Source organism: Alistipes sp. (assembly GCF_048465635.1).
Classification (GTDB): domain Bacteria; phylum Bacteroidota; class Bacteroidia; order Bacteroidales; family Rikenellaceae; genus Alistipes.
Window position 1 is genome coordinate 1 of record NZ_DBFWLF010000005.1, and the last position, 115343, is coordinate 115343.

Here is a 115343-nt window from a genome sequence, read left to right on the forward strand (position 1 = left end):
GTGTAGGCTTCGTTGGGCTGGAGGGTGACGCGCACGGTGATCCGCTCGCCCGGCCCGCCGGAAAGGGGGCTGACCGAGTACCACGCCTCGTTGGCGGGCGAGGCGGTGATCCGCCACGCTTCCGCGGTGGAGAACACCAGCTCGGCGCTGCCGCCCGCAGCGCTGAAGGGCGTCGGTGCGGGGGAGAGCAGGTTCAGGCGGGGGTTGTTCGGTTCGGGATCGTCGACCGTACCGCTGTCGCCGCAGCCGAGGAAGAGAAGTGCTGCCAGCACCGTCGGAAGAAGGGAGAAACGGGACATAGAAGTCGTGATTGGGTGGGACTTGAGCAAGATACACAAAAACGATCTAATATCCAAAGATTTGGCTCAAAGATCGCGTACGGGAGGGGCCTTTCCGCCGACAAGGCGCGTGCCGAACCCGCAAAAAAGCAGGGCCCGAATCGGGTCCTGCCTTCAGTCGTCGATCGCACGCGTTACCTCCCGGCAATACGGCAATACCTGTTGTAGCGTCCTATCACGTCGTTCACATAGGCCAGCGTCTGCCGGCTGCCGGTGAAACGTCCGCATTTGACCACTTCGTTCCGGTAGTACTCCGGCTCGGCCTTGAGCTGCAGGTAGCGGGCCACCACCTCCCAGGAGTTGGGGTCCTCGCCATAGAGGCGGGCCAGGCGGCGTGCGTCGCCCACATGGCCGATCCCGCTGTTGTACGAAGCCAGGATGATGCGCATCCGGTCTTCGTCCGGGGTTCCGGCGGGCAGCCGCAGCGTCGAAATGATCTTCGACAGCAGCTTGTTGGCCAGCCACACGTTGGTCTCCGGATTGATGATCTGCTCGGCCGGGACCTCGAACTGGCGCGCTACCGAAGGCATGATCTGCATCAGGCCGCGCGCTCCGCTGCGTGAGGTGATGTCGGGCGTAAAGCGCGATTCGTGGTAGGCGATGGCCGACATCAGCCGCCAGTCGTGCCCCTCCTGTTCGGAGATGTTGCGGATGATCTGATCGTAGGCCGAGATCACGTAATCGCCCTCCCGGAGCAGGGAGTTGCGCAGCGTTGCGCCGTCGTCGTTCAGCAGCATGTCTTCCGTCGCGGGTGCGCCGAACTGGGCGTTGAAGCCGTAAAAAGTGGTCAGGATAGTTAAGAACGCAAAAGTTAAAACTGTCTTTTTTAACATAAAAGGTTGTTTTGCGGGCAGTTCACACCGCGCAGAACAGTACGCTAATCATAGAAACCCCATGAGATACCGATTTTGAACATGCCCGGATTGAGCGGATAGTGCGCCGCCGAGAAATATTCTCCGTTACCGAACAGTCCCTTGTTGATGTGCTGATATTTGAGAAATATCCGCATTCTCTTCCACTTTCCCATGACGAAGGCGTCCAGGTAGGGATAGTTTCCCACCTCGACGTCCCGCTGGTTGTAGTACACCGACAGCGCGGGGTTGTAACTGGGCGCATAGTACATCGAATGATAGTGCCCGTCGAAACCGATCTGTAAGCGTAAAACATTGCGCACGACCCAGAACTCGTAATAATACGAAAGGAAGGCGCTAAAAAGCGGAACGGGTATGACTTCTTGATCCGTACTCCACTGCAACAATACCCTGTTGTCCAAATGAAGTCCGCCTAAGCGGAAATCTTTGCGCGCGTACACACTCGTCGTGCTGACGTTCTCCGCCTGCTGGGCGATGCGGCTGTCCGATCCGTAGTAGATCTTGTTGCTGACAACGCCCAACCAGGCCCCCGCTTCAAAAGCGTAGTCGGGAACCGAGAACTTGGCCTCGATACGAGTTTCATTCTCCTTGTCCAAAGGAGTGGACCACACATAGTGGTTCGAGAATAGATTCTCCTGCCAGTAGTTGGGCGAACGGCGGTCCATCGTGAACCGTCCTTCGAGAATCAGGGGGTGTCCGCGGAGTGCTCCCTTCAGCGCCAGGCGGGCGCCGAGGAGGAGGTCTCCGCCTCTGTATCCCGACGGGTAGAACCTGAGGTTCGCATCCCAGTCGATGTATTTCTTGAACTTGCCTCCGACCGAGCCGTAGGCGAAGTAGCTGGTTTTGTTGACTTTTTCGTACCGGCCGCTCAGAAAGCCGTCCAGCCGAAACTGCGAGTACGTATGCAGATCGATGCCCACCCCTGCATCAATCGTGCCGACGATGCCGTTGCGGTCCCAGGGCTGCGCCTGCACGAAGACGCGGTTGGAGATGACCCGCTCGTAGATCGAGTCGCGCGTCTCGAGCGGGTTGATGTACCAGTCCTTGTAGTATTCCGTGGTGTCGGCCACGAAGCTGCCGTTCTCGTCGCGGTGGTCCCGCTCGTTGATGTAGGAGGCCCGCTTGTCGGAGTAGACCTTGCTCCACGAACTGTACTCAAAGGAGTGCCCCACGTAGACCGCCGAGAGGTTAGCCATCGAGAAATCCTCGTCGGTGAGCCGCTGCAGGGGGATGCCGTACGACTGCGTGACGAAGAAGGCGTTGTTGCGGTAAATGTTCTGCGCCTCGGCGTCCGCCAGCTTCATCGGCACGCCGGAGGGCATTTCGAACGTGGTGTCGGCAATGGCCCACTCCCCCACCACGCCGCCGTTCTCCTGCTGCTCGATGTGGTTGTTGTAGTAGCCCGCATGGATCGAGTAGCGCTTGCCCGTATGGCTGAAGGCGACCGCGAGGTTGTGGTTCTTGGTCCGCGACCAGACGTACTGTCCGCGCGTGCCCCGCGCCTTGTAGTCGACGTTGAAACCGGTCGTGGGCGAGATGTTCTGCGCGTGCATGATGTTGAAGTTCTCCTCGCGGAAACGCTTCTGGCCCGACTCGATGTAAGTCAGGCGGATGATCGGCCGCTTGGAGTTGTAGAACGGCACGTTCTCCATGTCGTAGATGTACGCGTAGTAGGGGCTTGCGAAACTGAAGTCAAAGAACTGGGGCCGCTTGAAGTAGTTGAGCGGCATCGAGGTCTGTCCCAGCGCGCCCTGGGCGATGTCGCCCACGCCGTCGAGGTAGAACGGATAGTCGATCCGCCAGTTCATGAGCGTAGTGTCGAGCGGCTGGATGTCGACGCGGTTGTAGTCGCGGCTGATGTTCCACTTGAAGTTGTTCAGCGCGCGGATCGAATCGCTGAAGAAGTAGGATTCGAGCGGTTTGCGGATCTTGCGCTCCTTCTTGGTGGTATCCTGCTTGTTCTGATCCTCCGGATTCTCCTCTTCGGGCTGCTCGAAAGGGTTCGCTCCGTAAATATTGGTGTTCTCCCCCCGCTGCTGCGCCCGCATCAGGTCGCGTGCGTCGAACCCCTGCGCACGCACCGCGCCGGGCAGTGCCAGAAGCAGTCCGAACAGGAGCGTAAGCGATATGCCTTTCGACAGGTGCGACATGAAAAAGAGCGGATTCCGCGGCAAAGGTAATTAAAAAATTTTAATTATTCAAATCGCACCCTTTCGCGCAGCGCGCAATCCACCGCACGACCGAAATGAGGATATAGACGACGATAATCGCCGGGATCGAATAGAGCCGCAGCGCAGCGATCAGCACGACGCACCCCGCGAGGAACCCGTAACGCACCTCGTTGCCCCGCCAGCCGAAGCCCTGGAACTTGAGCGCGAACATACGCACGGGTGACACCAACATCCACGACATGACGGGGGCGAGGAAGAGTAGCAGGAGCAAATGGTGGGAATCGAAGCCCGTGCGGGCGCAGATCAACCCCAGCGAGGTGAAAAACAGTGCATTGGCGGGGGTCGGAAGGCCGCAGAACTCCGTGTGCTGCGTCTCGTCGATATTGAACTTGGCCAGCCGCAGGGCCGAAAAGGCAGTCATGGCGAAGCAGACCAGCGTGATGGCGTAGCGCACCCACACCTCTGCGTCCGCCAGCGGGGAGGTCATCACGTAGAGCACCGCCGCGGGCACGAATCCGAACGAGATCACGTCGGCGAGCGAATCGAGCTGCAGCCCGATGGGCGACGGACACTTCAGCAGCCGCGCCGCGAAGCCGTCCAGGAAGTCGAACACGGCAGCCAGCACCACCAGCCAGAACGCTGCCGTCAGGTTGCCGTAAACCAGCGCACAGACGGCTGCGAACGAACCGCACAGCAGGTTGGCCAGCGTCAGCAGATTGGGTATGGTGAACAGTTTGATCTTCATCGGTCGCCCGAAAATTAAATTATTGCAACAGGCGGCAAAGTTACAAAATATTTTTATCTTTGCCAAAGCAAACATCCGCCCGGAGAGGACGCGCCGCGCAGGGTCCCGAAAACGCCCGTCCGCGCCGTCCCCGGCAGGAGAATAACCCCTATTTCAAACTATGGCAAGCAACAAATATTGTGTGATCATGGCGGGCGGCATCGGTTCGCGTTTCTGGCCCAAGAGCCGGCAGTCGATGCCCAAGCAGTTCCTCGACATCCTGGGAACGGGCAAATCGTTCATCCGTCACACCTACGAACGCTTCGCAAAGATCGTCCCGCCGGAGAACTTTCTGGTGGTGACCAACTATAAGTACAAGGAGCTGGTGCTGGAGCACATCCCCGAGATCGGCGAGAAACAGGTGTTGTGCGAGCCGGTGGGCCGCAACACGGCCCCCTGCGTCGCCTATGCGGCCTATACGCTGCTGGCGCAGAACCCCGATGCCGAGATGATCGTCACCCCGGCCGACCACCTGATCCTCAACGAGGAGGATTTCCGCACGATCATCTCCGAGTGCCTCGCCTTCGCCGGCGAGCACGACGCGCTGCTCACCGTTGGCATCAAACCCACGCGGCCCGACACGGGTTACGGCTACATTCAGGTGTCGGACACGCAGCCCATCAGCAAGGTCAAGTGTTTCACCGAGAAGCCCGATCTTGAGCTGGCGCAGACCTTCCTTCGGTGCGGCGAATTCTTCTGGAATTCGGGCATCTTCATCTGGAAGGTCACCGCCATCGTCGAGGCATTCCGCAAATACCTGCCCGAACACCACCTGCTCTTCAGCGGCGTGCAGCGCGCCTGGGGAACCGACGCCGAACCCAATATCGTAGAGATGGCCTTCGCCGAGTGCCGCGCGATCTCGATCGACTACGGCATCATGGAGAAGGCCGACAACGTATTCGTCCGCTGCGGCGAATTCGGCTGGAGCGACGTAGGGACCTGGGGCTCGGTCTACCAGCATTCGCGCAAGGACCGCTACGCCAACGCCGTGCCCGAGGAGGGGTGCTACCTCTACGACACCCGTTCGTCGATCGTCTCGCTGCCCAAGGACAAGATCGCCGTCATCAGCGGGCTGAAGGAGTACATCGTCGTCGACACGGACGACGTGCTGATGATCTGCCCCCGCTCCGACGAGCAGAACATCAAGAAGTTCATCGACGAGGTGAAGTTCCACAACGGCGACAAACACATCTGAGGCCGCCCCCGGAGGCGTTCTTCCGTCCGCTGCGGCGCCGTTCGCAAGCACCCGGCATTCGCCGTCATGAGGTCCGATCCCAGACACTCCCTCCCGCTGCGAGGGAGTTGTCGCATGTGCAACCGATTATGAGCAAACTCTACGATATTTTCCGCGAACACCCGCTGATCTCGACCGACACGCGGCGGATCGCAGCCGGTTCGATCTTCTTCGCGCTGCGCGGAGCGACGTTCGACGGCAACCGCTTCGCCGCCGAGGCGCTGGATAAGGGGGCGGCCTGCGCCGTGGTCGACGATCGGTCTGCCGTGAACGGCAACCCGCGCATCCATTGGGTCGAAAACGCGCTGGAGGCGTTGCAGGCACTCGCCCGCGAACACCGCCGGGCGCTGGGCATTCCCCTGCTGGCCGTCTCCGGCAGCAACGGCAAGACCACGACCAAGGAGCTGGTCAGCCGCGTGCTGGCCGAGCGCTATGCGGTCTATGCCACCCACGGCAACCTCAACAACCATATCGGCGTACCGCTGACGCTGCTCGCCATGAACCGCACGACGGAGTTCGGCGTGGTGGAGATGGGCGCGAGCGCCTGCGGGGAGATCGCGCTGCTGGCGTCGATCGCCGAGCCGGATTACGGCCTGCTGACCAACGTGGGCCGCGCCCACCTGGAGGGGTTCGGAGGTCCCGAGGGGGTGCGCCGCGGCAAGGGGGAGCTGTACGACTTTCTCGCCCGCACGGGCGGCCGCGCCTTCGTCCGCCGCGAGGACGAGACCCTGTGCCGCATGGCCGCGGAACGTACGACGCTCACGGTGGAGTACTACTCCGCAGCGCTGGCCGACGGTGTGGAGAACCACCTCGAGGGGGATTACAACCGCTACAACATTGCCGCGGCAGTGGCTGTCGGACGCTTCTTCGGCATCCCGGACGAGCGCATCCGTTGCGCGGTGGCCGGCTACGCCCCCGACAATAACCGCTCGCAGCGCATGACCACCCCGCGCAACACGCTCGTCGCGGACTGCTACAACGCCAATCCGTCGAGCATGCGCGCCTCGGTCGCCAACTTCCTCGCCGAACCGCTCGGCGGGCGCGCGCGGCGCGTGCTGATTCTGGGCGACATGCTCGAACTGGGCGCATGGTCGCGGGAAGAGCATGCCGCCATCCTCCGCCTCACCGCCACGGACCCCGCGGCCGAAGTGGTGCTGGTGGGTGCGGAGTTCGCGCGGGCCTACGACGCCCTCCGGGAGCGGGAGCTCCCCGCAGCGACGCTCTACCCCTCGTGCGAAGCGCTTTGCGCGGAGCTGGGCAAACACCCCGTGCAGGACGCGCTCGTACTCCTCAAAGGCTCCCGCGGCATCGGCCTGGAAAAGGCCGTCGAATTGCTGTGAGCCGCAGCGGCACGCCCGCGTCTTGCGAAATACGCCCGTCGACCGTCGGAAACGGATTCTGAGGCTGCGTATTCTGAAATTATTTTTCTACTTTTGCAAAAAACCAAACACCCCCTATGACACTCAACGAATACCAGCAGCACGCCCTCGAAACGGCGATCTATCCCGACGACCGCCGCATCATCTACCCCACGCTCGGCCTCACGGGCGAAGCGGGCGAGGTGGCTGACAAAGTGAAGAAAGTGATCCGGGACTCTCACGAGGAGTTCACCCCCGAAAAACGGCTGGAGATCGTCAAGGAGATCGGCGACGTGATGTGGTACTGCGCCACACTCGCCCGCGATCTGGGCTACGAGCTGGACGACGTGGCGCAGATGAACGTCGACAAGCTCCGCTCGCGCATGCAGCGCCACATCATCTCCGGCAGCGGAGACAACCGGTGACAATTAAAAATTAAAAATTAAGAATAATACCTATCCAAACGCTTATGGAAGAACAGAGACCCAACGTTTCACTGCCCGAGAACGCCTATCGGGAGCTTAAACCGGGCGAGGAGTACACGCCCCTGATGCCCGCCTCGTCCACCCCGCGCGAGGTGACGCCCTATTCGGTGCTGATGGGCGTTCTGATGGCCGTCGTCTTCTCGGCCGCCGCGGCCTTCCTCGGCCTGAAGGTCGGGCAGGTGTTCGAAGCCGCCATCCCCATCGCCATCATCGCCGTGGGCGTGGGCAACGTGCTCGGCAAGCGGAACATGCTCGGTCAGAACGTCATCATCCAGTCGATCGGCGCCTCGTCGGGCGTGATCGTCGCGGGGGCCATCTTCACCCTCCCGGCGCTCTACATCCTGGGCCTCGACGCCGCTTTCTGGCAGGTGTTCCTCTCTTCGCTCTTCGGCGGTCTGCTGGGCATCGTGCTGCTAATCCCCTTCCGCAAATACTTCGTCAAGGAGATGCACGGCAAATACCCCTTCCCCGAGGCCACGGCGACCACCGAGGTGCTCGTCTCGGGCGAAAAGGGCGGCAACCAGGCCAAACTGCTGGCCGTGGCGGGTCTGGTGGGCGGTCTCTACGACTTCATGGTAGGCACGTTCGGCCTTTGGACCGAGTCCGTCTCGACGCGCATCGCCGCCTGGGGCGACACGCTCGCCGACAAGTTCAAGGTGGTGTTCAGCCTCAACACCTCGGCCGCCGTGCTGGGTCTGGGCTACATCATCGGACTCAAGTACGCCATGATCATTACGGCAGGCTCCTGCCTGGTGTGGTTTCTGATCGTGCCGCTGGTGGGTTCGCTCTCCACCTCGATCGACCCCGCGGCGATGGCTTCGCTGCTGGGTGTCACGCGGGCCGATATTCTGGCCGACCCGCAGCTGCTCTTCACCCCTGAAAATCTCTTCGCCTTCATCGGCAAGCCGATCGGCATCGGAGGCATCGCCATGGCCGGTATCATCGGCATCGTCCGCCAGTCGAAGATCATCCGGCAGGCCGTGGGCCTCGCCGTCTCGGAGTTCGGCGGCAAGAGCGCCGGAGCGGTCGCCGTCACGGAACGTACGCAGCGCGACATCACGATGAAGCGCGTTCTGACGATCCTTATCGCAGCACTGATCGCCATCTTCGTCTTCTTCCACTTCGGGCTGCTCGACGGCTGGACGCAGTCCATTACGGCGATCCTGATCGTCTTCGTCATCGCGTTCCTCTTCACGACCGTGGCGGCCAACGCCATCGCCATCGTGGGCACGAACCCCGTGTCGGGCATGACGCTGATGACGCTGATCCTCTCGTCGCTCATACTGGTGAGCGTCGGTCTGAGCGGCACGACGGGCATGACCGCCGCGCTGGTGATCGGCGGCGTGGTCTGTACGGCGCTGTCGATGGCCGGCGGCTTCATCACCGACCTCAAGATCGGCTATTGGCTCGGCACGACGCCCCGCAAGCAGGAGACCTGGAAATTTCTGGGCACGTTCGTTGCGGCTGCAACCGTGGCGGGCGTCATGATCATTCTGAACAAATCCTACGGCTTCGTGGGCGAAGGGGCGCTCGTGGCCCCGCAGGCCAACGCGATGGCAGCGGTAATTCAGCCGCTGATGACCGGCGGCCAGACCCCGTGGATGCTCTACTTCTGCGGCGCAGCGCTGGCGCTGACGCTCACCGCGATCGGCGTTCCGGCGCTGGCCTTCGCGCTGGGCATGTTCATCCCCATGTCGCTGAACGCCCCGCTGGTCGTGGGCGGACTGGTGGCGTGGTTCGTCTCCAACCGTTCGAAGGACGAGGCGCTGAACAAGGCGCGCTTCGACCGCGGTACGTTGATCGCCTCGGGCTTCATCGCCGGCGGCGCGCTGATGGGCGTGGTGAGCGCCGTGCTCAAATTCGCGGGCGTCGATTGGTTCCTCTCGGGCTGGGCCGCCTCGAACGGCGCGGAGTGGACCGGCCTTGCGATGTACCTGCTGCTGATCGGCTACATCACCTGGCATACGATGCGGGCGAAGAAGACCAATTAAGAATTAAAAATTAGACCTTATACTATGGACCTCAAAGAACGATTTCTCAAATACGTCTCCTACGACACGCAGTCGGACGAAGAGAGCACGACATTCCCCTCCACCGCGAAGCAAAAGGTGCTTCTGGCCGCATTGCGCGACGAGATGCAGTCGATGGGCCTTACGGAGGTGACGATGGACCCCCACGGCTACGTCATGGGTACGATTCCCGCCACGCCGGGGTGCGAGAACGCCCCCGTCATCGGCTTCATCGCCCATGTGGACACCTCGCCCGACATGAGCGGCAAGGACGTCAAGCCCCGCATCGTCGAGGAGTACGACGGCGGGGACCTGGTCCTCAACGGCCAGCTCACGATGCGCGTCGAGGACTTCCCCGAACTGGCGTTCTTCAAGGGCCATACGCTCATCCACACCGACGGCACGACGCTGCTGGGCGCCGACGACAAGGCGGGCGTGGCCGAGATCATGACCGCGGCGGAGTACCTGGTGGCCCATCCCGAAGTGCGCCACGGCAAGATCCGCATCGGCTTCACTCCCGACGAGGAGGTGGGCCGCGGGGTCGATTTCTTCGACGTGAAGGCGTTCGGCGCCGACTTCGCCTACACGGTCGACGGCGGCATGGAGGGCGAACTGGAGTTCGAGAATTTCAACGCCGCGAGCGCCAAGATCGAGATTCAGGGCCGCAACGTCCACCCCGGCTACGCCAAGAACAAGATGGTCAACGCCATCGACGTGGCGTGCGAGCTGCAAGGGCTGCTGCCCGCCGCCGAACGGCCTCAGTACACCGAAGGGTACGAGGGTTTCTACCACTGTGTCGGTCTCAACGGCACGGTCGAAAAGGCTTCGATCAGCTACATCATCCGCGACCACGACGCCGACAAATTCGAACAGAAAAAGGTCTTCATGTGGGCCTGCGTCGACCTGCTGAAGAAGAAATACGGCGACGAGGTGCTGACGCTCACGCTCAAGGACCAGTATTTCAACATGCGCAAGATGGTCGAACCCCATCCGCAGGTGATCGACAAGGCGATCGAAGCGATGGAGATGGCCGGTGTCAAGCCGCTCGTAAGGCCCATCCGGGGCGGTACGGACGGCGCGCGCCTCTCGTTCATGGGGCTTCCGTGTCCGAACCTCTTCACGGGAGGCATGAACTTCCACGGCAAATTCGAATACTGCTCGCTCACCACCATGCGCAAGGCGATGCAGGTGATTCTGAACCTGGCGCAGCTGTGGGGAAAGTAATAACAATTAAAAATTAAGAATTAAAAATTAAAAATTGAGGAGACCTCCGATACAGGTCCGGCGAGATTCTCCGCCGGAGGGGAGGAGAGGGTTGTTACGCATCCGCGGAAGCCTATAACCACACCCAATTTTTAATTCTTAATTCTCAATTCTTAATTAATGAATTATGGATAGTTTCGGTTTTCTCAAAGTCGCGGCGGCCATCCCGCAGGTGCGCGTCGCCGACTGCGCCTACAATGCCGGCCGGATCGCGGCGCTCGCCGAGCAGGCCGCGCAGCGGGGCGTGGAGGCGGTGGTCTTTCCCGAGCTTTCGCTGACGGGCTATACGTGCGGCGACCTGCTGTTGCAGCCCGCGCTGCTCGACGCGGCCGATGAGGGGCTTTCGACGCTGGTCAAGGCTTCGCGTAAGCTGCCCCTGACGCTGATCGTCGGTGCACCCCTGCGCCACGGCTCGGCGCTCTACAACTGCGCCGCCGTTATCGCGCAGGGCCGCATGCTGGGGGTCGTACCCAAGACCTACATCCCCGACTACGGCGAATTTTACGAAAACCGCTTGTTCGCCTCGGGTGCGGGGATTACGGGCGAGACGATCCGCGTCGCGGGCGCACAGGCCGATTTCGGCGCGGACCTCACGTTCGAGGTCAACGGCACGGAGTTCGGCGTGGAGCTTTGCGAAGATCTCTGGGTCGCCGTTCCGCCCTCGTCGCACCTGGCGCTCAACGGGGCCAAGGTCATCTTCAACCTCTCGGCCTCGCCCGAGGGGGTCGGCAAGCACGACTACCTGCGCGGGCTGATCGCCCAGCAGTCGGCCCGCACGCTCTCGGCCTACGTCTACTGCTCGGCGGGCTTCGGCGAGTCGTCGACCGATCTGGTCTTCGCCGGCAACGGCATCATCGCCGAAAACGGGGAGATATTGCGCGAGGCGGAGCGCTTCTCGCTCGACGAGCAGCTGGTCGTGGCCGACGTGGACATCGAACGGCTGACGTTCGAACGCCGCCGCAACACCTCGTTCCGCATGAACGAATGCACGCCCGAGAACACCGTCATCGAGATGGAGGTCCCCGAGGGACTGCGGGCTGCGGCGCTCGACCGCGACATCGACCCGCTGCCGTTCGTTCCGAAGAACGACGCGCAGCGCAGCCGCCGCTGCGAGGAGATTTTCCGCATCCAGGCTCACGGCCTGGCGCAGCGCCTCGCCCACACGGGCTGCAAAAAGGCCGTGATCGGCATCTCGGGCGGGCTGGATTCGACGCTGGCGCTGCTGGTCGCCGTCCGCACGTTCGACCTGCTGAAGCTCGACCGCAAAGGGGTCATCGGCATCACCATGCCGGGCTTCGGAACCACCGACCGCACCTATAACAACGCGCTGGAGCTGATGCGCGGGCTGGGCATCACCCTGCGCGAGATACCGATCCGCCGGGCGTGCGAACAGCATTTCGCCGACATCGGTCTCGATCCCGCGGACCGTTCGGCGGCGTACGAGAACGCGCAGGCCCGCGAGCGGACGCAGATTCTGATGGACGTGGCCAATATGGAGGGCGGACTGGTCGTCGGCACGGGCGACCTGTCGGAGCTGGCGCTGGGCTGGGCGACCTACAACGGCGACCAGATGTCGATGTACGGGGTCAACGCCTCGGTTCCCAAGACGCTGGTGCGCCACCTGGTCCGCTGGGCTGCCGACACCGAGCCGGACCCCGCCACGCGGGCGACGCTGCTCGATGTGATCGACACCCCCGTAAGCCCCGAATTGCTCCCGGCCGACGCCGAGGGGAAGATCGCCCAGAAGACCGAGGATTTGGTAGGTCCCTACGAACTGCACGACTTCTTCCTCTACCACTTCATACGGGCGGGCTACCGTCCGGCCAAGATTCTGCTGCTGGCCGATGAGGCGTTCCGCGGCAGCTACGACCGCGCGACGATCTGCAAATGGCTGACGGTCTTTTTCCGTCGTTTCTTCGCCCAGCAGTTCAAGCGCTCGGCCATGCCCGACGGGCCGAAAGTGGGATCGGTGGCACTCTCGCCGCGCGGCGACTGGCGCATGCCCTCCGACGCCTCGGCAGCCGTCTGGCTGCGGGAGCTGGAGAAACTCTGACAGGACGGGGGGGCGACTATCCGGAACGAAGCTGCCCCGGAAACGACCGCTCGCAAGCAGACCTGACCTGCTTTTCGTGCCCCGGATAACGTTTCGGACCGAAAAGTCGAAAACTTTTTGATAACTTTTTCCGACGACGATTCCTTAACGGGAGTCGTCGTTTTCGTTACGGATAATCGCCCGCACCGCCCGCTCTGTGCACGGACAGTAAGCAAACGGGAAACCCGGATAAATAAAATATTTTACTAAATTTTTAAAGAAGTTGCAGAACTTGCGGCCGATCGCTATTTTAGCGGTCGAAAATCCCAAACTCACCTTACCATGAACGAGCAAGCCCGCAAGTATGTCGAAGATTTCATGAACCGGCTGATCGCCCGCAACCCCGGCGAGCAGGAGTTCCACCAGGCCGTGCGCGAGGTGGCCGAATCGCTGGCCCCGCACATCGTCACAAGTCCTGTCCTGCAGCAGATGAAGGTGCTGGACCGCATCGCCGAACCCGAACGCGTGGTCATCTTCCGCGTGCCGTGGCTCAACGACCGGGGCGAAATCGAAATCAACCGCGGCTACCGCGTGCAGATGAACAGCGCCATCGGTCCCTACAAGGGCGGCATCCGCTTCCACCCCTCGGTCAACCTCTCGATCCTCAAGTTCCTCGCCTTCGAGCAGACCTTCAAGAACGCGCTGACGACCCTCCCGATGGGCGGTGCGAAGGGCGGTTCAGATTTCAACCCCAAAGGCAAGTCGGACAACGAGGTGATGAAGTTCTGCCAGTCGTTCATGACCGAACTGCAACGCCATATCGGGCAGGATACGGACGTTCCGGCGGGCGACATCGGCGTCGGCGGCCGCGAAATCGGCTACCTGTACGGACAGTACAAGCGGCTGCGCGACGAGTTCACGGGCACGCTGACCGGCAAGGGCCGCGACTGGGGCGGCAGTCCGCTGCGTCCCGAGGCGACGGGCTACGGGGCGTGCTACTTCGCCGAAGAGATGCTCGCCGCGCGCGGCGAGAAGTTCGCGGGCAAGCGCGTCTGCATCTCCGGCTCGGGCAACGTAGCACAATACGCCTGCGAGAAGGCGACCCAACTCGGCGCGCGCGTGGTGACGCTCTCCGACTCGTCGGGCTTCATCCACGACCCCGAGGGCATCGACACCGCCAAACTCGCCTACGTCATGGAGCTGAAGAACATCTTTCGCGGCCGCATCCGCGAATACGCCGACCGTTATCCGTCGGCGACCTACTACCCGAACGCCCGTCCGTGGAGCATCCCCTGCGACATCGCCCTGCCGTGCGCCACGCAGAACGAACTCAACGGCGCGGAGGCGCAGGCGCTCGTCGACAACGGCTGCAGGTGCATAGTCGAGGGGGCCAACATGCCCTCGACGCCCGATGCCATCCGTGTCTTCCGGCAGCATCGGCTCCTCTTCGCCCCCGGCAAGGCGGCCAACGCGGGCGGCGTGGCCACCTCGGGGCTTGAAATGTGCCAGAATTCGATGCGGCTGCAATGGACGCCCGAAGAGGTCGACCAGCGGCTGCACGCCATCATGCGCAACATCCACGCGGTCTGCGTCCACTACGGAACCCGGGCGGACGGCTCCGTCGACTATGTTGCGGGCGCGAATATCGCCGGCTTCATGAAGGTCGCCAACGCCATGCTCGCGCAGGGGTGTGTGTAGCCGGGGAGGAAAAACGGAAAGGAAGGGCATCTGGAGCGGACGGACAGAGCGCTTTCCGACGTCGCTACCCTTGCCCGCAAATGCAGCCCTACCCGGCACGTCCTCGGAGAGGGAGAGGGCCTGCGCTCCGGACAGTCGGAACATACCATCACAGGAAAGGCGGCCCGAACCGAGCCGCCCTCTATCTTTCGACAGGGCCGATCAGAGAAAGAGGACGGCCAGCGCGGAGACCGCGAAGCCGCCGCAGAAACCGGCCAGCACCTGCGCTCCGTTGTGGCAGCCCAGGTAGAGGCGGGCCGATGCGAGCACCCCGGCACAGAGGATGGCGACGGCCAGCGGCACGAGCATGTTACCCACGCCCACGACGTTCATCACCGCCAGCAGGGCGACCATCGCCCCCATGCCGGTCATGTGCAGGCTGATCTTCCAGCGGAGCGAAACCACCAGGCAGAGCACCTCGCAGCACGCCGCCGCCACCATGAACTTGCGAATGAAGATCGCCGAGGGGACCTTGGCGATCGTCACGGCGCACAGCACATAACACACCGCACCGATCACGAGCGGCAGCAGCCGCTCGCGGCGGTCGTCGATCCGGTAGTCGGAGATGCGTCCCAGCGAACGCAGCACGCCCATCGTCAGCACGGGAATAATCATCGCATAGAGCACGACCACCCACAGCAGGTAGAATTTCACGCCCGGAGGATAGAGCGAAAAGGCAGTGAGTGTCAGCAGCATCGCCATCAGGTAGAGCGGCAGCAGGAACGGGTGCAGCGCCCAGGACAGGGCATGGGAGAGTTTCGTATAATTCATTCGGGATTTCATTTTCTTTTCAATCGTTCCTCACGTTTTTCATCGCCGTCGCCGCGCATCCGAACCGGCCGCTGCACAAGTGGCTTCGACCGTCGAATTCATACCCGGCACAAAATTCCGGGTTCGGACGCCTTTTTTCAAACACCCGCCGCAACAAGCCCCCGCCAAGGCAGGGGTTCGGGGGTGGGTCAACCTGTAAACGCCGCCCCAAAGCAGCGGGGAACCCGGCCGGTCAATGCATACCGCAGTACGAAATTCCGGAGACCTTCCTTCACTCAATCCGACGGTCCTTCCTTTCGCTTCCGCCCCGCACCCTAAATCTGCTTGCGCAGGCGCGCCACCGGGATTCCGAGCATTTCGCGGTATTTAGCCACCGTACGGCGGGCGATGCGGTAGCCCTTCGCGTTGAGAATGTCCATCAGCGTCTCGTCCGTAAGCGGGCGGCGCTTGTCCTCGTCGTCGATGCACTCCTGCAAGATATTCTTGATCTCGTAGCTGGACACCTCCTCGCCGCTGTCGGTCTGCATCGCCTCCGAGAAGAGCGACTTGAGCAGGATGATGCCGAACTGCGTCTGCACGTATTTGCTGTTCACCACGCGCGAGATGGTCGAAACGTCCAGCCCCGTGCGGTCGGCGATGTCCTTGAGGATCATGGGCCGCAATTTCGACTTGTCGCCGTCCTTGAAATACTCGGTCTGGTAGTCGAGGATGGTCTGCATCGTGCGCATGAGCGTGTCGTGGCGCTGCTTGATGGCCGAGATGAACCACTTGGCCGAGTCGATCTTATTCTTGACGAACTGGATCGCCTCCTTGTCCTTCTCCTTGACGGTCCCGTCCGACGAGACCATCTCGCGGATCATCTCCATGTAGCGGCGGTTGACCCGCACCTCGGGCACGTTGTAGGAGTTGAGCGAGAGCTGGAAATGGCCGTCCTGGTAGTCGAGGATGAAGTCGGGAATGATGTAGGGCGTGGTGTCGGTCCCGCCCTCGGCATAGAGGTTGCCCGGCTTGGGCGACAGATGCCTGATCTCGGCGATCGCCTCGCGGAAGTCGTCCTCCGAGACCTGCAGCCGCGCCATCAGCTTCTCGTAATGCTTCTTGACGAACTCCTCGAAATAGGAGGTCAGAATCTTGCGGGCCAGGCGGCGCGGACGCGTATTGATGCTCATCTGGGCCATCTGCAACAGCAGGCACTCCTGCAGGTTGCGGGCGCCGACGCCTGCCGGCTCCAGTTCGTGAATGATCCCGAGCAGGCGCTCCAGCTCTGCGGCCGAGGTGTCGATGCCCACCGTGAAGGCGATGTCGTCGGCTACCGACTCCAGGTCGCGGCGCAGGTAGCCGTCGCCGTCGATGCTGCCGATCAGGTAGACCGCCAGCCGCATATCGCGCTCCGAGAGGTTGCGGTAGCCGAGCTGCTCGACCAGATACTCCTGCAGCGAACGCCCCTCGGTCAGGTAGATCGGGCGCTGCTTGTCGTCTTTCGAATAGTTGTTGATACGGCTCTTGTACGACGGCGTGTCGTCCTCGCGCAGGTACTCGTCCACCGAGATCTGCTGCGGCTGCTCGTCGGCATCCTCGGCGGAGCGCTCCTCCTCTTCCAGCACGATATTGTCCTCGATCTCCTGCTTGATGCGCTGTTCGAGCTGCACGGTGGGCAGCTCCAGCAGCTTGATCATCTGTATCTGCTGCGGAGAGAGTTTCTGCTGAAGGGAAAGTACCTGTTTCTGATTGATAGCCATTTGCTCCGCAATTAAGAATTAAGAATTAAAAATTAAAAATTATTCAAATCTTCCACACGACGACACCCCTCCCCCACGCTTGGTAATTCTTAATTTTTGATGCTTAATTCTTAATTAAAACTCAGCGTGCTGCGGCGTGCGCGGGAAAGGCTGCACGTCGCGGATGTTCGTCAGTCCGGTCACGAACATCAGCAGACGGTCGAAGCCCAGGCCGAAGCCCGAATGCGGGGCCGAACCCCAACGACGGGTATCGAGATACCACCAGATGTCCTTTTCGTTCATGCCCAGTTCGCGCACCCTTGCACATAGCTTGCCATAATCGGCCTCACGCTCCGATCCGCCGATGATCTCGCCGATTTTGGGGAAGAGCACGTCCATCGCCCGCACGGTTTTGCCGTCGTCGTTCTGCTTCATGTAGAAGGCCTTGATCTCTTTGGGATAGTTTATGAGGATGACCGGGCGCTTGAAATGCTCCTCCACCAGGTAGCGCTCGTGCTCCGACTGCAGGTCGCAGCCCCAGTCGCACGGGAACTCGAACTTGCGGCCCGAAGCCTTCAGAATCTCGATGCCCTCCGTGTAGTCGAGGCGCTTGAAGTCGTTCTCCAGGACGAACTTGAGCCGGTCGATCAGCTCCTTGTCCCACATTTTGTTCATGAACGCGAGGTCCTCGGCGCAGTGCTCCAGCGCGTAGCGGATCAGGTATTTGAGGAAGTCCTCCGCCAACTCCATGTTATCCTCCAGCTCGTAGAACGCCGCCTCCGGCTCGATCATCCAGAACTCCGACGCATGGCGCGGCGTGTTCGAATTTTCGGCGCGGAACGTGGGACCGAACGTGTAGATGCGCCCCATCGACAGGGCGCCCAGCTCGCCCTCCAGCTGTCCCGAGACGGTCAGGTTGCACGCCTTGCCGAAGAAGTCCTGCGCATAGTCGACCTTCCCCTGCTCGGTCTTGGGCACGTCGTTCAGATCGAGCGTGGTCACCTGGAACATCGCTCCCGCGCCCTCGCAGTCCGAGGCGGTGATCAGCGGCGTATGGAAGTAGTAGAAGCCGTGGTCGTTGAAGTATTGATGGATGGCGTAGGCCATGGCGTGACGGATGCGCAGCACCGCCCCGAAGGTGTTAGTGCGCGGACGCAGGTAGGCGATCTCGCGCAGGAACTCCAGCGAGTGCCCCTTCTTCTGCAAGGGATAGGTCTCGGGGTCGGCCGTGCCGTAAACCTCGATCGCGGCGGCCTGCACCTCGACGCCCTGCCCCGCTCCGGGCGAGGCGACCAGCCGTCCGTCGACGCGGATGCAGGAGCCCGTAGTAACGGGTTTGAGCATCTCTTCGGGGATGGTCTGAAGGTCCACGACCACCTGGATATTGGCTACGCACGAGCCGTCGTTCAGGGCGATGAACGCCACGTTCTTGTTACCGCGCTTGGTGCGCACCCAGCCTTTGACCACGATGTCCCGGTCGACGGCCTCCGAACGGAGGATTTCAACGATTCTCTGCGTTTTCATAGGATCGATTTTATCTATGCCCACATAAGGTTTTTCGAATTTACAAAGGTAGGATTAATTTGCGAGTTGTCAAAATAAAAAGTACCTTTGTCCGTCTTACAACATGCACACGATGAAACGAACGATACTCGCCGCCGCGCTGCTGATAGGCGCTTTTTCGGCCGCGGCCCAGGAGGCGGGACGCATCTTCCGCACGGAGGTCGTCCCCTACGATACGCGCCACGACGCCGCAGCGCGCAACCGCGCCGGATCGGGTCACCGGATCGAATTTACGCCCGAGGCGATCGCCACCTCGGCCGGCGGGGGCGGCATCCTCGGGCAGACGCTCGAGATCCCCTACACCTGGACCGACGGCAACGTCTACCTCCACCTGGAGAACATCCCCTCCGCCTATATCCTGTGGGTCAACGGCCGCGATGTTGCGCAGGTCGACGACGCGGCCACCCCCGCGGAGTTCGCGCTGACGCCCTACATCCGCCAGGGCAGCAACGAAATCCGGCTGGTCGTCCTGCCGGGCGAATACCCGCAAATCGACGCGCCGCTCGCCCCCCGCAACGCCTATACGGGCAGCTACCTCTACTATCAGAACAAACGCTCGATCCGCGACTTCGAGATCGCCCTCGTGCCCGACACGCTGGGCCGCGACTTCGGCATGCTCGACCTTAAGATCATCGCCCAGAACTCCTACAACTACGACGAACCCGTCACGGTGGGTTACGACATCTACTCGCCCGAGGGCAAACTGCTCGACTTCAACATCACGGAGGTCACCATCCCGGGCCGTTCGGTCGACACGCTCCGCTTCCAGCCCTTCGTCTACGGCGCATACCGTCACAAGTGGGAGGCCGGGGACAAGCGGCCCGCACTCTACGACGTGATGCTCTTCACGCGCCGCGACGGGACCTACAAGGAGTACATGCCCCTGCGCGTGGGCTTCGGAAGGACGGAACTGGTCGACGGCCGGTGGATGCGCTTCGGCAAGGAGATCAAAATCAACCCGAAGCGTTACAACGCCGCGTCCGACGAAAAGAGCACCGCCGCGCAGCTCGAAGCGCTGCGCAGGGAGGGTTATAACACTGTCGCGCCCGACTATCCGCAGCCGGCGTGGTTCTACGCCCTGTGCGACTCGCTGGGGCTTTACGTCATCGACCGGGCCAACATCCACGCCCCCGAAAAGCGCATGGACCGCACCGTGGGCGGCACGCCGTCGAACGACCCCGCGCTGGCCGACGAATATCTGGAGCGCGTGAAGGCGATGTACTACCGCTCGCGCAACTTCACCTCGGTGATCGCCTACGCGCTGGGCGGCCCCTCGGGCAACGGCTACAACCTCTACAAGGCCTACGAATGGCTCAAAAGCGTCGAGAAGTCGCGCCCGGTGATCTGCGAGGACGCCGATGGGGAGTGGAATACCGACTTGTAGAACCACACGCCTGACCGCTCCCGGCGATCCGCGGGCGCCGCGCGCTTCCGGCGGCGGACGGAGCCTTCCGGGAAAAGAGGTGTCCGGCGGAAAGCCGCCGGACGAAGAAAGAACGCCGCCCGGCGTACGGGCATACACGAAACCGACTGAAGTGTCCATCGAACTGATCGTCATAGGCAAAACCGACTCGCAGGAGGTCGCGGCGCTGGTAGCGCTCTACGCCCGGCGCGTGAACCACTACTGCCGGTTCGCCGTAACAGTGCTGCCCGACGTGCGCAACACACGCAGCATGACCGCGCGGCAGCAGTGCGCGGCCGAGGGGGAGGCGATCCTGCGCCAGCTGACCGAGGGCGACTGCGTGGTGCTGCTCGACGAGCGGGGCGAGCAGATGCGCTCCGTGGAGTTCGCCTACTGGCTGCAGAAGCGGCTCAACAGCGGAATGAAGCGGCTGGTCTTCGTCATCGGCGGTCCCTACGGCTTCTCGGACGAGGTGTACGCCCGAGCCGACGCAAAACTCTCCCTCTCGCGCATGACCTTCTCGCACCAGATCGTGCGGGCGATCTTCGCCGAACAGATCTACCGCGCGTTCACCATCCTCAGGAACGAACCCTATCACCACGAATGACCGAACAGCCAGCCATAGCCATCCTGTCGCAGAACATCCTCGCCGGCGTGGGGCTGCGCTCGATCCTCGAAAAGGTCGCCCCCGGAGCGGCCGTCGAGCTGTTCGACGATTTCGAGGCGTTCGCCGCGGCCCGGCCCGAGCGCTTCATCCACTTCTTCGTCGCGGCGCAGCTCTTCGCCGCGCACGACGCCTTCTTCCGCCGCCACAGCCACCGGACCATCCTGCTGACCGGCGGGCAGTCCTTTGCCGGCATGCACTGCCTCGACGTCGAGGCGGGCGAGGAGGAGTTCGTACACGCACTCGTGCAGCTGCAGCGCAGCGTACGCCGTCCCGAGCACACCCTGCCCGCAGGCGGACGTTCCGCCCAGCCGCTGACCGGACGCGAAACGGAGGTGCTGACGCTGGTGGCGCGCGGACTGTCGAGCAAACAGATCGCCGAACGCCTCGGGATCGGGCTTACCACCGTGATCTCCCACCGCCGCAACATCTCGGAGAAGCTCGGCATCCGCTCGGTGGCCGGGCTGGTGGTCTACGCGCTGGCGGCGGGATACGTCACCCCGGACGGAATGTAGCGTCCTCATAAATAAGGATTGCACCGAACGAAATAAAATCGTTACTTTGTATCGCTGAAAACCGAACCGTTCCATGCGCCGATTCTCCCTGGTCATACCGCTTCTGCTGGCTGCCCTCACGGCTGCGGCCCGCCCGTCGGACGGGAAGGCGGCGGAGACGACGACGGCAGCGGCAGCTGAGACGGGGAGGGCCGCGGCAGAAGCGGCAGCAGAGACGAGGACGGCAATAGCAGCGACGGCGACCGCGGAGACAAGGACAGCAACGGCAAAAGTGACGGACGCGGAGACGGCCGACACGGTGATCGTGGTGGACAAGGTGCAGGTGACGGCCATCAAGCAGGGGCTGGTGCTGCGCTCGCAGCCCGTCGCGGCGACGATCGTCGGCAGCCGCGCCATCGAACGACGGCACGTTTCGGCACTCAAAAACCTCTCGCAGGCCGTCCCCAACGTCCACATTCCCGACTACGGCTCGCGCATGACCTCCTCGATCTACGTCCGGGGGTTGGGTGCGCGCATCGACCAGCCGGTGGTGGGGCTGAACATCGACAACGTGCCGGTGCTCAATAAGGACTGCTTCGACACGGAACTGGCCGACGCCGAGCGCATCGAGGTGCTGCGCGGCCCGCAGTCGACGCTCTACGGCCGCAACACGATGGGCGGGGTCATCAACGTCTACACCCTCTCGCCGCTTGCGTATCAGGGCGTCCGGCTGGGCATGGAGTACGCCAGCGGCGACACCTACCGCCTGCGCGCCGCCTCCTACTACAAACTCAACCCCGATCTGGGCATGTCCGTAGCCGCTTTCTACACGCGCACGGGCGGCTTCTTCGAGAACACTGCGACGGGCGAGAAGTGCGACCGCGAGCAGCTGGGCGGCGGCCGCTGGAAGACGCAGTGGCGCAACGGCCGCGGACTGAGCATCGACAACACGCTCTCCTTTTCGGTGCTCGATCAGGGCGGCTACCCCTATGCCTACATCGGGGAAAAGACGATCCTCGACGCGGACGGGAAACCCGTCCTGCGGCCCGGTGAGATCGGCTACAACGATCCCTGCTCGTATACGCGGACGACCGTCAGCGACGGGCTGACCGTGCGTTACGACGCGGCTAAATTCTCCCTCTCTTCGATCACCAGCTACCAGTACTCCGACGACGAGATGATCCTCGACCAGGATTTTCTGCCCCTCTCGTACTTCACGCTGCGGCAGGCGCGGCGCGAGCACACCGTGACCGAGGACTTGGTTTTCCGCTCGCGCGAGAAAGGCAAATACCGCTGGCTCTTCGGCGCGTTCGGCTTCTACCGCCACGGAGTGATGGACGCCCCGGTCGACTTCAAACGCACGGGCATCGAGGAGCTGATCTTCGACAACGCCAACAAGGATTCGAACGACATCTACGGCTGGGACACCGCGGCCGCGCCCGTCTGGGAACTGCCGCTGAACTCCGACTTCCGCATGCCGGCCTTCGGCTCGGCGCTCTACCACGAATCGACCCTCACGCTGGGCCGCTGGCAGCTCAAGGCGGGCATCCGCATCGACTGGGAGCATACGAAGCTCGACTACCACAGTCAGGCGGCGCTGCCCTACACCCACGAAAATCCCCACGGGTCGTGGACCGGCGTGGCGGCGATCGACGACCGCAATTCGATCGCGCACTCCTATACCGAGATTCTGCCGCGCTTCTCGGTGCTCTACGCTTTCGACGAGCGGCACAACCTCTATCTCTCCGTCTCGAAAGGGTACAAGGCCGGGGGATTCAACACGCAGCTCTTTTCGGACATTCTCCAGGAGAAACTCAAGCAGAAGATGGCCCAGCCCAAGTACGAATACGAGGAGCCAGACCTGATGTCCTACAAGCCCGAATACAGCTGGAACTACGAGCTGGGCGGTCACTTCAGCTGCATGGAGGGGGCTGTCCGGGGCGATTTCGCGCTCTTTTACATCGACTGCCGCGACCAGCAGCTCACCGTCTTTCCCGACGGAACCAAGACGGGCCGCATGATGACCAACGCGGGGCGCACGCGCTCGTGGGGCGGCGAGTTGTCGCTGCAGGCTGCGCCGTGGCGGACGCTGGAGCTGAACGCCGCCTACGGCTACACCGACGCCAGGTTCCGGCGGTACGAGACCACCGGGCGGGACGCCGCAGGCAATCGCGTCGAAATCAGCTACAAAGGGAACTACCTACCCTATGCGCCGCAGCATACGCTCTCCGCCTCGGCGGCGTGGACGCTCCCGACAGGGGTCAGGTGGCTGGGAGACGTGGTGTTGCAGGCGGGTGTCCGCGGCACGGGACCCATCCGCTGGAACGAGGAAAACACGCTCACGCAGCCTTTCTACGCCCTTATAGAAGCCTCCGTGCGCATCGAGCATGCACGCTACTCGATCGACCTGTGGGGCCGCAACCTCGCCGACAGGCGCTACGACGTCTTCTACTTCAAGTCGATCGACAACGAATTCGTCCAGCGCGGCCTGCCGCGCACATTCGGCATAACTTTGAATATCAATATCTAATCCTATGAAACTGGTAAAAAATCTGTTACTGCTGGCCTTTGCCGCCACCCTCACCGTCGCCTGCGACGACAACGAAGCCGAAGAGATCGAAGTCCTTCCCTACGGCTACGCCTACGCCGAGGTCAACAACGCCGTCAGCGGCGGCAAAGTGACCGCCAACATGCTCTTTTTCGGTCTCTCGACCGTGACAACCGTCTCCACGGGCAGCGTCTTCCCCGACGACACCGCCCTGTTCGAGATCGAGCCGGCCGCCGACGGTAAGCTCTACCTCTACATGCACGCCACGCGCTTCGCCGTCGGGATGCCCGCCGTCGAGATGCGGATTCCCCAGATCGACTATGCGACGCAGGGCGCAGGCGCGAAGTTCACCCTGTCGCTCGCCGAGATCAATCCCGAGAACTACAACGAGGACGCGCACGCATGGCAGTCCAACAGCAACTTCAAAATCACCGACCTGCAGGGTACGGTCGACAACCTCAACTGCAGCGTGACTTTCACCTGCACCCGGAAGATGGGGACCAAGTCGGTCGCCTTCGCCGTAGTCTACTCGGGTCGTCTGCTGGTCAAGAAATAAAACAAGCCTATGGAAACGCAATACATCCCTTTCGTCGATGAACTGATCGAACTGGCCATCAGGGAGGACATCGGCGACGGCGACCACACCTCCTTGGCGTGCATTCCCGCCGACGAACACGGCCGCATGCGCCTCTTGTGCAAACAGGAGGGGGTCATCGCCGGCATCGAGATTGCACAGCGCGTACTCGACCGCCTCGATCCGCAGATGGTCTTCGAACAGGTGCTCCGCGACGGCGACCGCGTCAAACCCGGCGACGTGGCTTTCTACGTCTCGGGCCGTCTGCAATCGCTGTTGCAGGCCGAACGCATCCTGCTCAACATCATGCAGCGCATGAGCGGCGTGGCGACCCAGACCGCGGCCTACGTCCGGCAGCTGGAGGGGCTGCACACGCGCGTGCTGGACACGCGCAAGACCACGCCCGGCATGCGCGTGCTGGACAAGATGGCCGTCAAGATCGGCGGCGGCGGGAACCACCGCATGGGGTTGTTCGACATGATCCTTTTGAAGGACAACCACATCGACTTCGCAGGCGGCATCCGGCCCGCGATCGAACGGGTCCGTGCCTACCTCGAAGAGAAGGGGAAGCGGCTGCCGATTGAGTGCGAGGTGCGCTCGCTGGAGGATATCGACGAGGTGTTCGCCGCGGGCGGCGTCGACCGAATCATGTTCGACAACTTCTCGCCCGAAATGACGCGCGAAGCGGTGCGCAAGGTGGCCGGACGCTGCGAGACCGAATCGAGCGGCGGCATCACCTTCGACACGCTGCGCGACTATGCCGCGTGCGGCGTGGACTTCATCTCGGTGGGTGCGCTCACCCATCAGATCAAGTCGCTGGACATGTCGCTCAAGGCGTGCGAATAGGGCCGCGCCGAACCGGCTCCTCCGGAGCCGGGCGGGCCGCAGCCTCACCCCGCGGAGGCCCGCTTTCGCGTGCCCCGCAGGCTGCGTCCCGCAACAGGCGACCTGAAACGGACTGAACATTGCCCTACCGACCGGACGCCGGAGGCTGCGACCTGCACGGTTCAAGAACCGCCTATAAAGAATGTTTAATTTTATGCTTGGTTGACCGACCTTTTCCATACTCATACCGCGCTGACCCTGCGGCGCATCGCCCTGATTTATCTGGTGCTGATGCTCTGCCGCGTGGTTTTTTACGTCTATAACGCCGGGACGCTCGGTCCGCTTACGGGCGGGGAGTTGTGGCAGCTGCTGGCCGGCGCGCTGAAGTTCGACACGGCCTCGGTCGTCTACGCCGACGGGGTGTTCATCCTGCTGTCGCTCCTGCCGCTGCACGTGCGTGATAAACGCTGGTATCAGGGCGTGCTTTACGGCTATTATGTGGTGGTCAACACGCTGTTGATCGTATGCGTCAACCTGGCCGACGCGGTCTACTTCCGCTACACGCAGAAGCGCTTCACCGCCGACGAATTTTTCTTCGCCGACAACGCCAACTCCTTGCAGCTGGTCGGGAAGTTCCTGGCCGAAAACTGGCAGCTGGTCCTCGTCGCGGCGCTGCTCGTCGCGCTGCTGGCCAAAGGCTACGGCCGCCGCATCCGGCCCCGCAGCCTCTTCAGCGGATGGGCTTACTATCTTGCCTCCACCGCGGTCTTCGTCGTGGCCGCCGGGTTGTGCATCGCGGGCATGCGCGGCGGCTTCACGCGCATGACGCGCCCGATCACCCTCTCCAACGCCACGCTCTACACCCCCGACAGCGGCAGGGCGAACCTGATTCTGAGCAACCCGTTCTGCATCCTGCGGACCGTCGGCAGCGCCGGCAGCGTCCGCTACGTGAAGTACTTCACCCCGGAGGAGCTGCCCGAATATTTCACCCCCGTACACACTCCCCCCGACAGCGCGGCAATCGACCTTTCGGGCCGCAACGTGGTGATCTTCATCCTGGAGAGCATGTCCGCCGAGCACTCGGCCCACCTGCGGCCGGACCTCTACGCCGACCGCGAGACCAAGGGGTTCACCCCGTTTCTCGACTCGCTCATGCGCGAGGGGCTGACTTTCCGGCAGATGTACGCCAACGGCACGCGCTCGATTCAGGCCATGCCCTCGGTACTGGGCAGCATTCCCTCGTTCAAAACCCCCTTCGTGCTGATGCCGCAGTCGCTCGGCGAGAGCCGCCAGCTGCCCGCCATCCTCGCTGACAGGGGCTATGCCACGGCGTTCTACTGCGGTTCGGAACGCGGCTCGATGGGCTTCGGAGCCTATGCCCGTTCGGCGGGCGTCGACCGTCTGGTCAGCCGCGAAGAGTACGAGGCGCGCCACGGCACGAACGATTTCGACGGTTACTGGGGCATCTGGGACGACAAGTTCCTGCAATTCGCCGGCGAGGAGTTCGCCGCCACGCCCGAGCCTTTCTTCGCCGCGCTCTTCACCCTCTCGTCGCACCATCCGTTCGTCGTGCCGGCCGAGTTCGCCGATTCACTGCCCAAGGGGTACACGCGCATCCACCGGGGCGTCGCCTACGACGATCTGGCCTTCCGCCGCTTCTTCGACCGCTTCGGGGACGAGGAGTGGTTCCGCCGCACCGTCTTCGTCTTCGTCGCCGACCACGTGTCGTCGGAGAAGTTCGCCCCCGAGACGTCGGTCTATCCCGGCAACATGCACATCCTCGGCTTCATCTACACCCCCGACGGCGCGCTGCGGGGCGAGATCGGCTCGGTGACGCAGCAGCTGGACATCATGCCCACTCTGCTGGGACTTTTGGGCAACGACCGCCCCTACTTCGCCTTCGGACGCGACGTGCTGAACGAACAGGAGCGTCCAGGCTGGTCGGTCGGCTACGACGGGCAGTACCGGGCCGTCACGGACGACGCTCTCCTGAGCTTCGACGACGCGGCTTCCGCCGTAACCCCGCGTCCCGGACACGTGTCCGACGCCGCGGCCGCAGACAGCCTGCTCGATCGGTTCCGGGCGCTGGTCCAGCAATACTATTCCCACGTTGAACGCAAGCGATACACCCCCGAATGATCCAATTCAAACCCGTGCGTCTCGAAGACCGGTCGGTCATCGAACGCTATACGATGCCGTCGGGCATCACCAACTGCGACCTGGCCTTCGCCAACATGTACTGCTGGCAGGAGGTGTTCCGCAGCGCCTGGGCCGAGGTCGGCGGCTTTCTGGTGATCCGCTTCCAGATCGGAGGCGGCAAAAAGATCGGCTACATGCAGCCCGTCGGGCCGGGCGACTTCGCCCCGATCATCCCACTGCTGCGCGAGGACGCACACGCGCACGGCCAGCGGCTGCGCATCATCGGACTGACCGACCAGGGGCGCGATATGATCCGCCGCATGCACGTGGGGGAGTTCGCGTTCGAATCTGACCGCGCGCTGGAGGATTACATCTATGCGGCGGACGACCTGCGGAACCTCCCAGGCCGCCGTTACCAGCCCAAGCGCAACCACATGAACCGTTTTACGGCCGAGTACCCCGATTACCGCTACGAGCAGCTGCAACCCCGGCACTTCGACGAGTGCATGCGGCTCGAACGCGAGTGGCGGCGCGCCCACGAAGGGCACACGTCGGAGTTGTGCGCCGAGCAGCGGGCCATGCAGCGGGCGTTCGAGAACTTCGACGCGCTGGGCATGCTGGGCGGCGCGCTCTTCGTCGGCGACCGCCTCGCGGCCTTCACCTACGGCTCGGCGGTCAACGACCACACCTTCGACACGCACGTCGAAAAGGCCGACATCGAGTTCGACGGCGCTTTCACGGCCATCAACAAGCTCTTCGCCGAGCACCTGCCCGCGCGTTTCACGCTCATCAACCGCGAGGAGGACCTGGGGCTCGACGGACTGCGGCGCGCCAAGCTCTCCTACCACCCCGTCGCCATCGCGCACAAGTTCACGGCCATCCGCCTCCACCCCGACGAGATCGCCTGCAAGGAGCTTTGGCAGGAGGCGTTCGGCGACGACGACGCTTTCACCGACGCCTTCCTGATTCGCTATTACAGCCGGCGGCGGATGCTTGGCATCGAGCGGGACGGACATACGGTCGCCATGCTCCACCTGCTGCCGTTCCGCAGCGCACTCGGCCGTACGACCTACATCTACGGCGTGGCGACCGCTGCGGCCTGCCGCGGGCAGGGGCTGGCGACGAAGCTGATGCACGAAGCGATGGAGCGGATCGCAGCGCAGGGCGACGATGCGGCGGTGCTGATCCCCACTCCCGGCCAGCAGTGGCTGCGCGCGTTCTACGAACGGTTCGGATTCGCGGGCGATCTTCCCGCCTGTTTCCGCTCGGAAGACGGATTCGACTTCGGCACGGGCGACCCGGCCACGGACCGGGCGATGGTCTGGCGGAGGGATGCGTCAGCCCCGCTGCCCGAGCAGCTGGAGCTGACCTGCGCAATACCGAACTGATAAGCGGCGGACCCGGAAAGGTCCGCCGCTTCATTCGAAGGTTCATCGAATCTATATTTCGGCCTTGCAGACCATGTGCCGCCACAGGAGCGGGAAACGGCCTACCCCCTTGAACTGCACGTTGCGGAAGCCGGCTTCCTCGAAGAGCTTGCGGATCGTGTGCTCCGACCAGAACTTGATGTGACCGCCCTCCCAGAGCGGACCCCAGTGGTAGTCCCACTTGCCGACGATCGAGATGAAGAAATTCTTGATATAGCCGTGGTAAGGGGTGGTGACGATGATCTGTCCGCCTCCGTTGGCGCGCAGCACCTGCGCCATGAAGCCCATGAAACCGCGCGGGCTGTAGAGGTGTTCGATCACCTCCATCGAGACGATCGTGCGGATGGGCACGTTGAGCAGAATCTCCGGCAGCCGCGCATCGTCTACGTCGTTGACGAAGAAGCGGCCCGGATTCTTCTTGTTGGCCAGCCGGATGCCGTCGATCGCGGCGTCGATGCCGTAGACATCGTACCCCTTTTTAATCAGGTAATTGGCAAAGAAACCATTGCCGCAGCCCACGTCGAGCAGCGAACCCTGGTCGGCGGGAGGCAGGAACGCCTCGATGGCCGGGAGGAGGTATTTGTGATAAAACGGGGCCGTTTCATCGCTCCAGCCGAAATTCTTTTTGGGGGTGGTCTTAATCATTTTTCCGCGCGCTTAACGTATCACCCGTTTTCGGGAGCAAATCGTCTGTTCTGCCGGCATGCCGCCGTACAAACCGGGCCTGACCGCTCCTTTAGGAAACAAATATAGGAATAATTTTCGGCAAATCAACTTTTTTCGCCGAATCTGCATACATTTCCGCCCGAACGAGGCGGTCAAAGCGGCTCGAACGCGGCCACCGCTCCCGACCTTTCGGCGCATCATCGCGCCTCAATGCGCCATCCTGCGCAGGAAGCACTCGATCGTATTCTCCATCAGGCAGCAGATGGTCATCGGTCCCACCCCGCCCGGGACGGGGGTAATGACCGAGGCTCTCTCCGAGACGCCCGCGAAGTCGACGTCGCCGCACAACCGGCCCGTATCGGGGTCGCGGTTCACGCCCACGTCGATCACCACAGCGCCCTCGCGGACCATATCGGCCGTAACGAACTTCGGGCGGCCGATCGCCACCACGAGAATGTCTGCGCCGCGGGTCACCGCCCCCAGATCGCGCGTGCGGCTGTGGGTTATGGTCACGGTAGCATTGGCGTCGAGCAGCAGTTTCGAGACGGGCAGCCCCACGATGTTGCTGCGTCCGACAACCACCGCATTCCGCCCCTCGATCTCCACGCCGGCTGCCCTCAACAGCTTGATGATGCCTTTGGGCGTGCAAGGCAGCGTACACGGCTGCTTCTGCCACAGGGCGGCGACGTTCTGCGGGTGGAAGCCGTCCACGTCCTTCGCGCGGTCGATGGCCGCAATCACCCGGTCCTCGTCGATATGCTTCGGGAGCGGCAGCTGCACCAGAATGCCGTCCACCTCGTCGTCGGCGTTCAGCTCCGCAATAATCCCCAACAGCTCCTCCTCGGTGATTTCCGCCGGCTTTCGGATCGTCGTGTTCCGAATGCCGACCTCAGCCGAAGCCTTCGCCTTGCCGGTCACATAGCTCACGCTGCCGGGGTCTTCACCCACCAGAATAACTGCCAGATGGGGTACGCGCCCGTATTTTGCGGGGAAGGCCGCCACCTCCGCCGCCATGTCGGCCTTCAGTTTGGCCGAAAGTTCTTTTCCGCTGATAATCATAGTTCGTTCGGTTTTTCAAATGCACAATGTCCAATGTCCGTGCGGTGAAATAGATTGTCGCAGGCGATGCGCCCGACGTCGCGCAGGGCGGCGGCACGGGCCTCCCGAAGGTCGCGGCCCCGGCCGACGACGAGCAGCACGCGGCCTCCGGCCGTGAGTATCCGGTCCCCCTCGGCACGGGTTCCCATGTGGTAGACGGTTCCCTCCACGCGGTCCAGCCCCTCGATCGGAAAGCCCTTTTGGTAACTGCCCGGATAACCTTTCGACGCGAGCACCACGCCCAGCGTCGCAAAGTCGTGCCACTCCGGCCGGGCATCGCCGCCGTCGGCCACGGCGCAGAAGATCTCCGCAATATCGCTCTTGAGCCGCGGCAGCACCACCTCGGTCTCGGGATCGCCGAAGCGGGCGTTGAACTCGATGACCCGGATGCCGTCGACCGTCTTGATCAGTCCCCCGTACAGTACCCCCTCGAAGGGACACCCCTCGGCGACCATCGCCTCGGCCACCGGCCGCATGATCCGCTCCAACGCGAAGCGTTCATCCTCGGCCGTGATGAACGGCAGGGGCGAATAGGCTCCCATGCCGCCCGTATTGGGTCCCCGGTCGCCGTCGTAGGCCCGCTTGTGGTCCTGCGCCAGCGCCATCGGCCACACCTTCGTGCCCGAGACGAAGCACATGAACGAGAATTCGGGCCCCTCGAGGAAATCCTCGACGACCACCTTGCCCCGCCCGAAACTCCCGTCTAGCAGCATGTCTTTCAACGCGGCCTCCGCCTCGGAAAGTGTCCGGGCGATTACCACGCCCTTTCCGGCGGCCAGACCGTCGTATTTCAGCACGGCGGGCAGCGGACGCGCGGCCACGTAGGCCCACGCCTCGGCATAATCGGTGAACGAACGGTAGGCGGCCGTCGGAATGCCGTGACGGGCCATCAGGTCCTTGGCGAACTCCTTCGACGACTCGATGCGCGCAGCGGCCTTGGTCGGACCGAAAATGCGCAGCCCGGCGGCTCGGAACGCATCCACCACACCCGCGGCCAGCGCGGCCTCGGGTCCTACGACCGTCAGGTCGATCTCTTGCGCCGCAGCGAAGTCGCGCAGCCGCTCCACCTCCGTATCGCCGATCGAAACGCACTCGGCCTGCCGGGCGATGCCCGCATTGCCCGGTGCGCAGTAGATTTTCTCCACCCGCGGCGAACGCGCCAGCGCATCCACGATGGCGTGCTCACGACCGCCCGAGCCGATAACCAAAACTTTCATAAAACTGACCTTTAATATTTTCACCGCAACACTACTCCGACCATAGTTCCTCGCGGCCCGTAGCCACGTTAGAAATCTTCCCCTAAAACCCCTCCTCGGAGGGGACTTCATGCCGCAACACGACAAATCAGCGCAATCGTCGGATAATCCTATTTATTATCACGGAGCCGGGTACTTTGCCCACGCAATTCCGACCGTCACCCTGCCTTAAGTCCCCCTTCTCAAAGGGGGATTTAGAGGGATTGTCTGTATAGTTTCTCCGCATGGTCAAACATTAAACCTCGGCCGATTTTTGATTATCACGGAGCAGATTTCGCCCACGCAATTACGACCGTCACCCTGCATTAAGTCCCCCTTCTCAAAGGGGGATTTAGAGGGATTGTCTGTATAGTTTGGCCGCATGGTCAAACATTAAGCCCCAGGGGCTTAATGTTTGAAATGTCGCTCCCCCGTAAATACCATCGCAATCCCTTTCTCGTCGGCCTTGCGGATCGAATCTTCGTCGCGCACGGAGCCGCCCGGCTGCACGATGGCCGTCACCCCGTACTCGGCGGCCAGCGTCACGCAGTCGTCGAACGGGAAAAATCCGTCCGAAGCAAGGACGATCCCCTCCGTCACTCCGGCCGCCCGGGCCTGCTTCAGGGCGATCTCGGCCGAACCGATGCGGTTCATCTGCCCCGCGCCGACCCCCAGCGTCCGGCCGTCCCTGACCGCGACGATGGCATTGGACTTCACGTGCTTGACGATCCGCCAACCGAAGTTGAGATCCGCCAGCTGCGCGTCGTCGGGCTTGCGCTGCGTGACGCACATGGCGGCTTCGACGCTGCGCGTGGTGGTGTCGAGGTCCTGTACGAGCAAGCCCCCGTTAACACTCACGTACTGCCTGGCCGCGGCGGCGTTCGGCTCCATATCGACCTCCAGCAGGCGCAGGTTCTTCTTCGTGCGCAGCACTTCGAGCGCCCCCTCGTCGAACTTGGGAGCCATGATGATCTCCAGAAAGATCGGCTTCATCAGCTCGGCCGCCTCGCGCGTCACGGGACGGTTCGTCGCCACGATGCCGCCGAAGATCGACACCTTGTCGGCCTCGTACGCCTTGGTCCACGCCTCGACCACGTCGCGCCCCTCGGCGGCGCCGCACGGGTTCATATGTTTAAGCCCCACGCAGAACGGACGGTCGAACTCGCGGACGATGCACAGGGCGGCATTCGCGTCCTGGATATTGTTGTAGGAGAGTTCCTTGCCGTTGAGCTGCCGGGCAAAGGCCAGCGAGTAGGGAACTTTCCGCCCCTCACGGTAGAAGTCGGCCGACTGGTGGGGATTCTCGCCGTAGCGCAGCGTCTGCACCCGGTCGAATTCCAGGAACAGCTTCTCCTCGAGACCCGCCTGCGCCCGCATCCAGGCGGCGATCACGGCGTCGTACTGCGCGGTATGCGTGTAGGCCTTGGCCGACAGACCGAGGCGCGTCGACGGCTCGGTATTGCCCCGGGCGGCGATCTCTTCGAGCACCCGCCCGTAATCCGCCGGGTCGCAGACGACCGTGACGTCCTTCCAGTTCTTGGCCGCGGAACGGAGCATCGACGGGCCGCCGATGTCGATATTTTCGATGGCATCCTCCATCTTCACATCCGGCTTGGAGATCGTCTCGCGGAACGGATAGAGGTTCACACACACCAGGTCGATAAATTCGATTCCGTTCGCGCGCAGCGCCTCCACGTGCGACGGATCGTCACGGCGGGCCAGCAGACCGCCGTGCACCTTGGGGTGCAGGGTTTTGACCCGTCCGTCGCAAATCTCGGGAAACCCCGTCACATCGCTGATATTCAACACCTCCACGCCGCTTTCGCGCAGCAGTTTCATCGTTCCGCCCGTGGCGATCACCTCCCAGCCCAGTTTCCGAAGGCCCCGGGCGAAATCGACCACGCCGGTCTTGTCGCTCACACTGATTAAAGCTCGCATACTCGTATGTATTTATTTCTGTCCAATTTATTTACCGCTGCATGGTCGGGAAGCCCTTCCGCAGTTCCCGCCGATGCGAGCATGCATTCCGACATTCCCTCCTAAATCCTCCCTTTGACAAAGGGAGGACTTTGTTCCTTTCGGCTTTTCAAACTGCGCAGACCGCAACCTTGGTCTATCTTCGGCTGTCGAGCCGCGCGGGCCGCAGCCTCCGGGTGCGGAGGCCCGCATTCGCAGACCTCCGCAGGCTGCGTCCGCCCTGAATCGCTCCGAAAACCCATCGCGTCCCAACCTCCAAAGATTCGCTTTCGCGCTCCCTCGCAGGCTGCGTCCGCAATCACTCGCTACAACGTTCCACCCCGCGTTCCGGCACGCCGAACCTGCCGTGGTACGCGTCGAGGCATCACCGCTCCTCCAGCAGTTTCCGGATCGTCTCGACATAGAGCGGATATTCCACCGCATGGATCCGCGCCTCCAGCTCCGCCACGTCATCGCCGTCATACTCGAACGCCCGCTGGGCGATGATGCGGCCCCCGTCGAGCGTGGCATCGACGTAATGGATCGTCACGCCGAAGACCTTCACCCCGTATTCGAACGCCTGTTCGATGGCGTGCGCTCCGCGGAACGCCGGCAGCAGCGAGGGGTGTATGTTGATGATCCGCCCCTCGTAAGCCCCTAACAGCACCTCGCCCACGATGCGCATGTAACCCGCCAGGCAGACCAGCTCCACGCCCGCGGCGTCGAGCCGCCGAACGATCTCCCGCTCGTAATCGGCTTTCGACACATACTCCTTCGCCGAAAAGACGAAAGCCTCGACCCCGTGCTCCGCGGCCCGCTCGACGACCCGCGCACCGGGTTTGTCGCAGACCATCAGCACCACGCGGGCGTCGATCTCTCCCCGTTCGCAGGCCGCAGCGATCGCCTCGAAATTGGTCCCGCTGCCGCTGGCAAAGACCGCCAGCCGTCGCCGGCCGCTCATCGGATCACGACTCCTTCCCGGTCGGTGACCCGGCCGATGACCGACGCGCGTTCGCCCTGCGCCGTGAGTATCTCGATGGCCTTGTCCGCCTGCGAGGCGTCGAGCGCGAGGACCATGCCGATGCCCATGTTGAAGATGTTGAACATCTCGCGGTGCGGAATATGGCCGTACTTCTCCAGGAAGCGGAACACGGGCAGGATCTCCCACGTCCCCTCCTCGATCTCGATCCCCTGCCCCGGGCGGAGGATGCGCGGAATGTTCTCGTCGAAGCCGCCGCCCGTGATGTGGCTGATACCGTGCACGTCGCACGTACGGATCACCTCCAGCACCTGTTTCACGTAGATCCTCGTCGGCGTGAGCAGCACCTCGCCCAGCAGTTTGTGCGACAGTTCGGGATAGGCGCGGTGCAGGTCGAAACCGTTGTCGGCGACCACCTTACGCACCAGGCTGAAACCGTTGGAGTGGACACCGCTCGAGGCGATACCCACCAGCAGGTCCCCCGCGGCGACCTTCGTTCCGTCGATGAGTTTCTTTTTCTCGACCACGCCCACCGTGAAGCCGGCGATGTCGTATTCGCCCGCGGCGTACATGCCCGGCATCTCGGCCGTCTCGCCGCCTACAAGTGCGCAGCCCGCCTGGCGGCAACCCTCGGCCACACCCGCCACGATCGCCTCGATCTGCTGGGGGTTGTTACGGCCCACGGCCACGTAGTCGAGGAACTCGAGCGGTTCGGCCCCCTGCGCCAGCACGTCGTTGACGCACATGGCCACGGCGTCGATGCCGATCGTGTCGTGTTTGTCCATCTCGAAAGCCAGCTTGAGCTTCGTACCCACGCCGTCGGTTCCGCTGACCAACACCGGCTCCCGGATTCCGAGCGCCGCCAGGTTGAACATCCCGCCGAAAGCGCCGATGTTGCCCATCACGCCCGGACGGGCCGTCGAGGCGACGTGTTTTTTGATGCGCCGCACCACTTCGTATCCGGCTTCGAGGTTCACGCCGGCCTTTTCATAAGACTGAGCCATATTGCTTGTTTTACTCGTTGATTTTCTTGTTCGCCTGCTCGACCGCCTGATACAACGTCGTGGGATAGCGGCCCGTGAAGCAGGCCATGCAAAGCTCCGAACGGTTTCCGGCCTGCAGCAGCGCCTCCGACGAGAGGAACGCGAGCGTGTCGGCCCCGATCTCGCGGCACACCTCCGCGGGGTTCTTGTGGGCGGAGATCAGCTCGTCGTAGGTCGAAGTATCCACTCCGTAGAAACAGGGGTTGGTCATCGGCGGCGAAGCGATGCGCACATGCACTTCGGTGGCCCCGGCTTCGCGCAGCATCATCACGATCCGGCGCGAGGTCGTGCCGCGCACGATCGAATCGTCGACCAGCACCACGCGTTTACCGCGCACGATGGTCCTGACGGCCGAGAGCTTCATCCTGACGCCCTTTTCGCGCATCGCCTGCGAGGGCTGGATGAACGTGCGGCCGATGTATTTGTTCTTGATCAGCCCCATCTCGTACGGAAGTCCGCTCGCCTCGGCGTACCCCATCGCGGCGCTCAGGCTCGAATCGGGCACGCCGACGACGATGTCCGCCTCGACGGGCGCTTCGCGCCACAGCAGTTTGCCCGACTCCTTGCGGTAGGCGTGGACGTTGCACCCCTCGATGTCGCTGTCGGGCCGCGCGAAGTAGATGTACTCCATCGAGCACATTTCGCGGCGCTTGTACATCGAATAGTCGCAGCTGCGCAGGCCGTGGTCGTCGATAGTGACGATCTCGCCCGGCTCGACGTCGCGCACGAACTGAGCGCCCAGCACGTCGAAGGCGCACGTCTCGCTCGAGACGACATACCCGTCGCCCAGCCGCCCGATCGAGAGCGGGCGCAGACCGTATTTGTCGCGGCAGGCGTAGATGCGGTTGGCCGTCATGATCAGAAAGGCGAAAGCCCCCTCGAGCATGTTCAGCGCATCGACGATGGCGTAGATGCGGGGACGGTCGTGGTACTTGGTCTCCTTCTTGATCAGGTGGGCCAGAATCTCGCTGTCGGAGGTCGACTGGAAGAGGCTGCCCTTGTTTTCGAGGTAGCGGCGCAGCTGGGCGGAATTCACCAGATTGCCGTTGTGCGCCAGCGCGAAGTCGCCCGTATTGTGCCGGAAGAGGAACGGCTGGATATTCTCGCTGCCGCCTCCGCCCGCCGTCGAGTAGCGCACGTGACCGATGGCCGTCTGCCCGCGAAGCGCCGAGAGCCGGTCTTCGTTGAAGACCTCCGTAACCAGCCCCGGTCCTTTTTCGCGTCGGAACACTCCGTCGCGGTCGACGCTCACGATGCCACACCCCTCCTGTCCGCGGTGTTGCAGCGCGTGCAGGCCGTAGTAGGCCAGCGACGCTGCGTCGGCGACGCCGAAGACGCCGAACACCCCGCACTCCTCGTGCAGCTCCCGGTCGGTGATCTGCCGCATCATCCTATGCCGTGATTTTGCGAAGCCGGGCCAGAATCTCCTCGTACGCCTCGCGCACCTTGCCCAGATCGCGGCGGAAGCGGTCCTTGTCCAACTTCTCGTTGGTGGAGCGGTCCCACAGGCGGCACGTGTCGGGCGACACCTCGTCCGCCAGGACGATCTCCCCGTCGGAGGTCTTGCCGAACTCGATCTTGAAGTCGACCAGGTTGATATTCATCCGCGCGAAAAGGTCCATCAGCACCTCGTTGATCTTGGCCGTCATCGCGTAGATCTCGGCCAGCTCTTCGTAGGTCGCCGCGCCCAGCGCCACGGCGTGGTGGTCGTTAATGAGCGGGTCGCTCAGCTCGTCCTTCTTGTAGCAGATGTCGTAGATCACGTTGGCGGGTTTGGTTCCCTCCTCGATGCCCAGCCGCTGCGCCATCGAGCCGGCGATCGTGTTGCGCACGATCACCTCCAGCGGGATGATCGACACGCGGCGGCAGAGCTGGTCGCGCTCGTTGAGCGTCTCGATGTAATGGGTCTTCACGCCCGCTTTCTGCAGCTCCTTGAAGATAATCGTCGAAATGGCGTTGTTCAGCACGCCCTTGCCCTCGATGGTGGCCTTCTTGATGTTGTTGAATGCGGTGGCCGCATCCTTGTAGTGGATGATGATCCTGTCGGGATCGTCCGTGCGGAAAACCTGTTTTGCCTTGCCCTCGTAGAGCATTTCGAGCTGTTTCATGGTGTGGAAAGATTTTAAGTTTGCTATTTGTTATATCCTTTTCTCATTATTGAACGCTTGTCTGCGTTCGGCATCCTTGCGTTGTCCGGCTGCGGGGACGCACCCTCCGGCGCAAACCGGACCACGCGGCATGAGGTCGCCCTGCATCCGGCGGCAACCGTGGGCAACCTACCGCTTGCGGAAGTAGTTCACCGCGTTTTCGAACAGCGGCTGCCGTTTTTCGCCCGCAATGTTCCGGAAGAGGTTCCTTTCCCAGCGCTCCGTGTGGCCCATCTTGCCCAGAATCTGCCCGTCGCGCGAGACGATGCCCTCGATGGCGTAGTCCGAGCCGTTGGGGTTGAACGGCGCTTCGGCCGTCGGACGCCCCTGGGCATCGGCATATTGGAACGCCACCTGCCCGTTGGCGAAAAGCTCGCGGGCCAGCTCCTCGCTCACCACGAACTTGCCCTCCCCGTGGCTGACGGCGATGGCGTGCAGATCGCCCTTGCGGAAGCCCGCCAGCCAGGGCGAGTTGACCGACGCCACGCGCGTGGTTACGATCTGCGAGATATGACGGTTGATGTCGTTGCGGAAGAGCGTCGGCGACTCGGCCGTGACCGTTCCCAGCCGTCCGTAGGGCAGCAGGCCCGATTTGACCAGTGCCTGGAAACCGTTGCAGATGCCCAGGATCAGACCGCCGCGGTCGAGCAGGGCGTGTATCTCGTCGCGTATAACGTTGTTATTGAGTACGTTGACGATGAATTTGGCGCTTCCGTCGGGTTCGTCGCCCGCGGAGAAGCCGCCCGAGAGCACGAAGATGTGGCAGCGGCGGATATGCTCGCGCATCTGCCGGATCGAGCGCAGAATGTCGTCGCCCGCCAGGTTGCACAGCACGCTCGTCGTAACCTCGGCTCCCGCGCAGCGGAACGCCCGGGCGGTGTCGTAGTCGCAGTTGGTCCCGGGGAAGACGGGCAGGTAGGCCACCGGATGCTCCACCGCCTCGCCCGGATAGACGAACGCGCGGGGCGCGGGGTCGGAGGTCATCACCTCGGCGCGGTTGTCGCCCTTGTCGGGATAGATGGCAGCGAACTTTTCGGTATTGGCCCGGTACAGCGCTTCGAGCGGCATGCGCACGCCGTTGACGGTCAGCGCCTCATCGGCCACCGTGTAGCCGACCGGCTCGGCGCAGGGATATTCCGGCTCTCCGTCGTATTCGACCAGAATCGAGCCGTAGGCGCAGTCGTACAGTTTCGCCTCGTCGAAGGAGACCTCCGCACCGATTCCGTTTCCGAAAGCCATCTTGGCCAACCCCTCGGCCACGCCGCCGAAGCCCACCGACCAGGCGGAGAGAATCCGGCCCTCGGCGATCCGGTCGCTGACGAAAGCGAAGTTGCGTTTGAGCTGCGCCGTGTCGGGCATCCGGCTCGCAAGGGGCGTATGGCGGATCAGGCAGATGCGGCTGCCGGGACGCTTGAAGTCAGTAGAAATAAGCTGTCCCGCATCGGCCGTGGTGATGCCGAAAGCCATCAGCATCGGAGGCACGTTGATCTGCTGGAACGTCCCCGACATCGAGTCCTTACCACCGATGGAGGGAAGCCCCAGCTCCACCTGCATCTTCAGCGCACCGAGCAGCGCGCCGAGGGGCTTGCCCCACGAGGTAGCCTCACGCGTCATGCGCTCGAAATACTCCTGGTAGGAGTAGCGCATCCGCTCGTAGCGCGCACCCGCCGCCACGACCTTCGCCGCGGCTTCGACCACGGCATAGGCCGCGCCGTGGTAGGGGCTCCACGAGGCGAGGAACGGGTTGTAGCCGAAGGCCATGACGCTGGCCGTGTCGGTGTAGCCGCCGGTCGGGAGCTTCTGCGCCGAGACCTGCGTCTCGCTGCGCTGCGTGCGGCCGCCGAAGGGCATCAGCACCGTCGAGCGGCCGATCGAAGAGTCGAACATCTCCACCAGCCCCCGCTGCGAGAGGACGTTGCGGTCGCGCAGGTTGTTGGCGAAGCGCTCCGCAAGGCTATCCCCCGCAACCGTCCGCGCGAAGGGATCGCACTCCTCGACTGCGGCCACGACGGCCTCGGCGTAGTGTTTGGCTCCGGCGCTGTCGATAAATTCGCGGGCCAGGTCGACGATCCTGCGCCCCTTGCTGAACATGCGCATGCGGGCCGTGTCGGTCACGTCGGCCACCTCGACCGCCTCGATATTCTCTTCGCGGCAGTAGGCGAGCATCGCTTCGACGTCCTTCGCCTCGACCACCACGGCCATGCGCTCCTGCGACTCGCTGATCGCCAGTTCGGTGGCGTTCAGACCACTGTATTTGACGGGGACGCGGTCCAGATAGATGTCCAGCCCGTCGGCCAGCTCGCCGATGGCGACGCTCACGCCGCCGGCCCCGAAGTCGTTCGATTTCTTGATCAGGCGCGTCACCTCCGCACGGCGGAACAGCCGTTCGAGCTTGCGCTCCTCGGGGGCGTTGCCCTTCTGCACCTCGCTGCCGCACGTCTCGAGCGACCGCGCATCGTGCTCCTTCGACGAACCCGTCGCGCCGCCGATGCCGTCGCGTCCCGTGCGGCCACCCAGCAGGATAATCTTGTCGCCCGGCACAGGCTGCTCGCGGCGGACGTTCGCGGCTTTCACCGCACCCACCACGGCTCCAACTTCGAGCCGCTTGGCCACGTAACCGTCGTGATAGATCTCGCGCACGTGAGTCGTCGCCAGCCCGATCTGGTTGCCGTAGCTCGAATAGCCCGCGGCGGCCTTCTTCGAAATGACGCTCTGCGGCAGCTTGCCGGGCAGCGTTTCGGAGACGGGCTGCCAGATGTCGCCCGCGCCCGTGACGCGCATGGCCTGATAGACGTAGCTGCGGCCCGACAGCGGGTCGCGGATGGCCCCGCCCAGACAGGTCGAAGCGCCGCCGAAAGGCTCGATCTCGGTCGGGTGGTTATGGGTTTCGTTCTTGAACTGGAGCAGCCACCGCTCGGTTCGCCCGTCGACCTCGGCGTCGACGTAGATCGAACAGGCGTTGTTCTCGTCGCTCACCTCCAGGTCGTCCAGCAGCCCCCGCTCGCGCAGGTAACGCGCACCGATGGTAGCCATATCCATCAGGCAGATGCTCTTGTGCTCGCGGCCGAGTTCGCGGCGGATGCGCAGGTAGAGGGCCAGCGAATCCTCGATCTCCTCCTTGACGAACGACTCCTCGACCGTAATGCCCTCCAGCTCGGAGGTGAAGGTCGTGTGGCGGCAATGGTCGCTCCAGTAAGTATCCAGAATACGCAGCTCGGTCTGGTAAGGGTCGCGGCCCTCGGCGCGGAAGTAGCGCACCACCTCGCGCAGGTCGTCGGCGTTCATCGCCAGCCCCTGCTCCTTGCAGTAAGCCTCCAGCTGCGCATCGTCCAGCGCGCAGAACCCCTCCAGCACCGGGACCGGCTTCACCTCGGCCTGTTCCAGCTCGGTCAGCCGCCCGAGGTCCTTTTCGCGCGATTCGACGGCGTTGATCCAGTAGCGGCGGATGCGCGCCAGCTCCTCGTCGCTCACCCCGTCGTCGAAGATCAGCAGCCGGGCGGAGCGGATGCGCACGTCGGCCGCGGGGTCGATCAGCCGCACGCAGTCCTCGGCCGAGGCGGCGCGCTGGTCGAACTGGCCCGGCAGGCACTCCACGGCCAGGTACTTTCGGCCCTGCAGGTCGCACGCATCGGTCACCGTGTCGGTCACCGGCTCGCCGAAGACCGTATAGCGGCTCTTTTCCAGCAGTTCCGCGCTGAAGCCGAACAGGTCGTAGACGTTCAGCAGCCGCAGCCGCTCCAGCCGCAGGCCGAGGTTGGCATTCAGCTCGCGGCGCAGGCTCTCGGCCTCGACGCGGAAGCGGGGACGTTTCTCGACGAAAATTCGGTAGTTGGTATTCATGGGTCTTATCAGTTTCTTCGCTATTTTACAAACCGGTCGCTCCAGTTGCGCTCGAACTCCTCCTCCGTCATTCCGACGAAAGTGATGTGCCCCATCTTGCGCTTGGGGCGGCTTTCGGACTTGCCGTAGAGGTGGACGCAGACGTTCGGATGTCGCTCGGCAGCGATCCGGACGGCCGCTTCGAGGTCCTCGCCCAGGATGTTCTTCATCACGGTCGGAGCCGTCAGTTCGGGCCGATGCAGCGGCTCGCCCGCCAGGTAGCGGACCAGTTCGCGGAACTGGTTGGTCGTGCACCCCTCGATGGTGTAGTGGCCCGAATTGTGGGGGCGGGGAGCCATCTCGTTGAAATATATATCGTTACCTTTAACAAAGTATTCGATGGCCAGAATACCCCGGTAGCCGCAAGCGCGCATGAAGCGTTCGCTTTCGATGCGCATGCGGTCGAGCAGCGTCGGGTCCGCATCGGCGGGGACGATGCACCGGTCGAGAATCCCGTCGCGGTGGATGTTGCGCCCGACGGGAAAACTCACGACCTGCCGCCCGTCGGCCACCAGTACGACGCTGGCCTCGAAATCGAACGGCACGAACTCCTCCAGAATACAAGGTACGGACAAGAGTTCCCGCGCCCGCGCCAGGTCCGCTTCCTCGCGCAGCACGCATTGTCCGTGGCCGTCGTAGCCCAGCGTGCGGGTTTTCAGCACCGCGGGAAGCCCCAGCGTGCGGACGGCCGCCAGCAGCGAAGCCTCGTCGTTTACCGCCGCGAAGCGGGGCGTCAGCAACCCATGCTCGCGGGCATTTGTCTTCTCGCGCAGACGGTCCTGCGAATCGTACAGGGGCCGGTAACCCTGCGGGATGTTGTATTTTTCGCACAGGGGGACGAGAATCCCGCCCGGCACGTTTTCGAACTCGTAAGTCACCGCATCGCTGCGGCGGCACAGCTCCGCGAGCGCCTGCGCGTCGTCGAAGCGGGCGACGATATGCGCATCGCAGACGGCGAATGCCGGCGCATCGGCCGCCGGATCGAGGCAGATGGATTGCAGCCCCAGACAGTGCGCCTGCTCGGCGATCATCAGTCCCAGCTGACCGCCGCCGATAATGCCGATGGTCTTTACGGTTCGGTTCGTAATTGGGTTATTCATGCCAGTGCTTCCCTATAATAGGTTTTATGGGTTTGTTAAGCGGATCCCGACCGCCTGTACCTCGCGGCGTTCCGCCGCGTCTATAAGTCTGATCCACCCCCGCCCCCTCCCTCGGGAGGGGCGAAGAACCTCAGGTATAAATTTCTTCCTGCTCTGTTTTGCGGGCCTCGGAGCTGGGCGGGCCGCATTCGTTGCCTTGTTTTCGGCTGTCAAGCCGCGCGGGCCGCAGTGCTTCATTCCGTTTTCGACCTTTAGGTCGGCGGCCGCAGCCTCGCCCCGCGGAGGCCCAAAGGGATTATCGCCCCATGCGGTCTGACATTAACTTATCCTCTGCCAGCCACGACCGCCGAACGCTCGCGGCCTTTGGCCGCGTTCCCAAATCCGGCCCCACCCCGGCCCTCCCTCGGGGAGGGAGATGGCCGTACGATCCGCACGGCTGATGGAATTATCTTTCCCTAAACCGGTTTGTTTCCTCTTTCCCCAAAAGGGTCCGCCTCCTAAATCTCCGCTTTCAGGACGGCGGCGGTCTGCTCGCTGCGGAACGTCTCCAGCCGCTCGGCCAGTTGGGGATCGCTCAGCGCAAGGATCGACACCGCGATCAGCGCGGCGTTCTTCGCCCCATTGATCGCCGTGGTGGCCACCGGAACGCCCGCAGGCATCTGCACGATCGAGAGCAGCGAATCCAGCCCGTTGAGCGTCCGCGACTTAACCGGAACGCCCACCACGGGCAGCGTGGTCATCGAAGCCACCATGCCCGGCAGATGGGCCGCCCCGCCGGCTCCTGCGATAATGACTCCCAGACCGCGCTCGCGGGCCGTCTTGGCGTATTCGCACAACAGATCGGGCGTGCGGTGGGCGCTGACCACCCGTTTTTCGCAGGCAACGCCGAAATTCCTGAGCGTGGCGACCGCTTCGGCCATCACCTCGTAGTCGCTCACGGAACCCATAATCACTCCGACTTTCATCATCAGTTGATTTTAAATGCTAAAAAAGCAGACCGCCACGACATTCCGGTGTCATGGCGGTCTGGTAACTATCCGAGCATTCCGCGAACAGGCAGCTGATGCCCCCGGGTATGCGCGTTCCGGATTTGCGACTGCTCTCGGCAGGGCGACGAATAGAACGCAGCGGCCTGGCCCTGCTGTTTCTTTCGTTCGCGTTGGTCGAAATTACCGAGTGTAATCATCCAAATTCCGAATTAACCTAACGTTTGTGTCAAACAACGCTACAAAAGTAGCGCTTTCGGACCAACTTTCAAAATCGACGGGCAGATTCTATTGACAAATTATCGACAATCCATCCGCACACGCCGACGGGAAGCGAAAATTACGCATCCGCCCCAGAAGCGGACGGCTGCCCCGCGCTCCGCGGCTCAGCCCTCGACGGCCTCGGCCGTTTTCGCCTCCCCGGCGGTCGTGTCGGGATGGGTGAAGGGAACCAGCCACGTGCAGATAAAAGCCGGGAGGGTGGCCAGCAGCGCCCAAAGGAAGAACGCCCGGTAACCCACCGCATCGCTGATCAGACCGCTGATCATGCCGGGCAGCATCACCCCCAGGTTGGCCAACGCCGAACCGAAGGCGTAGTGCGCCATCTGGTGCTTGCCGGGGGCGACCTGCTGCATGATGAAGAGCGTCAGCCCCACGAAGCCGAAGCCGTAGCTGAAATATTCGAAGACGATCGCTCCGCACACCAGCACCGGGTTCGACGGCTGCGCCCACGCCAGCAGCGCGTAGACGGCGAACGGGACGTTGAAGATGCAGCACAGCGGGAAGAGTGCCCTGCGCAGGCCGCGCCACGAGATGAAGTAGCCGCCCAGGATCGAACCCACGATAAAGGCCACCACCCCGAACGTACCGTAATAAAGCCCGATTTCGCTCTTGGTGAGGCCCATGCCCTGATCGGCCACGGGGGCCTTGAGGAACAGCGGCACGATCTTGATGACCAGCCCCTCGGCGAAACGGTAGAAGACGATGAAAGCGATGTAGATCCAGATATAGCGTTTGCGGAAGAACTGCATGAACACCGACCACGTTTCGCGCATGGTCTCTCGGAAGCCGTCGGCGCTGGCCGTAGCCCCGCCGCCCGAGGGGAGCATCCGCAGGTGGTAAAGACCCAGCAGGATCAGAATGCCGCCGCAAAGGCCCATGATGGTCATCCAGGCGTAAAGCACGCCCACATGCTCCTCGAGCACTCCGGCCAGGTAGACCAGACCGCCCATGGCCGTGACCTTGGCGATGTTGTAGAAGGCCCCCTGCCAGCCGATGTACTGCGCCTGCTGCGTCTTGGACAGCTCGTGCATGTACACGCCGTCGAGCGCGATGTCGTGCGTCGCGCCGCTGAACGCGATCACGGCCATGATGGCTACGGCATAGGGGAAGAAATCGGGCAGCGGGAGCGCCATGGCCACCAGCGCCAGCGAGACGCCCGAGAGCAGCTGCGTGGTGACCACGAAGAACTTTTTGGTGCGGTACATCTCCATCAGGGGGCTCCAAAACGGCTTGAGCGACCAGGGCAGGATCAGCAGCGAGGTCCAGAAGGCGACCTGCGTGTCGCTGATTCCGAAGTCGTTGAACATGATCGGAGCCACCAAATTGAGCATGATCAGGGGCAGTCCCATGGCGAAATAGGCCGTCGGGACCCACCTCAGCGGCGAGGCTTTTCGGGAAGTTTGAGACATGGCGGGGTTTTCAGGTTAATAGCAAAAACGGCATAAAGGTAGCTTAAATCGGCAAAACGTCCAAGCGTGCGGCCCGTTTTATCTCGCCTTCGCCTCGCAGTAGGCGCAGCGGTAAATGCCGTCGGCCCCGCGGCGGAAGAGCTGATCCACATCCTCCGTAGCGGAGATGCAGCGGCGGTTCGGACATTCGTGCTCGTTGACCGAGAATGCCTCGCCGAAGACCGGCGTGCGGGCGTAGGGCCGGTTCTCGTCGGCCCAGCGCAGCAGCGTGAGGATCAGTGCCATGCGGACGAACTTGCCGTTTTCGACCTGCCGGAAGTAGGCCGCGCGCGGGTCGTTGTCCACCGCCCGCGTGATCTCGTTGACACGCGGCAGCGGGTGCAGGACGATCATATCCTTTCGGGCCGCCGCCAGCTTCGCGGGGTCAAGTACGAAGCTGTTCTTCACGCGGTCGAACTCCTCCTCGTCCAGAAAACGCTCCTTCTGCACGCGGGTCATGTAGAGAACGTCCAGCTCGGGCATCACCTCCTCCATCGTGCGCACCTCGCGGAACGTGAGCCGCGACGAGGCGCTCATCTCCTGGAGCATGTAGTCGGGCAGGCGCAGCTCCTCGGGCGAAATCAGCATAACCTCGATTCCCGAATAGCGCGAGAGGGCCTTGATGAGCGAGTGGACCGTGCGGCCGAACTTCAGATCGCCGCAAAAGCCGATCCTGAGGTTGTCGAAGCGGCCCTTTTCGCGCTTGATGGTCAGCAGGTCCGTGAGCGTCTGCGTGGGATGCGCGTGGCTGCCGTCTCCGGCGTTGATGACCGGAATGCCGGCGTACTGCGAGGCCACCAGCGGCGCCCCCTCCTTGAAGTGGCGCATGGCGATGATGTCCGCGAAGCAGCGGATCACGCGCACGGTGTCGGCCACGGTTTCGCCCTTCGAAACGGACGAGGAGGCCGCATCCGAGAAGCCGATCACCTCGCCGCCCAGCTCCAGCATCGCCGCGGTGAAACTCAGCCGTGTACGAGTGGAGGGTTCGTAAAAGAGCGTCGCCAGCTTTTTGCCACGGCACGCCTCGCTGTAAGCGGCGCGGTGGGCGATGATGTCCTCGGCCAGGGCCACGATCTGTTCGGTTTCCTCGACCGTAAGGTCGGTCGGGTCTATCAAGTGTCGCATGGTTGAATAGTTCGGGTTAATGAATATTTTCTTTAAGGTACTGGGGTTGGGTACTGCAATTCAAATCCGATCGCTGCTGCCCGCGGCCTCCGGCCGCGTATCCAAATCTGACCCGCCCCTAACTCCCCTCCTCGGAGGGGAGTTTAAATCACGTTGCAAAAGCTGAATCGCTGCGACTCCAGGAGCCGCGCGGGCCGCAGCCTCCGGGCACGGAGGCCCGCCGGTCGCATCCCTCCGCAGGCTGCCGCCCGGCTTGCCGCGCCGTTCCGTCCGCTCCCATGAAAGGGGCTTGCGGCAGGAATCCGGCGGTCGCTACCGGACCATCCAGCTCTCGTCGGACGGATTGTCGCGGAATCGGAGCAGCCGCGCCTTGTCCTCCGGCGCGATATACCCCTCGGCGGCGGCGACTTCGACCAGCGCATCGAGGTTCGAAAGGCTGTAATTGGTCACTTTGGCCTCTTTCAGCCGGTCGAGCCCCTTCTGCATGCCATAGGTGAAGATCGAGGCCACGCCCAGCACCTCGGCTCCCGCCTCGCGCAGCGCCTCGACCACCTCGATGCACGACCCGGCGGTCGAAATCAGGTCCTCGATGACCACCACTTTCTGCCCCCGCTCCAGCCGGCCTTCAATCTGGTTGCCGCGGCCGTGGTCCTTCGAACCCGACCGGACATACCCCATCGGCAGATCGAGGAGCGTTGCCGTAATGGCGGCATGGGCGATCCCGGCCGTGGAGGTTCCCATCAGCACCTCGACTTCGGGAAATTTCGTGCGGACGATTTCGGCCAAGCCCGCCTCAACGTGTTTGCGCACTTCGACCGCCGTGAGCGTCAGGCGGTTGTCGCAGTAGATCGGGCTTTTGATGCCGCTGGCCCAGGTGAACGGCTGCCCGGGGCGCAGGAACACCGCGCCGATCGAGAGCAGGTCTTTTGCAATAGCTTTCTCCATCTTATTCTTGTTTTTCGGTTTTCAGTCGTTCGGCCGCCCAGCGCACCCACTCGTCGACGTTATCCGTCAGGCTGTCGGGCAGCGGCAGCGGGATGCGCACGTCGGGCGCAATGCCGTCGCGGTCGATGCCGCGCCCCTCGGCTACGCGATAGGAGCGGGTCATGGGGATCATACACGAGATTTTACAGCACGGGAGGTCGACGCGGCGGAGGTTCGAGAAATCGAGGCAACCCAACGTATTGTCCCGTCCGTAGATCGTCGTGCGGGAACTGCAGGCCCGCACGTCGAGCACGAACTGTTCGCCCGACGAAGCGACGCATCCGTCGATGATGACTCCGGCACGGCGCGGCAGCGGAGCCACCGAATCGAAGCGGATCGCAAAGTCCTCGTCCGCGAGGAGCGGAATGAACTCCGTGCGCGCCACGGAGAGCGAGTCGGCCAGTGCGGCGAGCCAGGTTGTGCCGGGCTGCTGGGCGGCAATCTGCCGGATAGCGGCGCAGCTTCCGGGCGACACGCGCACCTCCACGCCGTCGGTCTCGCCTTCGTGGTCGTAGAGCAGCTCCAGAAGCGGCTGGTAGACCCTGTCGTTGCCGCCGCCGTTGCCGCGCAGATCGACGATCAGCCGTTCGCACCCCGAGCGGCGGTAGCTTTCAGCGGCGTCCCGGACCCATGCGATCCGGTCGTCGTCCATTTCGAACGACGGCACGCGGATCAGAAACGTATCGTCGTCCACGCGGCAGGCCACCTGCTGCGGAGCAAACCCCTCGCCGTAATCGGGTATCGACTTTACGCGGTAGGCATCCGAGAACGAGGCGCAGCGCAGGTGTATGTCCTCGAACCAACCCATGTATTCGGCCACGGCATCGTAGCCCGAGCGTCCCTTCTGCCGCACGTCGCCGCGCAGCCGCGTTTTCAGCGTCTCGTAATCGGCACGGGTACGGTCGCAGACCTTGTCCGGGAATCCGGCATAAGAGGCTTCGACCTCGCCTATGGCAAACTCCAGATCGAGCGAATCGCGGTTCTGCGCCCCGGCCCACGCGAGGCCGCACACAGCGGTCAGGTTCAGCAAAATTTTCGTCAGTTTCTTCATGGGTTCGGATTTTCAGCATTCGTTATTCGAGGGTCTTGCGCAGCACGGCCTCCACCTCCTCGGGGCAGATGCCGCCCTCGTGGGCCTTCACCCCGTCGGCGTAGAACGTGGGCACGTAGTTTGTCGGTTTTCAGTCGTTCGGCCGCCCAGCGCACCCACTCGTCGACGTTATCCGTCAGGCTGTCCGGCAGCGGCAGGGGGATGCGCACGTCGGGCGCAATGCCGTCGCGGTCGATGCCACGCCCGGACGCAACGCGCAGCGAGCGGGTCACGGGAAGGGTCATCCAGCGGGCCGTGTCGCTGGGGAAATAGAGTATTTCACAGTTCGAATAGTCGAGACATCCCAGCGTGTTGTCCTGCCCGCAGACGGTCGTCCGGCGGCTGCAGGCACGCAGCTCAAGGGTCAGCTGCTCGGCCGACGAGGCTACGCAGCCGTCGATGAGCAGCGCCGCGCGGCGGGGCAGCGGCGAGATGCTGTCGTACCGGATGCGGTAGGTCGGCCGTCCGCTGCCGAGAAACGATCCGGCAGGCATCCGCTCCATCTGCGCGATCTTCGCGCGTCCCCGCTCCGTATCGCCGGCGAACTCCCGCACGTGGGCGACGGCCACGTCCGACACGCGGTACTCCATATTGTCGAGTTCGTTTTCGCGGTCCCAGAGCAGGCGCAACAGCGGCTCGTAGGCGCTGTCGCTCCCGCCCCTGTTGCCGCGGATGTCGAGGACGAGGTTCGCACAGCCCGATGCCAGATAGGCCCCGACCGCCGCCCGCACTTCGTCGTTCTGGGCGTCGGTCAGGTCGCACGACGGGAAGCGGATCAGGTAGGTGTCGGCATCCACCCGGCAATGAATGAGCTGCGGGGCGTAACGCTTCATCCGCGCGGCATAGTCCGTCGCGCGGCGCTGCGACTTGGGTCGGTATGCCTCGACGCCGGGCGTTCGGAGGTGCGAATCGTCGAACCATCCGAGGTATTCGGCCACGGCTTCGCCCGCATCGCGGCCCGCGGCGACCTCCTCCTGCAGGCGCGCTTTCAGCGTGGCGTATTCCTCTCCGCGGTCCGCCGTCTTGTCGGGATAGCCGGCATAGGCCCGCTCGACAACCCCGACCGCAAAGTCCAGATCGGACACAGTGCCCCCGGCCGGGGTCTGTGCCCCGGCCCACGCGAGGCCGCACACGGCGGCCGCGGTCAGCAACCCGATCGACACTCTCTTCATCCGAGTTTCCGGTTTTCGGCAGCCGCTATTCGAGCGCCCGACGCAGCACGGCCTCTACCTCGTCGGGGTAGATGCCGCCCTCGTGGACCTTCACCCCGTCGACGTAGAACGTGGGCACATAGTAGTAGTCGAACCTGTCGGCCACGTCGGGCTGCTCCGACTCCTCGATCATTTCGATCTCGACGGCGGCCAGCTCCGCGTGGGCGGCTTTCGCCTCCTCGATGTAACGCAGCGCCTTCTTGCAGAAGGGGCAGGTTTTCAGGTAGAAAAGTTTTACCGGTTTCATGCGGTTCGGTTTTAAGGTCGTTCGTTATCCGACGAACTCGGAGAGGCATCTGCGGTACGCCGCCACCGGGTCCGGCGCTGCCGTGATCGGCCGGCCCACGACGATCAGGTCGGAGCCGATCTCCCGGGCGCGGGCGGGCGTGGTGATGCGCACCTGATCCGCTGCATCGCCGTCTGCAAATCGCACGCCGGGCGTGACGGTCAGGAACTCCCGTCCGCAGGCTTTGTGGACCATGCCCGCCTCGAGCGGCGAACAGACCACCCCGTCCAGCCCCGCTTCGCGCGCGTTGCGGGCGTATTGCACAATGGTCTCTTCCATCGAAGCGCCGATCAGCAGTTCGCGCTGCATGCGCTCCTCGCTCGTGGAGGTGAGCTGCGTGACAGCGATCAGCAGCGGGCGCGTGCCGTCCGCGCGCGTGAGGCCCTCGCGGGCGGCGCGCATCATCTCGACGGTCCCGGCGGCGTGGACGTTGCACATATCCACATCGAGCCGCGACAGCACGGCCATCGCCTTACGGACCGTATTGGGAATGTCGTGCAGCTTCAGATCGAGGAAGATGCGGTGGCCGCGGCGCTTGATCTCGCGGACGATGGCGGGTCCCTCGGCATAGTAAAGCTCCATGCCGATCTTCAGAAAGGGTTTGCGCGGCTCGTAGCGGAACAGGTCGAGAAATTCGAAAGTCTCTTCCGCCGACTTGAAGTCGCAGGCAATGATTACGTCGTGTTGCATATGGGTGTTATTTAGTCTTTTTTCGGTTGTTATCGGTCTTGCCCGGGCAAGACCGGCAGCCCGAAGCCTCCGGCTGCGGAGGGCTGCATTTCATTTCGCCTCCGCAGGCTTCGGGCCGAAGAATCACACGATACCGATAATATCGCTCAGCCGCCCGATCCCCAGCCGCTCCATCTCGGCGGGCAGCGCCTCGACGATCTCTTTCGACGCGTAGGGGTTGACCAGGTTCGCCGCACCGACCTCGACGGCCGTCGCCCCCGCCATCATCATCTCGATCACGTCGCGGGCCGATTGCACGCCCCCGCACCCGATAACGGGCACGGAGCACGCCTTGGCCACCTGGTAGACCATCCGCACGGCCACCGGGAAGATCGCCGGACCCGAAAAGCCGCCCATCCCGTTGGCGATGACCGCGCGGCGCCAGACCATGTCGATGCGCATGCCGAGCATGGTATTTATCAGGCAGATACCGTCCGCCCCGGCCTCGACGCAGGCGCGGGCGATCGCAACGATGTCCGTGACGTTGGGCGAGAGCTTGATGTAGACGGGTTTGGTCGTAACGGCCTTCACCGCACGGGTCACCTCGGCCGCCGCCTCGGGCGACGTGCCGAACGACATACCCCCGTGCCGCACGTTGGGGCACGAGACATTGACCTCGATCAGTCCGACCTGCTCCTCCCGGTCGATCCGCTCGCAACAGTAGGCATACTCCTCGACCGAGAAGCCCGAGATGTTGGCGATGACGGGCTTATGGAAAAAGGTCCCGAGCCGCGGCAGCTCCTCCGCAATCACGGCGTCGATGCCGGGATTCTGCAGCCCCACGGCGTTGATCATCCCCGCCGTGCACTCGGCGATGCGGGGCGTCGGGTTGCCGAAGCGCGGCTCGCGCGTGGTTCCCTTGAACGAGAACGACCCGAGGATGTTCAGATCATAAAAATCCTTGAACTCGTTGCCGTAGCCGAACGTCCCGCTGGCCGGGATAACCGGATTGTCGAGCCGAAGGCCGCTGAGTGTGACCGAAGTATCTATCATCACCGTTTCGATTTGTACTACATTTCGCTTCCGATCGCTTCGCACAGCCCCCCCCCAGGCTGTTTTACAAGTCTGACCCTCCCCCAACCCCCTCCCCGGAGGGGATTAAGTCGCCTCGCGCAACAGCCGACGCAACCGGTCAAACCCGACAGATTATGCACTACCAGACAATTTCATCTTTGGTAAGCACCGGTCCCTCCCTGCAAATGCGCTTGGGCCCGTCTTTGGTTTGGCACGAGCAGCCCATGCAGCCGCCGAAGCCGCACCCCATGCGCTCCTCGAAGGAGAGCTGCCCGTCCTGCGCGACCCGTTCGCACAAGGCCCGCAGCATCGGCAGCGGTCCGCAGGCGTAGAAGTAGTCGAAATCGGGACATTCGGCAGCGATCGCGTCGGTCACGAAGCCCCGAACGCCCGCCGATCCGTCGGCGGTGGCGACGACAGTCGTGCACCCCAGCGCGCGGAACTCGTCGGCGTAGAACACCTCCTGCGCAGTGTTGAACCCCAGCACGATCTGCACCCGACGCCCCGCGGCCAGCAAGGTCTTCGCCAGGTTGTAGAGCGGCGGCACGCCCACGCCGCCCCCGACCAGCAGGGGACGCTGCGCGGCATCGACCACGGAGAAGCCGTTGCCCAGCCCGGTCAGCAGGTCCAGCTGCGCACCGGGGATCATCCGGCTCATCTGCGACGTGCCCTCGCCCACTACCTTATAGACCAGCGTAATCGTCTCCCCGTCGTAGTCGCAGACCGAGATCGGCCGGCGCAGGTAGTGCCCGTCGAGCGCGATGTCGACGAACTGCCCGGGCGCGGCGATCCACTGCGTGTCGCCCGCAAGGGTCATGCGCCAAACCGAAGCCGTCAGCGGCTCGTTCCTGAGGATTTTATAGAGACCTTTCTTGTACATTATTCCTCTTTCGATTCTTCATCTTCGGCGGCTGCGGGGATCGCCTTCCGGCGCTGCGCGTCGCGGTTGTCTTAGCTATTTTGAATCAATGGTTGAAACGCGCAGCGTGATCTCCTCCAAAACGTCGAGCAGCACCTTCACCGTTTCGAGCGCCGTAAAGACCGTCACGTTGTTCTCGACGGCCGTTCGGCGGATCTCGTAACCGTCCAGCCGGGTGTTGTGCTGGTTGATGTCGATCGTGTTGATGACGTAGCTGACATGCCCCTGCCGGAGCGATTCGATGATCTCGTTGCTGCCCTCGTTGAGCTTGCGGCGCGTGCGGGTGCGGATGCCGTGCTCGCGCAGGAACTCCGCCGTGCCGGTCGTAGCCTCGATGTTGAAGCCCAGGTCGTAGAACCGCTGTACGAGCGGCAGCGCCTGCTCCTTGTCGTGGTCGGCGATCGTGACGAAGATCGTTCCGTAGTTCGACACGTGCATGCCCGTGGCCTGCAGCGCCTTGTAGAGCGCGCGGGTGAGCTTGTCGTCGTAGCCGATCGCCTCGCCCGTCGACTTCATCTCGGGCGAGAGGTAGCTGTCCATGCCGCGGATCTTGGCGAACGAGAAGGCCGGCGCCTTGACGTACCAGCGCTCCTTCTCCCGGCCGTAGACCTCCGTGATGCCCTGCTCGCGCAGCGAGCGGCCCAGGATGACCTGCGTGGCGATATGGGCCATCTGCACGCCGGTGGATTTGGAGAGGAACGGCACGGTGCGCGACGAACGGGGGTTGACCTCGATGACGTAAACCTCGTCGTTCCCGTCGAGGATGAACTGGATGTTGTAAAGTCCGACGATGCCGATGCGCAGCCCCAGCCGGACCGTATAGTCGATGATCTTGCGCCTGGCCTCGTCGCTCACGCTGAAGGTGGGATAGACGCTGATCGAGTCGCCCGAGTGGATGCCCGTGCGCTCGACGTGCTCCATGATGCCGGGGATGAAGACGTCCCTGCCGTCGCAGATGGCGTCCACCTCCAGCTCCTTGCCCATGATGTAGCGGTCGACCAGCACCGGCGAATCGTCGTTGACCTCCACGGCGGTCTGGAGGTAGTGGCGCAGCCGCTCCTCGTTCGAGACGATCTGCATGGCGCGGCCGCCCAGCACGTAGCTCGGGCGCACCAGCACCGGATAGCCGATGCGCGCGGCGGCCCGCACGCCCGACTCGATGTCGGTCACCGCCTCGGCCTCGGGCTGGGGGATGCCCAACTCCTCCATGATCTTCTCGAAGCAGCCGCGGTCCTCGGCGTTGCGGATCGCCTCCGTATCGGTTCCGATGATCGGCACGCCCAGCGCCGCGAGCGGTTCGGCCAGGTTGATGGCCGTCTGCCCGCCGAGCGAGACGACGATGGCTTTCGGGTTTTCGAGGTGGATGACGTTCATCACGTCCTCGACGGTCAGCGGCTCGAAGTAGAGCTTGTCGCTGGTGGTGTAGTCCGTCGATACGGTCTCGGGGTTGTTGTTGATGATGATCGCCTCGTAGCCCGCCTCGCGGATCGACCAGATGGCGTGCACGGTCGAGTAGTCGAACTCGACCCCCTGTCCGATGCGGATCGGACCCGAACCCAGCACGACGATCTTCTGCTTGTCGCTCACTTTCGACTCGTTCTCCTCTTCGTAGGTCGAGTAGAAGTAGGGCACGTAGGAGGCGAACTCGCTGGCGCAGGTATCGATCATCTTGTAGACGGGGAAGATGCCGTTGCGCTCCCTGAGGCGGTACATCTCCTGCTCGCCAAGGCCCCACAGCCGGCCGATGTACTTGTCGCTGAATCCCATGCGCTTGGCGTCGCGCAGGGTCTCCACGTCGAGCGGGTGTTCCCGCACGACGGTCTCGAACTCGACGATGTTCTTGAACTTCTCCAGGAAGAACAGGTCGATCTTGGTGCGGTTGTAGATCAGCACCAGGTCGACCCCGTTGCGGATGAGCTGCGCGATGGCGTAGAGCCGGTCGTCGGTCCCCTCCTGGATGTAGGCCAGCAGCCGGTCGTTCGACCAGTCGTCGAACTTGCGGTGGTGGATGTGGCAGACGCCCGTTTCGAGCGAGCGGACCGCTTTGAGCAGCGACTCCTCGATGGTGCGCCCCACGGCCATCACCTCGCCCGTAGCCTTCATCTGCGTGCCGAGCTTGTTGGAGGCGTCGGAGAACTTATCGAACGGAAAGCGGGCGATCTTGGTCACCACATAGTCGAGCGTCGGTTCGAACGAGGCGGGGGTGTTGGCCAGCCGGATTTCATCGAGGGTCAGGCCCACGGCGATCTTGGCGCTCACGCGGGCGATCGGATAGCCCGAAGCCTTCGACGCCAGCGCCGACGAGCGCGACACGCGGGGGTTGACCTCGATCAGGTAGTATTTGAACGAGAGGGGGTCCAAGGCGAACTGCACGTTGCAGCCCCCCTCGATCTTCAGTTCGCGGATGATCTTCAGCGCCGAGTCGCGCAGCATCTGATACTCGCGGTTGGTGAGCGTCTGGCTCGGGGCCACCACGATCGAGTCGCCCGTGTGGATGCCCACCGGGTCGATGTTCTCCATGTTGCAGATGGCGATGGCCGTGTCGTTGCTGTCGCGGATCACCTCGTACTCAATCTCTTTGTAGCCCTTGATGCTCTTCTCGATCAGGACCTGATGCACGGGCGAGAGAAAGAGCGCGTTGCGCATCATTTCGCGCAGCTCGGTCTCGTCGTCGGCGAAGCCGCCCCCCGTGCCGCCCAGCGTGAAGGCGGGGCGCAGCACCACCGGATAACCGATGCGTGCGGCCACGGCGGCGCCCTCCTCGATCGAAGTGGCGATCTCGGACGGCAGCACCGGCTCGCCCAACGACTGGCACAGCTCCTTGAACAGTTCGCGGTCCTCGGCCCGCTCGATCGACTCGAACGTCGTGCCCAGAATCTCGACCTGGCACTCCTCCAGAATGCCCTTCTTGGCCAGCTGCACCGCCAGGTTCAGCCCCGTCTGGCCGCCCAATCCCGGCACGATGGCGTCGGGACGCTCGTAGCGGATGATCTTGGCGACGTACTCCAGCGTCAGCGGTTCCATGTAAACCTTGTCGGCGATGTGCGTATCGGTCATGATCGTGGCGGGGTTCGAATTGACCAGCACCACCTCGTAGCCCTCCTCGCGCAGGGCCATGCATGCCTGCGTGCCCGCATAGTCGAACTCGGCGGCCTGCCCGATGACGATCGGCCCGGAGCCGATAACCATTACCTTGCTGATATCCTTTCTCTTAGGCATTTTTATGCTCCTCCATCATTTGAATGAACTTTTCGAACAGGCAGGCGCTATCCTGCGGTCCCGGCGCACTCTCGGGGTGATACTGCACCGAGAATACCTTGTCGGCGGCGCACTCGACACCCTCAGCCGTGTTGTCCAGCAGGTTGATGTGCGTGAGGGTCAGCCCCGTACCCCGCAGCGAATCGATGTCCACGGCGTAGCTGTGGTTCTGGCTCGTAATCTCGATCTTTCCCGTCGAGAGGCACTTCACGGGGTGGTTGCCGCCGCGGTGGCCGAACTTCATCTTGAAAGTCTTCGCCCCGTAGGCCAGCGCCACCATCTGGTGTCCCATGCAGATGCCGAAGATGGGCAGCCGTCCGCGCAGCGCGCGCACCCGCTCGATCACCGGCTCGACGTCGGTCGGATCGCCCGGCCCGTTGGAGAGGAAGATGCCGTCGGGTCGGAAGGCGAGAATCTCTTCGAGCGAGGCATCGTAGGGGACCACCGTCACGTTGCACCCCATGCCGTTCAGGCAGCGGATGATGTTGTACTTGATGCCGCAGTCGATGGCCACCACGTCGTAGCGGTGGTTGGGCGTGCGCGAAAACCAGCGTTTCTTGCAGCTCACGCGGGCCACCATGTCGCGCGGGAGGGTGTATTCGCGCAGTTTGCGCATCGCCTCCTCGCGGGGCGTGGCGGCGTCGGTGATGATGACCTTCTGGCTCCCCTCGTCGCGGATGATGCGCGTGAGCGTGCGGGTGTCGATGCCCCAGACGGCGGGGATGTCCAGCTCCTCGAACACCTCGTTGAGCGTGCGCGTGTAGCGGAAGTTCGAAGGGATGTCGTTGTATTCGCGCACGATCATGCCCCCGATGGTCGGGAATTTGGTTTCGTAATCCTCCTCGGCCGTGCCGTAGTTGCCGATCAGCGGGTAGGTCATCACCACCGTCTGGCCGGTATAGGAGGGGTCGGACATGATCTCCTGATAGCCCACCATCGAGGTGTTGAAGACGATCTCGTTGATCGCCTCCCGGTCCACGCCGAAGCCGTAGCCGTAGAACTCCCGGCCGTTCTCCAGGACGATCTTCTTGGTATATGCTTTCATCGTTATCTGTTGGTTTTCATTCCTCCATGCGGTAAACCTCCTGTCCGCCGACCACCGTCAGCACAGTGCGGCCCGAGACCTCCCACCCGGCAAAGGGGGTGGCGCGTCCCTTGGAGCGGAACGTCAGAGGGTCGATCGCGTATTTTGCGCCGAGGTCCAGCACCGTAAAGTCGGCCTCGTCGCCCGGTGCGATGCCGCCGCCCAGCCCGAACAGGCGGCGCGGATTGTCGGCCATGAGGGCCGCGAGCCGTTCGAGCGGCAGGATGCCCGGCAGCACCAAATAGGTGTAGAGCAGCGGAAAGGCGCACTCCAGCCCCACGATGCCCATGGCGCTTCCGGCCAGCCCGCGCGACTTCTCCTCGGCGGTGTGGGGCGCATGGTCGGTGGCCACGACCTCGATCGTGCCGTCCAGCACCCCGTCGACCAGCGCCTCGCGGTCGGCGCGGCTGCGCAGCGGCGGGTTCATCTTGAAACGCCCCTCCTCCTGCAAATCCTCGTCGCAGAGAAGCAGGTAGTGCGGAGCCGTCTCGCAGCTCACGCGCAGCCCCTTCGCCCGGGCGCGCCGGACCAGTTCGACGCTCTCTTTGGTCGATACGTGGCAGACGTGGTACTGGCAGCCGGTCTCCTCCGCGAGCCGGATGTCGCGCTTGACCTGCCGCCACTCGCTCTCGGAGCAGATACCCTTGTGGCCGTGTGCGCGGCAGTAGTCGCCGTCGTGGATATAACCGCCGCGAAGCAGTTCGTCCACCTCGCAGTGGGCGACGATCGGTCGTCCGACCGCTGCCGCCCGGCGCATGGCCTCGCGCATCAGCGCCTCGGACTGCACGCCGCGCCCGTCGTCGGAGAAGCCGACGACCGCGGGCGCAAGCGCCGCGAAGTCGACCAGCTCGCCGCAGCCCCGCTGTCCGCGCGTGATCGAAGCATAGGGATAGACCCGCACCGCGGCGTCGCGGCGGATAATCTCCGTCTGCCGGGCGAGCGTCTCGGGGGCATCGGGCACGGGGTCGAGGTTGGGCATCGAACAGACGGCGGTGTAGCCGCCGCGGGCCGCTGCGGCCGTACCGGTGGCGATGGTCTCCTTATGGGGGAATCCCGGTTCGCGCAGGTGGACGTGCACGTCGACCAGCCCCGGCAGGAGGTGCAACCCCCCAAGGTCCACAACCCGGTCGCCCGGCGCGGGTGCATCGGCCGTCACCACGCGGTCGCCCTCGACGACCAGCGTGCCGGGAGCGAAACTCCCGTTGCGGCAGATCGTTGCGTTGGTATAGAATGTCTTCATCGGCTGCTGCGCATAAAAAAATAGGGCAACCAAAACAGTTACCCTAATAGAAAAAAGTGTTGAAAACCGGGGGAAAAGCGTCACCCGACCAGTAGTCCAGCTGCCAGAATGCCTGCGCCGACGATATGATGGGTTTGCGATTCATCGTACTTCTTAACCTTTCCCGGTTCCCTTTCCCAGCCCTGCGGGCCTGGGATTACACCGTATCGGGGACAAAGGTAGGGCTTTTTCGCGGTGCGTGCAAACCTTTTCGGGAAATAATTATCAACAAACGGCGCACAATCCGGTCGGCAGATACGGCAGAGACGTTTTCAAGGCGTGCGGCAGTACCGGAGCGACCGCTCCGCCTGCCCGGCCTATCGGACGACGATCAGATCGACGCCCGCCTCCTCGATGATCTTGACCATCTGCTCGGAGATGCCTTCGTCCGTGACGATCACGTCGATGTCCTCCAGCGCGCAGATGCGCCCGAAGCCGCGCTGCCCGAACTTCGACGAGTCGGCCAGCACGACTGTCTGCGACGCCGCGCGCATCATCCGCCGCGTGAGTTTCGCCTCGTCGATGGTCGATGTGGTGATGCCGTGCTCGAGGTCGATGCCGTCCACCCCGAAGAAGACCTTCGAGCAGATGCAGTCGTCCAGTGAGCGGGCGGCCTCCTCGCCCAGCACCGAGAGCGATTTCTTGTGCACCGTGCCGCCCAGCTGCACGATGTTGACATTTTCCGACTCGTTGAGCAGCACGCCCAACCGCAGGAAGGGGGTCACGATGTTCAGGTGATGCCACGCCCGCATCCTGATCTCCTCGGCGAAGGCGTGGATGGTCGAACCCGAAGCGACGATGATCGAATCGTTGTCGCTCACCAGCTCGACGGCCCGCCGGGCGATGCGCCGCTTGGCATCGCTGTTGATGTTGTCCTTGACATGCAGGTCCAGATCGGTCACATGAGGATTGGCCGGACGGGCGCTGCCGTGGACCTTGTAAAGCAGCCCCTTGCTTTCGAGTATCTTGATGTCCTTGCGGATGGTGACCTTCGTCACCCCCAGTTCGGCGGCCACGTCGGTGATGCGGACGAACCCGTATTTGTTCAGGCTGTCGAGAATGTATTTGTGTCGTTCGGCGATGCTCAGCATAGACGGTCGGTTTTGATTTCGGAGGATGCACGCAGACGGACCCAAGGCCCGCTCTATGGGCAAAGGTAGAAAAAATTTCCGATTTCCGTACTACTCAGCCTCGTAACCGTCGGCACGCGCGCCCCACATCAGCAGGAAGACCAGCATGCCCGCCACGGCCATGCCGAGGATGCCCACATAGGCCCAGCTCCAGCCGTAGTGCTGCGCCACGTACCCAAGCCCGACGCCCGAGACGAGCGTCGAAGCGTAGCCGAACAGCCCCGTCAAGCCATTGGCCGTGGCCGCGGCCTTCTTGGTGGCCTGGTTGGCCGCGGCGATGCCGATCAGCGCCTGCGGACCGTAGATGCAGAACCCGGCGGCGCAGAGGGTGGTGAACAGCAGCCAGATCGGCGCATCGGCCGGAAGCTGCCAGAAGAGGAAGACGAAGAGCGCCGCCCCGGCCATGCAGAAGACGCACGTGCGGTGCGCCCGGCCGCGCAGCCACTTGTCGGTGGCCCATCCCGAGAAGAGCATGCCGAGGATGCCGGCGATCTCGAACATGGCCACGAGCCATCCGGCGTGCTCCATGCTCACGCCCTTCGACTGGCTCAGCAGCGAGGGCCCCCAGTCGAGTACCGAGAAGCGGACGATGTAGACGAAGAAGTTGGCGAAGCCCAGAATCCAGATCAGCGGATTGCGGAAGACGTGCTGCATGAGGAACGCGCGGTGCTCGGCCCCCTTCGGCACGCTCTTCTCCTGCCGCGTTTCGGTCCCCTCCAGTTCGGGAAGCCCTACCGACTTGGGGGTGTCGCGCAGGAAGAAGACCAGCCCGATGGCCCCGGCGAAGGAGATCGCGGCCGGGATGCGGAAGCACCACTTCCACGCCCCCACGTGGTCGGGACCCGTGCCCATCGTGCCCATGATGTAGCCGCAGAGAATGACCACCAATCCGGCGCCGATGGAGTGGGAGGTGTTCCAGACCGACATTTTGGTGGCCAGCTGCGTGGGCGGAATCCAGTGGGTCAGCAGCCGCGCGCAGGGCGGAAAGCCCGTGCCCTGCAACAGGCCGTTGACCACCCACATGACCCCCATGAACAGGACCAGCGTATTGGTGAAACCGTCGCCCGAGCGCTCGCCCGTGATCCACGAGGCGATGTCCTCCCCGTAACCGAAGGCGAAGTTCGACACGGCGCACAGCGCCAGACCGATGGCCATGTACCAGCGGGCGTTCATGCGGTCGGCCAGGATGCCGTTCAGAAAGCGCGAGAAGCCGTAGACTACCCCATTGAGGGTCAGGAAGATACCCAGGCTGGTTTTCGAAATACCCAGGTCGGCCTCCATGCCGGGCATGGCCAGCGAAAAGTTTTTGCGTACGAAGTAGAAAAGCGCGTAGCCGATCATCGTGGCGATGATCGTGCGGGTCTGCCAATACTTGAAGCGTTTGGCCTGTTCGGGTGTCATTTCGAAATGAAAGTTAGTAGTTTCAAAAGCAAATATACAACTTTCGGCAGCGAAAATCCAAATTCCGGGAAAAAATTTGCGGATTCACTGCCGAAAGTCGTTCGCCGACGGGCGGCCTTTTCTGCGCGGAGGCGGTTAACGCACCTCCCAGATGCCGCCCTTGCCGAACAGGCGGTCGAGCCACTGCTCCATCCAGCCGCAGCGGAAGGCCACGTCGACGACTGTGTAGCGGCTGCGCATGTAGGGAATCTTGCGGAAGCTCTCCAGAAAGTGTTCGCGCGAAACGCCGATCTGCTCGGGTTCGTAGGGCGCTCCGACCAGCTGCAGGCGGCGGCGCACCTCGCCGAAGGGGATGATCTGAGCGCGGATACGCTCCGAGAGTTCGGGCCACGCCTTTTTCAGCCGTTCCAACTGGTCGCGCAGCCCCTCGCGGCCGACGTATTTGTTCTTGGTCTCCACCAGACCGCGGGCGACGAACTCGGCGTCGTCGTTGAAGATGCGGCGTATATCGCGTTCCACGTCGCTCCACGGCTTCCATGCCGCCACACAGCGCTCCACGTCGAGCTGGTCGACGGGAGCTTCGAGCAGCATTTCGAGGAAAGCGGTCGAGGCGAGCGTCCCGATGCCTACCTTGAAGCCGTGCGAAACGGAGGCGCCGTTGAATTTGAGGTGCTCCATATCCCAGAGGTGGCTGAACTGGTGTTCGGCCCCCGATGCCGGGCGGCTTGACTGAGTGGCCTGCATGGCGAAGCCGCTCAGCAGCAGCCCTTCGGCCAGCTGCTCGACTTTCGCCACATTGCCCGCGCGCACCCCTTCCGGGTCGCACAGCGCGTCGCGCAGCCCGTCCTGCACCACCGAGAACGCAAAGTCGTCCATCGCCTCCGACCCCACCGCGTCGGCGAGCATCCAGTCGGCGCCCGCGGGAATCTTGGCAATCAGGTCGGCATACCCCGAGGCCGACAGCCGCTCGGGAGCCGCTGCGGCGATGGTCGGGTCGAGCACCATGCCCAGCGGTGCGGGGCAGTCGAAGGTCTGCTTGTTGCCGTCCTTGGTGATCGACGCGCCGTAGGCCGTATAACCGTCCATCGAAGCGGCGGTCCCGACGATCATGTAGCGGCGGCCGTTGTGGTGCGAGCAGAGTTTCGAGAGGTCGTTGATGACCCCCGAACCCACGGCCACCGGAACCGCGTCGGTCGCGGCGAGCACCCCGTCCAGCTGTTCGACGTAGCTCCACTCGGCATAGAGGGCCGGATCGGTGAAGACGTGGGGTTCGTCCTGCGCGATGCCCGCGTCGGACAGGATGCGGTGCACGGCCTCGCCGGCCACGCGCCACGTATTACGGTCGGCGACCACCAGCGCGCGGCGGCCCGCAAACAACTCCCGGAACATCACCGCCGCCTCGGGAAGGGTGTCGGCTCCGATCACCAGCGACTTGGTGTCGGTCGTGCGCGAAAGGGCGCTTTCGATCTTGTTCATTATGCAGCGTAATAATATAGGTTTCTCGGATGGACCCCTGCGGATAGGGTCTTGTCAAAGCAAAGGCAAATGTAGAGAAAAGTTTTCCTTTTTACAACTTTTTCAGTTATAAAATTTCCTTTTGGACGATTATTTCGATTACAAAACGCCAAACTGCCTCAAAAAGCGAAATATCTATTTTCGTTTGCGATTCTATTAGTCAATAGTTGCACGAAAGAAAATAAAAACATACCTTTGACCTGCTAAAAATCCGAACCCGATGAGAACCTACCGTTTACTGCTTTCCCTCGCGGGCGCGCTGCTGTTGGGCTGCGGCACGCAGCAATCCGCCGACAAGGCCCACTACATCGACATCGCCGACCGCGCGCAGCTGCACGCCTGGTTCCGCTACGCCCCCGACCGGGAGATCGTCGTGAGCGGCCACCGCGGCGGCATGCTGACGGGCTACCCCGAGAACTGCATCGAATCGTTCGAAAAGACGCTGACGATGATGCCCTCGTTCTTCGAGATCGACCCGCGCCTGACGCGCGACAGCGTGATCGTGCTGATGCACGACGCCACGCTCGACCGCACCACCACCGGCACGGGGCGCGTGGCCGACCACACCTACGCCGAGTTGCAGGCCCTCTTTCTCAAGGACCGCGCAGGCAACGTGACGCCCTACAAAATCCCGACGCTCGAAGAGTGCATCCGCTGGAGCCGGGGCCGGACCATCCTCAACCTCGACATCAAGGACGTGCCGCTGGAGGTGATGTCGGCTTTCATCAACCGCCTCGCACCGGCCAACGTGATGTACACCGTCCACAACGCCGAGCAGGCCATGTTCCTGCTGGAGCGCGACCCGGAGGCGATGTTCTCCGTCTGGTGCAAGAATCTGCGCGAGTTCGACCGCTACGAAAAGGCGGGGCTTCCCTGGTCGCAGGCGATGGCCTACGTGGGACCGATGATCTACGGCGACCAGCAGGAGCTTTACGACCGGCTGCACGCGTGCGGGGTGATGTGCATGATCTCGACCGCCCCGACCCACGACCGGCGCGCCACCGACGCCGAGCGCACGCGCGGCTACGAGCTGGAGATTCCCACCGGGTGCGACGTGATCGAGACCGACTACCCCTATCTGTTTTGCAACCTCAACCTCAAACGCTGATGCAGACTTTCGATAAATTCCGCTCGGTGTGGTCGTCCGCCGAGCTGCGCGAGCGGCTCCGCCGCATCCGCCACGTCGCCCTCGACATGGACGGAACCATCTACATGGGCATGTCGCTGTTCCCCTACACGCAACCCTTTCTGTCCGGGCTGCGCGAGGCGGGCATCGGCTATTCGTTCCTGACGAACAACCCCTCCAAGTCGATCGCCGACTACCTCCATAAGCTCGAAAAACTCGGCATCCAAGCCACGCGCGAGGAGATGTACACCACGGCGCTGGCCACCATCGACTACATCCGCGCGCACTACCCTGCGGCCCGGCGGCTCTTCCTGCTCGGAACGCCGTCGATGATCTCCGAATTCGAGGCCGCGGGCTTCGTCTCCACGGAGGATTCGGCCGACGATCGGCCCGACGTGATCGTGGCGGCGTTCGACCTAACGCTGCGCTACGAGCGGCTCTGCCGCGCCGCGTGGTGGATCTCTCAGGGCGTGCCCTACATCGCCACCAACCCCGACCGGGTCTGCCCCACCGACCAGCCCACGGTGCTGGTCGACTGCGGCTCGATCTGCGCCTGCCTCGAACACGCCACGGGCCGACGGCCCGACATCACGTTAGGTAAACCCGACCCAAACATGCTCTCGGGCATCCTTGCGCGGCACTCCCTGCAACCCCAAGAGATTGCCATGGTCGGCGACCGCATCTACACCGACGTGGCGATGGCCCACAACGCCGGAGCCGTGGGCGTGCTGGTGCTTTCGGGCGAAACGACGCTCGAAGTGGCCGACCGGGCCGAGCGGCAGCCCGACATCATCGCCGAAAATATCGGCGTGCTGGGCGAGATGCTGCGCGAGGCGCGGAAGTGATTTTTTCGAATCCTCGTCTTTTCAACCGCGCTCTTCGGGGCGCGGTTGTTTTGTTTCGCTGTCGTAATCGGTCTAAAAAAGGTTGCAGGCCTGCGGAACTGGGCTGTTTTGCTCCGTCGATGGCAGGACGGTCGGTCTGCCGGATTATCGGGGTCGGAACCCGACCCCGGCACTCCGCAGCCGCCGGGTGCGGAGGAGTGCATCAAGCCTGCGGCATGCTGCAACCTCCGCCGGCTGCGGACCGACCTCCATAGCTGCCAAAGATTGGGCGGCGCCTCGGCAAAATCCAAACTCCGTTTGGTTTTGCCCTCGGCTTGCACTATCTTTGCTACCAACTCAATCGCTTATGGAGCACAACTTCCTCATACCGCTGCTGCTGACGCTCGGAGCCGGCATGGCGACCGGCATCGGCAGTGCGATCGCCTTCTTCGCCAAGCGCACCAACAAACGGCTGCTCTCCTTCTCGCTGGGTTTCTCGGGCGGGGTGATGGTCTACGTGTCGTTCGTCGAGCTGTTCGCACAGGCCAACCTGGCCCTGACGACCCAATGGGGACCCCGCCTGGGCGTGATCGTCACCGTGGCGGCCTTCTTCACGGGCATCCTGATGATCGGCATCATCGACCGGCTCGTGCCGGCGATCGAAAACCCCCACGAAGCGCACCGGATCGAGGAGATGGACAAGCAGCCCCGCAACAACAAACTCATGCGCATGGGGCTGATGACTGCTCTGGCCATCGGCATCCACAACTTCCCCGAGGGTATCGCCACCTTCGCTTCGGCGGTGGACAACACCACGCTGGGCGTGGCGATCGCCTTGGCCATCGCCATCCACAACATCCCCGAAGGCATCGCGGTCTCGATCCCGATCTTCTACGCTACGGGCGACCGGAAAAAAGCGTTTCTGCTCTCGCTCCTCTCGGGCGTGGCCGAGCCGGTCGGCGCGCTGCTGGCTTGGCTGGTGCTGATGCCCTTCATGTCGCCGACGCTGATGGGCTGCATCCTTTCGGGGGTGGCGGGCATCATGGTCTTCATCTCCATCGACGAACTGCTGCCCGCGGCCCGCGAATACGGCGAGGCCCACACCTCGATCTACGGCGTGGTGGCCGGCATGGCGCTGATGGCCGTCAGCCTGATACTGCTCGCATAAAATCCAAAACCATGATAACAATCACAAGACGGGTAATCGTTCTGCTGCTCGCCACAGCCTTTCTTCCGCACTTTTCGGTGTCCGCCGAGAACCGCCCCGCGGCGGAGGCGGAGGCCGTCCGGGCATTCTACGTCGCCTACTGCCAGCGGATGGCCGACGGAGGCGACCCCTCCGAACTGTTCGGCCGCTTCCTGACGGAGCGACTGGTGAAAAAGGTGGAAGCCGTCCGGGAAAAGAGCGGCTACGACCCGATCGTGCGGGCGCAGGACTTCAACCGCAATGACCTGGAGACTATCACCGTTGCGCACGTCGATGCGGCGTGGTACGCGGTCGCCTATCTTAACGGCTACACGCGCAAATGCGTAATCATCCCGGTCCGGGTACGGACTATGGACGGAGAGATCCGCCTTGACGACATCGCTGTCGAATAAAATATCGGTCGATGGATATTCTGCTACTGATCGTTGGCCTTGCGCTGATCCTCGGCGGGGCAAACTTCCTCACGGACGGCTCGGCGGCGCTGGCCCAGCGCTTCCGCGTACCCGAATTCATCATCGGACTTACGGTGGTCGCCGTCGGTACGTCGACCCCCGAGCTGGTCGTGTCGCTGCTGTCGGCCGTCGCCGGCAAGAGCGACGTGGCGATCGGCAACGTCGTGGGTTCGAACCTCTTCAATGTCTTCGTCATCCTCGGCATCTGCGCGCTGATCCGCCCGCTGCCGCTCACGGCGAGCAACATCCGCCGCGACATCCCCTTCGGGGTGATCGTCTCGCTGCTGTTGCTGCTGACCACCTCGGACCGCCTGCTCCATCTGGGTACGGCGGACCGCATCGGCCGGATCGACGGCGTGGTGATGCTCACGCTCTACGCCGCCCTGCTGTGGTACACCATCCGCGCCACGGGGCGCGAAGCGCAGACGGCGGAGACCGCGGCCAAGCCGCGGATGAAACTCTGGCTTGCCGTCGTCATGATCGCCGGCGGACTGGCCGGACTGATCGTCGGCGGCGAAATGTTCCTGCGCAGCGCAACCTCGATCGCCCGCCATCTGGGCGTGAGCGAGTCGGTGATCGCCATCACGCTCGTGGCGGGCGGCACGTCGCTGCCCGAACTGGCCTCTTCGATCGTCTCGCTCATCAAGGGCAAGGCCGAAATGGCCCTGGGCAACGTCCTCGGCTCGAACATCGCCAACATCCTGCTGATCCTCGGACTGAGCGCGACGATCCATCCGCTCTCGATGGGCGGCATCACGACGACCGATATTCTGATGGTGGTGCTCAGCTCGCTGCTGTTGTTCGTCACGGCGTTCACATTCCGCAGCCGGAAGATCGACCGGGCGGAAGGGGCGATTTTTCTGGCGATCTACATTGCTTACATTTGGTATTTGATCCGATAGAAACACCCTCACTGGCGGAACACGCAGTCGATCAGTCGTCCTGCTCCAGGTAGCGTTCCAGCAGCCGCGGAACGGCATAGTCGCCCAGCGACGCCGCATCCACGGCGCAGGCGGCGGCCCGGGGAGTCAGCTGCGGAACGTCGAGGCGATAGACCACCGCGTGCAGGCGCTGGTGCGAAAGCTGGTGCGCAGACATCGTTACGGTGCGGCGCAGGGTCCACGCATCGCCGACCCACTCCCCGAACTCCGCCGAAGCGCTCAACTGCGCCAAGTCGGCGGGAGCGCCGGTCTCGATGAGCGGAAATTCGTAAAGCCCCTGCCAGATGTCGCCCGGTCCCCGTTTGCGGAGCACGACGCGCCCCGCGCAGGTGAGATGCAGGTAGTGGAACCAGCGGTCGCGCACCCGGGCAGCTCCGCGCTTGACCGGTCGCTCGGCGACGGTTCCGGCCGCAAGCGCGAGACAACGGTCGGAAAGCGGGCACGCCCCGCACCGCGGCTGGGCCGGGGTGCAGACCGTCGCCCCGAAGTCCATGATCGCCTGATTGTAGCGTCCCGGACGGGCCGTGTCAAGCTGCGTCTGCGCCAGCTCGGCGAACGTCCGTTTGCCGGCCGTCGTGTCGATCGGCTCGTCCACATCGAACAGGCGCGAGAGGACGCGGTAAACGTTGCCGTCGACCGCGGCGCACGGGAGGTCGTAAGCTGCCGAACAGATCGCCGCCGCCGTATAGTCGCCCACGCCGGGCAGCGCGCGCACGGCGTCGAACGTCGCGGGGAAGCGGCCCCCGAACTCCTGCGCGATGCGTTTGGCCGCCGCATGCAGATTCCGCGCCCGGCTGTAATAGCCCAATCCCTGCCACAACTTGAGCACCTCGTCCTCCGAAGCGGCGGCCAGCGCCCCCGCGTTGGGAAAACGGGCCGTGAAACGGAGGTAGTAGTCCGTGCCCTGCGCCACGCGCGTCTGCTGCAAAATGACCTCCGAAAGCCAGATGCGGTAGGGGTCGCGGGTGTGCCGCCACGGCAGGTCGCGGCCCTCGCGGTCGTACCAGTCGAGCAATATTTCGTGCAGCGGTTCCATAATCCGGCGGTAAAAGTACGATTTTTCCCGGAAAGGAACTATATTTGAAACCACACTCACCCGAAAAACGTAACGAAGATGAACGAACGGCACGCCTTCCGCCACAACGCCGCCGAGATGCGGTACGAACTGGACGTCGAAAACGAACGGGCCGTCGTGGAATATATCCGCGACGGGAGGACGCTCTTTCTGACCCACACCGGGGTTCCTCCGACGCTGGAGGGGCGCGGCATCGGTTCGGAACTGGTCCGCGCCGTGCTGGAGGACGTGCGCCGGCAAGAGCTTCGGATCGTGCCGCAATGCCCGTTCGTGGCCGCCTACATCCGCCGCCATCCCGAGTGGGAACCGCTCCTCGCCGACAAGCAGGGGTGATCCGCTCTCCGCAACTCCGCACGCGAGCATCCCGCGGGGGACCCGGTCCGTACCGTGCTCGAGGACGTGCGCCGGCAAGAGCTTCGGATCGTGCCTCAATGCCCCTTCGTGGCCGCCTACATCCGCCGCCACCCCGAGTGGGAGCCGCTCCTCGCCGATAAACGGGAGTGACCCAAAGCCTGCAACACCGCACGCGAGCATCCCGCAGGGGAACCTCCTCGCCGACAAGCAGGGGTGATCCGCTCTCCGCAACGCCGCACCGTAGCATCCCGCCCGGAACATTTTGCCGGGCATCTTCTCGGGCCATCATCCCAGGCCATCTATCCGGACCACCTTCCGGACCATCTTCCCGGCAATCGCCGGGCGGACCGACAACGATCCGGTCCGTCCCCGGTCGCCTCTTTCAGCGCGGAAGCCGTCCTCGTAACGACGGACGCCATCCGTCGCGCAACAAAATTCCCCTATAATATAGGTACTGAATTTTTTTCGGTTTTTTCCGCATATTTCCGGCCCGAAATTTGGTTTATTTTATAAACTACTTTATATTTGCAATAGATTTACAAACCGAGGCACACTCCTTTAAACCGGAAAACGATGGAAACGCAGAAAACTTACGAAGAGAAACGCCGCCTGTTCGGCCGCTGGTTCACCCGCCGCATCACGACCTACGCGGTCGTCTGCGCCTTTCTGACCTTTGTCAACTGGTACACCACGCCCCACTACTGGTGGGTGGCTTGGGTGGCTGCGGGATAGGGGCTGAACCTCGCCCTTCAGGCCATTTGGCACTTCACCGACCTCGACGACGAAAACGATTATACCACCCGATAAAAACATTGTACCATGAAAAAGATCATTTTGCTGGCCGCCGCGCTCGTCGCAGCCACCTCCATCTCGGCCAAAACGCTCGAGATCACCGTTCCGAACCTCCGCAGTGCCAAAGGCGCCCTGCTGGTGATGGCCACCGTCCCCGGCGCGGAACAGCCCGTCTACGCCAAGGCCGACGCCGCCGAAGGTGCGGTCACGGTGACGCTCGAAATCCCGGGCGACGCGGCCGAAGTGTCGCTCTTCCACGACGAGAACGGCAACTACCAGATGGACATGGGCGACCGGGGGCCCACCGAGGGGTACGCCACCAAAAAGTGCAAGCTCACCGACGAGCGGACCGCGGTCAAAATGAACCTCTTCTATCCCGCTCAAAACTAACCGCCCGATGAAACGACTTTTACTCCTGCTGTTGCTGGCCGTCCCGGCCCTGCTCAGCGCCGCAACGCCCCGGCGCCTAACGGGACGCATCGAAAACGCCGCGGGCGAAGGGGTCGCCTTCGCCACGGTCGTCCTGCTCCGCGCCTCGGAGCAGGCCGCCGGAACGACCGCCGACTCGCTGGGCCGCTTCGTTCTGCGGGCAGAACCGGGCCGCTATACGCTGCAGGTGCGCCATATCGCCTACGCCCCCTGCGAGCGCGAGACGACCGTCGCGGCTTCAGACAGCGAGCTGGGTGCGATCCGCCTCGAGCAGACCGGAACCTCGGTCGGCGAGGTGGTCGTAACCGGGAATGCCGTTCGGCGCGAGGCCGATCGCTTCGTGATGACCGTCGGCAACGCGCCCGCGCTGGCGGGCAAGGACGGCGCGGAGCTGCTCGCCGAGGCGCCGGGCGTCTGGCTCGACGACAGCGGCCTTGCCATCAACGGTTCGAAAGGGGTGAAGGTCTTCATCGACGACCGCGAACTAAGGTTGGACGACGACAAGGTGGCCGCCTACCTGCGCACGCTGACGGCGGCGGACATCGCCCGCGTGGAGGTGATCCCGCAGGGCGGAGCGGAGTACGACGCCGACGCGCGGGGCGGCGTGCTGCGCATCGCACTGCGCCGCCGCGCGGAGAACGGGGTGAACGGCTCCGTGACGGTGGCCTCGACGCAGGGCGCGCACATCGCCAACTACGCCCCCTCGGGCAACGTGAGTGTCCACGCGGGACGTTGGACGCTCAACGCCGGCGCTTCGGGGCTGTTCACCACGCGCGGCGAGGTGCGCTACGACGAGGAGCGCGACTACCCGGACAACGCCACCCGGTTCGCGGGCCGCTCCGACATGGACGACCGCAGCAACTTCGGTTCGGGACGGCTCGGCGCATTCTTCGACATCGATCCGCGCCACAGCATCGGCGCGGAGGCCGAATACACCGCGGAGCACCACCGCATCCCCTCCGAAGCGTGGACGCAGATCGCCACGCACAGTCTGAAAACGCTGGCCGAGAGCCGTTACGACCAGCGGGCAGGCGAACGGCGTCTGACGGCGGCGTTCAACTACCGCTGGAAGATCGACACCGCCGGATCGGCGCTCAAGCTGCTGCTGGATTACACGCGCCAGCGCACCGACGGCGACAACGGCTACGACACGCGCTTCACCTACAACGACTACCGGCGCGACACCTCCTATCGCAGTGCCACCGCGGGCAGTTACGACATCCTCTCCGCCGAAGCGGACCTCGACAAGCACTTCGCGCACGGCCTGCAACTGCGCGGGGGCCTGAAGTACACGCGCAACGCCCTCTCCAACGACGCGCTCTACGAAGGCCGCACGTCCGCAGGCTGGCAGCCGCAGCCGGCGTTCGACTTCGCGCTCAGCTACACCGAGCAGATCGCCGCGGCCTATGCGTCGCTCTCGGCCGAGGCAGGCCGCTGGAACCTCTCGGCGGGGCTGCGCGCCGAATACACGGCCACCGACGGCCGCGGCAGCGACGTGCACAAATCCTACTACGGACTTTTCCCCCACGCTTCGGTCAGCTGCGCATTCAACACGATGCGCACCTGGATGCTGGCGGGACAGTATTCGCGCAACATCGAGCGGCCCGGTTTCTTCCGCCTCAACCCCGCGCGCATCCAGTTCTCGGACTTCAACTACCAGATCGGCAACCCCGCGCTGCGGCCGACCTACATCCACCGCCTCTCGCTCACGCTGATCTGGAAGTACCGCTACACGCTCACCGTGGGAGCCAACCTCCACCGCGACCTGATCCGCGAAGTGTGCCGCACCGACCCCGCGGACCGGGACGTGACCTACATCATTCCGGAGAACCACCACAGCGAAAACCACTGGTTCGTGGCGCTCAACGCCCCCGTGCAGCTCACCAAGCGGTGGAACCTCTCCGTGAACTTCGTGGGCGTGAAGCAGGACATCCGCCTCACGAACGAAAGCCCCCGCGAGGAGCACTACCTGATGTTCGCCAACCTCACCACCGGTCTGACGCTGCCGCGGGGCTTCTACGTGGAGCTTTCCTACCGCGGACAGAGCCGTCTCTACTCGGGAAACAGCGAGGTCAACCCCTTCCACACGCTCAACGCGGCGGTCAAGAAGCGCCTTTGCCGCGACCGGCTGACGCTCTCGCTGGCGGCGTACAACCTCAACGGGGCGGGCGAGGGTTACCGCTCGACGGCCGACGGACTGGTGCGTCGCATGGACGGCTACTCGGCATGGGGAGCGCGCCGCTTCAAGCTCTCGGCGACGTGGAATTTCCGCTCGGGCCGCGAATTCCGCGCCCGGCGCATCGAGGGAGCCGCCGATTCGGAGCGCAGCCGTCTGAAGAAAAACGAGGGACAATAGAAATAAATTCGTAACTTTGATCCAAAATCCGTCCCTATGGAAGAGAGAAAACTCGACGCCGCCGAGAGCCTGGCGCTGATCGGCCGCATGATCGAAAACACGCGCAACCGCATGGTCCGCAACGCGGGCCGCCCCTACCTCGTATGGGGTTATACGACCGTCGTCTTCACACTGCTGGTCTGGGCCGCGGTGCTCCACTTCGGCGATCCGCGCTGGAACTGGCTCTGGTTCGGACTGCCCGTGACGGGCAGCCTGGGAATGTACCTCACGCGGCCGCGCGACGCTAAGGGGTCGGTGCGGACCTTCGTGGACGGCGTGATCGACCAGGTGTGGATGGTGATCGGGCTGGCCGCCTTTCTGACCGCGACGCTCTCGATGCTGGCCGTGGTGCGGCCGCCGATGCTCTTTCTGATCGTGCTGCTTATGAGTATCGGAACCGCCCTCACGGGGCTGGTCACCCGCTTCATCCCGTCCATTGTCGGAGGCTTCATCGGCCTGCTGCTGGCCCCCGTCCTGCTGGCCGTCACCCGAACTACGCCGAGCGTCCTGCTGTTCATCGCGGCATTCGTGGTGATGATGATCGTCCCGGGGCACATTCTCAACTACCAGTCCAACCATACCCGTTAAGTCATGGAGCACGAAAAACAGGGATTCGACGAGCGGCAGAGCCTCTCACTGATCTTGCGGATGATCGACGACACGCGCGAGCGGGTCATCCGCAACATGGGTACGCCCTTTCTGGTGATGGGGTACGTCACGGTGCTCTCCTCGCTGGCCGTATGGTTCGCGTTCGAGCGGACGGGCGACTACCGGTGGCAGTTTCTCTGGTTCGCCATCCCCGCCGCGGGCCTCGCCTGCTGGGGATGGATCGCCCGGCAAGCCCCGAAAAGGGCGGTGACGAGCTATGTCGACCGGATCGTCGGCTACATCTGGATCACCTTCGGCATCGTGGGCTTCCTCCAGTCGATGCTCTCGATCGTCACGCACATCCCGATCCTCTACCTCATGGTGCTGCTCATGGGGTTGGGCACGGCGCTCACGGGGCTGATTATCCGCTTCCGCGGCTACACCCTCGCCGGGCTTCTCTCGGCCATCCTGCTGGCGCCGATCTGCCTGCTGACCGAGGGCATGGACGCCTGTCTGGCCTTCGCCGCGGCGTTCGTGGTGATGATGGTCATTCCCGGGCATATCTTCAACTACCAGTCGAACCGTCTGAAAAACCGGAAGCGATGAACGAACGCAACCTTTCGGAAGAGGAGGCGCTGGCCGGCGTCGCTGCGAGCAACATGCACCGTACGAATTATGTGCGGGGCAGCCTGTTCGTCTTCTGGGGCGCGCTGCTGACCCTCACCGCGCTGGCCGAATACGCGCTGCTGCGCTGGACGGGGAGCATGCAGGTGCTCTGGACGTGGCTCGTACCGATCATCTGCGGCTACATCTTCTCGGCGCACAACGCCCGCCGCCGTTCGATCGCAAGGACCGGGTTCGACAACCTGCTGATCCTTGTGTGGGGGCTTCCCGCCATGGTCGCCGGCAGTTCGTTCGTCTACGCCCTCACCCAGCCGGACAGCATCGTCAATCCGGTCGGGCTGACGCAGGTGCTGCTATCGCTTTCGGTCATGATCACCTCGGAATTTTACCGCGGCAAGGGGAGCCGGCAGTCGGGTTCGTTCGTCGGGCTGAATATGCTCGGACTGTTCGGGCTGATCACCTCATTTACCGTCACCTACCGCGAGCCGTTCGATGCCGCATCGGGCACGTGGATGCTCTTTTTGGCTGTTTACGGCGTCGTGCTGCTGATCTTCCCGGGGCTTATTCTCAGCCACATAACCCGCAAGCAATGTTCAAGGAGCTGAATCCGCTGCTGCACTCCGAGCTGCGTCTGGCCGTGGTTTCGATCCTCATCGGGGTCGAAAGCGCCGACTTCGTATTCATCCGCGAACAGACCGGGGCCACGGCGGGGAACCTCTCCGTGCAGCTGGACAAGCTCTCCAAAGCGGGTTACATCACCATCGAAAAGACCTTCCGCGGGAAGATGCCCTGCACGGTCTGCCGCATCACCGACCCAGGACGCGAGGCCTTCTCGGAGTACGTCGCGGCGCTTCAGACCTACATCAAACGATAGACCCCGCCTCTTCCGGCGGGGTTTTCGCCCAAAGAGGACGGCTCAGAGCATGCAGAAGAGCGTCACCAGAAACGGGACGCTCAGATCGAGCGCGCAGCCGTGGAAGACCGCGACCACGGCGTAGGGCCGTCCCGCGGCGCACGTGATGACGGGCAGCGTGGTGTCGAACGAGGTCGCCCCGCCGATCGACACGGCGGCCAGCGGTCCCGCCCACCGGGCGACCAGCGGAGCGGCGACGAGCGTGAACAGTTCACGCAGGATGTTGCACAGCAGCGCCACCGTTCCCAGTTCGGCGCTGCGCAGGTCGGAGATGAAGATCCCCGAGAGCGAGTAGTAGCCGAACCCCGCGCCCACGGCCAGCGAGTCGGTCAGCCCCCACGGTGCGACGAACCGCGCCGCCAGCGCCGCACCCGCGAGCGTCCCGACGGCCGTGACCGCAGGGAGCAGCGCCAGCCGGGGATCGAGCCGCCGAATCTCCCCCGCGAGGGTGCGGTCGTTGCCCAGCGAGACCCCGACCGTGAACATTAGCGCATAGAGCACCCACGTGCTCAGCCGCGAAGAGGCGGGATCGCAGGGCACGACGAACAGCCCGCCGGCCACGCAGCCCGCAGCGAACAGCGCCACGATCACGAGGCTCCCCCGCAGCGTCCGCCAGAGCGGAACGCGCTCTCCGTCCCGAGCGGCATCTGCCGGACAGTTCCCGCGGACCCACCGTCCGAGCAGCCACGCCGAGGCGATGCTCCCCGCCACGGAGAAGGCGAAGAGCACGAACGCCGTCCGCCCCAGCGTGAAAAGGCCCCCGACGATGGCCGGGTCCGCGCCTACCTCGACGCCCAGCAGGAACAGCAGCACCCGGATGATCCCGGTAATCAGCCGCGGCACGAAACGAAGACGCCTGCCCCAAAGCAGGCGTCCCGTTACGATACCCGAAAGGAGGATGGCGAAAAGCAGCAGCACGCCCTACTCTTTTTGGGCCGAGAGTTTCTCGATCTGCCGGTCGGCCTCCTCGACCAGCCGCGCGGCCTGTTTTTCAGCCTCCTCGACCAGTTTGTCGCCTGCCTTTTCGGCGGCCAGCTTGGCCAGCGGGCCTTTCGACGAGGCCCCCTCGACGAGCTTGTCCCGCTGCGTGCGGGCCGCTTCGACGAGCTTGTCGCCCGCATTGCGCGCCTCCGTGCGCAGGCGTTCGGCCTGCTTCTGCACCTCCTCCGAGAGCGAGGCGCTGCCGGTAAGCTCCTGGATCTTCTGATCGATAACGTTCTTCACGGCCTCCTGGGCGGCCTCCTTCACCCCGAGGGTGATCTTGGGCGCGGAGAACGTGCCGCCGATGCCGACGCTGATCGACTGGAGCACCCCGCCCGCAGCGCCCGGCAGGGCCACTTTGGCCGTATAGTCGATCGACTGGTCGAGACCCGTCGAACCCGACAGGTTCAGCTTGATGTCGCCCAGCCTCAGGTCGAACGGCTGCGTGGTGATGCGTCCATCGCGGATCGTGAAGCGGATCGCAACGTCTTTGGCTTCGATGCGGCGCAGCCGGTCGTCGCCCAGCGCCTTGGCCAGCGCATCGAACGCCTCGATATTCTGCACTTGGATATTTTCGGAGCGGATTTCGCCCGAAGCGTCGAGCGCCTGCAGGACGGGCGACATCGAGGCGTCGAGCGGCGTGGTAAGCGAGAGCGAGAGCGAATAGTCGCCGCCCGTCTTGGCGAAGAGCGGCACGAGTTTCTGCACCAGGTCCAGCTCCTCGAAGGTCTTCGAGAAAGAGGCTCCGGCGATGTCGGCCGCGAGTTTGAGTTCGGGACGCGCGGGATCGGCCGCCGTCGAGTAGCTGCCCGACGCCGAGGCACGGCCCCCGAAGAGCTGCATCCTGAGCTTGCGGAGGGCCAATACCCCCTCGTCCACGCCCATTTCGCCCGCAAGGTCCGTCAAGGTCATCTTCTGGAAGAGTATCTTGTGCAGCTCAGTTACCAGCGTGAGGTCGAGGTTGCGCGGCACTTCGAGCGCCTTCGTCGGCGTGGCAGGCTCGGCGGTCTCTTCGGCAGGCGTCTCGGCCGAGGTCGGCAGCGCGTCCATGATCTCGTTCAGATCCAGCAGGTCGGACTTCACGTAGAGCCGTCCGGCGAGGCGGTCGCCCCGCAGCAGGTAGCCCAGATAGCCCGTCAGCTGGCCGTTGGCCGCAAGATCGCTCCGACCGATCGTCGCCCCGAAGTCGCCCAGGGTCATCGTCTCGGGCGTGATCGTGGCCGCGGCGCGGCGGATGTGCACCTCCGGAAGGTCGGGCAGCGTGAGCGCCAGCCCCTCCACGACGAACGTCCCGGCAGCGCCCATCCGATCGTAGCGTTTCTGGTCGACATCGGACATGCGGCCCGAGAGTTTCACGTCGGCCGCGATCTGTCCGCCCAGTTTCGTCCCCTTTTCCAGCGGATAGACCTCTTTGACGGCCCCCAGGTCGACACGGCCGTCGACCGAACCGCGGAACACCGGATCGCTGGCCAGATTGGTGGCGTAGAGTGCCGCCGAGAGCGAGTTCCCGGCCATCTGCAAGGTGAACTTCGAGAGGTCCACTTCGGTCTTGTCCATCACCCCGCCCGGATTGGCCACGCGGGCCGCGATGTTGATGCCCGTCACCGCCTTGGGCAGCGACGAATACTGGAAGCTGCCGTCGCGCACCTCGGTCTTCAGCTCGAAAGCCGGAAGCTCCGCGCCCCGCATCTCGCCGCGCGCCCAGAGGCTCAGCGAAAGCTCGCCCCCGGCGGCCAGGTTGCGGAACTCGCGCGTGTAGAACGCCGGAACGAGCGACAGCACGTCCTTGAACTGCACGCGGTCGCTCCCCGCCTTGATATCCATCTTCACGGCATCGTCGTCCAGCTCGACCCAGCCGTCGAGCTTCACTTCGATGGCGTTCAGGCGCAGGCGGTTGTCGGAGAAGGTGAAGCGCTTCTGCGCCAGGTCGGCGGCGATCACCGCGTCGAACTCCGCCTCGGCGCCGCTCAAGAGGGGCACGCCGCCCGAGACGAGCCGCATGCCGGCGGACGAGAGTTTGAGCGCCAGATCGGTCCTCTCGGCCGACAGGTCGCCCCGCAGGCGCAGCGACGCGGGGGCAGTCGAAAACCGCATCCCCGTCGAGTCGTCCTCATAACGGACCGCGGCGTCCGAAAGGCGGAAGTCGCGCACCGAGAGGCGGAACGAGGAGGGCTCTACGGACGCCTCCTGCTCGGCGGCGACCGTTTCGGAGGGCTTCATCACGTCCCAGTTGACCCGTCCGTCGGGGAGCTTGTGCGCATGCACCGCCGGGGCGGCCAGCACGATCTTGCGGACGATGAGACCGCCGTCGCCGAAGAGCGACAGCAGATCGACCACCACCGAGATCCGCTTCGCGGCGACGATCGTGTCGCCCGCAAAAGGCTCCGCACCCACCAGCGTCAGCCCCTTCAGGTCGACCGACGCGTTGGGGAAGTGACGCAGCAGGCTGATCGACAGCCTGTCGAAATCCAGACGCGCCGTGAGCATCTCGTTGGCTTCCCGCTTGACGATCTGCTCGATCTTGCCGCGGAACAGGGCCGGGACCACCAGCGCCGCGACCAACACGAGCGCAACCACGATGGCCGCGATCTTTACGATTTTTTTCATTCCTTATCTGTTTTGCAGACGAAAACCGAAGTTTCCGCCTCCTTGAATCCGACTTTCCGGTAGAGCGCCCGCGCCGCTTCCCGCCGGGGCGAGGAGGTCAGCATCACCCGCTCCGCGCCGATCTGCACGGCGTGCCCGAGCGCCGCCCGCACCAGCGCCTCGCCCGCCCCGCGGCCGCGCAGCGCCGCATCGACCGCCACGTCCTCGATCCACGCCTTGCGGCCCGACGGAGCGTCGTACCACACCAGGGTCAGCACCCCGGCGATCCGCTCCCCGATCCGCGCGGTAAAGAGCGCGGAGCACGGGCTGAAGACAATCCGCTCCAGCACCTCGGGCGCAGGCGCTCCAAGCCGCGGCGAGAGCTGCGGCATCAGGCGGGCGAACGCCTCCGCAAGCGCTTCGCACACGCGGGTCTCCCTTTGGATGTAAACGGACATGGACGGTAAATTACGCCACAAAGTTACTCTTTTTTGCCCGAACCTGCGGCGATCTGCCGAAAAAAGATTACTTTTGCACCGCATCGGTTCCCGACGCGTCCGCAGGGACGCAGGGGATCAAAAGGGAATGCCGTGCGAATCGGCAACAGTTCCCGCTGCTGTGAGTTACAAATGAGGTTCCGGCATACGTTGGCCACTGTCCGCATCGGGACGGGAAGGCGCCGGGACGGTAACGAGTCAGAAGACCTGCCGCTGCGATCCGAAAAAAACGCAAACACCCTGCGGAGAATGGGGTGGCGACAAGTCGAAAGCGCTCTCCACGAACAACCCCTCGACGTGTTCCGCCCGTTCCGCAATGAGAACGGACGATGAAGCACCGCCTCCTACATACCGCCCTCGGCCTGGCCGCGCTGCTGTGCGGCTCCTGCATGGACTACGGTCCGCTGGAGGAGGAGCCGTTCGCCGTGAGCGGACGGGGGCTGTTCATCACCTGCGAGGGCAACTTCACCTCCGACAACGCCACCCTCTCCTACTACGACCCTGCCGCGCGGCGGGTCGAAAACGAGGTCTTCCTGCGCGCCAACGGCATGAAGCTGGGCGACGTGGCCCAGTCGATGACCGTCCGCGACGGCAAGGGCTACGTGGTGGTCAACAACTCGGGCGTGGTCTACGTCATCGACACCCGCACGTTCCGCGTCACGGGGCTGATCGAGGGGGTCGTCTCGCCCCGCTACCTCCACTTCGTCAACGACACCACGGCCTACCTGACGGACCTCTACGACCCGCATATCGCCGTCATCGACACCCGCAACAACCGCATCCGCCGCCGCATCCCCACCAACGGCCACCGCTCGACCGAGCAGCTGGTCCAGTGGGGCGACGAGGTGTTCGTCAACTGCTGGTCCTACGACCGCAAACTGCTGGTGATCGACACCCGCCGCGACCGCCTCGTCGACTCGATCGAAGTGGGCTGGCAGCCCGTCTCGCTGGCCGTGGACCGGAGGGGCAAACTCTGGACCCTCTCCGAGGGCGACGGGAACGAGTCGCCCGAGCTGCGGCGCATCGACGCCTCGACACGGCGCATCGAGCGCATCTACCCGCTTCCGGCGGGGATGCAGCCGCGGCAGCTGGCCCTCAACGGCACGCGCGACACACTCTACTTCATCGCACGCGACATCTGGCGCATGCGCACCGACGACGAGTCGCTGCCCGCCGCGCCGTTCCTTCCCTACGCCGGGACGCTCTACTACGGCGTGGGGGTAGATCCGCTCACCTCGGAGGTCTACGTGGCCGACGCCATCGACTACGTGCAGCACGCCGCGGTCTACCGTTTCACCCCGCGGGGCGTGCCCGTCGACACGCTGCGCGTGGGCATCACTCCCGGATCATTCTGCTTCACACCCTGAAAACCATGAAAAAATACGCCTTTCTGCTCCTGCCGCTCCTTGCTGCGGCGTGCAACTCCGACGAACAGATCACTACGACGCGCATCGCGGAACCCGTCGCGCGAATCGTGGAGTACACCCCCGCTCCGGGGCAGTTCATCAACGAACGCAACGCCCTGAGCGGCTTTGCGGGCGAGGACACGCCCCAGGCCGCCTGCGCCTACGCCCAGCGCCGCCTGAACGAGGGCGCCTACGTCTCGCTCGGCGGCTGGGGCGGCTATATCGTCGCGGCATTCGCCGCTCCGGTTCCCGCCACGGGCGATTACGAGCTTTACGTGGCGGGCAACCAAATGACGACCTCTTCCGAACCGGGCGTGGTCTATGTGGCGCAGGACACCGACGGCGACGGCTCGCCCGCCGGCGAGACGTGGTACGAACTCAAAGGCAGCGAATTCGCCGCCGCGGACCGCAACTACCGGATCACCTACCGCAGGCCGTCCGCCGACGGCGACCCCGTCGCCTGGACGGCCGTCGACGGCGAGGGCGCGACCTCGGCGGGCGAGATCGGCCGCATCGGCGAGCATACGCAAGCCTACTATCCGGCGTGGGTCGACGCCGCGGAGCTGACCTTCCGGGGGACGCGCCTGCCGAACAACATCGCGGAGGGCGAGGTCGACGATCAGGGACGGCCCGTGACGGCGTGGATCGCGCAGCCGTTCGCCTGGGGTTATGCCGACAACTACTCCTCGATCGACCGGCAGGGGGCGGCCAACCGCTTCCGCATCGAAGACGCCGTGACCGCCGACGGCTCGCCGGCCAACCTCACGCAGATCGACTTCATCCGGGTGCAGACAGGCATCAACGACTGGCGCACCCGCATCGGCGAGCTGTCGACCGAGGTGTGCGCCATCGGCTGTTACCGCACCGTAACGACCGCCGAATAAAGCCATGCGCCGCTGCGTCCTGCTCCTGCTGACCGTCGTCTGCGCCGCCCCTGCCGCGGCCCAGCGCGACAGCGTGTCGCGGACGGTGGAGATCGAGCGCGTGGACATCACGGGCCGCCGCCCGATGAAGGAGATCGGCGTGCAGCGCACGGTGATCGACAGTCTGGTGCTGCGCGAGACGATCACCTCATCGCTGGCCGACGTGCTAGGCAGCGGTTCGACCCTTTTCATCAAATCCTACGGGCGCGCCACGCTCGCCACGGCCTCGTTCCGCGGCACGGCCCCCTCGCACACGCAGGTGACGTGGAACGGCATGAAGGTCAACTCCCCGATGCTCGGGCAGGTCGATTTCTCGCTGATCCCGGCCTACCTGGTCGACGACGCGACGCTCTACCACGGGGCCAGCTCGGTGGGTGTCACCGGGGGCGGTCTGGGCGGTGCGGTGGCGCTGGACACCCGGCCACTGCCGGACAAGGGGCTGGGCCTGCGCTTCGTGCAAGGGGTCGGGTCGTTCACCACTTTCGACGAGTTTCTGCGGCTCGATTACGGCGGCGAGCGCTGGTCCTCCTCCACGCGGGTGCTTTACAGCACCTCGCGCAACGACTTCCGCTTCCACAACTACAACTCCAAGACGCTCGTCACGGACGGCGACGGCAACATCGTCGACCGCTACGTACCGCTCGAACGCAACCGCAACGGCGGCTTCCGCGACCTGCACCTGATGCAGGAGCTTTACCATACGGGCGCCAAAGGGGGACGCATCTCGCTCTCGGCGTGGTATCTCGACTCGCACCGCGGGCTTCCGATGACCTCGGCCGACCACAACGCGGCCAAGCAGAAAAAGGAGGAGCAGGACGAACGGACGCTGCGCGCCGTGGCGGGCTGGGAGCGGCTGCGCGGCGGGCTGAAACTCTCCGCCCGCGGGGGGTATACCTACACTTCGCTGCGCTACCGCCGTCTGCACGACCCCGAGGGCAAGGGCGAGCTGCGCCCGATGACCGACGCGCGCAGCACGCTGCACACCCTCTTCGCCCAGGCCGAAGCGGAGTACGCCGCCGGGGAAAAATGGCTCTTTACGGCGAGCGCCACGGCCTATCAGCACCTGGTTCGCACGGGCGACGTGGACATCAACGCCACGTCGGGCCTGCGCGCCGACACGCTCTACAACGAACAGCGCTTCGAACTGTCGCTCTTCGCCGCCGCGCGGTGGCGCCCCCTGCCGCGGCTGGGCGTGGCCGCCGACCTTAGGTGGGAGCTTTACGGCGACCGGGCCTCGGAGCCAATCCCGGCCCTGTTCGTCGACTACCTGCTCGCCCGGCGCGGCAAGGTGACGCTGAAAGCCTCCGCGGCGCGCAACTTCCGCTACCCTACGCTCAACGACCTCTACTTCCGCCCGGGCGGCAACCGCGACCTGCGCCCCGAAAAGGGGTGGACGGCCGATGCGGGGGCCGAGTTCGCCGTCGAGGGGCCGCGCCGCACGCTGCGCGGATCGGCGACCTTTTTCAACTCGGAGATCGACGACTGGATTCTCTGGATCGGCAGCGCCAAGAGCGGCATTTACACCCCCCTCAATATCAAAAAGGTACACAGCTACGGTGTGGAGCTGAAACTGGCGGCCGACGCCCGCATGGGACGCGACTGGCAGCTGCTCTTCGACGGCAACGCCGCCTGGACGCGCTCGGTCAACCGGGGCGAAAAATTCACCCCAGCCGACGAATCGGTAGGCAGGCAGCTGCCCTATATTCCCGTCTGGTCGGCGGCTTTCACGGCGCGGCTGCGGTGGCGCGCGTGGACGCTCAGCTACAAGTGGTCGTGGTACAGCCAGCGCTTCACCATGTCAGACAACGCCAAAGGGACGCTGGGGGTGGTGAAGCCCTACTACATGAGCGACCTCGCGCTCGAGCGGAGCGTCGCATGCCGCTGGGCAACATTTTCGCTCAAGGGGTGCATCTACAACCTCTTGAACGAGGAGTACGAATCGGTCCTCTCGCGCCCGATGCCGCGGCTCAACTGCGCGTTCTTCCTCGGCATCACACCCCGATTCCGCCGCCGGTGACCCGGCGCGAACGGAGACGGCCGGGTGCGGAAAATCGGCGCAACCGGCACATTTTCGCAAAATAATATTACTTTTGTAGGGTCAACACCCAAAAGACATGCGAAAACTGGTCATTATCCCCACCTACAACGAAAAGGAGAATATTTCCAAAATGATCGACAAGGTCTTCTCGCTCGCGGAGGCGTTCGATCTGCTGGTCATCGACGACGGCTCGCCCGACGGCACGGCCGCCATCGTCCGGCAGCGGCAGCCCGAGTTCGCCGGGCGGCTGCACCTGCTGGAGCGCAGCGGCAAGCTGGGACTGGGGACCGCCTACCTGGCGGGGTTCCGCTGGGGGCTGGACAACGGCTACGACTACATTTGCGAGATGGACTGCGACTTCTCGCACAACCCCGATGATCTGGTCCAGTTGTACGCCGCCGCGACCGAGGGGTACGACGTGGTGGTGGGCTCGCGCTACGTCGAGGGGGTGAACGTGGTCAACTGGCCCATGTCGCGCCTGCTGATGTCCTACTTCGCCTCGATGTATGTGCGCATCGTCACGCGCATGCCCCTGCGCGACGCCACCGCCGGATTCGTCTGCTACTCGCGCCGGGCGCTGGAGACGATCGACCTCGGCGCCGTCAGGATGAAAGGGTACGGATTCCAGATCGAGATGAAATATTCGGCGTGGAAGCTCGGCATGAAGCTGCGCGAGGTGTCGATCGTCTTCACCGAGCGGCGCGAGGGAGCTTCGAAGATGTCGGGCGGCATCTTCGGCGAAGCGTTCTTCGGGGTGCTCAAACTCCCCTTCCGAAAGATCCGTCCGGCCCGCAGAGGCTAAGCGTTGCGATTCCAGAAAAAGACAGCGGCCCGGTTTCGACCGGGCCGCTGTCTTTTAATACGCTCAGAAGTTGAAGAAGTAGTTCATGAAGAAGTTCCAGAAGGTGACCACTCCGATGGCGCAGAGCTTCGAGAAGTAGAAGTTCCACCCCCAGCGTCCGTGCAGCAGGTAGATCGTCAGGTTGTTGATCAGCAGCCCGACGGCGGCGATGCCCAGAAACCGTAGGTACTGCGAGGCGATGTCGGGGCTGTCGTTCTCGAAGGTCCAGATGCGGTTGAGCAGGTAGTTGGTGGTCGAGGCGCAGAGGAAACCCACCGAGTTGGCGATGTACTTGTTCAGCCGCAGCCACTCCTTGCAGAGGTAGGTGATGCCGAAATCGACGAAGACACCCGATCCGCCCACCACGCAGAATTTGATGAACTGCTCGATCATAGTGCGGCGACCTTTACGGGTTGCGGCTTGCCGTTGAACCAGTGGGCATAGCCTTTGCGACGCAGCGTGAAGCCCACGTCGAACGTCTCCCCGGCGAGTTGCTGGTCGACCGTCAGGCGCACCGTGCGCGTCGTCTCACCGTCGGCCGGGATCGTGAAGCGTTCCGGGAGGGGGAACTCCTCGACGCGGAACCGCCCGTGTTTCCAGACCGCGGCCAGTTCGACAACGCCGTCGACCGCAATGTCGTAGGGGTAGGGATTCGTCAGGTGCAGCTCCAATTGCAGCTCCTCGCCCGGGGCCGCTTCCGCAGGCAGCCCTTCGACCGCAATACCGACCTTGCGCAACGGATGGAAGTGCGGATCAATCATAAAGATGAAGCGGTCGCCGTTGGCCATCGGCACGGAGCGCACGGCGAGCGTGGTGTCGGCCAACAGCTCTTCCCAGGTCTGCACCACCACCTCGCGGCCCGCGAAACGATCGTCGTCGTCGCGGAACTGCCACTGGTGCGTGCGGTAGTCGATGTCGGGCTGGCAGAAAGCCTCGCCGCCCGTATAGAAGCCGTATTTGGCCGCCTCAGCGTAGTGGTGGTTGAAGAGCACGGGGCGTCCGGCGGCCACCTCGGCGATCCGCCCGTAGCTGGCGGGGTTGTCGAAGACCTGGAAGCGGATGCCCAGCGGATTGAACGCCATTTCGAGGCGCACGAGCGCCACCAGCACGAGGGTGATGATTCCGGTCCGCATCAGGTAGCGGCGCGTGCGGGGATGGCGGCGGGCGTAGGTGAAGAGCGTATAGAGCAGCCCGAAGACGGCGACGATGACCCACTGGGGCTGCACGTAGCCGCGCAGCGAGGAGAGCAGGAAGAATCCGATGAAGGCCGCGGGCAGCAGCTTCAGCGCCCGCTCCACGGCCGTCTGCGGCTTCACCTTCCGCCAGGCCTGCACGTAGAGCGGAACGAAGAAGGGGTTGAAGACCACCAGCAGGTTCAACACATATTCGAGGATATAGCCCGCCTCGAAATCGGAGTTCCGGCCCGCGAGGTGGTAGGCGAACGACGCCCAGCCGTGGTGGTACTGCCACAAAAGATGGGGCACTAACAGCGCGGCGGCCACCGCCCCGGCGGCATAGAGACCCGGACGCTTCAAAAGCCGCACATTGGCCGCCAGCGCAAAGAGTACCACCAGCGCCCCGTGATACTTGCTGTAAGCCATCAGGGCCATCGCCGCGCCCAGCCAGAGCCACGCACCCCGCCGATGCTCGGAGAACCATTTGAAAGTCAACAGGAAGATCGCCGACGAGAAGAGCAGCGGTCCGTCGGGCACGGCCAGAAAACCGTAGAGCTGCAACATGAGCGTCGCCGCCGAGAGCACGACGAACAGCGAAGCGTCTCCGCGCGAGGTGTCGGCCGGACGGATCAACCGCCACAAAATCCAGAGGTAGAGCGGTTGCAGCAGCGTGAAGCAGAAGCGCACGCCCAGCTCGCCGCCGAAGAAGTGTTCGCCCGCCCAGACCAGGAGGGCCGTGACGGGTGGGTGGTCGAAATAGCCCCAGGCGAGGTGCTGCGCGAAAAGGTGGTAGTAGGCCTCATCGTCAGCCAGCTCCGAAAAGCCCGCCTGTAAGAGGTTGACTGTCCACCACACGCCGAGCCAGACGGCTACGAGCGTGTCGGGACGCCACGAGGCATATATCTTCCGCACGGATACGTTCATCGGGACAAAGGTAGGAAATTTTCTCGGTTCCGGGTGCGGCGCAGGCAAACTTTACGCATCCCCGGTTTCCGCAAAACTGCACGAAATCTCCTCCGCCGGACAAAAACGGCGCGGCGGGCCGGCCGCTCCGGGAAGCGTTCGGGCTGCACTGTTCACAATTTGTTGAAGAAAAAAGCGGGCGAAAGTTGCCGGAGCGGGGAAGTGTCGCTACATTTGTCCCCGAAGCGAGGTTCCCCGCCGGCGGCTGCCGGCACGGGATCAAAAGGGAATCCTGTGCGAATCAGGAACTATCCCCGTAGCTGTAAGCTCCGTCGAGAAGCTGCACACTCTTTTAGCCACTGTCCCCGGGGGACGGGAAGGCGTGCAGCGGGAGCGAGTCAGAAGACCTGCCTTGCCGGACACGACGTACGTCCTCGGGACTTAGGCGGCGCCGGAAACACGCATTTTACACCGTACCTTTTTCGGACAAAGGTTCACCGCACGCGACCGCACCGGGTCGCGGCGGATGGGGCGCAGCCGCCCCGGAACCACGACGGACAGGACCGGATATATTAATACACAAAGATATGGGAATTTCGGAAATCTGCATCGTCAAGCGCGACGGAACGCGCAAACCCTTCTCGGTGGAGAAGATCAAACGGGCCGTGAGCAAGGCCTTTCTCTCGGTGGGCGGCTACGCCACCGACGACGACCTGATGGCCATACTGAGCCGCGTGAGGGTCTCGGACGGCATGTCGGTCGAGGAGATTCAGAACCAGGTCGAGGTGGCGCTCATGGCCGAGCGCTACTTCGCCGTGGCCAAGAGCTACATGCTCTACCGCCAGCGGCACACCGAGGACCGCGAGGACCGCGACAAGCTCGAGTTTTTGATCAACTACTGCGACGCGGCCAACCCCGCCACGGGGTCGAAGTACGACGCCAACGCCAACGTCGAGAACAAGAACATCGCCACGCTCATCGGCGAGCTTCCCAAGCAGAACTTCATCCGCCTCAACCGGCGTCTCTTGACCGACCGCATCAAAGAGATGTACGGCAAAGAGCTTGCGGACAAGTATCTGCACCTGTTGAAAAACCACTTCATCTATAAGAACGACGAGACGTCGATGGCCAACTACTGCGCCTCGATCACCATGTATCCGTGGCTCTTGGGCGGGACGCTCTCCATCGGCGGCAACTCGACGCGGCCGACCAACCTCAAATCGTTCTGCGGCGGCTTCGTCAACATGGTCTTCATCGTCTCGTCGATGCTCTCGGGGGCCTGCGCCACGCCCGAATTCCTGATGTACATGAACTACTTCATCGAACAGGAGTACGGCGCGGATTACTACCTGCACGCAGACGAGGTGGTCGACCTCTCGCGGAAGCGCCGCACGCTGGACAAGATCATCACCGACTGCTTCGAGCAGATCGTCTACTCGATCAACCAGCCCACCGGTGCGCGCAACTTCCAGGCCGTGTTCTGGAACGTGGCCTACTACGACCGCTACTATTTCGAATCGCTCTTCGGCGAGTTCGTCTTCCCCGACGGATCGAAACCCCGCTGGGAATCGCTCTCGTGGCTGCAGAAACGCTTCATGACCTGGTTCAACCGCGAGCGCACCCGCACGGTCCTCACCTTCCCGGTCGAGACAATGGCGCTGCTCACGCGCGACGGCGACGCGATGGACGCCGAGTGGGGCGACTTCACGGCCAAAATGTACGCCGAGGGGCACTCGTTCTTCACCTACATCAGCGACAACGCCGATTCGCTCTCGTCGTGCTGCCGCCTGCGCAACGAAATTCAGGACAACGGCTTCAGCTACACGCTCGGCGCGGGCGGCGTCTCGACCGGATCGAAGAGCGTGCTGACGATCAACCTCAACCGCTGCATCCAGTATGCCGTGAAGAACAACGTCCACTACCTGACGTTCCTCGAGGAGATCGTCGATCTGGTGCACAAGGTGCAGACGGCCTACAACGAGAACCTCAAAGAACTGCAGGCCAATGGGATGCTGCCGCTGTTCGACGCCGGGTACATCAATCTCGCGCGCCAGTACCTCACCGTCGGCGTCAACGGGCTGGTCGAGGCGGCCGAGTTTCTGGGCATGCCGATCGACGACAACCCGCGCTACGCGGCTTTCGTGCAGGAGGTGCTGGGGCTGGTGGAGCGGTACAACAAAAAATACCGTTCGAAGGAGCTGATGTTCAACTGCGAGATGATCCCGGCGGAGAACGTGGGCGTGAAGCACGCCAAGTGGGACCGCGAGGACGGCTACGCCGTGCCGCGCGACTGCTACAACTCCTATTTCTACGTGGTGGAGGACCCCTCGCTGAACGTCATCGACAAGTTCCGCCTGCACGGCCGCCAGTACATCGAGCACCTGACGGGCGGCTCGGCTCTGCACCTCAATCTGGAGGATCATCTCACGCAGGAGCAGTACCGCCACCTGCTGCGCGTGGCGGCGCAGGAGGGGTGCAATTACTTCACGTTCAACATTCCCAACACAGTCTGCAACGCCTGCGGGCACATCGACAAACGCTATCTGAAGGAGTGTCCCGACTGCCACAGCGACAACGTGGACTACCTCACGCGCGTGATCGGCTACATGAAGCGGGTTTCGAACTTCTCGGCGGCACGCCAGCAGGAGGCGGCGCGGCGTCACTATGGACGGATGAAGCCGGCAGAGACGATACGCACCGGGGACGACCGCCCGCAGACAGAGCACACCGGCACGGACCTTACGGGAACAGATCGCTCGGGAATGGACCGCTCGGGAGCAAACCTTGCAGAAGCGGACCGGAAAGCGGTTTAGGCAATGGTCCGCTACTACAATTTCGACATCGTTTTCGCCGAGATTCCGGGCGAGGTGACGCTGGCCATCAACCTCACGGGCTGCCCCAACCGCTGTCCGGGCTGCCACAGCCCACACCTGCAGGCTGACGCCGGGCGCGTGCTCGACGAGCGGGAGCTGGCAGAACTGCTCGGCCGCTACGGCCGTTCGGTCACCTGCGTCTGCCTGATGGGCGGGGACGCCGCACCGCTCGCGGTCGCCGCGCTGGCCGCTTTCGTGCGGCGGTCGCAGCCTGCGCTGCGCGTGGGCTGGTATTCGGGGCGGAGTGCACTGCCGGAGGGATTCCCGCCCGAGACGTTCGATTATATCAAGCTGGGCGGCTGGGTCGAAGCGCTCGGACCGCTCACCGCGCCCACGACCAACCAGCGGCTCTACCGCGTCGACCGGTCGGGGGCGATGGAGGACATCACGGCGCTGTTCCGGCGCAGAGGCTGACCGCTCCCGGCATCCTCCCAGCAGGGACAGGCAGATCGGATATTAACAAAAAGTCTCCACGGAGTACGCGGAGACACAGGTATCGCTACCTTCGGCATATAGCCTTATTGTGGTAAGATGTAGTCTTACGAAACAAATATAGCCCGAATTTTCGATCTTTCCAATTTTTTTGCCTATTTTTACCATAAACGATTCGTATCATGGCAAAAAGACTGGGTTTGGACTTGGGCACGTCGTCCATCGGCTGGGCGATCGTGGAGGAAAAAGACGCGGGTTGCGAGTTGCTGGACAAGGGCGTGGACATCTTTCCGGAGGGTGTGGCGCGCGATAAGAACACCGAGAAACCCGCCGTGCAGGACCGGACTGCGGCCCGCGCCCTGCGCCGGCTCTATTTCCGGCGCCGCCTGCGCAAGATCGACCTGCTCAAGGTGCTGGTTCGAAACGATCTCTGTCCGCCGCTTTCGGACCAGCAGCTCGCCGACTGGCGCTACAAGAGACGCTACCCGCTCACCGAGGAGTTCATCCGCTGGCAGCGCACCGACGAGGCGACGGACAAAAATCCCTACCACGACCGCTACCGGGCACTGACCACAACACTCGACCTTTCGACGCAGCGGGACCGATATACGCTCGGCCGGGCATTCTACCACCTCGCGCAGCGCCGCGGCTTTCTCAGCAACCGCAAAGAGGGCGGGAACGCGGACGAGGAGGGCAAGGTCAAGCAGTGCATCAAGGACCTCTCGGCCGAGATGGCGGACGCAGGATGCACCTATCTGGGCGAGTACTTCTACCAGCTTTACGCGCAGAAGGAGCCGATCCGCAGGCGCTACACCTCCCGCAACGAACACTATTTGGCCGAGTTTCGGGCCATCTGCCGCAGGCAGGGCCTTTCCGAGGAGCTGGAACAGGCCCTCGGCCGCGCCATCTTCTACCAGCGGCCGCTCCGTTCGCAGCGCGGGCTGGTCGGCAAGTGCACCTTCGAAAAGGGGAAGAGCCGCTGTCCGGTGTCGCATCCGCGTTTCGAAGAGTTCCGCATGCGCTCTTTCATCAACAACATCCGTCTGCAAACGCCTGCCGATCCCGAGCCGCGTCCGCTCTCGCAGCAGGAGATCGGCACGATTTTGCCGCTGTTCCTGCGCAAGAGCAAATCCCACTTCGATTTCGAGGAGATCGCCCGCAAGATCGCTGGCAAGGGGCGCTACGCCTGCAAGGGAGATCGTCGGGAAGCGTCCTACCGGTTCAATTTCAGCGCAGGCACGACGGTCAGCGGCTGTCCGATTACGTCGGCGCTGGCGCAGCTCTTCGGCGAGGAGTGGCTGAGGGAGCTATGCACACGCTATACGCTCGGGAAAGGCAAAACCGAAGAGCAGGTGCTCAACGACGTCTGGCACGCACTCTTCTCATTCGACGACGAGGAGCGGCTTCGCAGCTGGGCCGAAGAGAAGCTGCAGCTGACCGAAGAAGAGGCGCGGCACTTCGCCTCGATCCCCGTCCCGCAGGGGTATGCCGCCCTGAGCCTCAACGCCATTCAAAAGATTCTGCCCCACCTGCGGGCCGGATACCGCTACGATGAAGCGGTTTTCATGGCCAATCTGAAAGCGGTACTGCCCGATGAGGTCTATGCCGACGGAGCGAAGCGGCAAGCCGTCGAAGCGGATATTGCCACCATCATCGACGACTTCCGGCTGAACCCGCTCAACCGGCGCACAACGAAGGAGCAGGAGGTCCGCGAATACCTGCGCGACTATCAGGGCGTCGACCCGGCAAGGCTCGAGAGGCTCTACCACCCCTCGATGATCGAAACCTACCAGGCTGTACTGCCCGATGACGACGGCATCTGGCAGCTGGGTTCGCCGCGAACCTCCGCTTTGCGCAATCCGATGGCGATGCGGGCGTTGTTCCGTCTGCGTATTCTGATAAACAAATTGTTGCGCGACGGAAAGATCGACCGGCAGACGAAGATCAACATCGAATTCGCCCGCGGGCTGAACGACGCCAACCGTCGGCATGCGATCGAGCGTTACCAGCGGGAACGCGAGGCCGAGCACCGCCGCTTCGCCGACGAGATCCGCCAGTTGTATCTGGAAGCCACGGGCATCGCCCTTGAGCCTTCCGACGACGACGTACTGAAATACCGGTTGTGGGTGGAGCAGAACCACGTCTGCCCCTATACGGGAAAGCAGATCGCCATCACCGACTTTATCGGTCCGTCGACGCGTTTCGATATCGAGCACACCGTTCCCCGCTCACGGGAGGGCGACGATTCGCAGATGAACAAAACGCTGTGTGAAAAAAAGTTCAACCGAGAAATCAAACGGACCAGATTACCCTCGGAGCTGGCGAACCATGCCGAAGTCCTGACCCGAATCGAAGCGTTCGGCTGGCAGGAGCGGATCGACACGCTGCAAAGGCAGATCGAGGGATTGCGGCGCAAAAGCAAACAAGCGGCGACCAAATCGCAGCGGGACGACGCCATTGAGCGTCGTCACTACCTGCAGATGCAACTCGACTATTGGCGCGGCAAATGCGAACGCTTCACCATGACCGAAGTCCCTGCGGGTTTCCGCAACCGGCAGGGAGTCGATATCGGCATCATCGGAAAATATGCGAAACTCTATCTGGAAACGGTCTTCGAACGGACCTATACGGTCAAAGGTGCGACCACGGACGCGTTCCGCCGGATGTGGGGCTTGCAGGAGGAGTATACGAAGAAAGAGCGTGTGAACCACGCCCACCACTGCATCGACGCCATCACCATCGCCTGCATCGGCCGCAAGGAATACGACCGATGGGCACAGTACGAGGCGGATGAGGAACGTTACCAGTTCGGAGAGGGCGCCAAGCCCCGTTTCGAGAAGCCGTGGCCGACCTTTACGGAGGACGTGCGGTCGATCGCGGAAGAGCTGCTCGTCTCCCACCATACGCCCGACAACATGCGCAAGCAGAGCCGCCGGAAGCTGCGCGTGCGCGGCCGGATCAAGTGCGGAGCGGACGGCAGGCCGATCCTCGAACGGGGCGACACCGCCCGCGGCGCCCTGCACCAACAAACCTATTACGGAGCCATCATGCGCGAGGACGGATTGAGATTCGTCATCCGCCGCTCGCTCGACCAGCTGCAACCTGCCGACGTGGAAAAGATCGTCGACGAGGCGGTGCGGGAGAAGGTGCGGGAGGCGATCGCCGAGGTCGGCTTCAAAACGGCGATGGACCCCGCGCAGCACACCATCTGGATGAATCGGGAGAAGGGCGTGCCGATCCGTAAGGTCCGGATCCATGCCGGCTCGGCCGTTGCACCCAAACCGCTGGGCGAGAAGCGCCAGCGCGACGCATCGGTCTATCCGCACAAAAATCCCGTCTACGTCTCTTACGGAAGCAACTACTGCATGGCCCTCTACGAAGGCACGGACGACAAGGGAAAGACCAGGCGGAGCTTCGAGATCGTCAATACGTTCGAAGCGGCGCAATATTTCAAGAAGAGTGCGGACAAGGCAGCCCGGCCCGATCTGGTTCCGCGCTCCGATGCGAACGGGTATCCGCTCAAATGCATCCTCAAAACGGGTACGATGGTGCTGTTCTACGAAAAAACGCCCGAAGAACTCTTCGACTGCTCGACAAGGGATCTGGCCAAACGCCTGTACAAACTCACCAAATTCAGCTCCATGACCAGCGGAAACAACCGATACGGCACGCTCGTTTTCCGTCATCACCAGGAAGCGCGCCCGGCCGGAGAACTGAAGCAGAAAAATGGCGTATGGAAAGTCGGTGAAGCGTATCGGCCGCTTATCGCAATGAATCATCCCCAACTCAACGCCTATGTCGAAGGTTATGATTTCGAACTGACCGTAACGGGAGAGATCCGGTTCAAACACCCATAGCCATGCTGAAACGCGCCCTCTTCTTCTCGACGCCCTACTGCCTGAGCCTGCGGAACGATCAGCTGATCGTTCACACGAAGGAGGCTCCCGACAGGCAGAAGAGCGTGCCGATCGAGGATATCGGGTTCGTCGTGCTGGAACACCCGCAGACGACCGTAACCCTTCCGCTGCTCAATGCCCTGTCGGACAACAATGCAGCCGTCATCTTCTGCGGCGACGACCGGCTGCCGAACGCCATGCTGATGAACCTCGATTCGAACAGGACGCAGGGCGAAAGCTACCGGGCGCAGATCGAAGCGAGCGAACCGCTGAAAAAGGGGTTGTGGCGGCAAATCGTCGAAGCCAAAATCCGCAATCAGGCCGCTCTTCTGCGCAAATTGGGCAAGGACGGCGACAAACTGAAACCCTACTACCAGAATGTCCGAAGCGGGGATGCGGACAACCGCGAGGGGATTGCCGCGCGAATATATTGGGCCGAGCTGTTCGGTCGGGATTTCGTCCGTGCACGCGAGGGCGAAGCACCCAACAACCTGCTCAATTACGGCTACACGATCCTGCGCGCCGCCGTCGCCCGCGCACTGATGGGTTCGGGACTGTTTCCCGCTTTCGGAATCTTCCACCGCAATCGCTACAACGCTTTCCCATTGGCGGACGACGTGATGGAACCGTACAGACCCTATGTCGACTGGCTGGTTTACAAACTTCATGCGGAAGGCCGGACGCAACTGACCAAAGAGACCAAAGGGGAACTTCTCCACCTGCTGTTCATGGACACCCGCTTCGACAAACTGTTGCGACCGCTCGACGTAGGGCTGACCTTTACGGCGGCATCGCTGGCGAAGTGTTTTGCGGGAACCCGGAAGAAAGTCGCTTACCCTTTGCTGGAATAACCCATGCAGGAATTACGACTGAATGCCTATCGGATCATGTGGCTGTTCGTATTTTTCGACTTGCCGACCAACACCAAGACCGAACGACGTCATGCGGCGCAGTTCGCAAGGCGCTGGAAAAAGACGGCTTCACGATGATGCAGTTTTCGGTCTACGTGCGGCACTGTGCCTCGAAAGAGAACATGGAGGTGCATATCAAGCGGGTGCGCAAGTCCATACCCCCGGCGGGATATACGAGCATCCTGAGCGTCACGGACAAGCAATACGGCGAAATCCAGAATTTCTGGGGCAAGGTCGAACGATCCCGCCCGGAAACTCCGCAGCAATTGGAATTTTTTTGATTATCTTCGTTCTTTGACATGTGAAAACTGCATCGAACCGACTTCCCCGGAGAGCCTTCATCCGATTTTCCCGACCGTCTGAGGCGTCTAATCGAATGATAACCAAGGCAGAAAATGCCCGAGGTTGTGGTTTGATGTAGTGCTAGAATAAGATACAACGGAGAAGTGCTTCATCGTTTTTCTGTTTTTTGTTGTGGTTTGATGTAGTGCTAGAATAAGATACAACAATAATCCGAAAGAGCCTTTTTCTCATATTGTTGTGGTTTGATGTAGTGCTAGAATAAGATACAACACGATCGCGTTCTTTGCTTTGCCGGCAATAGTTGTGGTTTGATGTAGTGCTAGAATAAGATACAACCGGTTGCACTTTCCGCAGTTACCACGCGTTGTTGTGGTTTGATGTAGTGCTAGAATAAGATACAACCAGGTAATCGTACTCCCCGCCCCGGTAGTAGTTGTGGTTTGATGTAGTGCTAGAATAAGATACAACTCAGGTCGATGCTGAAATCGACCAGTCCAAGTTGTGGTTTGATGTAGTGCTAGAATAAGATACAACTGATCTTGCAGAACAGGTGGGAAAGGATGGGTTGTGGTTTGATGTAGTGCTAGAATATAATACAACTGCTTTGCGCTTCGGTCGTGAGTTCGACAGTTGTGGTTTGATGTAGTGCTAGAATAAGATACAACGCTTTAGTTTCTACCTGATACATTTCCGCGTTGTGGTTTGATGTAGTGCTAGAATAAGATACAACGGCTCGCTATGTCAGCGTCGGAGATGTAGGTTGTGGTTTGATGTAGTGCTAGAATAAGATACAACGAGTTGTCATAACGGGAACGACAATGCGTTGTTGTGGTTTGATGTAGTGCTAGAATAAGATACAACAAGAAAGTGGAATACTTGACCGCCGACAGGGTTGTGGTTTGATGTAGTGCTAGAATAAGATACAACCGAGGCGGCCGACATTACGACCGGGTCGCGGTTGTGGCTTGATGTAGTGCTAGAATAAGATACAACAGGTAGACGTATACACATTATAAACAAGAGTTGTGGCTTGATGTAGTGCTAGAATAAGATACAACTTGCCCTTTACCGGATCATTGACGAAATGCGTTGTGGTTTGATGTAGTGCTAGAATAAGATACAACCCGCAGAGCTAGGCTACACCAGAACACCATGTTGTGGTTTGATGTAGTGCTAGAATAAAATACAACTACGACGCAATACGCGAAATTTGGAAATACATTGTGGTTTGATGTAGTGCTAGAATAAGATGCAACTCGCCATGTTGAATCCCTCCGCAAAATAACGTTGTGGCTTGATGAATAAGATACAACGCTGTCCGTGACGCGGTGCATGATCGCCACGTTGTGGTTTGATGTAGTAAGAGAATAAAATAAACACATAGCGGACTTGCAAATTTGAGCAAAGCGTAGCGAATTAGCTGAAAGAGCGTTCGTTACGCTTTATTTTTCTATTAGGCAGAGCCAACGGAATGCCACCTCGAAGCCAAACGGTGCAGAAGTTCAGTTACCACCTCATTACCCCCGTAACGGGTGCGGATTTCTTGCTAAGAGGTTCTTTTACTGCGATTTGCGTAATTCTGCATAGCTGTCGGTAACTCACTATAATGTAGACCTGAACGTCTACCACCTCGACAGTTGTGGGAAGCGACTGCGGGCATTACGATTATAGTCTGATGTAGCTAAAATGGATGCAACACTAGTTATATTTATACCCATTCATTATGAGTGAAGCGTGATCAAAATAAAGAATGGATTTACAAAAGAAAAAAGGACTGATAATCAGTTCTCTAAGTACCCGGAGCCGGTTTTGAAACGTCAAAATATAGCCAATCAATTCAAATTGAAATAAAAATATAGTATTTTATATATCAGCATATTACGTTCAAATACGATTGTAATTATTTGTAGCTATTTTCGATAATTTTGCCGACTTGCGGTCGTGGTGCGGTCGTGGGAATTTGTTTTATCAGAATGGATTACCTATGTTTGTCATAACAGAAAAGCACCTCTATTATGGCAACGACCAACTACCTGCTTACCCAAACGCAAAACAGCAACGGCGAAAGTCAGATTATCCTGCGCACCTATGTTCGGCACGACTATCGAATCCGCATTCAATCCGGGATATGGGTCAGCCCCAAACGCTGGGGTAAGAAGAACGGAATTACGATACCGACCATCCCCGGCGAAGAGCAGGAAAAGCTGTTGCAGAAAAAAGAGTTGTTGAAGCGGCTAACTGCTTACATCGAAGACGAGATAAACAAAGTCGAAGACAAAAACGCTATCGACAAGGTATGGGGAGAAAAGAAAGTCCGGACATTTTATAAGCCCACCAAAGCGCCGAAAGAACGCGAAAAATCTTTTTTCGATGTTATAGACACCTACCTTTCATCGCACAAGCTGTCCGAGCAGCGGTTAAAGAATTTCAAGGTATTAACCCGCTGCCTGCATCGCTTCGAATTATTCAAGAAGAAAGACGGAAGCCGGGGGTTTTCACTCACGCTTGCCAATTTGTCGCCGGAACTACTGCGGCAGATCGAGGACTTTCTAACCGATGAAAAGGCGATTTTCCTGCGTTATCCGGAGATATACGAGCAATTCCCGTACTCGGCGAAGATTGCCGTTAAAACACCCAAGCGCAAACGACCGCCCATACTCGACGACGAGGGCAACGAAGTGCCGAAAGGAATGCCCAAGCCCCGCGGACAGAACACAGTCGCCGATCTGCTGACCCGATTCCGAGCTTTCACCCTCTGGGCTATCGACAACGGCTATACGACCAACAATCCGTTCAAGCACTTTACAATCGGTGAAATCGTATATGGAACACCCATCTATATCAGCAATGACGAGCGTAACAAGTTGCTCGAAACCAACTTGTCCGACGATAAAGAGGTGGAAACGCAGCGGAATATTTTCGTATTTCAATGTTTGGTCGGTTGCCGCGTAAGCGACCTCTATAAAATGACCTGCCGCAACATCATCGACCAAGCCGTCGAGTATATCCCGCGCAAAACGAAAGAGGATCGCCCGATTACCGTCCGCGTTCCTTTGAACACGACAGCGCTGGAATTAATCGACAAGTACCGGGAAGCCGGGCGCGAAAGCCTGTTTCCATTCAGCACGGAACAGCACTACAACCGCAAGATCAAGGAGGCATTCCGACGCGCCGGGCTGGATCGCACCGTGACGGTGCTCGACCAGCAGACGCGGCAGGAGGTGCAACGACCGCTCTACGAGGTTGCATCGTCCCACATGGCGCGGCGCACGTTTATCGGCAACATCTACAAGAAAGTCAAAGACCCGAATCTGGTCGGCGCATTGAGCGGTCACAAAGAGGGCAGCAAGGCATTCGCCCGCTACCGCGACATCGACGAGGAGATGAAAAAAGAGTTGATAGGGTTTCTCGATTAATTATTAGAGCACATATAACGGATATATTTTGTCAAATTTTAGGTCAGCCAGTTAATCGTATTTTTCGTAAATAACACTACTTTTGTTATGGTGTAAAATTATATAGATATGGAAAGTATACCTGTGTCACAAAAAATGAAAGGTTACAATAAAATATTCTGGCTTGGGGAAAAGAAATCATCTCAAACCCACGTACTCTATAAGTACATGAATGTAAAATCTGCGATAGAATTTCTCAAAACTGGATATTTCTTACTCAGCGAACCATCAGCTTGGAGTGATCCTTACGAAAAACGCTTCTATACAGCTGATTATAGGAATATTGAAGGCTTCAAACCACACCGTATCTATTGTACGTGCTTTACTCAGTTAGGCTCAAACGAAGCTGCATGGCGGATGTATGGCAGCAAAGATACAGGTATTGCTTCACGTACTATTCGATTTGAATTTCAGCGCTCCGCCCTTTTACATGCATTGGATCGTGGGCTGCATTCAGGCAAAGTATATCTTGGAAATGCTTCATATGATTACACGTCCAAACAAATAGACGGTCTACACCTCCAAAAGAGCCCCTTTTATAGTAAACATTTCAGCAACTTTTCGCTTGATAAGTTTCTCAATTTACTATTGATAAAAAGAAAAGCCTTCGGATACGAGCAGGAAGTCCGTATGTTTTTCGTTGATGAAAATGCAGAAGCCATATGGCATGAACCCGAACTTAACGCTAATCACATCCGGTTTTTAGTTTTTTCTGCTGAAACCATGGAACAGATCATTAAAACCATCAGCGTAGATCCTATATGTGACGATATGGAATATGATATGATTAAAACTTCTATTGAAAATATCTTCCCTTATTCACATTGTATTAAGCACGGTTTATATAAGTCGAAGCCACAAATTGTGATTGAATAAATTAGGATATGCAGCCTGATCGTCTGCGAACACAGCCTTTCTTGAAGAAAATAATACTATTGATTAGCTTGATAAAATGATGATTATATAGATAAAATCTATCTTTGTGTATGACGAATAAAGATAAAAACTGGTATATTCCATGGATCGGAGTGGTTGTTTCGGCACTTATTCTGAGTGCCGTCGGCAGATTTATCACCTTAAAGACTTCGGGAGAAATAGGTACTGCAAACCTCGTATTCATAATCCTACTGGCTGGAGTCATTTTACTTTACCTGCTTTTTCAGGTACTTGTAGAGCCGCTGTTCTCCAGTCTCTTTAAGCGCATAAAGATTCGGCAGAAACCTGCCGTCCGCTTACCGGAAGCCAAACCGGAGCAGGAACAAACTCTAACCCCCTTCGAGGAGTTGCTGACGCTCACCCCCATTGAAGAGATAAAACGTACAGCAGAAGAACGGCAGGCAGAGCGGACAGCCGGGCAAATCCGCATTTTCCACGAATATACCCATTATGCCGTGGGGCCTTACGTTGCAACAGAGTCGCTATCCCGGCTCTGCGATTACATCGAACTTTACGTACATGGGGAAGAGTTGCCGAAAGACATTACGCCGATCCGCACTGAGAAACTAACGAATATTGACCTATTCCACTTCGGTTGGAATATGTCCGAGCATTTCAACGTGGGAAAGAAATACGAAGTCGTGCCGTGGTTGCAGTTTGTCTTTGCAAATTTGCGGGATTTAGAGCCGTCCTACATCAAAGGAAAACTATCCACGCCTCGAAGAAAACACGATCTTATCCCCATTACCGACAATATTCCAGAAGAATTAGCCCGTCTGAAAGGCTAAAAAACATACGTTTTAAGAGATAATCGAGAGATTTCAAGGAGTTTCCAAGTGATTTTGGGCTCCCTGAAATCTCTTCTTTTCTTGTGCCTAATTCCAATTGGAAGAAACAATTAAAAATGTTTAACCTTAAATTTTCAGTAATGGATTTTAGAGAATTATCGGAGTTCGGAGCGAATATCAGCATTACAGTCAAACTGGACGACCTGCGGGCGATCTTCAAAGAAGTAGCAGGCGAATTACGCCAGGCGCCCAAAGCCCGGGCAACCGAGGAGTTCCTCACCCGCAAAGAGGTATTGATACTCCTCAAGATCGACTCTTCCACTTTGTGGTGCTGAGAGAAAACCGGGTATATCAAATCACACCCGTTCGGCGGGCGCAAGCGTTATCGGCGCGAAGATGTCGAAGCGATCCGCACAGGCAGGAAAAGAGGTCGAGATGGGCGTTAATCCGCGTCGGCACATTGCTGATTAAACTGGTCATGCGCCCTCTTATAAGCGGCGATTACGTCGAGGAGAAAGTGCCGTGGAGCTATGAAACGTTCCGGCACCCAAAACACCCCGGCAGTCCGGCTTGAAAACACAGCGGTAGTGCATTGTGGGTTTTGGTTTGCAAGACGTCAGTTTGTGGTCACAAGTGTCCCCAAACTGCACTTGCCCCGCTCCCTGTCGGTCGGGGAGTCGGCGGGCAATCACTTCGTTCTCGACCCATTCTATTTATTTTTCACAGACACTAAGACAATGAAAACAAGAAAGCATAACACCGCCGTATCCCGAACCGCCGTCATCAAATTCCGATGTTCGGTCGGCGAAAAGAAAATCATCGGCCAGCAGGCCGCCGTTTCCGGTAAGAACCTTTCGGAGTTCTGCCGGGGGCAAGCCCTGCATGGAAAGATTTACGCCGCCCGGAAGCTCTCATCCGAAGAGAAGCAATATTTCATCCTGCTCAAAAGTCACAATCTCGGCTTCACACGGATTACCAACCTGATAAAAGCCCGTGACCCGGAATTATACCGGGAGATCAGGGTGTTCCTTGCCGAATCGAAAGCATTGTATAACCGTTTCTTTTAAACAGACGCAAGATGATAGCCAAAGGAAAAGCCATCGCCCACGGCGGCAATGCCATCGAGTATGTATTACGCGAAGGCAAACTCGGCCGAATTATAGCGACCAATCTGTTGGGCAGCACCGATCCGGGCGAGATACGCTTCGAATTCGAGATGGTCAACCGCCACAACGAGCGGTGTAAGAATAAGTACCTGCGCTTCGAGATCGGCATCGCCCCGCAGGACGAAACGAAACTCCGACCGGGCGACCTGCTGAACATCGTGCGGTCGTTTGCGAACAAAATGCACCTGGGCGAACACCAGTGAATAGCCTGCACACACAAGGACACCGATAATCTGCACATCCACCTCGTCGCAAACCGCATCGGGCTGGGCGGCGAGGTTTACGACACAACCTTTATGAGCAACCGCTCGGCAAGGGCCGCCGAGGAGATCAGCCGCGAGATGGGGCTGACCATCGCCAACGACGTACATAAGCTAAAACAGCATCGGGCCGAACACGCCGACCCTACACGACAAGCGGTTAAAGAACAGTTGCAACGGATCGCCTACGGGGAATTAGGCCGCGGCCATAACGACATTCGGGACTTTCTGGCGGCGTTGCGCAAACAAAGCGTCCGAATAATCCCGATGGAGAACAAACAGGGGAAGATATACGGCCTGCGATTCGGGTATGCCGGGCAGACGTTCAAAGCCTCGGAGATCGGACGCGAGTTCGGCTACCGTTCGCTGCTCAACCAGTTCGGAATAACCGCCGAGGAGCAGAAAGGCATAAGCAAAGTGCCGCGTTACCCGATACGGCGGCAAGCGCCGGAGCCACCGCAGCAGCGACACGAACACCACCAAGCCCAGAACCTCGGCGCAACATTGATCGAAAGCGTGACCGATGCGATCGGCGGGATGATGACCCGACAGGCAGCGACTACGACCCGATGCTGGCCGAATGGTACGAAATGCTGAAACGTAAAAAGAAAAAGAAGAAAGCGCATGGAATCTCAAGATAGAAAACCCCGCAAACGGCGGGAACGTGAGGAGATCGGCGGGCAGGTATTGGCCGACAACCTGATCGGCGAGATCGACCGGCTGGAGAAAGTCGGGGAGCAGGCCGAAAGAACGGCGGCAATGTACGGCCGGATGTTCGAGGACATCAAATCGACCGTACTGAAAGTCGATACCGCCACCCTCGATGCGAAGACGGAAGAGTTTGCCGACACGCTGGAACAGCAGGCCAAACGAGTTCGGGCAACCGTCCGGACGCTTAAGGGGATTATGTGGTTGCTGATAGTAATGCTGTTTCTCGTGTTCGCCGTCGGCTATTGCTACATCGAAGCCCATCCATGGAAAGAGAAATACCAACAACTCGAACAGCAGTATATTCAACTCCAAACTGAGATGCAGGCCCTGACGGCAAAAAACCGAAAAAAGGCCAATAATCAAATCCTTTAGGGTTATAACGCCTGTCCCTGCAAAGAAAACTGCGGGGCAGGCGTTATCAGTGCCTCACGCGAAAGGACGGTGCGGACACAGCATTCGGCAGGCAATCGCTGATACGATAAGAAGAAGTGTATAATCATTCATAATTTTATCTTTTAATTCGTGTTACAGGGAGAAATGCGTCCCGGTGGCATCCGGTGGCGGAGCCGGGGATGCGCGGGCGGATAAAGCCCGCGCACCCCGGCTGTATGTCTCTTGCTGCCCGCCGGACAAGGTTGCGCTGTCCGGCCTTAGAAGGCGAGCACGGCGCGGACGTTGTGCTTCTCGGTTTGGGACTTAAAGCCATAGTAAAAATCATACTCGGGGGCGGAGGTAGTAGTCCACGCTTCCGGCACACGCCAGTCATTACTACTCCAGTACCTTCCTGTAAGTTCGATTCCACCGGCTTTTTTAATCTGCAGATTCATTTTACCTAATATAGGTTTCACAAGGATTTGATCAGGTGCGTCGAACCATATCGTTGCCAGCTCAAACATGCCCGGGAAAAACCACCCGCTACACCCCTCCGGCGTGGGATGACTGCTGGCATAGGTCTTCACCGCACCGTAGGCCGGAAATGTAGCTCCGTCATTGTGAGCGGTGTACAGCCCGAAAAGGGCGTTGTAGCCATAACCGTAGTGGGAGTTTGATTCGCGAATCATCTTCCAAAGGGATTTCTCGTTGTCCGTGAATCCGTCGAAAGTATCAGCCCACTCCCAAAGGGTTTTTCCGTCCAACGGATTCGTAGCCCATGCGACGCCGGACGAGGCATCCGCGAGTGCCACCACCATGCCGTGGGTGCACGCGGGATGCTCGTTCATCAGGAGGTGGTCGCCTTCCCGATATCCGGTCTGTGTCCAGTGTGTCTCGTCCTTCTCGCCCACCCAGAAGACGACGCCGATGCAGTCCTTCTTCACGTCGGCGGGCAGGTTTCCGCCCCCGATGGCCTCCTGCGGCAGGACGGTGCCGTCCTTCATGTAGAAGTCGCCTTCCGCGAGCGGACGTTCCGTAGTGGTCTCCGCGCCGCCGTCGATGGTGTAGGTTTTATATTTGCCACGAAGGTCATCTTGCCTGGGAATCTCAATATCGAACTTGCGCTCCACGGGCCTGGAATCGTAGTAATAGCAGCCCGTTATTTTCTTCACATCACCCGAGGGGTTTGTTATGTAGCGTGCCGTGTGAGGATTTTCCATCCAGAAGTTGGGCAGGTGGGCAACACCCGTGTAGAGGTCGTAGCTTTTCGTCTGCTGGTTCCCGCTGATTTCCTCGGTGTAGGTGCTCGTGGTATGCGGCAGGCGGACGATGTTGAGCTGCATCTGATGCTCCATCGTGAAGCTGAGCAGGGAGCCGGGGGTGCCGTCCGTGCGGATAGCGACCTCGCCACGTGCCACCATGAGGTCGGAGGCGGTGTAGTCGGCGTAGGTACTCTGGTCGTTGCGGGGCTTCCATCTGCCGATAAGGGCATGGAAGAACTCCGGGGCGGTGTCGGTGGGCAAGCCGTTTGGATCGTTTCCGTCAGGCTCGTTGCCATCCATATTCGCCTGATAGGGATAATAGGCAAAGTAGAGGCGCCCTTCGGCGGGGTCGTATTTCAGCTCGATACCGTCGGGGAGCGTCCATCTGGTGCCATCGTAGGTGAGGCGGAGGTTCTCGTGGAGCATTGTATCGAATTTGCCCGGATAGCTGCTGTTGCCCGGTCTTGCCGTTGCGACGTACAGCCCGATTTGGTCGCCCTTGGTAAACCCGGTGGCATAGCCGTTCTCCACGGCGCGGGTGACGGGTGCGCCGTTGTCCGTCGCGGCATTGGCGGCGGAGGCTTCCGGGGCGTATGCTCCGTCGGTGACGGTGATAGTGAGCGGGGCGGCAGGGCCGGTGGCGTTGCCCGGGGCAGCATCATCGAGCGTGTCGTCGCGGGTGCAGGCTGCTGCCAGCATCAGGAGCAGGAGCAGCACCGCGGTCCGGTATAAGGATTCTGTTCGTTTCATAGGGAATGGATTTAATTGGATGTATTGATATCGGTGTTGCCGCCGTCACCCCACTCGTTGATGTCAGCGAGTTCGATGCCAAGCGAGCCGTTATTCACCTTTACATTATAGGTATAGGAATAGCCTGCGCGGAGCTCGCGTGTGCTGCCGTTGTCCGCGTTCTCGGGGTAGTCGATTGTTCCCGTGTAATCCACGCCGTTCATAGTAATGCTAATAGCTGCACCATCTGCTTGTTGCGGGAAAACAATCAGCGTGGAAGACATTGCTGCGGCATTGTAAGAAACTGACAGCGTTAAATTTCCTGTCGCTGTTCCTGCCGTCACTCCCGTCCTGGTATTGAATGTACCCTCCAACGCGAGCGCGTTGATGGTGTATGTGAGGTTGCCGAGCGAGGCGATGCCGTTGCCCGGCAGGAAATTAAGTATAATGCGGGACATGCAATGCTTGAATTGGAACTTCACGTCGGGGTTCGCCGAGCTGGCGGTGGCGGTGGCGAAGAGGTAGTCGAACTTCGCCTGCCCGTCGGCGGTCTGTTCGGCGTCAGTGATGCTTTTGCTGATGATGCCATTTGCACCCGGAGTCATGCCGGTCTTTCCGTCGAAGGGATAGTAGGCGGTAAACGTCGCGTTGTCTTTGTCCTGGAAGTAGATGTTGTTGTCCTGGCCCGCGTCGTTCACCACGGTGAACTTGCCGTCGCCCGCCGTGGTGACGTATTTCACATGCGTATACTCCACCATTCCCGTTCTTGTTCTTCCGCTTACACCGATAGCGTCGCCTGCCGCCCATGCCGTGCCTGCTGCACGGGTAGCCATGTCGTCGATGGTGGACGTGATGCGTGCCGCCACGGGTGCGTTATCCACTGTGTTATCACTCTCTTTTTCGCATCCTCCGAAGAGGATGGCTGCTGCTGCCACGAGGGCAACGAATCGGATTTGGTTTACTGATTTCATAACTTCTTTTGTTTTAATGTGCATATTCATTTTTTATCTGTTATTGATTACATATTCGCGTCTACGTCGCTGCCGTCGCCGTTACCCGGCTTCCAGTCGATGATGGTTCCGTCCGGTTCTGCCCCCACGGGAGCGTAAAGGCTGCCCGTCACACCCAGCGGGGTGAGTTTGTCCGCGTTGAAGTTGCGGAAGATGTCGGTCACGTCGGCAATGGTTTCCGTCCGGTTTCTGTCGGAAAAGGTGAGGGTCGTCACAATCTGTTGTTTCGCTCCCGTGGCTATTCCCACAATCCATAGATTGGCGGTGAGCTTGTTGTCTTTGCGGACAAAGGACAACCTCACGGAGGCGGAATTGCCGGTTACTTCGCCCGTTCGCAGGTCGATAGATGCCGCCACACCGTCCAGACGGGCTTCGATGACGGTGATTCGTTCCGGGTCGCCGTCAGTGACGGTGAGCGTGAAGCGCACTTCGCGCATCCGTTGCTGCATGGCAAGGGTTACCCGTGCCGTGTCGTCGGCAACTACATGAGTTGTTGCCACGCCGGAGAAGAGGACGCCCGCGTCGGGGACGAGCAGCGTGCCGTCCGCCCCGGTGTTGACCGTGGCGATGCCACCATCCGCGCTGACGCCTGCCGGGAAGTTATAGGCAAGCACTTCCACGTCGCCCGGTTCAAAAAGCCCGGGCAACGTGAACGCCGCCCCGTTTGCCGTGGTCGTCGTGCCGGACGCTTCCACAAGGTATTCGGTGGGAACCGCCACGCCTTCCGTGCGCTGCGACCATTCCGTAACCCCCGTTACAATGCCGTGGTCGGGGTGCGGTGTGTTGTAGATCGGGTCTTTCACGTCGCAGCTTGCCAGGAGCAGCACCGATCCTAAGAATAATACAATTTTTTTCATATTCTGCGTTTTTATTGTTTTTCTACTTGTTGTTTCATAATGTCCATACAAGGCTGATTCCCGCCTGCGTGGGGCCGAAGAAGTTTTTGGTCTTGCCGCGCTCTTTGATTACACGGACACATTCGATCGCCGGAAAGTCGTCGCCGGGAATGCGGATTTCGGTCATAACGTGCGCGAAGCTGTCGTACTCCGAGCGGGTGTAGCCCAGTCCGAGGTTGAAATCGACGGAGAAATGCCGCGAAAGGCAGAGCTGGTAGCCCATCGTGAGGCCCGCGCTCCACAGCGAGCCCTGATAGCCCGTGTCTTTCGAGAAAAGGCCGCCGAGGGGATATTTATAGATATTGTACTCGCCGTAGCCGCCCGACACACCCACATAGAAGCGTTTATTGCGGAGCAGGTACCGGCGCACCTCGGGGTTCAGAAGCCACACTTTCTGCACCTTGCCTTCGCCGCCGCTCCAGTGGGCGAAACTGCCGTCGAGCTTGACGCCCCAATCGCTGCTTACGCGCCACTCCACGCCCAGCGTGGGCAGCAGCATCGCATCGTAAAGCACATTCGTCCGCACGGCGAAGCAATAGGGTTTCGCCGCCGGGGCGGGCTGTGGAGCGGCTTCGACAACCGGAGCGGGTTGCGATTCCTCCGCGGCAGGCGCCGCGGGCGTTGCGGGCATCACGGGGTCGAGCGCCGGGGCAGGTTCGTTCACGGCGGGCGTTTCGGGCTGCGCGGTTTTCGGGGCCGGGATACGCAGCGTCACGGTCACTGCGTCTTTCCCGCCGTCCGAGGCCCCAGTATGGAGCGTCGTGCGGAAGTCGGCCTCCCGGAGCCCCTTCTGCGTGACAAGTTCCGACTTCACGCGGCTGGCCCGCAGGTAGGCCGTGCGGCGGTTCTCTTTCGCCGTCGGCAGCGAGGTGCAATAACCGTCCACATAAACCGGCATCCGCCCGTCGGCGATCTGCTCGCGGTACGTGTCCACCAGCGCATAGAGGTGTGTCAGTTCGGCCTCGTTGCCTTTGAGCAGGAACATGTCCGCTCCCGCCCGGAAGCGGAACGTGACGGTTTCAGCGTCCGGCGCCGGTGCGGCGGCAGTTCGGGCGAACCCGGCCGTCGCCATAAGAAGAATCAGCAATGCAAGTATCTTTTTCATATTCGGTGATTTTTAACGGAATAATCTGTTTTATCGGCAATTACGCCAGATCAGCGTTCGGGGCCGGTGTAGACAAAGAGTTTAATCACGGAGCCGACAGGAAAGGAATAGAGTTCCGCACCGTTCTTCCAGACTTTAAAGAAAGGCTCATTACGACTTCCTCCCGCAGCATAGACATCGCCGTCCCAGACGGAAACCAAATCGAAATAACTCTCCGGAGCGGAATAAAGCGCCGTCCCGTTCTTCCACACGATACCGTCCACCGTCACATACACATCGCCGTCCCAAACGCAGACCGACCCGACATAGGTATTCTGCGTTCCGTCGCTCAGGGTGTAAAGCAGCTTGTCGTTCTTCCACACTTTGGCGACCGGCTTGCCGTTTTCGTTGCACTCAGAGCCCGCCGTATAGACATCGCTCCCGGAAACGAAAAACGAAGAGGCCTCGGCATTTTGCGTTCCGTCGGTCAGGGCATGGAGTTCCGTGTCGTCCTTCCACACTTTGGCGATATACAAGCCGTTTTCATTGTCCTCATAGCCCGCCGTATAGACAACACCGTCGGAAACGAAAACCGAATTGGCTTCGGCATCCTGCGTTCCGTCGGTCAGGGCATGGAGCACTGTACCGTCCTTCCACACTTTGGCGACACCGCAGAATCCGATGTACTCGACGCCCGCCGTATAGACAGCGCCCCCGGAGACGAAAACCGAAAAGGCATAGGCATGCTCCGTTCCGTCGGTCAGGGTGTAAAGCACTTTGTCGTTCTTCCACACTGTGGCGACATCGCAGTTTCCGTTGTTCTCATAGCCCGTCGTATAGACATCACCGCCGGAAACGAAAAACGAAAATCCGGGGGAAACCGACTCTGGCCGCGTATAAAGTACTTCGCCGTTTTTCCGCACGATAAAGTTCAACTCGGAATCGAGGAACTCCATGGCTGCCGTGTAAATATCGGGGTTGACCGTCACGGCGCAGGAGCCCGTCTTGCCGCCTGCGGCGGCCGTGATGGTCGCATGCCCGGCCCGGACGGCCGTAATGACGCCCTCGGAGCTGACCGTGGCGACGGCTTCGTCGCTGCTCGACCATGCCAGGGCCTTGTCCGCGGCATTGTCGGGCGTCACCGCGGCCGTCAGCCGTTCGGTGCCGTCCAAAGCGAGTTCGAGCGTCGTCTTGCTCACCTCGACGCCCGCGACGCCAATCGGCGCGGGGTCGTCGTCGGAACATCCCGCCAGCAGCACGAGCGGCATGGCGGCAAAAAGAATCTGTCGGAGAATGGGGAAGTTGGTTTTCATACTCATAGGTGTTTTTTAAGATTTCTTATTGATATATAAACAGGAGTGAAGCGTGTTCCGGGGATTAGGGGTCGTCCTCTTGCGGGGCGGACTGTTCAGCCGCCGTCAGCCGGGTCGTCAGCACGCGCTCGAAGGCCTGCTTCTCGATGCGCACGTGCTCCAGCTCCCGGACGAGGAGGTCCTGCTCGTGCAGGACGCGGGCGATGCGGCGGTTCTTCTCCCGCCGGATGCGGCGGCAGCGGAAGTAAATTGCACCGGCTGTTACGAGTGCGGCCAAAGCGACAGCCAGCGACAGGACGACGATCCACTCTTTCATAAGCATTTCCTTTTTTACAAAGGTCTGCAAAGGGGCCCGGAACGGACTTGTATTTTGTCCCGACTTTCTCTCATTTTGTCACTATCCGCCTTTCCCGGCGCTTCCGGGCACAAAAAAAAGCACGGATCGCTCCGTGCTTCGTTTTTTTCGCAGGTGGTCGTTACGCCCGCTGGGACTCCGCCATTTTGCGGTATTCCGCGGGACTGATACCCCACTGTCGGCGGAACAGGCGGTAGAAAGTACTCGGGATGCTGAACCCGCAGCTGAAAGCGACCGCCTCGATGGTCAGCTCGGGGTGACTGTCCAGCATCCGGCGGGCCTCGTCGAGCCGCATCCCCCGCAGGTACTCCATCGGGGTCTGGCCCGTCACGGCCCGGACGGCATCGGTCAGCGCATTCTTGTTCGTGCCGAGCGCCGTGGTAATCTCGTCCCGGCCCACATCGGCGTTGGAAAGGTTGTCGCCCGTAAGCAGGTATTCCCGCAGGCGTCCGACCAGTTCGCGCTGCTGGCGGTCGCCCGGGAGCGGCGTTCCGGGCTCCGCTTCGCCCTTGGTCTGCGCCCGCAGGCGCATAAGTTCCTCTTCCAGGCGGTCCTGCTCCTTGATTCGTTTGTACAGCCCGAGGTTTTTGCGCGTGACCACCCGGTTGTAATAAGACATCACGCCCAGCAGTCCGGCCAGCAGCAGGCAGCCGCCCAGCGCAAAGAGGAAATAGTTGCGGTTGCGCTCCTTCTCGGCGATATACTTGTCCACCTCGTACTGCGTTCGGATTTCGTCCAGTTTGGCGTTGTACTCCGTATTGTGGCGGGCCTGCAGCTCCCCTACGACCTCGCTGAACAGCTCCACGGCTTTCCCAGAGTCTTTCAGCTGGGTCAGGGCCATCAGCTTCAGGGCTTTCGGTTCCAGTGTTTTGGGCGAGGCCGCGATCGCGCTGTCGAGCATCTCGACCGCCTCCCGGTAGCGCTTCTTCCCGTAGAGGATATGACCCCGCTCCTTATACATCCTTACCGACCCTTTGGTAATGGAGTCTATCTTGTCCACATAAATTTGCGCCTTGTCGAACGCGCCGGTCTGACGGTAGATGTCCGCATAAGTCAGATAGAGGTTGTACCACGCGGAAATCTGCGGGGATTTCGTGGCCGCTTCGAAGCGGCGGTTCACATTCTCGGTCTCACGGGCAGCCGCAAGGGCCTCATCGTAGCGTTCCTGCGCAATGAGGTTCTGCACCAAGTGGTTGTAGACCGATGCCAGCGTATTGAGGTAAGCCGTTTCGTCCTGCATCATTTCGATGCTCTCCCGCAGGCTCTTCTCGGCCTCCGGAAAACGCCGCTGGTCGGTGTAGATTCGCGCCACGGCGTGCAGCGCGACGCCCATGCCGGCCCTGTCGCCGCGCCCCTTGGCATCGTCGTAAACCCGGTTGGCCTCTTCGAGCGCGCGATCGAAATCCCGTTTGCGTCGGTAAGCGTCGAGCAGCATGGTACAGGTCTGGTAGTAATTCTTCCACAGCCCGTTTTCAGATTGGAAGGCGAGGATAGCGGGAGCCTGCCGGATAATCTCGTCGAAAAGCCAGTTGTCGTACAGCGCGATCAGCCGGTTGTAACCGGCCGCCGACTGTTCCGCGACGTCACCCGTCCGCCGCGCTTCGGCCGTCAGGGCGTCGTAAATCGTCAGCAGCGTATCGAGCACGCCCTCCTTGCGCGACTCCATCCGGTAGAGGCGGGCCAGCTCCTTGTAGGCCCCGATTTTATCGGGCCCGTCGGTGCGGGAAACGACCTGCCGCAAGGAGTCTTTCTGCGAGCGGGAAGAATCAGACGCACGAACCACAGCGGGGAATCCGGCGCAGAGGGTCAGGAAGCCCAGAATAAGAGTCAACGTAAATTTCATGCTTTTCGAACCTTTTGAAGAAACAAGGTAGGAAAAAAAGACGACATACTCAAATGACCCGTCGGATACGACAAAGCCGTCCCAAGAGCTAAAAAAAATGATAAAATATGATTTATTTTTGGGGACTTGCGGTCGCGGTGCGGTCGTGACGGAAAAAGGAAAAGTGCTAAAACATTATTTATTAATGCTTTAGCACTTCTGAAAAGTACCCGGAGCCGGGGTCGAACCGGCACGACATTGCTGTCATTGGTGTTTGAGACCAACGCGTCTACCGATTCCGCCATCCGGGCAAACTTTCCGCCGGCCGACCGAAGATACGGAACGGACGCGACGAAGAATCGGGAACGCAAAGATACGAAAATTCAGAATTAAAAATTCAGAATTAAGAATTATTTTCACGAATAGCTCCTAAAACGCTTGTTTTTAACTTTCCGATGAGAAGAAATCCCTTATTTTTTTCGCTTTTGCCGCCCCGACCAGCGCCGTCAGCTCCTCGAGGTTCGCGGCCCGTACCTTGGCCACCGTGCGGAAGTGCTGCAACAGGGTCTGGACGGTCTTGGCCCCGACCCCCTCGATCTGCTCCAGTTCGCTGTGGATAAATGCCTTGCTGCGTTTCTGCCGGTGGAACGTGATGGCGAAACGGTGCACCTCCTCCTGGATGTGAGACAGGACGTGAAACAACGGCGACGTCGGACGGATGCCGACCAGCAGCGGCGGGAAGCCGCAATACAACTCGGCCGTACGATGGCGGTCGTTTTTGGCCAGTCCCGCGATGGGTATATCCAGACCGAGCGCCTCCAGCACTTCGTGAATGACCCCCATCTGCCCCTTTCCGCCGTCAGCGATAATCAGGTCGGGCAGCTCCGCCCCCTCGGCCATCAGGCGGCTATACCGGCGGTAGACGATCTCGCGCATCGAGGCGTAGTCGTCAGCTCCGACCACCGTTTTGACGTTGTAATGGCGGTACTCCTTGCGCGAGGGTTTGCCGTCGCGGAAGACGACGCACGAGGCCACTGGGTTGGCTCCCTGGAGGTTGGAGTTGTCGAAACACTCGATATGGCGCGGCTGCCGGTCGAGGTGCAGCTCTTTCTGCATGGCGTTCATCAGCCGTTCGGCATGGCGCTCGGGGTTCTTGATCTCCAGATTTTTGAGCTGCTCGGCGCGGTAGATGCGGGCGCTCTTCTGCGAAAACTCCAACAATTCGAGCTTCTCGCCCCGCTTGGGAACGGTGAAGGTCACCCCGTCGAACAGCAGCGTCGTCGACGGCAGGAAGGGGACGATCACCTCGCGGGCGAGCTGCCCGCCGGCAACGTTTTCGACGATATGCTGGATGGCCAGCGTAAGCATGTCGCGCTCGTCGCCGCCGATCCCGGTCGTCAGCTTCACGGTCTGCACGCCCACGATCGAGCCGTGGCGGATGCGCACGAAGTTGCACCACGCCACGTCGTCGTCGGGCAGCAGCGAGAAGACGTCCACATCGACGATCTTCGCACTGACGATCACCGACCGGCCCGCATAGTTGTCCAGCGCATCGATGCGCTGCTTGTAGCGCTGCGCCAGTTCGAACCTCAGCTCCGCGGCGGCCTTGGACATCTCGCCCTCGAGGTACTGGCGCACGGGCCGCAGATCGCCCTTGAGCACCGATACGACCATCCCGACCTGCTCGGCGTACTCCGCTTCGCTCTGCAACCCCACGCAGGGGCCCTTGCAGTTGCCCAGGTGGTATTGCAGGCAGACCGAATATTTTCCCTTGGCGATCTGCTCGGGCGCGAGGTTGAGCTTGCACGTGCGCAGCGGAACCACCTCGCGGACGAACTCCAGCACGCTGTGCTGCATCATCACCGAACCGTAAGGCCCGAAGTACTGCGAGCCGTCGCGCACCAGCTGCCGCGTGGACTGCACGCGCGGGAAGTGCTCGCGGCGCACGACGATCCACGGATAAGTCTTGTCGTCCTTGAGCAGAATATTGTAGCGCGGCTGAAGGGTCTTTATCAGGGAGTTTTCCAGCAGCAGGGCGTCGGTCTCGCTGTCGACGACGATGTGGCGGATTTCGGCGATCTGCTTCACCAGCACGCGCACCTTGGCGCTGTGCTCCTTGCTCTGCACAAAATAGGACGAAACCCGCTTGCGCAGGCTCTTCGCCTTACCCACGTAGATGATCGTGCCCGACCGGTCCACGAACTGGTAGACCCCGGGCTTGAGCGGCAGCAGGGCCACCTGCTCACGAAGCGTGTTCTTTTCGGTTTCGGCCATAACCGCTACAAATGTAACAAATATTTGCCAGGCGGGAAATGCGCGGAATAAATTGTCCGATATTTTGCTTATTCTGTCCTAAAATGCTATATTTGTCATCAATCTCAAACAACGACTATGCGAAAACTCTACCTGCTGTTGCTGCTCGGCGCGCTGAATGCCGCGTGCATCGACCGGGATTACGACCTTACGGAGATTCATACCGACAACATCACCCTGGGCGAGGAGATGCGTTTTCCGCTGGCGACCATCCGTGTGACGATGCAGGAGCTGCGGCAGGGCCTGCTCGACGTGGAAGAGGTCTTCTCGGAGGCCGACGACTGGCTGCCCTCGACGCTTCCCGGCGGCGTCGACTACGTGGATATCGTAGCGCTGAACGAGCACGGGACCTACCTCGATGCGCTCCTCGACGCGCTGATCGCCGAGATGCAGCAGCCCGACGGACGGAAACTCTCCGCGGTCGCCGACCGCATCTGCGCGCAGTACAAGTACCGGTTCCTCGCACAGCTTTCGCTGCCGTCGAACGTCCCGGACGAACTCTTCAAGTCTACCTTCAAGACCGAATTTCTCCGCCGGCAGGACGTGCGGGAGAGTGCGAGACAGGTGGCCCGCGACTACCTGGGCGACATCCGCATCGAGCAGATGACCTACAAGATCGACCGCGTGCAGGTTACCAACCAGGTGGTCAAGATGCTCAGCGACAACCTCGACCCGGAGAGCGTCCCGGCCGGGCAGCGCACCTCGACCCTGCACCTCTACGGCGAGATCCGCAGCAAACTGCCGCTCTCGCTGACGCTCGAACCCGTCTTCTCGTCCACGCGCCTCGACTTCACGGTCGCGGTGGACGCCAAAAAGGCCGTCAATCCGATCGCTGAATCGGACGGCACGCAGCTCTTCCGCGAAGACCTGGAGCAGATCATCAGCGGGGTCGAAGTGCGCATCCCCATCACGCTCGAACGCTACTACCCCGCCCTGGGCTTCCGCCCCGAAGAACAGGAGCAGATCGCCATCGACCTCAAACTGGTCAAGCGCGGCGGGCTGAAACTCGACATCCAATAAGCAGCGACGATGAAAACGGTAAGAAACCTCCTTTTCGGCACGGCGCTGCTCCTCGCGGCAGGCGCTGCGGCCCAGAACCCCGCGTCCTATTTCATGGAAGGCTCGATCCTCCGCAGCCAGCTCAACCCGGCGTTCGCCCCCAAGCGCGGCTACGTCAACATTCCGGGACTGGGCGGAGTGGACGTCAACGTGAGCGGCAACCTCTCCGTCGACCGCATCCTCTTTCCGCGCGACGGACGGCTCGTCACGCTGCTCGATCAGTCGGTGTCGGCCTCCGACGCCCTCACGGGGCTGGAAGCCGTGAACACGGCGGGTTCCGACGTACGGGTCAACCTCATCGGTTTCGGCGCTTACACGCGCGACGGCAAGCATTTCTGGGCGTTCGACCTGACCGCCCGCGCGAACGTCGACGGCACGGCTCCCTACGAATTGTTCGACTTTCTCAAACGCGGGACCAGCACCGCCATCCGCGACATCGGCGCGACGGCCGACTCCTACATCGAAGCGGGCCTCTCCTACTCGTTTCCGCTGCTCAACGACCGGCTCTACATCGGCGTGCGGGGCAAGTTCCTCTTAGGCATGGCGCGGGGCCGGCTCCACTACGACCGGTTCGACGCCACGATGGATGAGGACCGCTGGATGATCGATGCGCGGGGAACCTTCGACATCACCTCCGCCCGGCTCGGCATCAACACCAAGATCGACGGCAAGGGCGAGGCCTACTACAAACCCGAAGACATCACCCTGCGGCCGACCCAGCCCGTCGGCTACGGATTCGCCGTCGATCTGGGAGCCGCCTACGACATCCTGCCCGACCTGCAGGCGTCGCTGGCGGTGAACGACCTCGGGTTCATCGCCTGGGGCAAGGGGCACAACCGCACGGCCGTATCGGCCAAGGAGTTGATATTTACGGGGATGGAGGTCGATGCGAACGGCACGAAAGCCCAGCCGCGGTTCGACTTGGACGTGCTCAAATTCCAGCCTTCGGATTCCAGGAGCGTCACCCGCATGCTCCGCGCATCGGTCAATGCCGGCATCGAATACAAGTTGTGGCGGCGCAAGATCGGGCTGGGACTGCTCTACACAGCGCGCATCTGGGAGTACGACACGCTGCACGATCTGACCGCCTCGGTCAACTTCCAGCCCATCGGCTGGTTCACGCTCACGGGCAGCTACTCCATGATCGACAACCGCGGCCACGCCGTGGGTCTGGCGCTCAACCTCTGCCCGGGCTGGATCAACTTCTTCATCGCCTCGGACGTCATCCTGGCCAAGCATACGAAGCAGTTCGTCCCCGTCAAGCAGAACCGAATGAACCTAACGCTCGGGCTGGGCGTACCCATCGGACCGCGCAGCAGGCGGTGCGAAAGAGCCTGGACGGCCGCCGAATAAGACGACCGACCCCGGCTTCGAATCACGGGAAGCCGGGGTGCGATCGGGAGGACGGAAGCGTTCCGATGCCGGATAAAGTCCTTTTACGCGGGGTACGGGCCCCGTCAGGAGGCTGAAAAGGGCTCGCTACAAAAGATATTCGGACGCACAAATACCATATTCGGACAAACGCGTTGCGAATTCGGAATCTTTATTTATCTTTGCCCACGTAAGAATACGGAGAAGCGGCCAAACCCTCCCCCGGATTCGGAAAATATCCCTTGCGGCGGCCCCTCAAAATCTGTGTGAAGTTGCGTCACTACTTTTGAATTCCTCAAAACGGGCCGCCGCTTTCTTTTGCCCTTTCGGTTCTGCAAATACCATACCAAACCCGTTACGAAGCGCACGCCTCCCGCTGCGCCAGCACCGCGCGCGCGGCTGCGCGGCCCGCTTCGAGGATCTCCCCGGCGCGGTAGAACTCGAAGATGCCGAAGCTGTCGGCAGGCAGCTGGACCAGCACGTCGGGCCGGTGCAGCTCGCACGTCAGCTGCGCGATATGCTGCTGCATGATTTGCGACGAGGAGATCAGCATCTTGTAGTAGTTGAGCGAGGTTTTGGCCCGCAGCGCCGGCTCCTGGGAGAAGGGCGCGCAGACGTCAACCGCCACCAGCTCGTCGCCCGCAGAGCGCTGCACGCGGTTGACCGGCAGCGGATTGACCGTACCGCCGTCGACGAGCACCATG

At 61.8% G+C, this 115343-nt stretch carries 94 protein-coding genes, 1 tRNA gene, 2 pseudogenes, 1 CRISPR repeat array and 2 riboswitches (1 of these 100 running past the window's edge); of the genes and pseudogenes, 48 read left to right on the forward strand and 49 right to left on the reverse strand.

What is annotated here, in order from left to right:
• From ACMO9O_RS00960 to pssA, 4 genes are all read right to left on the reverse strand, one after another.
• A partial coding sequence (locus ACMO9O_RS00960; RefSeq protein WP_418981753.1) for a hypothetical protein occupies nucleotides 1–299 on the reverse strand: 299 nt, incomplete at its 3' end.
• Between the two features lie 173 nt (nucleotides 300–472).
• Nucleotides 473–1171, reverse strand: a complete 699-nt coding sequence (locus ACMO9O_RS00965) for a transglycosylase SLT domain-containing protein (RefSeq protein ID WP_418981754.1) — start codon at nucleotides 1169–1171, stop codon at nucleotides 473–475.
• Between the two features lie 44 nt (nucleotides 1172–1215).
• On the reverse strand, nucleotides 1216–3360 hold the full coding sequence (locus ACMO9O_RS00970; RefSeq protein WP_418981755.1) for a putative porin: 2145 nt from the start codon (nucleotides 3358–3360) through the stop codon (nucleotides 1216–1218).
• Between the two features lie 40 nt (nucleotides 3361–3400).
• The gene (gene pssA, locus ACMO9O_RS00975) at nucleotides 3401–4126 is read right to left on the reverse strand and encodes a CDP-diacylglycerol--serine O-phosphatidyltransferase (protein ID WP_418981756.1); all 726 of its coding nucleotides are present in this window, start codon (nucleotides 4124–4126) and stop codon (nucleotides 3401–3403) included.
• A 160-nt stretch (nucleotides 4127–4286) separates the two neighbouring features.
• Between pssA and ACMO9O_RS00980 the strand changes: the two genes are divergently transcribed.
• The 7 genes from ACMO9O_RS00980 (at nucleotide 4287) to gdhA (ending at nucleotide 14244) form a co-directional block, all read left to right on the forward strand.
• Complete coding sequence (locus ACMO9O_RS00980) at nucleotides 4287–5360, forward strand: mannose-1-phosphate guanylyltransferase (RefSeq protein WP_418981757.1); 1074 nt, start codon at nucleotides 4287–4289, stop codon at nucleotides 5358–5360.
• 128 nt (nucleotides 5361–5488) lie between these two features.
• Nucleotides 5489–6739, forward strand: coding sequence for a UDP-N-acetylmuramoyl-tripeptide--D-alanyl-D-alanine ligase (locus ACMO9O_RS00985; protein WP_418981758.1), 1251 nt, complete (start codon nucleotides 5489–5491; stop codon nucleotides 6737–6739).
• Between the two features lie 116 nt (nucleotides 6740–6855).
• Nucleotides 6856–7182 carry a nucleoside triphosphate pyrophosphohydrolase family protein gene (locus tag ACMO9O_RS00990; protein WP_418981759.1) on the forward strand — a complete coding sequence of 109 codons (327 nt, stop codon included), beginning with the start codon at nucleotides 6856–6858 and terminating at the stop codon, nucleotides 7180–7182.
• Between the two features lie 44 nt (nucleotides 7183–7226).
• Nucleotides 7227–9233, forward strand: coding sequence for an OPT family oligopeptide transporter (locus tag ACMO9O_RS00995; protein ID WP_418981760.1), 2007 nt, complete (start codon nucleotides 7227–7229; stop codon nucleotides 9231–9233).
• Nucleotides 9234–9257: 24 nt separating this feature from the next.
• Complete coding sequence (gene pepT, locus ACMO9O_RS01000) at nucleotides 9258–10475, forward strand: peptidase T (protein WP_418981761.1); 1218 nt, start codon at nucleotides 9258–9260, stop codon at nucleotides 10473–10475.
• Between the two features lie 166 nt (nucleotides 10476–10641).
• A complete protein-coding gene (locus tag ACMO9O_RS01005; RefSeq protein WP_418981762.1) occupies nucleotides 10642–12567 on the forward strand; it encodes an NAD(+) synthase in 1926 nt (641 codons plus the stop codon).
• A 321-nt stretch (nucleotides 12568–12888) separates the two neighbouring features.
• Nucleotides 12889–14244 carry an NADP-specific glutamate dehydrogenase gene (gene gdhA / locus ACMO9O_RS01010; RefSeq protein ID WP_418981763.1) on the forward strand — a complete coding sequence of 452 codons (1356 nt, stop codon included), beginning with the start codon at nucleotides 12889–12891 and terminating at the stop codon, nucleotides 14242–14244.
• A gap of 201 nt (nucleotides 14245–14445) precedes the next feature.
• Here the strand turns inward: gdhA and ACMO9O_RS01015 are convergent, their stop codons facing one another.
• The 3 genes from ACMO9O_RS01015 to asnS form a co-directional block, all read right to left on the reverse strand.
• Nucleotides 14446–15054: a hypothetical protein gene (locus ACMO9O_RS01015; protein ID WP_418981764.1), complete on the reverse strand. Its 609-nt coding sequence runs from the start codon at nucleotides 15052–15054 to the stop codon at nucleotides 14446–14448.
• Nucleotides 15055–15368: 314 nt separating this feature from the next.
• Complete coding sequence (gene rpoN / locus ACMO9O_RS01020; protein WP_418981765.1) at nucleotides 15369–16793, reverse strand: RNA polymerase factor sigma-54; 1425 nt, start codon at nucleotides 16791–16793, stop codon at nucleotides 15369–15371.
• A gap of 114 nt (nucleotides 16794–16907) precedes the next feature.
• Nucleotides 16908–18296, reverse strand: a complete 1389-nt coding sequence (gene asnS, locus ACMO9O_RS01025) for an asparagine--tRNA ligase (protein ID WP_418981766.1) — start codon at nucleotides 18294–18296, stop codon at nucleotides 16908–16910.
• Nucleotides 18297–18408: 112 nt separating this feature from the next.
• On the opposite strand from asnS, the gene ACMO9O_RS01030 reads away from it, so the two are divergent.
• The 8 genes from ACMO9O_RS01030 (at nucleotide 18409) to ACMO9O_RS01065 (ending at nucleotide 28369) form a co-directional block, all read left to right on the forward strand.
• A complete protein-coding gene (locus tag ACMO9O_RS01030) occupies nucleotides 18409–19719 on the forward strand; it encodes a glycoside hydrolase family 2 TIM barrel-domain containing protein (RefSeq protein ID WP_418981767.1) in 1311 nt (436 codons plus the stop codon).
• 151 nt (nucleotides 19720–19870) lie between these two features.
• Nucleotides 19871–20344: a 23S rRNA (pseudouridine(1915)-N(3))-methyltransferase RlmH gene (gene rlmH, locus ACMO9O_RS01035; RefSeq protein WP_418981768.1), complete on the forward strand. Its 474-nt coding sequence runs from the start codon at nucleotides 19871–19873 to the stop codon at nucleotides 20342–20344.
• On the forward strand, nucleotides 20341–20916 hold the full coding sequence (locus ACMO9O_RS01040) for a response regulator transcription factor (RefSeq protein WP_418981769.1): 576 nt from the start codon (nucleotides 20341–20343) through the stop codon (nucleotides 20914–20916). Before rlmH ends, ACMO9O_RS01040 begins: the two co-directional genes overlap by 4 nt.
• Nucleotides 20917–20989: 73 nt before the next feature.
• Entirely contained in the window at nucleotides 20990–23425 is a 2436-nt protein-coding gene (locus ACMO9O_RS01045; protein WP_418981770.1) for a TonB-dependent receptor, read from the forward strand.
• Nucleotides 23426–23429: 4 nt separating this feature from the next.
• The gene (locus ACMO9O_RS01050; RefSeq protein WP_418981771.1) at nucleotides 23430–23999 is read left to right on the forward strand and encodes a hypothetical protein; all 570 of its coding nucleotides are present in this window, start codon (nucleotides 23430–23432) and stop codon (nucleotides 23997–23999) included.
• A gap of 9 nt (nucleotides 24000–24008) precedes the next feature.
• The gene (gene nadC, locus ACMO9O_RS01055) at nucleotides 24009–24863 is read left to right on the forward strand and encodes a carboxylating nicotinate-nucleotide diphosphorylase (RefSeq protein WP_418981772.1); all 855 of its coding nucleotides are present in this window, start codon (nucleotides 24009–24011) and stop codon (nucleotides 24861–24863) included.
• A 201-nt stretch (nucleotides 24864–25064) separates the two neighbouring features.
• Nucleotides 25065–26981 (forward strand): LTA synthase family protein, encoded by a 1917-nt coding sequence (locus tag ACMO9O_RS01060; protein ID WP_418981773.1) that lies wholly within the window; start codon nucleotides 25065–25067, stop codon nucleotides 26979–26981.
• A complete protein-coding gene (locus tag ACMO9O_RS01065) occupies nucleotides 26978–28369 on the forward strand; it encodes a GNAT family N-acetyltransferase (protein WP_418981774.1) in 1392 nt (463 codons plus the stop codon). The genes ACMO9O_RS01060 and ACMO9O_RS01065 overlap by 4 nt, the downstream gene beginning before the upstream one ends.
• A gap of 51 nt (nucleotides 28370–28420) precedes the next feature.
• Here ACMO9O_RS01065 and ACMO9O_RS01070 read toward each other — a convergent pair whose 3' ends face one another.
• The 26 genes from ACMO9O_RS01070 to ACMO9O_RS01195 all read right to left on the reverse strand — a co-directional run bounded on the left by ACMO9O_RS01070 (nucleotide 28421) and on the right by ACMO9O_RS01195 (nucleotide 62213).
• The gene (locus tag ACMO9O_RS01070; protein ID WP_418981775.1) at nucleotides 28421–29053 is read right to left on the reverse strand and encodes a class I SAM-dependent methyltransferase; all 633 of its coding nucleotides are present in this window, start codon (nucleotides 29051–29053) and stop codon (nucleotides 28421–28423) included.
• A gap of 228 nt (nucleotides 29054–29281) precedes the next feature.
• Nucleotides 29282–30133, reverse strand: a complete 852-nt coding sequence (folD, locus tag ACMO9O_RS01075) for a bifunctional methylenetetrahydrofolate dehydrogenase/methenyltetrahydrofolate cyclohydrolase FolD (protein WP_418981776.1) — start codon at nucleotides 30131–30133, stop codon at nucleotides 29282–29284.
• Complete coding sequence (gene purD / locus ACMO9O_RS01080) at nucleotides 30130–31389, reverse strand: phosphoribosylamine--glycine ligase (RefSeq protein ID WP_418981777.1); 1260 nt, start codon at nucleotides 31387–31389, stop codon at nucleotides 30130–30132. The genes folD and purD overlap by 4 nt, the downstream gene beginning before the upstream one ends.
• Before the next feature lie 426 nt (nucleotides 31390–31815).
• Nucleotides 31816–33345, reverse strand: a complete 1530-nt coding sequence (purH, locus tag ACMO9O_RS01085; RefSeq protein ID WP_418981778.1) for a bifunctional phosphoribosylaminoimidazolecarboxamide formyltransferase/IMP cyclohydrolase — start codon at nucleotides 33343–33345, stop codon at nucleotides 31816–31818.
• A 403-nt stretch (nucleotides 33346–33748) separates the two neighbouring features.
• A complete protein-coding gene (gene purN / locus ACMO9O_RS01090; protein ID WP_418981779.1) occupies nucleotides 33749–34324 on the reverse strand; it encodes a phosphoribosylglycinamide formyltransferase in 576 nt (191 codons plus the stop codon).
• On the reverse strand, nucleotides 34321–35346 hold the full coding sequence (gene purM, locus ACMO9O_RS01095; protein WP_418981780.1) for a phosphoribosylformylglycinamidine cyclo-ligase: 1026 nt from the start codon (nucleotides 35344–35346) through the stop codon (nucleotides 34321–34323). Before purM ends, purN begins: the two co-directional genes overlap by 4 nt.
• A gap of 10 nt (nucleotides 35347–35356) precedes the next feature.
• Nucleotides 35357–36775: an amidophosphoribosyltransferase gene (purF, locus tag ACMO9O_RS01100; protein ID WP_418981781.1), complete on the reverse strand. Its 1419-nt coding sequence runs from the start codon at nucleotides 36773–36775 to the stop codon at nucleotides 35357–35359.
• A 1-nt stretch (nucleotide 36776) separates the two neighbouring features.
• On the reverse strand, nucleotides 36777–37493 hold the full coding sequence (purC, locus tag ACMO9O_RS01105; RefSeq protein WP_418981782.1) for a phosphoribosylaminoimidazolesuccinocarboxamide synthase: 717 nt from the start codon (nucleotides 37491–37493) through the stop codon (nucleotides 36777–36779).
• A 168-nt stretch (nucleotides 37494–37661) separates the two neighbouring features.
• On the reverse strand, nucleotides 37662–41372 hold the full coding sequence (locus ACMO9O_RS01110) for a phosphoribosylformylglycinamidine synthase (RefSeq protein ID WP_418981783.1): 3711 nt from the start codon (nucleotides 41370–41372) through the stop codon (nucleotides 37662–37664).
• 20 nt (nucleotides 41373–41392) lie between these two features.
• Nucleotides 41393–42511: a 5-(carboxyamino)imidazole ribonucleotide synthase gene (gene purK, locus ACMO9O_RS01115; RefSeq protein WP_418981784.1), complete on the reverse strand. Its 1119-nt coding sequence runs from the start codon at nucleotides 42509–42511 to the stop codon at nucleotides 41393–41395.
• 497 nt (nucleotides 42512–43008) lie between these two features.
• Entirely contained in the window at nucleotides 43009–43482 is a 474-nt protein-coding gene (gene purE / locus ACMO9O_RS01120) for a 5-(carboxyamino)imidazole ribonucleotide mutase (RefSeq protein ID WP_418982127.1), read from the reverse strand.
• A 401-nt stretch (nucleotides 43483–43883) separates the two neighbouring features.
• A complete protein-coding gene (locus ACMO9O_RS01125; RefSeq protein WP_418981785.1) occupies nucleotides 43884–45188 on the reverse strand; it encodes an MFS transporter in 1305 nt (434 codons plus the stop codon).
• Between the two features lie 78 nt (nucleotides 45189–45266).
• On the reverse strand, nucleotides 45267–46352 hold the full coding sequence (pyrB, locus tag ACMO9O_RS01130; RefSeq protein ID WP_418981786.1) for an aspartate carbamoyltransferase: 1086 nt from the start codon (nucleotides 46350–46352) through the stop codon (nucleotides 45267–45269).
• Between the two features lie 312 nt (nucleotides 46353–46664).
• The gene (pyrE, locus tag ACMO9O_RS01135) at nucleotides 46665–47297 is read right to left on the reverse strand and encodes an orotate phosphoribosyltransferase (RefSeq protein ID WP_418981787.1); all 633 of its coding nucleotides are present in this window, start codon (nucleotides 47295–47297) and stop codon (nucleotides 46665–46667) included.
• A 1-nt stretch (nucleotide 47298) separates the two neighbouring features.
• Nucleotides 47299–48387: a S41 family peptidase gene (locus ACMO9O_RS01140; RefSeq protein WP_418981788.1), complete on the reverse strand. Its 1089-nt coding sequence runs from the start codon at nucleotides 48385–48387 to the stop codon at nucleotides 47299–47301.
• Complete coding sequence (locus tag ACMO9O_RS01145) at nucleotides 48384–49598, reverse strand: S41 family peptidase (RefSeq protein WP_418981789.1); 1215 nt, start codon at nucleotides 49596–49598, stop codon at nucleotides 48384–48386. Before ACMO9O_RS01145 ends, ACMO9O_RS01140 begins: the two co-directional genes overlap by 4 nt.
• A 25-nt stretch (nucleotides 49599–49623) precedes the next feature.
• Nucleotides 49624–49884, reverse strand: a complete 261-nt coding sequence (locus ACMO9O_RS01150) for a glutaredoxin domain-containing protein (RefSeq protein WP_418981790.1) — start codon at nucleotides 49882–49884, stop codon at nucleotides 49624–49626.
• Nucleotides 49885–49908: 24 nt separating this feature from the next.
• Nucleotides 49909–50613, reverse strand: a complete 705-nt coding sequence (pyrF, locus tag ACMO9O_RS01155) for an orotidine-5'-phosphate decarboxylase (RefSeq protein ID WP_418981791.1) — start codon at nucleotides 50611–50613, stop codon at nucleotides 49909–49911.
• A gap of 123 nt (nucleotides 50614–50736) precedes the next feature.
• Nucleotides 50737–51645 (reverse strand): dihydroorotate dehydrogenase, encoded by a 909-nt coding sequence (locus ACMO9O_RS01160; RefSeq protein ID WP_418981792.1) that lies wholly within the window; start codon nucleotides 51643–51645, stop codon nucleotides 50737–50739.
• A gap of 160 nt (nucleotides 51646–51805) precedes the next feature.
• Nucleotides 51806–52546 carry a dihydroorotate dehydrogenase electron transfer subunit gene (locus ACMO9O_RS01165; protein WP_418981793.1) on the reverse strand — a complete coding sequence of 247 codons (741 nt, stop codon included), beginning with the start codon at nucleotides 52544–52546 and terminating at the stop codon, nucleotides 51806–51808.
• Nucleotides 52547–52621: 75 nt separating this feature from the next.
• Nucleotides 52622–55804, reverse strand: a complete 3183-nt coding sequence (gene carB / locus ACMO9O_RS01170) for a carbamoyl-phosphate synthase large subunit (RefSeq protein WP_418981794.1) — start codon at nucleotides 55802–55804, stop codon at nucleotides 52622–52624.
• Nucleotides 55797–56888, reverse strand: a complete 1092-nt coding sequence (gene carA, locus ACMO9O_RS01175) for a glutamine-hydrolyzing carbamoyl-phosphate synthase small subunit (protein ID WP_418981795.1) — start codon at nucleotides 56886–56888, stop codon at nucleotides 55797–55799. The genes carB and carA overlap by 8 nt, the downstream gene beginning before the upstream one ends.
• Before the next feature lie 16 nt (nucleotides 56889–56904).
• Complete coding sequence (locus ACMO9O_RS01180) at nucleotides 56905–58167, reverse strand: dihydroorotase (protein WP_418981796.1); 1263 nt, start codon at nucleotides 58165–58167, stop codon at nucleotides 56905–56907.
• A gap of 356 nt (nucleotides 58168–58523) precedes the next feature.
• Complete coding sequence (locus tag ACMO9O_RS01185; RefSeq protein ID WP_418981797.1) at nucleotides 58524–59297, reverse strand: DeoR/GlpR family DNA-binding transcription regulator; 774 nt, start codon at nucleotides 59295–59297, stop codon at nucleotides 58524–58526.
• Between the two features lie 90 nt (nucleotides 59298–59387).
• Nucleotides 59388–60737, reverse strand: a complete 1350-nt coding sequence (locus ACMO9O_RS01190; RefSeq protein ID WP_418981798.1) for an MFS transporter — start codon at nucleotides 60735–60737, stop codon at nucleotides 59388–59390.
• Nucleotides 60738–60872: 135 nt separating this feature from the next.
• Complete coding sequence (locus tag ACMO9O_RS01195; RefSeq protein ID WP_418981799.1) at nucleotides 60873–62213, reverse strand: sn-glycerol-1-phosphate dehydrogenase; 1341 nt, start codon at nucleotides 62211–62213, stop codon at nucleotides 60873–60875.
• 259 nt (nucleotides 62214–62472) lie between these two features.
• Between ACMO9O_RS01195 and ACMO9O_RS01200 the strand changes: the two genes are divergently transcribed.
• From ACMO9O_RS01200 to ACMO9O_RS01220, 5 genes are all read left to right on the forward strand, one after another.
• The gene (locus ACMO9O_RS01200; protein WP_418981800.1) at nucleotides 62473–63360 is read left to right on the forward strand and encodes a glycerophosphodiester phosphodiesterase family protein; all 888 of its coding nucleotides are present in this window, start codon (nucleotides 62473–62475) and stop codon (nucleotides 63358–63360) included.
• On the forward strand, nucleotides 63360–64223 hold the full coding sequence (locus tag ACMO9O_RS01205) for an HAD-IIA family hydrolase (RefSeq protein WP_418981801.1): 864 nt from the start codon (nucleotides 63360–63362) through the stop codon (nucleotides 64221–64223). Before ACMO9O_RS01200 ends, ACMO9O_RS01205 begins: the two co-directional genes overlap by 1 nt.
• Before the next feature lie 346 nt (nucleotides 64224–64569).
• Entirely contained in the window at nucleotides 64570–65370 is an 801-nt protein-coding gene (gene zupT, locus ACMO9O_RS01210) for a zinc transporter ZupT (protein ID WP_418981802.1), read from the forward strand.
• An 11-nt stretch (nucleotides 65371–65381) separates the two neighbouring features.
• On the forward strand, nucleotides 65382–65801 hold the full coding sequence (locus ACMO9O_RS01215) for a hypothetical protein (RefSeq protein ID WP_418981803.1): 420 nt from the start codon (nucleotides 65382–65384) through the stop codon (nucleotides 65799–65801).
• 11 nt (nucleotides 65802–65812) lie between these two features.
• The gene (locus tag ACMO9O_RS01220) at nucleotides 65813–66763 is read left to right on the forward strand and encodes a calcium/sodium antiporter (RefSeq protein ID WP_418981804.1); all 951 of its coding nucleotides are present in this window, start codon (nucleotides 65813–65815) and stop codon (nucleotides 66761–66763) included.
• Nucleotides 66764–66794: 31 nt separating this feature from the next.
• On the opposite strand, the gene mutY is transcribed toward ACMO9O_RS01220, so the two are convergent.
• Nucleotides 66795–67838 carry an A/G-specific adenine glycosylase gene (mutY, locus tag ACMO9O_RS01225; RefSeq protein WP_418981805.1) on the reverse strand — a complete coding sequence of 348 codons (1044 nt, stop codon included), beginning with the start codon at nucleotides 67836–67838 and terminating at the stop codon, nucleotides 66795–66797.
• Between the two features lie 78 nt (nucleotides 67839–67916).
• Between mutY and ACMO9O_RS01230 the strand changes: the two genes are divergently transcribed.
• From ACMO9O_RS01230 to ACMO9O_RS01270, 9 genes are all read left to right on the forward strand, one after another.
• Nucleotides 67917–68210, forward strand: coding sequence for a GNAT family N-acetyltransferase (locus ACMO9O_RS01230; protein ID WP_418981806.1), 294 nt, complete (start codon nucleotides 67917–67919; stop codon nucleotides 68208–68210).
• A gap of 54 nt (nucleotides 68211–68264) precedes the next feature.
• On the forward strand, nucleotides 68265–68381 hold the full coding sequence (locus tag ACMO9O_RS01235; protein ID WP_418981807.1) for an N-acetyltransferase: 117 nt from the start codon (nucleotides 68265–68267) through the stop codon (nucleotides 68379–68381).
• A gap of 423 nt (nucleotides 68382–68804) precedes the next feature.
• Nucleotides 68805–68963, forward strand: coding sequence for a hypothetical protein (locus ACMO9O_RS01240; RefSeq protein WP_418981808.1), 159 nt, complete (start codon nucleotides 68805–68807; stop codon nucleotides 68961–68963).
• A gap of 87 nt (nucleotides 68964–69050) precedes the next feature.
• A complete protein-coding gene (locus ACMO9O_RS01245; RefSeq protein WP_418981809.1) occupies nucleotides 69051–69413 on the forward strand; it encodes a hypothetical protein in 363 nt (120 codons plus the stop codon).
• Nucleotides 69414–69420: 7 nt separating this feature from the next.
• Nucleotides 69421–71808, forward strand: coding sequence for an outer membrane beta-barrel protein (locus ACMO9O_RS01250; RefSeq protein WP_418981810.1), 2388 nt, complete (start codon nucleotides 69421–69423; stop codon nucleotides 71806–71808).
• A gap of 36 nt (nucleotides 71809–71844) precedes the next feature.
• On the forward strand, nucleotides 71845–72435 hold the full coding sequence (locus tag ACMO9O_RS01255; RefSeq protein ID WP_418981811.1) for a hypothetical protein: 591 nt from the start codon (nucleotides 71845–71847) through the stop codon (nucleotides 72433–72435).
• A gap of 3 nt (nucleotides 72436–72438) precedes the next feature.
• Complete coding sequence (locus tag ACMO9O_RS01260; protein ID WP_418981812.1) at nucleotides 72439–73041, forward strand: hypothetical protein; 603 nt, start codon at nucleotides 72439–72441, stop codon at nucleotides 73039–73041.
• Nucleotides 73038–73664 carry a hypothetical protein gene (locus ACMO9O_RS01265; protein ID WP_418981813.1) on the forward strand — a complete coding sequence of 209 codons (627 nt, stop codon included), beginning with the start codon at nucleotides 73038–73040 and terminating at the stop codon, nucleotides 73662–73664. The genes ACMO9O_RS01260 and ACMO9O_RS01265 overlap by 4 nt, the downstream gene beginning before the upstream one ends.
• Entirely contained in the window at nucleotides 73649–73933 is a 285-nt protein-coding gene (locus ACMO9O_RS01270) for a winged helix-turn-helix domain-containing protein (protein ID WP_418981814.1), read from the forward strand. The genes ACMO9O_RS01265 and ACMO9O_RS01270 overlap by 16 nt, the downstream gene beginning before the upstream one ends.
• Nucleotides 73934–73975: 42 nt before the next feature.
• Here ACMO9O_RS01270 and ACMO9O_RS01275 read toward each other — a convergent pair whose 3' ends face one another.
• Genes ACMO9O_RS01275 through ACMO9O_RS01285 form a run of 3 tightly spaced genes read right to left on the reverse strand, consistent with a single transcriptional unit; the run spans nucleotide 73976 to nucleotide 77997 of the window.
• Complete coding sequence (locus tag ACMO9O_RS01275) at nucleotides 73976–74890, reverse strand: LysO family transporter (protein WP_418981815.1); 915 nt, start codon at nucleotides 74888–74890, stop codon at nucleotides 73976–73978.
• Between the two features lie 3 nt (nucleotides 74891–74893).
• Nucleotides 74894–77560, reverse strand: a complete 2667-nt coding sequence (locus ACMO9O_RS01280) for an AsmA-like C-terminal region-containing protein (RefSeq protein WP_418981816.1) — start codon at nucleotides 77558–77560, stop codon at nucleotides 74894–74896.
• Nucleotides 77557–77997, reverse strand: coding sequence for a GNAT family N-acetyltransferase (locus ACMO9O_RS01285; protein WP_418981817.1), 441 nt, complete (start codon nucleotides 77995–77997; stop codon nucleotides 77557–77559). The genes ACMO9O_RS01280 and ACMO9O_RS01285 overlap by 4 nt, the downstream gene beginning before the upstream one ends.
• Before the next feature lie 67 nt (nucleotides 77998–78064).
• A riboswitch (cobalamin riboswitch) is annotated at nucleotides 78065–78266 on the forward strand.
• Nucleotides 78267–78365: 99 nt separating this feature from the next.
• Here ACMO9O_RS01285 and ACMO9O_RS01290 point away from each other — a divergent pair.
• The 4 genes from ACMO9O_RS01290 to ACMO9O_RS01305 all read left to right on the forward strand — a co-directional run bounded on the left by ACMO9O_RS01290 (nucleotide 78366) and on the right by ACMO9O_RS01305 (nucleotide 83205).
• A complete protein-coding gene (locus ACMO9O_RS01290; RefSeq protein ID WP_418981818.1) occupies nucleotides 78366–79403 on the forward strand; it encodes a YncE family protein in 1038 nt (345 codons plus the stop codon).
• A gap of 5 nt (nucleotides 79404–79408) precedes the next feature.
• On the forward strand, nucleotides 79409–80326 hold the full coding sequence (locus ACMO9O_RS01295; RefSeq protein WP_418981819.1) for a hypothetical protein: 918 nt from the start codon (nucleotides 79409–79411) through the stop codon (nucleotides 80324–80326).
• Nucleotides 80327–80330: 4 nt separating this feature from the next.
• Nucleotides 80331–82382, forward strand: a complete 2052-nt coding sequence (locus tag ACMO9O_RS01300) for a TonB-dependent receptor (protein WP_418981820.1) — start codon at nucleotides 80331–80333, stop codon at nucleotides 82380–82382.
• 97 nt (nucleotides 82383–82479) lie between these two features.
• A complete protein-coding gene (locus ACMO9O_RS01305) occupies nucleotides 82480–83205 on the forward strand; it encodes a polyprenol monophosphomannose synthase (RefSeq protein ID WP_418981821.1) in 726 nt (241 codons plus the stop codon).
• A 63-nt stretch (nucleotides 83206–83268) separates the two neighbouring features.
• On the opposite strand, the gene ACMO9O_RS01310 is transcribed toward ACMO9O_RS01305, so the two are convergent.
• Together ACMO9O_RS01310 and ACMO9O_RS01315 are read right to left on the reverse strand one after the other, a co-directional pair.
• A complete protein-coding gene (locus ACMO9O_RS01310; RefSeq protein WP_418981822.1) occupies nucleotides 83269–83637 on the reverse strand; it encodes a GtrA family protein in 369 nt (122 codons plus the stop codon).
• On the reverse strand, nucleotides 83634–85343 hold the full coding sequence (locus ACMO9O_RS01315) for a glycosyltransferase family 39 protein (RefSeq protein ID WP_418981823.1): 1710 nt from the start codon (nucleotides 85341–85343) through the stop codon (nucleotides 83634–83636). Before ACMO9O_RS01315 ends, ACMO9O_RS01310 begins: the two co-directional genes overlap by 4 nt.
• A gap of 210 nt (nucleotides 85344–85553) precedes the next feature.
• Nucleotides 85554–85752: riboswitch (cobalamin riboswitch) on the forward strand.
• 157 nt (nucleotides 85753–85909) lie between these two features.
• Here ACMO9O_RS01315 and nrdD point away from each other — a divergent pair.
• The 13 genes and pseudogenes from nrdD (at nucleotide 85910) to ACMO9O_RS01380 (ending at nucleotide 101425) form a co-directional block, all read left to right on the forward strand.
• A complete protein-coding gene (gene nrdD, locus ACMO9O_RS01320) occupies nucleotides 85910–88135 on the forward strand; it encodes an anaerobic ribonucleoside-triphosphate reductase (protein ID WP_418981824.1) in 2226 nt (741 codons plus the stop codon).
• A 3-nt stretch (nucleotides 88136–88138) separates the two neighbouring features.
• On the forward strand, nucleotides 88139–88609 hold the full coding sequence (locus tag ACMO9O_RS01325) for an anaerobic ribonucleoside-triphosphate reductase activating protein (protein WP_418981825.1): 471 nt from the start codon (nucleotides 88139–88141) through the stop codon (nucleotides 88607–88609).
• Nucleotides 88610–88809: 200 nt separating this feature from the next.
• A complete protein-coding gene (gene cas9 / locus ACMO9O_RS01330) occupies nucleotides 88810–92484 on the forward strand; it encodes a type II CRISPR RNA-guided endonuclease Cas9 (protein ID WP_418981826.1) in 3675 nt (1224 codons plus the stop codon).
• Nucleotides 92485–92486: 2 nt separating this feature from the next.
• The gene (gene cas1, locus ACMO9O_RS01335) at nucleotides 92487–93374 is read left to right on the forward strand and encodes a type II CRISPR-associated endonuclease Cas1 (protein WP_418981827.1); all 888 of its coding nucleotides are present in this window, start codon (nucleotides 92487–92489) and stop codon (nucleotides 93372–93374) included.
• Nucleotides 93375–93377: 3 nt separating this feature from the next.
• Nucleotides 93378–93715 (forward strand): annotated as a pseudogene (gene cas2, locus ACMO9O_RS01340) (CRISPR-associated endonuclease Cas2).
• Between the two features lie 123 nt (nucleotides 93716–93838).
• A CRISPR array of direct repeats spans nucleotides 93839–95116; the repeat unit is 36 nt; unit sequence GTTGTGGTTTGATGTAGTGCTAGAATAAGATACAAC.
• A gap of 636 nt (nucleotides 95117–95752) precedes the next feature.
• Nucleotides 95753–97153 (forward strand): tyrosine-type recombinase/integrase, encoded by a 1401-nt coding sequence (locus tag ACMO9O_RS01345; RefSeq protein ID WP_418981828.1) that lies wholly within the window; start codon nucleotides 95753–95755, stop codon nucleotides 97151–97153.
• 108 nt (nucleotides 97154–97261) lie between these two features.
• Complete coding sequence (locus tag ACMO9O_RS01350; RefSeq protein ID WP_418981829.1) at nucleotides 97262–98068, forward strand: hypothetical protein; 807 nt, start codon at nucleotides 97262–97264, stop codon at nucleotides 98066–98068.
• Between the two features lie 110 nt (nucleotides 98069–98178).
• Nucleotides 98179–98916 (forward strand): hypothetical protein, encoded by a 738-nt coding sequence (locus ACMO9O_RS01355; RefSeq protein WP_418981830.1) that lies wholly within the window; start codon nucleotides 98179–98181, stop codon nucleotides 98914–98916.
• Nucleotides 98917–99056: 140 nt separating this feature from the next.
• Complete coding sequence (locus tag ACMO9O_RS01360) at nucleotides 99057–99251, forward strand: hypothetical protein (protein ID WP_418981831.1); 195 nt, start codon at nucleotides 99057–99059, stop codon at nucleotides 99249–99251.
• 195 nt (nucleotides 99252–99446) lie between these two features.
• Complete coding sequence (locus tag ACMO9O_RS01365) at nucleotides 99447–99983, forward strand: plasmid mobilization protein (protein WP_418981832.1); 537 nt, start codon at nucleotides 99447–99449, stop codon at nucleotides 99981–99983.
• An 11-nt stretch (nucleotides 99984–99994) separates the two neighbouring features.
• Nucleotides 99995–100372, forward strand: a pseudogene (locus ACMO9O_RS01370) (relaxase/mobilization nuclease domain-containing protein); the annotation flags it as partial.
• Nucleotides 100373–100378: 6 nt separating this feature from the next.
• Entirely contained in the window at nucleotides 100379–100939 is a 561-nt protein-coding gene (locus ACMO9O_RS01375) for a hypothetical protein (protein ID WP_418982138.1), read from the forward strand.
• 27 nt (nucleotides 100940–100966) lie between these two features.
• Nucleotides 100967–101425: a hypothetical protein gene (locus ACMO9O_RS01380; protein WP_418981833.1), complete on the forward strand. Its 459-nt coding sequence runs from the start codon at nucleotides 100967–100969 to the stop codon at nucleotides 101423–101425.
• 278 nt (nucleotides 101426–101703) lie between these two features.
• On the opposite strand, the gene ACMO9O_RS01385 is transcribed toward ACMO9O_RS01380, so the two are convergent.
• The 9 genes from ACMO9O_RS01385 to uvrC form a co-directional block, all read right to left on the reverse strand.
• On the reverse strand, nucleotides 101704–103437 hold the full coding sequence (locus ACMO9O_RS01385) for a fimbrillin family protein (protein WP_418981834.1): 1734 nt from the start codon (nucleotides 103435–103437) through the stop codon (nucleotides 101704–101706).
• A gap of 11 nt (nucleotides 103438–103448) precedes the next feature.
• Nucleotides 103449–104417: a fimbrillin family protein gene (locus ACMO9O_RS01390; RefSeq protein ID WP_418981835.1), complete on the reverse strand. Its 969-nt coding sequence runs from the start codon at nucleotides 104415–104417 to the stop codon at nucleotides 103449–103451.
• 17 nt (nucleotides 104418–104434) lie between these two features.
• On the reverse strand, nucleotides 104435–105283 hold the full coding sequence (locus tag ACMO9O_RS01395; RefSeq protein ID WP_418981836.1) for a FimB/Mfa2 family fimbrial subunit: 849 nt from the start codon (nucleotides 105281–105283) through the stop codon (nucleotides 104435–104437).
• Between the two features lie 34 nt (nucleotides 105284–105317).
• Nucleotides 105318–106427: a DUF3575 domain-containing protein gene (locus tag ACMO9O_RS01400; protein WP_418981837.1), complete on the reverse strand. Its 1110-nt coding sequence runs from the start codon at nucleotides 106425–106427 to the stop codon at nucleotides 105318–105320.
• 50 nt (nucleotides 106428–106477) lie between these two features.
• Nucleotides 106478–107719: an Ig-like domain-containing protein gene (locus ACMO9O_RS01405; RefSeq protein ID WP_418981838.1), complete on the reverse strand. Its 1242-nt coding sequence runs from the start codon at nucleotides 107717–107719 to the stop codon at nucleotides 106478–106480.
• Between the two features lie 64 nt (nucleotides 107720–107783).
• A complete protein-coding gene (locus ACMO9O_RS01410; protein ID WP_418981839.1) occupies nucleotides 107784–108035 on the reverse strand; it encodes a hypothetical protein in 252 nt (83 codons plus the stop codon).
• Between the two features lie 160 nt (nucleotides 108036–108195).
• The gene (locus ACMO9O_RS01415; RefSeq protein WP_418981840.1) at nucleotides 108196–109917 is read right to left on the reverse strand and encodes a helix-turn-helix domain-containing protein; all 1722 of its coding nucleotides are present in this window, start codon (nucleotides 109915–109917) and stop codon (nucleotides 108196–108198) included.
• 206 nt (nucleotides 109918–110123) lie between these two features.
• Nucleotides 110124–110207 (reverse strand) — tRNA-Leu (locus tag ACMO9O_RS01420).
• A gap of 133 nt (nucleotides 110208–110340) precedes the next feature.
• Nucleotides 110341–112170, reverse strand: coding sequence for an excinuclease ABC subunit UvrC (gene uvrC, locus ACMO9O_RS01425; RefSeq protein WP_418981841.1), 1830 nt, complete (start codon nucleotides 112168–112170; stop codon nucleotides 110341–110343).
• 117 nt (nucleotides 112171–112287) lie between these two features.
• Between uvrC and ACMO9O_RS01430 the strand changes: the two genes are divergently transcribed.
• Entirely contained in the window at nucleotides 112288–113229 is a 942-nt protein-coding gene (locus ACMO9O_RS01430) for a hypothetical protein (protein WP_418981842.1), read from the forward strand.
• A 9-nt stretch (nucleotides 113230–113238) separates the two neighbouring features.
• Nucleotides 113239–114621, forward strand: a complete 1383-nt coding sequence (locus ACMO9O_RS01435) for a DUF5723 family protein (RefSeq protein ID WP_418981843.1) — start codon at nucleotides 113239–113241, stop codon at nucleotides 114619–114621.
• A 373-nt stretch (nucleotides 114622–114994) separates the two neighbouring features.
• Here ACMO9O_RS01435 and ACMO9O_RS01440 read toward each other — a convergent pair whose 3' ends face one another.
• A protein-coding gene (locus ACMO9O_RS01440) for a patatin-like phospholipase family protein (protein ID WP_418981844.1) crosses the window boundary here: on the reverse strand, nucleotides 114995–115343 show its 3' end. Its footprint extends 449 nt past the window's final position; only the last 349 of its 798 coding nucleotides appear in the window; its start codon lies beyond the right edge, outside the window; the stop codon is at nucleotides 114995–114997.

Excerpts from the sequence above, each read along its gene's own strand:
- ACMO9O_RS00965 (WP_418981754.1), bottom strand. The coding sequence starts at position 1,171 with ATGTTAAAAAAGACAGTTTTAACTTTTGCGTTCTTAACTATCCTGACC.
- ACMO9O_RS00970 (WP_418981755.1), bottom strand. The coding sequence starts at position 3,360 with ATGTCGCACCTGTCGAAAGGCATATCGCTTACGCTCCTGTTCGGACTG.
- pssA (WP_418981756.1), bottom strand. The coding sequence starts at position 4,126 with ATGAAGATCAAACTGTTCACCATACCCAATCTGCTGACGCTGGCCAAC.
- ACMO9O_RS00980 (WP_418981757.1), top strand. The coding sequence starts at position 4,287 with ATGGCAAGCAACAAATATTGTGTGATCATGGCGGGCGGCATCGGTTCG.
- ACMO9O_RS00985 (WP_418981758.1), top strand. The coding sequence starts at position 5,489 with ATGAGCAAACTCTACGATATTTTCCGCGAACACCCGCTGATCTCGACC.
- ACMO9O_RS00990 (WP_418981759.1), top strand. The coding sequence starts at position 6,856 with ATGACACTCAACGAATACCAGCAGCACGCCCTCGAAACGGCGATCTAT.
- ACMO9O_RS00995 (WP_418981760.1), top strand. The coding sequence starts at position 7,227 with ATGGAAGAACAGAGACCCAACGTTTCACTGCCCGAGAACGCCTATCGG.
- pepT (WP_418981761.1), top strand. The coding sequence starts at position 9,258 with ATGGACCTCAAAGAACGATTTCTCAAATACGTCTCCTACGACACGCAG.
- ACMO9O_RS01005 (WP_418981762.1), top strand. The coding sequence starts at position 10,642 with ATGGATAGTTTCGGTTTTCTCAAAGTCGCGGCGGCCATCCCGCAGGTG.
- gdhA (WP_418981763.1), top strand. The coding sequence starts at position 12,889 with ATGAACGAGCAAGCCCGCAAGTATGTCGAAGATTTCATGAACCGGCTG.
- ACMO9O_RS01015 (WP_418981764.1), bottom strand. The coding sequence starts at position 15,054 with ATGAATTATACGAAACTCTCCCATGCCCTGTCCTGGGCGCTGCACCCG.
- rpoN (WP_418981765.1), bottom strand. The coding sequence starts at position 16,793 with ATGGCTATCAATCAGAAACAGGTACTTTCCCTTCAGCAGAAACTCTCT.
- asnS (WP_418981766.1), bottom strand. The coding sequence starts at position 18,296 with ATGAAAACGCAGAGAATCGTTGAAATCCTCCGTTCGGAGGCCGTCGAC.
- ACMO9O_RS01030 (WP_418981767.1), top strand. The coding sequence starts at position 18,409 with ATGAAACGAACGATACTCGCCGCCGCGCTGCTGATAGGCGCTTTTTCG.
- ACMO9O_RS01040 (WP_418981769.1), top strand. The coding sequence starts at position 20,341 with ATGACCGAACAGCCAGCCATAGCCATCCTGTCGCAGAACATCCTCGCC.
- ACMO9O_RS01045 (WP_418981770.1), top strand. The coding sequence starts at position 20,990 with ATGCGCCGATTCTCCCTGGTCATACCGCTTCTGCTGGCTGCCCTCACG.
- ACMO9O_RS01050 (WP_418981771.1), top strand. The coding sequence starts at position 23,430 with ATGAAACTGGTAAAAAATCTGTTACTGCTGGCCTTTGCCGCCACCCTC.
- nadC (WP_418981772.1), top strand. The coding sequence starts at position 24,009 with ATGGAAACGCAATACATCCCTTTCGTCGATGAACTGATCGAACTGGCC.
- ACMO9O_RS01065 (WP_418981774.1), top strand. The coding sequence starts at position 26,978 with ATGATCCAATTCAAACCCGTGCGTCTCGAAGACCGGTCGGTCATCGAA.
- ACMO9O_RS01070 (WP_418981775.1), bottom strand. The coding sequence starts at position 29,053 with ATGATTAAGACCACCCCCAAAAAGAATTTCGGCTGGAGCGATGAAACG.
- folD (WP_418981776.1), bottom strand. The coding sequence starts at position 30,133 with ATGATTATCAGCGGAAAAGAACTTTCGGCCAAACTGAAGGCCGACATG.
- purD (WP_418981777.1), bottom strand. The coding sequence starts at position 31,389 with ATGAAAGTTTTGGTTATCGGCTCGGGCGGTCGTGAGCACGCCATCGTG.
- purH (WP_418981778.1), bottom strand. The coding sequence starts at position 33,345 with ATGCGAGCTTTAATCAGTGTGAGCGACAAGACCGGCGTGGTCGATTTC.
- purN (WP_418981779.1), bottom strand. The coding sequence starts at position 34,324 with ATGAGCGGCCGGCGACGGCTGGCGGTCTTTGCCAGCGGCAGCGGGACC.
- purM (WP_418981780.1), bottom strand. The coding sequence starts at position 35,346 with ATGGCTCAGTCTTATGAAAAGGCCGGCGTGAACCTCGAAGCCGGATAC.
- purF (WP_418981781.1), bottom strand. The coding sequence starts at position 36,775 with ATGATGCGGCAGATCACCGACCGGGAGCTGCACGAGGAGTGCGGGGTG.
- purC (WP_418981782.1), bottom strand. The coding sequence starts at position 37,493 with ATGAAACAGCTCGAAATGCTCTACGAGGGCAAGGCAAAACAGGTTTTC.
- ACMO9O_RS01110 (WP_418981783.1), bottom strand. The coding sequence starts at position 41,372 with ATGAATACCAACTACCGAATTTTCGTCGAGAAACGTCCCCGCTTCCGC.
- purK (WP_418981784.1), bottom strand. The coding sequence starts at position 42,511 with ATGAATAACCCAATTACGAACCGAACCGTAAAGACCATCGGCATTATC.
- ACMO9O_RS01125 (WP_418981785.1), bottom strand. The coding sequence starts at position 45,188 with ATGTCTCAAACTTCCCGAAAAGCCTCGCCGCTGAGGTGGGTCCCGACG.
- pyrB (WP_418981786.1), bottom strand. The coding sequence starts at position 46,352 with ATGCGACACTTGATAGACCCGACCGACCTTACGGTCGAGGAAACCGAA.
- pyrE (WP_418981787.1), bottom strand. The coding sequence starts at position 47,297 with ATGGAGAAAGCTATTGCAAAAGACCTGCTCTCGATCGGCGCGGTGTTC.
- ACMO9O_RS01140 (WP_418981788.1), bottom strand. The coding sequence starts at position 48,387 with ATGAAGAAACTGACGAAAATTTTGCTGAACCTGACCGCTGTGTGCGGC.
- ACMO9O_RS01145 (WP_418981789.1), bottom strand. The coding sequence starts at position 49,598 with ATGAAGAGAGTGTCGATCGGGTTGCTGACCGCGGCCGCCGTGTGCGGC.
- ACMO9O_RS01150 (WP_418981790.1), bottom strand. The coding sequence starts at position 49,884 with ATGAAACCGGTAAAACTTTTCTACCTGAAAACCTGCCCCTTCTGCAAG.
- pyrF (WP_418981791.1), bottom strand. The coding sequence starts at position 50,613 with ATGCAACACGACGTAATCATTGCCTGCGACTTCAAGTCGGCGGAAGAG.
- ACMO9O_RS01160 (WP_418981792.1), bottom strand. The coding sequence starts at position 51,645 with ATGATAGATACTTCGGTCACACTCAGCGGCCTTCGGCTCGACAATCCG.
- ACMO9O_RS01165 (WP_418981793.1), bottom strand. The coding sequence starts at position 52,546 with ATGTACAAGAAAGGTCTCTATAAAATCCTCAGGAACGAGCCGCTGACG.
- carB (WP_418981794.1), bottom strand. The coding sequence starts at position 55,804 with ATGCCTAAGAGAAAGGATATCAGCAAGGTAATGGTTATCGGCTCCGGG.
- carA (WP_418981795.1), bottom strand. The coding sequence starts at position 56,888 with ATGAAAGCATATACCAAGAAGATCGTCCTGGAGAACGGCCGGGAGTTC.
- ACMO9O_RS01180 (WP_418981796.1), bottom strand. The coding sequence starts at position 58,167 with ATGAAGACATTCTATACCAACGCAACGATCTGCCGCAACGGGAGTTTC.
- ACMO9O_RS01185 (WP_418981797.1), bottom strand. The coding sequence starts at position 59,297 with ATGCTGAGCATCGCCGAACGACACAAATACATTCTCGACAGCCTGAAC.
- ACMO9O_RS01190 (WP_418981798.1), bottom strand. The coding sequence starts at position 60,737 with ATGACACCCGAACAGGCCAAACGCTTCAAGTATTGGCAGACCCGCACG.
- ACMO9O_RS01195 (WP_418981799.1), bottom strand. The coding sequence starts at position 62,213 with ATGAACAAGATCGAAAGCGCCCTTTCGCGCACGACCGACACCAAGTCG.
- ACMO9O_RS01200 (WP_418981800.1), top strand. The coding sequence starts at position 62,473 with ATGAGAACCTACCGTTTACTGCTTTCCCTCGCGGGCGCGCTGCTGTTG.
- ACMO9O_RS01205 (WP_418981801.1), top strand. The coding sequence starts at position 63,360 with ATGCAGACTTTCGATAAATTCCGCTCGGTGTGGTCGTCCGCCGAGCTG.
- zupT (WP_418981802.1), top strand. The coding sequence starts at position 64,570 with ATGGAGCACAACTTCCTCATACCGCTGCTGCTGACGCTCGGAGCCGGC.
- ACMO9O_RS01215 (WP_418981803.1), top strand. The coding sequence starts at position 65,382 with ATGATAACAATCACAAGACGGGTAATCGTTCTGCTGCTCGCCACAGCC.
- ACMO9O_RS01220 (WP_418981804.1), top strand. The coding sequence starts at position 65,813 with ATGGATATTCTGCTACTGATCGTTGGCCTTGCGCTGATCCTCGGCGGG.
- mutY (WP_418981805.1), bottom strand. The coding sequence starts at position 67,838 with ATGGAACCGCTGCACGAAATATTGCTCGACTGGTACGACCGCGAGGGC.
- ACMO9O_RS01230 (WP_418981806.1), top strand. The coding sequence starts at position 67,917 with ATGAACGAACGGCACGCCTTCCGCCACAACGCCGCCGAGATGCGGTAC.
- ACMO9O_RS01240 (WP_418981808.1), top strand. The coding sequence starts at position 68,805 with ATGGAAACGCAGAAAACTTACGAAGAGAAACGCCGCCTGTTCGGCCGC.
- ACMO9O_RS01245 (WP_418981809.1), top strand. The coding sequence starts at position 69,051 with ATGAAAAAGATCATTTTGCTGGCCGCCGCGCTCGTCGCAGCCACCTCC.
- ACMO9O_RS01250 (WP_418981810.1), top strand. The coding sequence starts at position 69,421 with ATGAAACGACTTTTACTCCTGCTGTTGCTGGCCGTCCCGGCCCTGCTC.
- ACMO9O_RS01255 (WP_418981811.1), top strand. The coding sequence starts at position 71,845 with ATGGAAGAGAGAAAACTCGACGCCGCCGAGAGCCTGGCGCTGATCGGC.
- ACMO9O_RS01260 (WP_418981812.1), top strand. The coding sequence starts at position 72,439 with ATGGAGCACGAAAAACAGGGATTCGACGAGCGGCAGAGCCTCTCACTG.
- ACMO9O_RS01265 (WP_418981813.1), top strand. The coding sequence starts at position 73,038 with ATGAACGAACGCAACCTTTCGGAAGAGGAGGCGCTGGCCGGCGTCGCT.
- ACMO9O_RS01270 (WP_418981814.1), top strand. The coding sequence starts at position 73,649 with ATGTTCAAGGAGCTGAATCCGCTGCTGCACTCCGAGCTGCGTCTGGCC.
- ACMO9O_RS01280 (WP_418981816.1), bottom strand. The coding sequence starts at position 77,560 with ATGAAAAAAATCGTAAAGATCGCGGCCATCGTGGTTGCGCTCGTGTTG.
- ACMO9O_RS01285 (WP_418981817.1), bottom strand. The coding sequence starts at position 77,997 with ATGTCCGTTTACATCCAAAGGGAGACCCGCGTGTGCGAAGCGCTTGCG.
- ACMO9O_RS01290 (WP_418981818.1), top strand. The coding sequence starts at position 78,366 with ATGAAGCACCGCCTCCTACATACCGCCCTCGGCCTGGCCGCGCTGCTG.
- ACMO9O_RS01295 (WP_418981819.1), top strand. The coding sequence starts at position 79,409 with ATGAAAAAATACGCCTTTCTGCTCCTGCCGCTCCTTGCTGCGGCGTGC.
- ACMO9O_RS01300 (WP_418981820.1), top strand. The coding sequence starts at position 80,331 with ATGCGCCGCTGCGTCCTGCTCCTGCTGACCGTCGTCTGCGCCGCCCCT.
- ACMO9O_RS01305 (WP_418981821.1), top strand. The coding sequence starts at position 82,480 with ATGCGAAAACTGGTCATTATCCCCACCTACAACGAAAAGGAGAATATT.
- ACMO9O_RS01310 (WP_418981822.1), bottom strand. The coding sequence starts at position 83,637 with ATGATCGAGCAGTTCATCAAATTCTGCGTGGTGGGCGGATCGGGTGTC.
- ACMO9O_RS01315 (WP_418981823.1), bottom strand. The coding sequence starts at position 85,343 with ATGAACGTATCCGTGCGGAAGATATATGCCTCGTGGCGTCCCGACACG.
- nrdD (WP_418981824.1), top strand. The coding sequence starts at position 85,910 with ATGGGAATTTCGGAAATCTGCATCGTCAAGCGCGACGGAACGCGCAAA.
- ACMO9O_RS01325 (WP_418981825.1), top strand. The coding sequence starts at position 88,139 with ATGGTCCGCTACTACAATTTCGACATCGTTTTCGCCGAGATTCCGGGC.
- cas9 (WP_418981826.1), top strand. The coding sequence starts at position 88,810 with ATGGCAAAAAGACTGGGTTTGGACTTGGGCACGTCGTCCATCGGCTGG.
- cas1 (WP_418981827.1), top strand. The coding sequence starts at position 92,487 with ATGCTGAAACGCGCCCTCTTCTTCTCGACGCCCTACTGCCTGAGCCTG.
- ACMO9O_RS01345 (WP_418981828.1), top strand. The coding sequence starts at position 95,753 with ATGGCAACGACCAACTACCTGCTTACCCAAACGCAAAACAGCAACGGC.
- ACMO9O_RS01350 (WP_418981829.1), top strand. The coding sequence starts at position 97,262 with ATGGAAAGTATACCTGTGTCACAAAAAATGAAAGGTTACAATAAAATA.
- ACMO9O_RS01355 (WP_418981830.1), top strand. The coding sequence starts at position 98,179 with ATGACGAATAAAGATAAAAACTGGTATATTCCATGGATCGGAGTGGTT.
- ACMO9O_RS01360 (WP_418981831.1), top strand. The coding sequence starts at position 99,057 with ATGGATTTTAGAGAATTATCGGAGTTCGGAGCGAATATCAGCATTACA.
- ACMO9O_RS01365 (WP_418981832.1), top strand. The coding sequence starts at position 99,447 with ATGAAACGTTCCGGCACCCAAAACACCCCGGCAGTCCGGCTTGAAAAC.
- ACMO9O_RS01375 (WP_418982138.1), top strand. The coding sequence starts at position 100,379 with ATGAGCAACCGCTCGGCAAGGGCCGCCGAGGAGATCAGCCGCGAGATG.
- ACMO9O_RS01380 (WP_418981833.1), top strand. The coding sequence starts at position 100,967 with ATGGAATCTCAAGATAGAAAACCCCGCAAACGGCGGGAACGTGAGGAG.
- ACMO9O_RS01385 (WP_418981834.1), bottom strand. The coding sequence starts at position 103,437 with ATGAAACGAACAGAATCCTTATACCGGACCGCGGTGCTGCTCCTGCTC.
- ACMO9O_RS01390 (WP_418981835.1), bottom strand. The coding sequence starts at position 104,417 with ATGAATATGCACATTAAAACAAAAGAAGTTATGAAATCAGTAAACCAA.
- ACMO9O_RS01395 (WP_418981836.1), bottom strand. The coding sequence starts at position 105,283 with ATGAAAAAAATTGTATTATTCTTAGGATCGGTGCTGCTCCTGGCAAGC.
- ACMO9O_RS01400 (WP_418981837.1), bottom strand. The coding sequence starts at position 106,427 with ATGAAAAAGATACTTGCATTGCTGATTCTTCTTATGGCGACGGCCGGG.
- ACMO9O_RS01405 (WP_418981838.1), bottom strand. The coding sequence starts at position 107,719 with ATGAAAACCAACTTCCCCATTCTCCGACAGATTCTTTTTGCCGCCATG.
- ACMO9O_RS01410 (WP_418981839.1), bottom strand. The coding sequence starts at position 108,035 with ATGAAAGAGTGGATCGTCGTCCTGTCGCTGGCTGTCGCTTTGGCCGCA.
- ACMO9O_RS01415 (WP_418981840.1), bottom strand. The coding sequence starts at position 109,917 with ATGAAATTTACGTTGACTCTTATTCTGGGCTTCCTGACCCTCTGCGCC.
- uvrC (WP_418981841.1), bottom strand. The coding sequence starts at position 112,170 with ATGGCCGAAACCGAAAAGAACACGCTTCGTGAGCAGGTGGCCCTGCTG.
- ACMO9O_RS01430 (WP_418981842.1), top strand. The coding sequence starts at position 112,288 with ATGCGAAAACTCTACCTGCTGTTGCTGCTCGGCGCGCTGAATGCCGCG.
- ACMO9O_RS01435 (WP_418981843.1), top strand. The coding sequence starts at position 113,239 with ATGAAAACGGTAAGAAACCTCCTTTTCGGCACGGCGCTGCTCCTCGCG.